Source organism: Xanthomonas sp. 1678 (assembly GCF_031455575.1).
In the GTDB taxonomy this organism is placed as follows: domain Bacteria; phylum Pseudomonadota; class Gammaproteobacteria; order Xanthomonadales; family Xanthomonadaceae; genus Xanthomonas_A.
This window is the reverse complement of sequence record NZ_JAVDSZ010000004.1, coordinates 111,713-227,055: the sequence shown is the minus strand read 5'-3', so window position 1 is coordinate 227,055 and position 115,343 is coordinate 111,713. Positions and strand designations below refer to the sequence as shown.

The following is a 115,343-nucleotide window of genomic DNA, read 5'->3' as shown; positions in this document are numbered from 1 at the left end:
TGGTGAGCAGGTTCTGCAGGCTGGCGTTGTCCGGGCTCTCCTGCAGTGCGCGCTGCGCTTCGCGAATGGCCTCCTGGTAGTCCTGCCGTCCGTAGGCAGCGTAGGCGCGTTGCGCGGCGCTGCCGCTGCCCTGCAGGTCGGCCGGGGTCAGTTCGCACTGGGTGCCGTAGGGCGTATCGCGGCATTGCTGGAATGGCGCCGGGTACGCCGCCAGGGTCAGCGTCGGAACCGCGCGCGCCTTGCGCAGCGCCTTCTCGCGCTGGGCGACGGCCTGGCCGATCTGCTGGCGCGCGGTGTCGTCCGCGTCGGCCAGCGGATCGGCCTGCAGCGGTTGCAGCAGGCGCGCGGCACGTTCGCGGTCGCCGGCGGCGATCGCCGCATCCACCGCCAGCAGGCGCACGTTGCGCTGCTGTTGCGCATCCAGCCAGTCCTGGCGCAGGGCGGCGTCGAAATCGGCGTTGGCCTCGGTGGTGCGCAACTGGCGCTGGCGCAGATACCCGCGCATGACCAGCGCCACGGTGTCTTCGCTGTCGTTGTCCAGGGCCTGGTCGGCGGTGTCCTCGGCGGCGGACAGTTGCCCGTCGAGCAGTTGCACGGTCATCAGCAGCAGGCGATGCGAGGCCACGTCCGGCGCGTACGCCACCGCTTGCCGGGCGAATCCGGCGGCCGCGGCGAAGTCCTGCGCGATCAACGCCTGGTAGCCCTCCTGCGCCGGCTTGACCGCGCGCTGGCGGCCCAGCGCCACGCGCTTGGCCTGCAGGTCGGCGACATTCGGCGCGCCCAGCTGCACCGCCGTGGCGGCAGCGGCTTCGGCCTGTTCGAATTTCTGTTGCGCCTCCAGCGCGGCCACCCACAGGATCGCCCAGGCACCCTGCTGCGGCTGCTGGCGGAAGGCCTGTTCGGCCTTGTCCGCGGCCTCGGCCATGTGGTCGTTGTTGTAGGCGTCGTAGGCCTGGGTGGCCAGCGCGAAGGCGCGCTGGTAGGCCTGTTCGGCCGCGCTGGGGCGCGCGGTGGCGCGTGGCGCGGGTGCGCCGCCGGCGCGCGCGGAGGCGGAGGCCGCTGCCGGCGCCGACGCCGACGCCAGTCCCGGCAGCGCCGGATCGCGCAGTCCGTCGGCCAGCGCGCGGCGGGCCTGCGCGCGCGCTTCGTCGGCGCGGCCCAGCTTCTGCAGCGCGTAGATCTGCAGCAGGCGCAGGCGCGCCACGTCCGGGCGCAAGCGCGCCGCTTCGGCGGCCTCGCGGCTGGCGCGCTGGTAATCGCCGCGTGCGTAGGACGCGTAGGCGTCTTCGGCAATGCGGTAGGCGGCACCGGCCAGCGGCGGTTGCTGCGCATAGGCGGGGACGCTGCCCAGGCCGAGCAGGCCCAGCGCGATCACGGCCGAAAGCAAGGTGATTCTCATGCCTGCAGTTCTCCGCCGGCGCTGTATCGGGGTAGGCCGGCGCGGCGATGCTGCTCGCGCACGGCGGTGGCGATCGCCGCCTGGGTGGCGACGCCCTGCTTGACCAGGTGGTCGCCGATGCGGCCGTCGCGTTGCGGCTTGTATTCGTCGAGCACGCGCTCGAACTGGTCGCGCGCGATCAGGCGCATCTCCACCAACAGATCGCCCAGCAGCGGCACCGCGTCGATGCGGTAGCTTTCGCCGCTGATCAGGCGCAGGCCGGCATTGATTTCGCTTTCGCGCGCGATCGACTGCCTGAGCACGCTGGCCTGCGCGTCCTGCAGCAGCCGTTCCTGCTCGGCCTCGGACAGCGCGTTGGCCACCGCGACCGCCAGTTCGTCGGGCGCGCCCGGTGGCAGCGGCAGCAGGCGCCACTGCACGCAGGCCTCGACCGACAGCGGGAACTGCCCGGCCTGCAGGTAGTCGACGTCGATCGCCGCACGCGGCAGGTCGCCCTGGAAGGCGATGGCTTCGGCCAGGGTTTCATCGTCCAGCCAGCCCTGCGCGACCAGGATCCGGCCCAGCGGCTGCTGGCGCCCGCCCTGCTGTTGCTGCAGCGCCTGCTGCAGGCGTTCGGGTTCGACCGCTTCCCAGGTGGCCAGCAATTCGCCCAGGCGCCGGCGCGTGTGCACCAGCTGCGCGGCGGAGGGGAAATCGTGCATGGTCTTGTCCCACACCATGCGCTTGCCGAACAGCAGGTACAGCAGGAACATGCGCCAGGCGCGCGCGGTGGCCATGAAGTTGATCATGTTGCCGACCACCATGCGCGGGATCGACATCAGCGCATGTTCCCACCCGTACAGGCGGTTGACGAAGTAGAAACGCTGCGCCACGCGCGTGACCAGCGCCGCGGTGGTTAGCAGCGCCACGTTCATCTGCCAGGTGCCGCTCTGGAAGATGGTCGGGAACTGGGTGCTCCACGCACCGGTCACCTTGAGCACCCAGAACAGCAGCAGTTGCAGGAAGATCAGGTAGGCGAAGACGCTGATGAACGAGGTGACGATGCCCTTGCGGTCGCGCGCCAGCAGGTACTTGGTCGCCAGCGAACCGCGCCAGCCCAGCGTCTCCCAGCTCTGCAGGCCGATGCCCAGCACCCAGCGCGCCTTCTGCCGGTACGAGGCGCGAAAGTTGTCGGGGAAGTATTCGCGCACGCACAGCGCCATGCGCAGGGTGCGCTCGCGCACCGGGCCCCAACCGAACCACGACGCGCGGCGTACGCGGAACTGCACCGGGAAGCGCGCGAAGATCGAGTGCATGCCCATCGCCGCCAAGCGCGCGCCGACGTCGTAGTCCTCGGTCAGGCTGTCGGTGTTGAACGGCTGGTTGCCGGTGGCCTCGCTCAGCGCCACCAGCGCCTTGCGCGAGAAACAGGTGCCCACGCCGGCCGAGGGCACCATGCCGGACACGCTTTCGCGCACCACCAGGTCCTTGGCGTGCCATTCGGCGAACTCGTCCATGTACACGCCGGCGACCAGTTCGTACCACTCGCGGTCCAGCGAGGTCACCGGCAGCTGGATCATGTCCTTGCGCGGCAGCAGGTAGTTGAAGAACCGCAGCTCCATCGGGTGCAGCACGTCTTCGCTGTCGTGCAGGACCACGCCGGCGAATTCGATGCCGTGGCGCTTCTCGTACTCGAAGATCGCCAGCACCAGCCAGTTCAGGCAGTCGGCCTTGCTGGTCGGGCCGTCGTGCGGCACCTCGATCCGGCGCATGCGCTTGTAGCGCCGGCACATGCGTTCCACTTCGGCGATGGTCTGCGGGTCGTTGGGATAGGTGCCGACGAAGATCACGTAGTCGTGGTAGTCGAGCACGTCGACCATGTTCTCGACCATCTGCCCGATCACGTCGTACTCGGCCCAGGCCGGCACCATGATCGCCAGCGTCTGTTCGGGCCGCTGCAGCAGGTCCTGCTGGGTCAGCGGCCGGTATTCGCTGCGCTGCTTGAGGATCAGGGTGCGCCAGATTTCGCGCACCCAGTACCAGGCATCGATGAACAGGTCATCGAGGCTGGAGATCAGGATCACCACCGCCACCACCACTGCCGCCGTCTCCAGGAAGGCGTAGTAGTTGGCGAGGTGGATGTTCCAGTACAGGCCGTCCACAGGCGGTCAGTGCCCGGACTGGACGGACTTGCGGCGGCGCCGGACCTGGGTCACGCGCGCGGCCAGCAGCATGAACACGATCACCCCGACCAGCACCAGCAGCCACACCATGTGCTGCTGCCACAGCGGCTGCGGGTCGGCCTGCTCGGCCAGCTGCGCGCCGGTCGGATCCTGGCCGTCGAAGTCCTGCACCAGACCGCGCGCATCCAGCAACGCGAGGTTGCCGCGGATCAGCCGGAACGGCGCGTCGATCTGCGGCCCCTGCGCGCCCAATTCGCGGTAGATCACCCCGGTGTTGGCGCCGCTGCCGACCACTTCCACCAGTGCCGCGCGGTCGAGCCCGGCCACGTCCAGCAGCACCTTGTCGCCCGGGCCGGACACCACCAGCTTGCCGTCGCGCAGCGCACCGCTCTGCGCCAGGCCCTGCGGGGCCAGCACGAAGCTGAGGTAGGCGCCGTTCGGCGCGATCGCCGTCTTCGCATCGCCGAGCTTGAGCGTGGCGGTCGTCGGCGAGGCGCCGGTCGCGCTGGCGAGGTGGATCACCTTGGCCAGCGTCGCCGGCGCATCCTGCAGCCAGTTCGTGGGCACGAACACGTCGTGCGGGCCGGCCAGCTGCGCGGCCGCGCCGACGAAATCGCCGCCGAGGCTGCGGTCGGCCAGGCGGATGTGGCTGCTGGGCAGCACCGACACCGGATAGCCGGTGGCCGGATCGTGGCAGTACGGGCGAGCCGGCTGGCGCAGGAAGCTGATCCGCACCTGGTTGCGCGCGGCCAGTGCGTAGCCCGGCACCTTGGCGACCAGGCGCTGCGGCTTGCCGTCGCTGTTGAGCACCTTGGCGCCCACCAGGTAGTCGTTGAAGAAGATCGAGGCGACCGCGCCCTGCCCGGCCGGATTCGGCGCGGCGGACACGTCGATCACCACCTCGCTGGGCAGGCGTCCATCGCTGGACAGCGCGCCCAGGTCGAAGCTGGCGGTGCGATCGCCGCGCGCGACGATGTCCAGGGTCCCGGACATGCTGCCGAGCCGGTTGAGCAGCACCACGCCCTTGTCGGCCGGCGGCTGCAGCGCCTCGCCGACCCGCAGCGAGCGGCCCAGCGCATAGGCGCGCCACTGCTCGGTCAGCAGGCCGGCGACCTTGGCGCCGGCACCGGTGGCGACCAGCAGGGTCGGCCGTCCGCCGACCAGGGCGACCTGCACCGAGGCCTTGTCGGCCGCCTGCTCGAACCCGGCCATGTCGGCCTTGCGCCATGCGGCGAACGCACCGGCCGCGTCCGGCGACGCCGCGCCGACCTCGCTGGCCAGCGCATCCAGCGCGACGCGCACGCCGGCGCGCAGCGGATCGCTCAGCACCGCCACGTCCACCGCCAGCGGACCGGCGTCGCCCAGCGACAGCAGCGCGCCAACTTCGGCCAGGCTGCCGATGCGGTGGGTGGCGCTGCCATCGGCCAGCGCCGCGTAGGCGGGAATGCCGGCCAGGCTGGCCGGGATCGCCAGCCCGCGCAGGTCCACGGTCGTGCCCACGGCCGGCAGCGCGACCACATCCACGCGCTTGCCGCCGTTCTCCAGCGCGGTGCCCACGCGCCACGCGGCGTCGTAGCTTTCCACGCTGGTGGCGCGGCCATCGACCAGCAACCGCACCTTGGCCGGCAGCGCGCCCCAGGCCTTGGCCACGGTGTCGATCGCGCGGCCGTCGAAGCGGTAGCTGAAGCGCGAATCCGGCGACAGCCGCAGCACGTTGGCCGGCGCGCTCTGGTCGGCGCACTCGTATTCGGAAACCACCGACCACCAGCCCACGCCGAAGCGCACGAAGCCGCTGGGGCGGGCGAACCCGTCGATGCCGATCAGCTGGCTGGCGTCGCCCTGCGCATCGGTGATCGACCGCGCCGACACCGGGTCGCCGTCGATCGACAGCAGGCTGGAGGTGCGTCCGGTATGCCCGCGCAGGTAGCGCGCATCGACCTGCAACTGCGCATCGCGGGTGGGCACGCCGGCCGGCACCGGCAGGTAGATCTCGCGCTGGCTTTCCTGGCCGCTGAGCACCAGCGGCTGGGCGAAGCCGAGCTCGCGCAGCGTCATCGAGCGCTGCACGGTGGTGTCGCCGGCCCACTCGCCGAACTGGCCGGCGACGGAGTCGGCGGCGGCAGCGGGGTTCAGCGGCGCCAGCAGGACCAAGGCCAGCGGCACTACCTTGGGAAAGCGTGCGGTACGACGTCGGGTCTGGGTCATGGCATCGATTCTGAAAGAGGGAAGTTGGAAACCGCCGCGGCACGGCCGGGGACGCATGGGTCGAACGGGTCGAACGGCAGGCCGCGCAATGCGGCCACGATCCGCGCCGATGCGCGGCCATCGCCATACGGGCTGGCGTCGGGGAGGAACTGCGCGGGCCGCACCGGCTGCTCGCAGGCGGCAGCGACCGCGGCCACGATCCGCGCCGGATCGGTGCCGACCAGGGTGACCACGCCGGCCTGGACCGCTTCCGGGCGCTCGGTGACATCGCGCATCACCAGCACCGGCCGGCCCAGCGCCGGCGCTTCTTCCTGCACCCCGCCGGAATCGGTCAGCACCACGTGCGCGCGCTGCATCAGGCGCACGAAGGCGAGGTAGTCCTGCGGCGCGATCAGGTGCACGTTGTCCAGGCCGCCCAGCTGCGCGTGGACCGGGCCCTGCACGTTCGGATTCAGGTGCACCGGGTAGACAATCTGCAGGTCGCGGCGCCGCGCCAGTTCCGCCAGCGCCTGGCAGATGTTGGCGAAGCCGTCGCCGAAGCTCTCGCGGCGGTGCCCGGTGACCAGCAGCAGCTTGCGCTCCGGCGCCAGGAACGGGAATTGCGCATCGACCGCACCGCGCAGCGCGGCATCCTGCTCGAGCCGGCCGACGGTCTGTTGCAGCGCATCGATCACGGTGTTGCCGGTGACGCTGATGCGGCCGGACAGGTTTTCCTGCTGCAGGTTGCCGCGCGCGCTGTCGGTGGGCGCGAACAGGTGGTCGGCGACCACGTCGATCACCCGCCGGTTCATCTCTTCCGGCCAGGGCTGCTGCAGATTGCCGGTGCGCAGGCCCGCTTCGACGTGGCCGACCGGGATGCGCCGGTGGAAGGCGGCCAGCGCCGCGGTCATGGCGGTACTGGTATCGCCGTGCACCAGCACGCGGTCCGGCTGCACCTGCGCGTACAGGGCGTCGAGCTTGTCGAACAGCCGCGAACACAAACCATTCAGGGTCTGGTTCGCTACCATGACGTCTAGATCGTGGTCCGGCCGGATCGCGAACAGCGACAGCACCTGGTCCAGCATCGCCCGATGCTGGCCGGTGATGCAGACCAGGGAGTCGATGCCCGGCGCGGCGTGCAGCGCACGGACCAGCGGCCCCATCTTGATGGCTTCAGGGCGCGTACCAAAAACGGAAAGAACCTTCACCAACCCGCTCCATGTGGTATCAATAGCGTGATGCTCGTCACACTATAGCCCGTCAGGCGGGGGCGCGCCACCGGTGCGGCCTCGCGCAGGTTCCATGGGCGTTCGCTGCAGGTGCTTCCCGGGGCCAATCTTTCGTGGTTTTTCGACGGTTTTCACGGGAGAAGCCGCCACTTGCTCATCCCGACCGGCTGGGATGACGCCGTCGTAGACAGATGCGTTAGCGGCCGGAGCGCATCCTGGCCGGGAGCGACGCCCGCCAAACGCGGCGGGGTTTTTCGAAGCGTCGGATGCGCGCCAAGCACCCCCTGCCTGGCTCCTTGCATCGTCTAAAGCCGCACTGCGCACGCCATCGCATGTGCGGCGGCCTGACCATAACCGATCGCCATGGCCAACTTTCGAAGTCCTTGCACCCACGCATACCGACGTGGCGGCACTTTCGAAGCGCCGGGCGCGCGAGCAATCCCGACCTGGCTGCTTGCATCGTCGAGAGCAGCACTGCGCGCGCCGTCGCAAGATCGGGCCGACCTTCCAAGTCCTTGCACCCGCATATGCCCAGGAGCACGTGGTCCGTGCTTATGCGCTGGACGGCAGGCGCATGCACCCTGTCCAGGTGAATCAGGCGAGCGGCGCTACAACTCGTAGGACAGCACGTCCTCGAAGCCGAACTTGCCGAAGTCGCGAATCCGCGACGGGTACAGCCGGCCGATCAGGTGATCGTGCTCGTGCTGCACCACCCGCGCATGGAAGCCCTCGGCCTCGCACACCACCGCGGCGCCGTCCGGGTCCATGCCGCGGTAGCGGATATGGCGATAGCGCGGGATCACCGCACGCAGCCCGGGGATGGACAGGCAGCCCTCCCAGCCATCCTCCAGTTCGTCGGACAGCGGCTCGATCTGCACGTTGGCCAGCGCAGTGCGCGGTACCGGCGGCGCGTCCGGATAGCGCGCATTGCTGTCGAAGCCGAACACCATCAGCTGCAGGTCCACCGCGATCTGCGGCGCGGCCAGGCCGACCCCGCGCGCGGCATCCATGGTCTCGAACATGTCGGCGACCAGCGCACGCAACTCCGCGCTGCCGAAAGTGTCGACCGGCTGCGCGATGCGCAGCAGGCGCGGGTCGCCCATACGGATGATGTCGCGGATCATGGCCTGCTCCTGTCGCCGATGCGGCCGATTATCCGCCGACCTGCGCCTCCCTGCAGCCTTGGCGGCGCGCGCGAACAACAGCGAGCGCTTCATTGCCGATGCAGTCGGGGCTGAAGCCCCTCCCACAGTGCACCCAGCCGGCCATCCGCAAAGCCCACTGTAGGAGCGACTTCAGCCGCGACGAACGAAGCAGTGGGCCTGACGGCGATGGATGGTGTCGGGGCTGAAGCCCCTCCTACAGTGCACCCAGCCAGCCATCCGCAAGCCCACTGTGGGAGCGACTTCAGTCGCGACGAACGAAGCCGACCACGCCGGCACAGCCTCGGTGCCGAAGCCGCTCCCTCAGCATCTCCCGACAACCGAACGCCGGCGCCTCGCCCTACTCCCCCGCATACGGCGAGGCCAGCACCTGCGGGCGGCGGCCGAGGCCGGCGCCGAGGCGGTCGAGCACGAAGCGTACGTAGATGTTGGTGCTGAACTGGTTGTAGTCGCGGGCGTTGTTGAAGATCAGCCGCCCGCCCAGGAACAGCTGCGGCGCCAATTGCCATTCGGCCGCGCCGGCGAGGTTGTAGGACACGCCGGTCTTGCTCTGCCCGGCGTAGACCGGCGCGGTGTAGGTGTCGACCAGGCCCAGCAGCGCGGCCAGCGAGGCGGCGTCGTAGGCGGCCTGCTGCATCTGCGCGCTGGTCGGGAAGTAGGCGCTGTCGTCGCTGCGGAAATGCTGCACGCCGACGCTGGCGTCCACGCTCCAGTTGACCTTGCGCCCGGACGAGCGCCCGCTCCAGTGCACCGGGAACCCGAGGTCGACGTAGTCCTGCGGGCTGAAGTAGCCGCCCTGGCCGTAGGTGTAGCCGCTCAGGTTCTTGTCGTACTGCATCGCGGTCAGGTTGAGGCCGGCGGTCAGCGACTGGTTCTCGGTCTCCAGCGCGTGCACGTATACGCCCAGGTCCACCTGGCGGTGGTCGTTGTCGGCGACGTTGTGGCCGACCAGGCGATCGGCGGTCAGGTTGGCGTAGCCGCCGAGCAGGCCGTTGTCGAGCGTGGCCGACAGGCGCACGCCGTTGCTGGTCACGCCGCCCCAGCTGAGCCCGGCGCGGCCGTCGTCGACGCCGGCGAAGGACAGCAGGCTGTCGCTGACCGCGCGCCGGAACACCTGGCCTGAGTAGGTCAGGTTCTCGCCGATCTGCCCGCGATAACCCGCGCCGCCGACGATGCGCTGCTCGGGGAAGCCGATCGGGGTGCTGCCGAGGTCGGCGGCGAAACCGCCGTGCTTGTACTTCACCGCCACGCCGACGCCGCTGGCGTCCTGGTCCAGCCGGCGCGCGCCGGCGCCGTTGGCGGCCATCGTGTACAGCGCCTGGCTGAAGCCGGCCGGGGTCAGGCTGGCCGCGGTGGTGTTGGCGGCCAGCGCCTGGAAGCGCGCCACGTCGGCCGCGCTCAGGTCGGCGCTGCGCGAGGCATCGCCGAGGATGGCGCTGGCCAGGGTGCTGATCGACACGTCCGCGGCGACGTTGCCGAGCAAGAATGCCGACAGCGGCTCGGCATACAGCGCCTGCAGCGCCGCGGCCTCGCGCTGCGCATTGGTCAAGGTGGCGTCGGTGTCGTTGTACAGCTCGTTGTACAGGCCGGTGTTCACCGCGTAGGTGCGCAGCGCGTTGCGGGTGGCGTTGCTGTCGCCTTCGGTGAGCAGCAGCTGGTACAGATCGCTTCCGATCAGCTCGTCGATCGGGGTGCGGTCGGCGGCCAGTGCATCGCCCATCGCCGCGGTGGGGCCGGCGCCGAAACGGCTGGCGGTGGAATAGGCGGTGTCGAGCGTGCCGGCATCGAGCAGGGTCGGGGTGACATCGACGCTGAGCTTGCCTTCGCCGACCGCGAACTCGCCGTGCAGCGGCACTTCCAGATCGTTCAACTTGCCCAGCCCGGCCTCGCCGTCGCGCGCCCGGTAGAGGGCGCCGGCAGCTAGGCTGTCGCTGTTCTCCGACTGCACTTCGCGCAGTTCGTCGAGCACGGTGCCGGTGCGCGCCGGGCTGGCCAGCGCCTGCGCCTGGCGCGCGCTGCCGGTGGTGGCGACGCGGTCGTCGGGATAGTAGGACGGTGCCACGCTGGCAGCCACAGGCGCGCGCTGGCCCGGCACCGGCAGCGCCGCCAGCTGCACGCCGACGGTGGCGCTGGCGCTGGCGCTGGCCGGCGGCGGCAGGTCGTCGCCGCCGCTGGCGTAAGTCGCGCCGGCCGCGGCCGGCAGCGCCGGGAGTGCGACCTGGCCGGCCGCGGCATAGGCCGGCGCCGGATAGCCGCCGCCGAGGCTGTCGGAAACCACCGCCGGGCTGCGCGGCATGCGCCCGCTCATGCCGGCGAACGGGTTCAGCGGGCGCCCGGCGCCGGCGAAGGAGGCCGGGCCGTTGGCGGCCGGCAGACCGTTGTCGTGCTGGCCGGCCTCGCGCGCCTGCGCCGCCAGCGCGGCGCGGAAATAGCTTTCGGCCTTGCGGCTCTTGCCGGCGCTGCGGTACACGCGGCCGGCCGCGCTCAGCACCGCCGGCGAATCCGGCGCCTGCGCCAGCGCGCGCTGCAGATAATCCTCGGCGCTGTCCAGGTCGCGCAGCGCGGCGGCGGTGTTGGCCGCGGCGATCAGCGTGTCCAGGTCGTTGGGCGATTGCTGCAACTGCTGCTGGTACAGCACCAGCGCCTGGCGCTGGTCGCCGGCGCCGGCGTACAGCCGCGCCAGCGCGGCCACCGCCTTCGGATCCTGGTTCTGCTGCGCCAGCAGCGGCGCCAGCGCGTCGTAGGCCGCTTCCAGGTTGCCCAGCTCGCGCAGGGCATCCACCTGGCGCAGCGTGTAGCCGCTGCGCAGGGACTGGTAGCGGCGCTGCTGCTCGGCGCTCATGTCGGTGTCGCGCAACTGGCGCAGCGTGGCCGCCAGCTCGGCGTCCTGCTGCGCGCGCAGCAGCACGCTGGCGTACTGCAGCCGCGCCTCGGTGTTCGGGTTCTGCGCGACCAGGCGTTGCGCCAGGGTCAGCGCGCGCTGGTTGCTGCCGATGTCGGCGTAGGCGCCGGCCATCGACGCCAGCAGCGCCGGCTGTTCCAGCGCGCCGCCGAGCGCGGCCTCGGTGCGCGCCAGCAGCAGCTGCGCCTCGCCGGCGCGGCCCTGCTGTTGCAGCAGCCGCGCCTGCGCGGCCTGCTGCTCGACCCAGGCGGTGTTGCGCAGCGCGCTCATTTCCGCGGTGCGCGCCGCTGTCGGAATGCGTTCCAGGCTGGCGTAGGCGCTGGCCCAGTCGCCGCGTTCCTGCGCCAGCAGCGCGTTGGCGTACAGCGCCTCGGGCATGTCGCCGTGCACCGCGAGCAGGCCGTCCATCACGCTGCGCGCCTGGTCCGGGCGCCCGGCCTGCTGGTACAGCCGCGCCAGGTCCAAGCGCACCCACGGATCGCCGGGGCGCTCGACCATCGCCGCTTCCAGTTCGCTCTGCGCGGTGACCGTGTCGCCGGCTTCCAGCGCCTGCTTGGCGCGCGCGCGCTGCACGTTGGAGCGCAGCGCGGCTTCGCCGCCGGCCTTTTCGCGCTGCGCCGGGCTGAGCCTGGCGAACAGCGCGCTGGCCTCGTCGGCGCGGCCCTGGCGGCTGTACAGGCCGATCAGGCCCTGCAGCGCGCCGGCATCGTCGGCGCTCAGCGCCAGCGCCTGACGGTAGCTGCGTTCGGCGGCGGCGGCATCGGTGGCTGCCTGCAGGTCGCCGAGCAGCACGTGGCCGGTGGCTTCGTTGGGCTGCAGCTTCAGCGCCTGCTGGGCCAGGCGCAGGGCCTCGTCGCTGTCGCCGCGGCCGCGTGCGGCCTGCGCCTGCTGCAACTGCAGCCAATAGCGCGCGCTGTCCAGCGCCGAACGCCATTTGCCGTTGCCGGCCGCGGCCGGACGCAGCAGTTCCTGCGCCTCGCCGAAGCGCTGCTGGCGCAGGCGGATCGAGCCCAGGCCGCCGAGCGCGTCGGCATCGCGCGGACGCGCGCGCAGCACCTGGGTGAAGCGTTGTTCGGCCACGCCGAGATTGCCGGCGTTGAGCGCCTTGAACGCTTCGCCGAGCTGTTCGCCGGCCGGGTCGGCGGCCTGCGCGGTGCGCTGCTGGCGCAGTTGCGCGGCCTTGTTGGCCACCTCGGCATCGTTCGGATTGGCCGCCAGGAACGCCTGATACAGCGGCGCGTCGGCGCTGCCGGCATTGAGCCACAGCAGCGCCTGGCGCCAGGCGGCACGCGCCGGGCCGCCGACGTCGGCACGCTTGCTCATCGTGCCGAGCTGGGCGATGCCTTCGCGCCGGGTCGGTTCGCGGTAGGTCAGCACCTGCGCCAGCGCCAGCGCCGCGGCGCCGCTGTTGGGCTGCGCGGCGGCCAGCCGGCGCAGGCCGTCGCGGGCGCCTTCCCAGCCCTGCGGGGTGCCGGCCAGGGCCTGGTAGTACTCCAGCGCCAGGTGCTCCGGCGGTGCCTTGCCGGCGAACAGCGCCTGGTACTCGCGCACCGCCTCCACGTAGCGTCCGGCCGCGGCGGCGCGGCGCGCGTTGCGCAGATTGGCGCTGTCGCCGGTGCCGCCGATCGCCTGGCTCAGGCGCTGCGTCTGCGGTGCCTGCGGGTGCGCCTTCTGCAACTGCTGCAGGCGCTTGCGCGCCTCGCCCTGGCGGCCTTGCGCCAGGTCGATCTGGGCCAGGCCGAGCAGCGCGTCGGGCTGGTTCGGGTCGACCCGCAGCAGCTTGCGCCAGGTGTCGGCGGCGAGGTCGTCGCGGCCCTGGTCGTGCCAGTAGTTGCCCTGGCTGACCAGTTGCTGGGTGGCGTTGCCGGTCTGCGCGTGCGCGCTGCCGGCGAGCAGGCACAGGTCGATCATGCCGGCCAGATACAGAGGCTTGAGGTTCATGCGGAACATTGGGTTCTCCAGGCGGGCTGCAGCAGGCCGTCTGCGGAAAAGCGATAGCGGTTGTCGAGCCAGCCGCGTCCGAACAGGACCAGCACCCGATCGTAATAGGGAAGCTTGGCCGCGGCGGCATCGCCGGGCGCGGGAATCTGTTGCGCCTGCGCCTTCAGCAGCGCCGGCTGGCGCAGCGCGCTCAGATACGGCAGCAGCGCGGCGGCGAAGCCGGCGGGCGCGGCGCCGCTGCCCACGCCCAGGCGGGTGTCGATCTTTTCGCTGAAGTGGCCCTGCGCCTGCAACTGCTGCAACGGACCGGACAGGTCCTCGAGCAGCGCCTTGCGCAACGGTTCGCCGGCATCGAGCATGCCGGCCCACAGGTACACGCGGATCGCGTCGTAGCTGCCCAGCGCGCCCTTGTCCGGATCGACCGCGAACGCGCGGCCGTCCCAGGCGATCCAGTCCGGGACGAAACCGACCGGCGCGCTGTCGCGCAGCAGGCGCGCGCTGCGCTGCGCCAGTCCGGCCCACGGCCCCTTCGGATCGGCGGCGGCGAAGCGGCGCAGCAGCTGGATCGGCAGGTAGCTGGGATTGAGCGTCCAGCGCTGCGGCTTGACGAAGCCCTGCACCGCCGGCAGCAACATGCCGCCGAAGCCGGGCAACTCGACCAGTTCGTGGCGCCGCACCAGCGCCAGCATCTGCATGCCGGCCTGGGTGTAGCCGGGGCGTTTCCACAGCCGACCCGCTTCCAGCAGCGCGTAGGCGATCCACAGGTCGGCATCGCTGGCGGTGTTGTCGTCGAGCACGCGCCAGCTGCCGTCGCCGGCGCGGCCCCACAGCCAGGCCGGCAACACCTGCTGCGGACGGCCGCCGCTGAGGTTGTGCCTGGTCCAGCCGAGCAGCCGGTCGAACAGCACCTGGTCGTTGGCCACCAGCGCGAAGAACAGCGCGTAGGACTGGCCTTCGGAGGTGCTGCGCTGGTCGGCATTGCTGAAATCGATCACCCGCCCGCCGTCGTCGATGTGCTTGGCGACGAAGCCGGTCCACTCGCGCCACGGCGTGCAGGCCGCCGCGGCCACGGCCGGCGCCGGCGGCAGCAGCGCGGCAGCGCCCGCGGCGAGCACGCCGCCAAGTAGATGGCGGCGCTGTCGCGCGTGCGGGGTCATTGCCCGTCCCGCAACCGTTGCGCCGAGTGCCGGCGCAGCACCACGCGCGCGGCCAGCGCCAGCAGCAGGCTCAGCACCACCACCGCCAGCCCGAGCAGCAGCGGATGCTGCGAGAAGTACCAGCGCGCCCAAGTCGGCGGCGGCAGGTGGCCGACGTAGTAGGCCTGGTTGCCGGCCAGGCTGCGGATCTTGCCCTGCTGCAACAGCACCACGCTGCCCTGGAAGTCCTTCAGCGTGGCCGGCTCGAACCAGGCCTCGAACAACTGGCCGACGCTGGCCGGATCCTCGGCCAGCAGCGCGACCACGCTGCGCCCGGGCTTGAGCGGCGATTCGAAGCCCATCAGCACCACGTCGCCCGGCGCCGGCTTCACCGCCACGTCGGCGGTGGTCGGCAGGTCGGTGCGGCGCGCGTCGAAGGACAGGAAGCCGGGCAGCTTGTCCATCACCCAGTCGCTCATCGAGAAGCGCCGGCCGTTGGCGCCGTCGCCGATCGGCAGGTGCGCGCTCCAGCGCTGGAACAGCGGCTGCGAGCGCGAGGAACCGAATACCAGCAGATCGCTGTCGGCGTGCTGGTCCACCTCGCCGGCATGGATCAGCGTGGCGCGCAGCGCCGGATAGCCAGTGGAGGCGCCGAGCTTGCCGAGCAGGGTCAGCAGGTTGGAGGCGTCCTGGTCGCTGGCCTCGTCCGGCACCACGATGGTGGATTCGGACAGGTCGGCCAGGCGCGTGAACGGATAGCCGGCATTGCCGAACGCAGCCAGGTTCGGCATCGCCATGTAGTGGTGGAACGAACTCAGGTCCACGCTCGAATCGGCGTCGATCGCGCCCGACACGTCGGGGAAGGTGTTCTTGCACGCCTCGGCCTGCGGCCTGTCGAAGAAGAAGTGGAAGCGCAGCTGGCTGTTGGCCGAGAACGGGCCGGTCGGCAGCAGCAGCTTCTGTTCCACCGGCATCGCGCCCTTGGCCTTGAGGTCGTGCCACCACTGCAGCGGCAGCGATTCGGCGTACGGGCGCCCGCTCAGCGGCAGCGTGGTGACGAAGGCGTCGTTGATGCTGACGTTGAGCGCGGACTTGTTCAGCGCATCCGGCACCGTGTAGCGGTAACGCAGCTTGACCGGAATGCCGTCGCGCTGCCACACGAACAGGTCCGGCGGCAGCTGCAGGCCGACCCGGATCAGGTCCGGGTGATAACCGGTGACGTTGAGCTGCGAGGTCTGCGCCACCAGGTCGGCGAAGCGCACCGGGCCGTCGCTGGAAATCCAGTTCGGCGCATCGTAGGGCTTGCGCGGCTGCGCCTGCTTGAGTTCGCCGATCCTGGCCACGGCGCCGTTGAACGGCGTGCCCAGGGCCAGCGCGGTGGCCGCCTGCTGCAGGTCGGCGTCGTTGCGGCCGAGCACCAGCAGCAGCTTGCCGGCCGCATCGCGCGGGTTGGTCACCACCGCCAGGGTCGGGCCGGCGATCTCGCCCAGGCCGTTCTCGGCGGTGGCCAGCTCCGCCGGCAACGTGTTCTGGGTGGCGAACAGCACCGCGTTGCCGCTGCTCGGCACGTCGCCGATGGAGACGTTGAACACCGCGCCGCGGTAGCCGGCCTGCGCGCCGAACCACGAGGACACGATGCCGGCGCTGCGCAGCGTGGCCAGGTCCGGGCGCTGCGGGAACACGAACGGCAATTCCAGGCGGCGCGTGTCGCGCTTGTCGTAGAACGGCACCGGCAGCAGCGCCAGGTCGTTGGCCAGCACCAGCGGCGTGGTGCTCAGCGACAGCCGCGTGGCCGGGTCGATGTTCGCCCACAGGCTGGTGTGGTCGGGGTCCTCGCATTCGCGCGTGTAGTGCCCGATCAGTTGCAGGTTGAGCTGGTTGTAGTCGCTGACCAGGCGCGGATCGATCGGCACGTCGGTCTGCTGCAGCTTGCCGGCGTTCTCGCGGGTCACCGGCAGGGTCGCCACGGTGACGCCGTTGACGGTGACCTTCAGGTGCGACAGCTCCGGCAGCAGCGCCGGCGAGTAGCTGTAGCTCAGGTGCAGCGTCGCCGCCTCGACCACCTCGTCGGTGCGCGTGCTGAACGCCACGCCGGCGCTGCCCTGGATGCCGCGCAGGGTGACCTCGTAGTCCATGCCGAGCTGTTTCAGCGTCGCCGAACGCTCCTGCACACCCAGCGCCGGCGTGGCCGGCACCGGCGCGGCGCCAGTATTGGGCGCTGCCGGCGCGGTGGCCGGAAGCGTCGGCTCCTGCGCCAGCGCCAGGCCGGACAGGATGGTGAGGCAGCACGCGGCCAGGGCAGGTAGACGCATCGAGGGCAACCGGAAGAAAGAGGAAGGAAACGACGGGCGGAGGCGACTCACGGCGCGGATTCCTCGCCGGCCGGACGCGCCGGGCGGAAGCCGCCGCGCACGCTCTCGCCGATGTGCTGGCCCAGGCGCTTGAAGCCGCGCATGCTCGCCGCGAACACCTGGCCCATCGACTTCCAGAAGTTGTCGCGGTCGTGGCGGCCCCACTGCGACACCCAGATGTCGGCACGGGCGAAGGTGCAGGCGACCAGCCAGCGCTCCTGCTCGATCGACATGCTGCGGAACTGCACGCTGATGTGCCCGTCGCGGTCGTGGCGCACGATCGCCGGCAGGCGCTTTTCGGTATTGCGGTGCGACAGGCCCACGTCGACCAGCGTGTCCGGTTCCACCGGCGCCGCCTCGGCCTGCTTCAGCGCCATGCCGCCGGTGGAGAAGTTGACGGTGCGGCAGGCCAGTTCCTGGCCGTCGGGCAGGTACAGCGTGGCCGGGATGTCCAGCGGCACGCGGTGCGAGCGGCGCACTTGGCGCATCTCGCTGGCGGTGGCGATGGTGGCGCCGAGCAGCAGCACGTTGTAGACGGTCCAGACCAGGTTGAACCAGATCGTCTGCGCTTCGCCGGTGGCATCGGTGTAGAACAGGCGCATCGCCCCGGCGGCCAGGCCGGCCAGGTTCAGCACCAGCAGGAACAGGTAGGGCTTGGCGATCTGTCGGTCGAAATAGCTGCGCGTGACCAGGCCGCCCTTGGGGGTGACGTTGAACTTGCCGAGCTTGGGATTGAACAGCGCCACCAGCGTCGGGCGCAGGATGTACCAGGCCAGCGTGGTCTCGTAGACCTCGTTCCACAGCAGGTGGCGGAACTTGCCCTGGGTGCGCAGGTTGGTCAGGTTGGCCTGCATGATGTGCGGCAGCGCGTAGGCCAGGATCATCAGCGCCGAGGCGTGGATCACGTGCGCGCCGAAGAACAGGAAGGCCAGCGGCGCGGTCAGGTAGATGATCCGCGGCAGCCCGTAGAAGAAATGCAGCATCGCGTTGGCGTAGCACAGCCGCTGCGACAGGCGCAGACCCTTGCCGAACAGCGGATTGTCCAGCCGCGCGATCTGCGCCATGCCGCGCGCCCAGCGGATGCGCTGGGCGACGTGGCCGGACAGGCTCTCCGTCGCCAGCCCCGCGGCCTGCGGCACGGTGATGTAGGCGCTGCGGTAGCCGCGCCGGTGCAGCTTCAGCGCGGTGTGCGCGTCCTCGGTCACCGTTTCCACCGCCACCCCGCCCACTTCCTCCAGCGGTTTGCGCTTGATCACCGCGCACGAGCCGCAGAAGAAGGTGGCGTCCCACTGGTCGTTGCCGTCCTGCAGCAGGCCGTAGAACAGCTCGCCCTCGTTGGGCACCTTGCCGTGGTTGCCGAGGTTGCGCTCGAACGGGTCGGCGGAGAAGAAGTAGTGCGGCATCTGCACCACCGCCAGCATGCGGTCGCGCAGGAACCAGCCCATCGCCACCTGCAGGAACGAGCGGGTCGGGATGTGGTCGCAGTCGAAGATCGCCACGTACTCGCCGCTGGACTTCTTCAGCGCGGCGTTGATGTTGCCGGCCTTGGCGTGGAAGTTGTTGGTGCGGGTGAGGTAGTGGATGCCGGCCTGTGCGCAGAACGCGCGGAACTCCTCGCGGCGGCCGTCGTCGAGCAGATAGATGTTGAGCTTGTCCGCCGGCCAGTCCATCACGCTGGCGGCCAGGATGGTGGAGCGCACCACCGACAGCGGCTCGTTGTAGGTGGGAATGAACAGGTCCACCGTCGGCCATTCGTTCTGGTCGGCGGGCAGCGGCACCGGGCGCCGGTTCAGCGGCCACAGCACCTGGAAATAGCCCAGCACCAGGATCGTGAACGCATACACCTCGGCCAGCAGCAGGCCCAGGCCGAGGCTGAGGTCGACCGCGCTGCTCACGCCCATGGTCTGGGTGATGCGCCACCAGATGTAGCGCGAGGACACCGCCAGCGACAGCGACATCATCACCAGCACCGCCAGCCGGCTGCCGCTGCGGCGCAACAGCATCGCCGCGATGAACACCACCAGCGAGAACAGCAGCTGTTGCGGCACGTCCATCGGAATGGCGACCACGAACACCAACAACAAGGCGCCCAGCGCCCACAGCGACCAGGTGGCCAGCGTGTGCATGGGTTGACCGGCACGCGATGCGGACGCAGCGCTCATCAGCGATTCCTAGCGAGGAGGGGCGAAGCGGCGCGCGTTCTCCCCTCCGCGCGACACATGACAACGATACGCGGCGCCAGCGGCGCGCGCACGCATGCGTCAGCGGATCTGGAACCGCTTGAGCGGGCTGTCGGGCGTCGGCACGCGATCGCGGCCGGTCTCCAGCAGGCGCTGGAACAGCTGCGCGAGCGGCGTGGCCGCAGCGACCGCAGCCGATGGCGCGGGTTCCGCCGCGGCGGGCTTTGCCACGGGCAGCGCCACGACCGGCCTGGACTCGACCGGCGCGCGCACCACCGACAGCGTCGGCACGGATACCGGCGCGATGGGCGGCAACGCTTCGGCGGGCGGCAGCGCTTCTGCGGCGGCCGGCTCCGGCGCGCTCAGCCGCGCCCCGGAAAAATCCTGGTACGCACTGGCGCCCTGGCTGCCGAGCTTGGCGAACAGGCTGGAAATGTCGTCGGCCGCATCGGCGCCGGCTTGGTCGGTCTTCTTGGACATCGATCACCCCCTAAGATGATTTGTGTGTCTGGTGGATCGAGTACCTGAGTCAGGCGACCCGGCACAACACGAAACGGCGGACATCCTCGTCGTCGACCGGCACCGCGCGGACCCCCAGGCCCGCCGACATGCCGGCCTGCTCGAACCAGGCGTGGTACACCCCTTCCAGGAACCCATCCGCCCCGGCCGTCTCCCCGGCCAGGGCGATCTGCAACGGCGAGCCCACGTGGTGCAGGTCGACCCGGTCGGCCTGCTCCTCGAAGCGCACATACCCCCACTCCACCCGCTCCCAGACCCGGTTGGCCGCGGCCTGGATCTCGTCCAGCGTCGCGCAGGCCCCGACCGGATGCTCGCCGGCGAAACGGCGACCGATCCGCGCCATCAGCAGCGCCATGTCTTCCACCCCCAGCTCCGCCGCGAACTCCTGGGCCAAGGCACGCAGGAAGCCGCGCCACTGCCGGGAACAGGCCTGGGTACGGAAATGCGCGTGTGCCTCGGAAGGACTCATCGGGTGCTGCCTGCGTTGGAAAAATGGCACGGCAGTGCCGGGCAAAGGGTACCGAGCAAGCTTGATGCCAAGATGGCCGATCCCGCCATCAACGGGATACAGTTCTCACTTTCCGGCCCATCATAGCCAAATGCTGCACCACAGCATAGCCTGCTCCGGCTTGGCGCCGCTCGCCTGTATTTTGGTCGCAACCGGCCCGGAAGTCGGCCGGCCACGTCTCACTCTGGACGATCGGCGGCCACGTCAAAGACTTGGCGCAGATAGGCCAGGTAGGCCGGGTCGTCGCACAGGGTCTTGCCCGGCGAGTCGCTGAGCTTGGCCACCGGCTGGCCGTTGCAGCGGACCATCTTGATCACGATCTGCAGCGGCTTGGGCCCCAGGTCGTTGGTCAGGTGCGTGCCGACGCCGAAGGCGAGCAGGCAGCGGTCGCGGAAATGCGCGTACAGCCGCATCACCTTGTCGATGTCCAGGCCGTCGCTGAACACCAGGATCTTGCTGCGCGGGTCCACCCGGTGCTGCTGCAGGTGCGCCAGCATGCGTTCGCCCCATTCGAACGGATCGCCGGAGTCGTGGCGCATGCCGTCGAACAGCTTGCAGAAGTACAGGTCGAAGTCGCGCAGGAACGCCTCCAGCCCGACCACGTCGGACAGGGCGATGCCGAGGTCGCCGCGGTACTCGCGCGCCCACGACTCCAGCGCGGCGGCCTGCGAATCGCGCAGCCGCGGGCCCAGCGCCTGGAACGCCTGCAGGTATTCGTGGGCCATCGTGCCCAGCGGGGTCAGCCCGTAGCGCCAGGCGAAGTACACGTTGCTGGTGCCGACGAACTGCGCGCCCAGGGTCTGCTGCAGCACCGGCAACAGCTCGCCGTGCCAGGCCCGCGAATAGCGGCGGCGGGTACCGTAGTCGGCGATCGCGCAACCGCCGTAGCCGCTGCTGTCGCGCAGCAGCGCGATCTTGGCCTGCAACCGGCGCAGGCCCTCGTCGTGGTCGTCGCCGCCGGTGTTGCGGAACCAGACCTCGTTGACGATCGCCAGCAGCGGCACCTCGAACAGGATGGTGTGCAGCCACGGCCCGCGGATGCGCAGTTCGATCTCGCCCGGCACCGTGGCCGAGGCGCGCAACTGCAGGTACTTGCGGTCCAGATGGAACAGCGCCAGGAAATCGGCGAAGTCCGGCTTGATGAAGCGCAGCCCGCGCAGGTAGTCCAGTTCCTCGGCGCGGAAGCGCAGCGCACACAGCGCGTCGATCTCGGCCGAGATCTGCTCCAGGAACTGCGCCAGGTCGATGCCCGGCGTGCGGCACTTGAAGCGGTATTCCACCTGCGCACCGGGATGCTGGTGCAGCACCGCCTGCATCATCGTGAATTTGTACAGGTCGGTGTCGAGCAGCGAATCGATGATCATCGCGGCATTATGCGCCAGCGTGTTACCGGCTCGCTCCGGCTCCTCTGTAGGAGCGGCTTCAGCCGCGACCGGCACTACCGGTAACGCCGGTCGCGGCTGAAGCCGCTCCTACAGGAACGCGAGGCGCCGAATGCGCCAGCGCGCCGCATCGCGCTCAGCCAGGCCGCCGCCAGCACAACCTGGCGAAGGTCACCCAGGCGTGCAGCCAGATCACCGCCCACACCGCCGCGCGTACCGGCGCGCTGCGCGTGGGCGCCTCGAACTTGCGGAAATAACGCCACAGCCCGCGGTGCTTGTGCCATTCCACGAACCACGGCCGCTTGCGGCTGGAGACGCCGCGCACGTGCACGACGCGCAGGCCATTGACCACCGCCACCGTGGCCCCGGCCTGGCGCGCGCGGCGGCACAGGTCCAGGTCCTCGGCATGCAGCCGGTAGCCGGCGTCCCAGCCGCCGATGCGGTCGAACAGCGCCCGCGGCAGCAGCATCAGCGCGCCGGAGATCGCGTCCACGCGCTGCAGCGGCTGTGCCGGATCGGCCGCCAGCGCCAGCCGCGAACCGGCCAGCGGATGCCGCAGCATCGCCGCGAAGTCCGGATCGCGGCGGCGCACCGCCGCGTCGGCGCGACCGTGCTCGTCGACCTGCTCCACGCCGAGCAGCGCGTCGCCGAGCGCGGCCACCTGCGCGCGCAACAGCGCCAGCGTATCGGTCTCCACCATCAGATCCGGATTGACGAACGCCAGCCACGGCGCATCGCTGGCCGCCGCGCCCTGGTTGCAGGCGGTGGCGAAGCCGGGGTTGTCGGGATTGGCGATGAAGCGCACGCGCCGGTCCTCCAGCGCGTGGCGCTGCACGATCGCCAGGGTGTCGTCGCGCGAGGCGTTGTCGACCACGCGGATCTGCGCGACCTGCGCCGCCGCGCGCAGCCGCTGCAGGCAGGCGTCGATGGTGCTGCCGCTCTCGTAGGTCACCACCACCACGGCCATCTGCTGTTCGCTCATCCGCCGATTATCCGGGGAAAGCACCGCGCGCAGAAGGCGCCGCGCCTGCGCGCGGCGACAAGCCTGCTGCAGGACCTCTACGTCACCGCCTGCCAGCGCCGCGCCGACGGCGCGGAAACGGTCGCCCGCTGCCCGACGGCTGGACCCGCATGGACGATGCCGCGGCACAGTGCGCCGGCATCGCCGCGCACCCGCGCGTCAATCGCACGCGCCGACGCGGTAGAATCGCCGGTCCCCCTGCTTTTCGCGGTGTAGATGACGGCTAGCGCCCTCTACGGCGCGCTGCCGCCAGGCTCGCTACGCATCGGCCGCCCCCTGTGGCGGTGGCCGTGCATGCCGACGGCCCGGCAGCGCCGCCGCCCTGCGACCGACCTTGCCGTCGGCCGCCGCCCCGGGGCTCCGCGTCATTGGTCTAGACCAACCTCCAAAAACTGCCGGACGACGCTGCGTTGCGCCGCGATCGGCTCGCACCTGCGCGCCGGGCAGGCAGCATGAGCGCGCACCAGATCCACGGCATGGGCCTGGCCCCGGCAGCGGCGGACTGGCCACCCTTGCGCAGCGATGAGGTGGACGCGCTGTTGCGGCGCATGGCCCTGCCCGACGCGGTCCGCGCCCTGCGCTGGCACAGCCCGCGCCCGTTCTCCGCCGCGGCCGAGGTCGACAGCGCGGTCGGCACCCTGTTCGTCAAGCGCCATCACCGCCGCCTGCGCGACGCGCAAACGCTGGGCGAGGAACACCGCTTCATCGAACACCTGCGCGCGCGCGACGTGCCGGTGCCGGTGCTGCTGCGCACGGCCGACGGCGCCAGCGCGGTGGAAATCGGCGACTGGACCTACGAGGTGCAGCGCGCCGCCGCAGGCGAGGACCTCTACCGCGACACCGCCTCGTGGCAGCCCTTCGCCGGCTCCGCGCATGCGCAGGCCGCCGGGCGCGCCCTCGCGCGCCTGCACCGCGCCGCCGCCGACTACGTCGCCGCGCCGCGCAGCACCGCGCTGCTGGTCGCCAACCTGCGCCTGTTCGGCAGCGCTGATCCGTTGCAGGCGCTGCAGCAGGACCTGCGCGGGCGGCCGGCATTGGCGGCTTGGCTGCAGCGACGCGACTGGCGCGGCGACCTGCGCCGGCACCTGCTGCCCTGGCACGCACAGGCCTGGCCGTCGCTGCGATCGCCGCCGCCGCTGTGGACGCACGGCGACTGGCACGCCTCCAACCTGCTGTGGCGCGACCAGGGCACGGCAAGCGAGGTCAGCGCGGTGTTCGATTTCGGCCTGGCCGACCGCAGCTTCGCGCTGTTCGACCTGGCCACCGCGATCGAGCGCAACCTGGTGCCGTGGCTGGAACTGGACGTTGGCGGCCGCGCCGCGGCCGACCTGGACCAACTCGACGCGCTGCTGCACGGCTACGCGCAGGTGTCGCCGCTGGACGCGGCGCAGCTGCGCCTGCTGGCCGCGCTGATGCCGATCGCGCACGCCGACTTCGCGCTCAGCGAGATCGACTATTTCGCCGGCATCACCGGCTCCGACGCGAACGCCGACATCGCTTACCGCCGCTACCTGCTCGGCCATGCCGACTGGTTCGGCGGCGAGGAAGGCCAGCGCATGCTGCAGCGATTGCAGCGGCACGCCGAGGCGGCGCGATGAGCGCCACGCGCGCGCGGCCGCGCACGCCGGCTTGCCCATGGCGCGTGCCTGCTGCGCAGCGCTGCCGGCGCGGCGTCGCACCCGATACCCGACGCCGCTGTCGCCTGCGCGCAGCGGCATCCGTTCTTTCCGTTCCGCTTTCCGCCTAGAGGCCCAGCATGTCCCACACCCTCCCCGCGCTCGCGCCGCTCGCCCTGGCCTTGGCGCTGGCCGCCACCGCCGCACCGGCACGCGCCACCGATGCGGACACGCGCACGCCGGTCGAACTGGACGCGGTCAACGTGCAGGCCGAGCAGCCGCGCAACCGCTCCGACCTGGCCGGCTACGGCGACGCCGCGCTGCTGGACACGCCCGCGTCGATCGGCGTGATCGACCGCGCGCAGCTGGACGACCGCCAGGTGCGCGTGCTCAGCGAGGTGCTGCGCGCCGATGCCTCGGTCGGCGACAGCTATGCGCCGATCGGCTACTACGAGAACTTCGTGGTGCGCGGCTATTCGCTCAACGCCGCCAACAGCTACCGCATCAACGGCCTGACCATCGCCGGCGAGCAGAACGTGGCGCTGGAGAACAAGCAGCAGGTGCAGGTGCTCAAGGGCCTGTCCGGGCTGCAGTCCGGCCTCACCGAACCGGCCGGCGTGATCGACTACACGACCAAGCGCCCGCAACAAGTGCGCACGCTGGTGCTGGGCACCGACGACGATGGCGGCCGCTACGCCGCGGCGGACCTGGGCGGCTGGTTCGGCCGCGACCGCCAGTTCGGGCTGCGGGTCAATGCCGCGCACGAGGACATCCGCAGCTACGTCGCGCATGCCGACGGCCACCGCAACTTCCTGTCGCTGGCCGCGGACTGGAACATCGACCCGCGATCGACGCTGCAGCTGGACGTGGAATACCAGGACCGGCAGCAGCGCTCGGTCCCCGGCTATCAGCTGCTCGGCGGCACGCGCGTGCCCAGCGACGTGTCGGTGCACCGGCTGCTGGCTTACCAGCCGTGGTCCAAGCCGGTCGGCATCGATGCGCTCAATGCCCAGTTGCGCTATCGCTACCGCTTCAACGACGCCTGGAGCGCGCAGCTGGCGGCTGCCCACAGCCGCGCGGTGATCGACGACTATTCCAGCTTCGCCTGGGGCTGCTACGGCGCGGCCAGCTGCGCCGCCGACGCGGTTCCCAACTATTTCAGCCGCGAAGGCGACTACGACGTCTACGACTACCGCAGCCCCGACGACACCCGCCGCAACGACCAGGTGCAGGCGACCGTGTCCGGCAGCTTCGCCACCGGCGCGCTGCAGCACCAGCTCAACGTCGGCGTGGACTACCTGCAGCGCAGCATCGACCGGCACGGCTCGATCAACGAGTGGATCGGCACCGGCAACATCGACGCCGATCCGCCGGTCTACGCCCAGGCCGATGCCGAATTGGATCCCAAGCGGCGGCGCCTGGACAGCACGCAGACCGCGCTGCTGGCCAGCGATCGCATCGGCATCGGCGAGGCGTGGCAATTGCTGCTGGGCGCGCGCCAGGTGCGCTACGACGAGCGTGCCTGGGACCGCGACGGCGCACTGACCCGGCACACCCGCCGCTCGGAACTGCTGCCGCAGGCGGCACTGCTGTTCAAGCCGCACGACACGCTGTCGTTGTATGCCAGCTTTGCCAAGGGCCTGTCGCCCGGCGGCACCGCCTCGTGGTTCGCCAGCAATGCCGACGCGATCCTCGCGCCGACCGCCGCCTACCAGAGCGAGGCCGGCCTGAAATACGAGCGCGACGGCCTGGCCTTGGGCGCCGCCGTGTTCGACATGCGCCAGGCCTACCAGTACGCGCAGCCGCAGGCCGACGGCAGCTTCCTGTACCTGCAGCAGGGCCGGCTGCACAACCGCGGCATCGAGTTGTCGGCCGACGGCGCGATCGGCGAACGGCTGCACCTGCAGGCCAGCGTCGCCGGCATCCGCGCGCGCGCCGAGGACACCGGCACGCCCGCCTACGAAGGCCACCAGGCCTTGAACGTGCCCAGGCTGCGCGCCAGCGCCCAGGCCAGTTGGGACGTGCCCGGTGTGGCCGGCCTGGCGCTGCTGGGCGGCGCGCAGTACAGCGGCGCCAAGTACGCCGACCGGATCGGCAATGCCGAGGTGGGCGGCTATACCGTGTACAACCTGGGCGCGCGCTACGCCACGCGGCTGGGCGCGGTGCCGACCACGCTGCGGCTGAGCGTGGACAACCTGGCCGACAAGCGCTACTGGCGCGACGTCGGCGAATACGCCGGCGACGACTATCTGTTCCTGGGCGCGCCGCGGACGGCGCGGTTGGCGGTGCAGGTCGATTTCTGAGCGGGACTCGGGACTCGGGACTCGGGACTCGGGACTCGGGACTCGGGACTCGGGACTCGGGACTCGGGACTCGGGACTCGGGACTCGGGACTCGGGACAGCAGGATGATGTCCCGGGGTAAATCGCTGTCAAGCGATTTGATGAAATAAGCGCCATTTTTTTGAAGAGAAAGCGGCTTTTTGAGGCGCCCTAGCCGAGCTGCTTTTCTGTGGGAGGGGCTTCAGCCACTCCCACAGAAAAGCGCAAAAGCATCGAACTTGCGAAAATCCCGATTCCCGAGTCCCGAGTCCCGCCCCCAAAACCGAGCCCCCACCCCATGTCCCCCCTCGAACTCCTCGCCGTGCTGGTCAATGTGCTCGGCGTGTGGCTGACCGCGCGGCGGGTGCGCTGGTGCTGGCCGGTCAACGTCGTCGCCGTGCTGCTCTATGCGTGGCTGTTCTACCAATGGAAGCTGTATTCGGACATGCTGCTGCAGGGCGTCTACGTGTTCCTGCAGGGCTACGGTTGGTGGCGCTGGAGCCAGGGTCGGCTGGACCATGGCAAGGTCCATGTCGGGCCGCTGCCGCGGCGCGAAGGCGTGCGGTCGTTGCTGGCCGGCGCCGCCGGCGCGGCGCTGCTGGGCTGGCTGATGCATCGCTACACCGACGCCGCGCTGCCGTGGCTGGATGCGGCGCTGTCCGCCTTCAGCCTGGTCGCCAGTTTCTGGGCGGCGCGCAAACGCATCGCCAACTGGGGCCTGTGGATCGTGCTCGACTGCGTCTACGTCGGCGTCTTCGTCTACAAGGGGCTGTATCCCACCGCGGCGCTGTATGCCGGCTTCGTGGTGCTGGCGGTGTACGGCCTGCGGCTGTGGCAGGCCGACCTGCAGCGCGCCGTCGCCGCGCAGCCGGCGCCATGAGCCGGCGCATCCGCATGCGCCGCAACCCATGCGGCACGCGCTAGCGAATGACGGCCCGGCGCGGCGGCGCCACGGATACCGGGACCGCTACGCTGGCGCATTCTCGCCCTGGCATTGCAGTAACCGGCGATGCGGGAGCGACTTTCAATTGCGACGGGCGTTACCAGCAAGGCCTGTCGCGACCGATGACCCGTGGCGACCCGGGAGCCGCTCGCACAAACGTGGCCGGTTGTCTGCAACCATGTAAGACACGCGCCATCGCGCGACGGAGAGCCCATGCCCACGCCATTGAATCCCGCCACCGGCTTCGGCCAGCGCATCGTCGATGCGCTGCTGGCGCGCATCGCTGGCGGCGAATGGGCCGCGGACCAGCGCCTGCCGGTGGAGCGCGAACTGGCCGCGCTGTTCGGCTGCACCCGCATCACCTTGCGCGAGGCGCTGCAGCAACTCGAATCGGAAGGACACATCTACCGCGAGAACCGCCGTGGCTGGTTCGTCAGCGCGCCGCGCGTGCGCCACGACCCCACCAGCATCGCCGGCTTCATGCAGTACGTGGCCGCGCAGGGCGGCATGCCGCATACCGAACTGCTTGGCGCGCGCCGCCAACCGGCCGGCGCCATGCTGGCGCGGCAGCTGGAACTGGACGATGCCGCTGAAGAGGTTTTCGTCCTGCAGCGCCGGCGCTGGATCGGCCGCCGCGCGGTGCTGCTGGAGACCAACGCGATCCTGGCCGCCTGGGCACCGACCTTGCTCGACTACGACCTGGCCGCTTCGCTCAGCGCCGTGCTCGCGCAGCGGCTGGGGTTGCGCCAGGCGCGCAGCCGGCTGTCGATGTATCCGACCACGCTGGATGCCGAGCAGGCCGCGCTGCTGCAGTCCACCGCCGGCACGCCGTGCTTCCGGCTGCAGCGGGTGAGCTACGCCGCCGACGGCCGCGCGGTGGAGTTCGACATCGAGTCCTGGCGCCACGACGTGCTGGAAGTGACGGTGGAGGTGCAGGCGCCGCCCGAGTAAGGCCGCACTGGCGACACTGGCGGCGCAATGCGACCCACCATGCGAGGCGCGAATGCGGGCAGCCGCCACAGCGCTCGCGCAGGTGCGAGGACACGTCGCAGCGACAGCGAGCGGACAGGCAATCTGCAGACCCGCGAGAAGAGCGATCTGCGCATGCCGCACGACATTTGGCACAAGGATGGGCTCAGATCAACGGGCTCACTCTGCCGAGAAAGCGACCCGGACGTCGCCTCGGCCCAGGGCCTGGGCCAGGCCGGCGGGATCGTCCACCCGCCCCAGGCTGGTGTAGGAATACGACGAATGGAAGCTTTCGTAGAAGACGACCACCGTGCGCGTTCCATAGAGCATCAGATCGCCTTTCTGGATCGTGCCCGGCCGGCTCGCGCGGGCGGGAAGCGCTTTCGCTAGGTCGGCATGTTTTTCGTTGCCGTTGAGTTCCGCCATGTCCAACGCCAGCGGGAGCTGGGCGGCGAACGCCCGGGCCGCAGAGGTATCGGCCAACGTGACGGCAAAGCGGCGTTCGCCGACGGTCATCCACACGTGCGTACCCTCCCATTTCGCGGACGCGCCACGCGCATCCTGAGCCATCGTCCCAAGCGCCTCGGACGGGTTCGCGGCGCACCCGGCAAGCGTCACCATGCCCAGCAACGCCACTGCCTCGCACAGGGGCCACCACCGTGCCAAGGCCCGCTGTTCGATGAGGGAGCGCAGTTTCAAGTGCACGGCATCGCTCCGGAGCGAACAGGTCGTCAAGCGGATGGCGCCACGGACGAACGCGACGCCATCAGGGACAGGAACGCGCCGAACAGCAGCAGCGCCGCACTCGCCACGAAGGTGCTTTCGTAGCCGCTGCGATCGAACAGCGCCCCGCCCACAGTCGAACCCAAGGCGATGGCGAGCTGGATCACTGCCACCATCAACCCACCACCCGCTTCGGCATCCGCCGGCATGGCGCGCGCGATCCAGCTCCACCAGCCCACGGGAGCCGCAGTCGCCAGCAACCCCCATAGCGCCAGCAGCGCGGCAACTGGCCATAGCCAGTGGGCCAAGGGGATGAGCGCCAGCGCGATCGTCGCCATGAGCACCGGGATGGCGGTCAGCGTGCGATACAGGCCGCGCCTGAGAACCGCCCCGATCACGACGGTACCCACCAAGCCCGCCACACCTATCCCCAGCAGGATGAGCGAGAGCGTGGCCACCTCGACCCGCGTCGCCGTTTCAAGGAATGGCCGCAGGTAGGTGAACAACGCGAACTGCCCCATGAAGAACGCAGCACAGGCCGCCATACCCAAAGCGATATGTCGGCTTCTAAGCAGGCGGAAGACATTGCCGGTGCCGGCCCTGCGTTCGGCGGCCATGGCCGGCAGACTTGCCCACTGCCACACAAAGGCGATGGCGGCCACCGGAATCAGGCAGAAGAAGGTACCGCGCCAGCCAACGACCGCGCCCAGGTAGCTGCCCAGCGGCGCGGCGATCACCGTGGCCAACGCGTTGCCGCCGTTGAAGATGGACAAGGCGCGCGGCACCTGCGCGAGCGGCACAAGGCGCATGGCGGTGGCCGCAGACATAGACCAGAAACCGCCGATGACCACGCCGATGAGCGCGCGGCCGAGCATGTAGATCGGATAGTTCGGCGCCATCGCGATGATCGCGCCGGACACAGCCATCGCGCCGGTCAGCGCAAGCAACAGCATCCTGCGGTCCATGCTGCCGGCCAGCGCAGGGATGGACAGGCTGGCGAGCACCGCGAATGCACCGGAGATGGCGATGCCATATCCCACCAGGCCTTCGCTGACGCCAAGGTCGGTCGCCATCGGCGTCAGCAGACTGACGGGCATGAATTCCGATGCGATCAGCGCGAACACGCACAGCGTCATGGCGAATACGCCGCTCCAGTTGGCCAACTGCGTTGTCGCGGCGCGTTCGATGCCGCCCACCGACGTGCTTGTTGGAGCGCCTGTCATGGCGTTGCGTCCTGCGGCTCGCCGGCCGGCCTGGGTGCTTCAAGGGAGAGGACAGCGCGCATGCCCATAGCGCGTATCCCGAGGATTGGGTGCCGCTTGGCGCACCGCGATTGCCAGGCAGCACATTCCCGCAGGAAGACAGCGCCACTGCGGTGGCCAGATGTGTTCATGCCGATGTTCCTCTGATTGCCAACGACAGCCGCTGCGCCAAAACCGCACGCCGTTATTGCAGATGCTGCTTGAAGAAAGCCGTCAGCTTGTCGAACGGAATGAGGTCGACCCGGTCATAGAGATCCACATGCCCGGCGCCCTTCACCCACACCAGCTCCTTGGGCTGGCCCGCCAGGCGATAGGCGTCCTCGCTGAATTCCTTCGAGTGCGCCCGGTCACCGGCGATGAACAGCATCGGGCGCGGCGAGATCGTCTCGATGTCATTGAACGGGTAGAAGTTCATGAACTTGACCAGGCTGCTGAGCATGGGCTTGGTCGTGTTCTCCGCCGACTGCCCTTTGGGCGTGTATTGGCCACGCGCAGTGCGATAGAAGTCGTAGAACTCGCGCTGGATGTCGGGTGTGTTTTCGTCCAGTTGGTTGACCGTTCCTGGGATGTATTTGATGTCGCCGCCGGTGAACTCGGCGAAGCGCTGATCGATGGCCGACCGGATGATCTCCTTGCGCTGCGCAACGGTGGTGGACTTGTTCAGGCCGTCGCGGACGGCGGCGCCCATGTCGTACATGCTCACGGTGGCGATGGCTTTCATCCGCGGATCGATCTTGGCTGCGCTGATGACGAAGCTGCCGCTGCCGCAGATGCCGAGGACGCCGATCCGGTCCGGATCCACGATGGCCTGGGTGCCGAGGAAGTCCACTGCCGCGCTGAAATCGTCGGCATAGATTTCCGGGGCCACCAGGTGGCCCGGTTCGCCCTCGCTCTCGCCCCAGAACGACAGATCGAGAGACAGCGTGACGAAGCCCTGCTCGGCCATCTTGGTGGCGTAGAGGTTGGCGCTCTGCTCCTTCACCGCTCCCATCGGATGGCCGACCACGATTGCCGCATGACGGACGCTGCGATCCAGATTCTTCGGCACGAACAAGTTGCCCGCCACCTGCATCCGGTACTGGTTCTTGAACGTGGCTTTCTGCACCGTCACCTGGTCGCTGGCGTAGAAGTTGTTGGCGCCATGGGACATGTCCGCTCCTGTTGCGGCAAGGGGGCTGATCAGAAGCGCAAGCAGCGCGATGATCTTGTTCATGGGGTTCTCCACGTTGAAAAGGAATGTTGCCGTTCCCGCGCCATCAGTCATGCGGCCAACGTGGCGTTGTCGATCACGAAGCGGTATTTGACGTCGCCCTCGAGCATTCGCGCATAGGCCTGCTCGATCTGATCGGCACGGATGAGTTCGATGTCGGCCACGATTCCGTGCTGGGCGCAGAAGTCGAGCATCTCCTGGGTTTCCGCAATGCCGCCGATCATCGAACCGGCCAACGTGCGGCGCTTGGTGATGAAGTTGAATACTCCCGGCGACGGGTGCGGGCTGGCAGGCGCACCGACCAGCACCATCGCGGCATCGCGCTTGAGCAGGACCAGGAAGGCGTCCAGATCGTGCGGCGCGGCAACCGTGTCGACGATCAGATCGAAGCTCTTGGCATGCACGGTCATGTCTTCGACGTCGCGGGACACCACCACCTCGTCGGCGCCCAACGCCAGCGCGGCTTCGCGCTTGGACTCGGAAGTGGTGAACGCCACCACGTGGGCGCCCATGGCATGGGCGAGCTTGATGCCCATGTGGCCCAGGCCGCCGATGCCCACGACGCCTACCTTCTTTCCCGGACCCGCATTCCAGTACCGCAGTGGCGAATAGGTGGTGATACCGGCGCACAGCAAAGGCGCCACCGCCGCCAGCTGTTCCTGCGGATGGCGCACGCGCAGCACATAGCGCTCGTGCACGACGATCTGCTGCGAGTATCCGCCCAGCGTCCAGCCAGGGGCGTCGGCCGTCGCGAAGTTGTAGGTGCCGACCATGCCATCGCAGTAGTTTTCGAGGCCGTCGGCGCAGTCCTCGCACTGTTTGCAGCTGTCCACGATGCAACCGATGCCGACCAGGTCGCCCGCTTGGAAGCCATCGACGTGCGCGCCGACCGTGCAGACCCGCCCGACGATCTCGTGGCCGGGCACGCAGGGAAATTGGGTGCCAGCCCATTCGGCACGGACTTGATGGAGATCGGAGTGACACACGCCGCAGAACGCGATGTCGATCTGCACGTCATGCGGGCCCGGGGCACGACGGGCGATGTCCATCGGCTCCAGGGGTTTGTCGCCGGCGTAGGCGCCGTAGGCTCGAACAGGCATGGGAAGGATCCAGCGGGAGAGTGCGGCCATTCTGCCGGCGCGGGATAAGCTTTATTAGATGATCAATGCTTGTATGAGCTATTAGTCTCTCTAATCAATAAGCCATGGCACCATGTGTTCCATGGCGCGACGCAACCTCAACGATCTGTTTGCTTTTGTCTCCGTGGCCCGCGAGGGAAGCTTCACCCGCGCCGCCGCGGTGCTCGGCGTGACCCAGTCGGCCTTGAGTCAGGCCATCAAGGCCTTGGAAGAGCGGTTGGAAATCCGCCTTCTGACCCGCACCACGCGCAGCGTGTCTCCCACACCTGCCGGCGCAAGGTTGCTCCAGGCCATCGGCAATCGTTTCGATGAGATCGAGTCCGAGCTGGACGCGCTGACGGCGATGCGGGACAAGCCTGCCGGTTCCGTGCGCATCACCAGTGGCGACCATATCCTGCGGACGCTGCTATTGCCCAAGTTGATGCCGGTGATGCATCACTACCCGGATATCAACATCGAGTTCGATGTCGCTTACGGATTTCGGGACATCGTGGCGGATCGCTTTGATGCCGGCGTGCGATTGGGCGAGAGCATCGACAAGGACATGATCGCGCTCCCCATCGGCCCGAAGCTCAGGATGGCGGCGGTCGCATCGCCGGCCTACTTTGAGACCCACCCTGTTCCGAAGTCCCCTGAAGACCTGACCAAGCACCGCTGCATCAATATCCGCTTCCCTACCCACGGCGGCCTGTATGTGTGGGAGTTCGAGCGTCGCGGGCGGCAGATGAACGTCAGGGTCGAGGGGCAGGCGACCTTCAACACCTCCCCGCATATGGTGATCGCCGCGCTCAATGGACTGGGCATCGCGTTCTTGCCGGAAGAAGAGTTCGCCCCGCACCTCGAAGAGGGACGCTTGGTGCGCGTGCTCGAAAATTGGTGCCCGCCCTTTCCGGGCTACCACCTTTACTACCCGAGCCGCCGGCAGCCCTCGCCCGCGTTCTCGATCGTTGTAGACGCGCTGCGGTTATAGCCAGGCAACGCGCCGCGGCTACTCGGCGTCGAACAACGCGCGCTGCGGGTCCGGCGGCGGCAGCTCGGCGTACAGGCGCTGCAGGTCCTCGCGGCGCGCGCGCAGCGGATCGTGCATCAGGAATCCGGCCAGGCGCGCGTGCCAGGCCGGCCAACGCGTGGCCAGCGCGTCCATGTCGCCGTCGGCGGCGCGGCCCTCGCCGCTGCGCGCGACGTAGGCGGTTTCGCACAGCACGTTGCGCCAGCCGAGTCCGGCCATGCGCAGCGACAGGTCGGTCAGCGCCGCGTACCAGGAGCCGTAGCTGCTCGCGTCCAGGCCGCCGGCGCGCTGCCGCGCCGCGCCGCGCAGGACCACCGCGTGGCACACCGCCGCCGGCAGCTCCGGATGCAGCGGTGGCAGCGCCGCACACGCGCGGGCCAGGCGTTCGCCATCTTCAGGCACGGGATTGATCTCGCCCAGCCGCGGCCAGGCGCAGGCTTCACCGGCGTTGCTCCACGGCGTGGCGCTGGCGATGGCGGCATCGCGCGCCAGGCATGCGCTCAGTTGCTGTAGCCAACCGGGCAGCGGCTGCGCGTCGGCGGCCAGCACCACCACGTCGGCACCGGCGCAGGCGCGCAGCATCTCGTCCAAATGCGCGACCTCGCCGAGCATGCGCGGGCGCCGGGTGTAGTCAGCCTGCAGCCGGGTGCGCGCCAACCAGGCCTCGATCACCCGGATGCCACGCGGCCCGGACTGCGCGTCGTCGGCCAGCCATACGCGAGTGCCAGCCGGGGTATGCGTTTCAAGTGCGCCCAGGCACGCGTCCAGCGCCGCGTCATCGACGCCGACTGGCAACAGCACGATGGGCAAGCTCACCGTTGCCTACTTCTTGCCCGAAGCCGGCAGCGGCTCCATCGCCTTGAACTTCTGTCCGTACTCGTCGGTGAGATTGCGTGCTTCCTGCGGGTTGCGCACGATCGTCGGGGTCAGCAGCACGATCACTTCATTGCGGGTCTTTTGCTGCGATTTCTGCCCAAACAGGGCCCCGACCACCGGCAGCTTGCTCAGCAGCGGTACGCCTGCGCTGCCGTCGGTGGTGCTGTCGTTGATCAGCCCCGCCAGCATGATGGTGTCTCCGCTCTGCACCGCGGCCTCGGTCTTGACCCGACGCGTGTTGATGTCCACGTTGCAGGCCGAACTGTTGACCACGCTGGATGTGCCGGCCGTGCATGCCGCCGGCCGCGCACCGGGCGTGCTGACTTCCTGCACGATGTCCAGGAACACCATGCCGTCCTTGGTCACGCGCGGGCGCACCTTCAGGATCACGCCGGTGTCGATGTACTGCACCGAGGAGTAGCTGGTATCGGTGCCGATGCCGGTGTTGATCGAGGTCGAGTTGATCGGAATGCGCGTGCCCACGTTGAGCGTGGCTTCGGCGTTGTTGCGCACGAACACCGACGGGGTCTGCAGCAGCTTGAGATTGGTGACCTTGTCCAGCGCGCTGATCACCGCCGCGGCGTTCTTGCCGAGGAAGGTCCAGCCCAGGCCGGTGCTGGTGACCTTGCCGGCGATATCGCCCCAGATGTTGCGGCCCGCCGCACTGGGCAGATTGGCGCCACCGCCGATGCCGATGTTGGTGGCATCGGCGGCGGCGCTCACCGCGTTCTCGAAGAACCAGTTCACGCCGTACTGCAGATCGCCGGTCAGGCTGACCTCGGCCACCTGCGCCTCGATGTGCACCTGCATCGGCATCACGTCGAGCTTCTCGACCACGTCGCGGATCGAGCGCCACGACTGCGGCGTGGCGCGCACCAGCAAGGTGTTGGTCTCCTCCACCGCCGACACGCCAACCTTGTCGCCCTGCACTTCCAGGGTCACGCTGCCGTTGCCGGGGGTGCGCTGCGACAGCTGCAGGCTGCCGTTGCCCAGTCCGCCGCTGCTGCCACTGCCGGACGAAGAGCTGCTGCCCGAGGAGAAGCTGTCGCTGCCGCTGCCGTTGAGGCTGCCGCTCCCGCCCAGGCCGCCGTCGCTGCTGCCGTTGAAGCCGCCGCTGCTCATCTGGCTCAACTGCGTGCCCGGCATCAGCGAGGCGCTGGAATCGCCGCGGTTGCCGCCGGCGCCGAACACCTCGGCCAGGCGGTCGGCCAGGTCCTTGGCCTTGATGTATTTCAGTTCGTAGGAGAACAGGCGGCTGCCGCCGCCGGCGCTGTCGATGCGGTCCAGCCATTCCTGGATCTGGTCCAGGTAGCGCGCCTGCGGAGTGATCACCAGCACCGCGTTGGCGTTCTCCAGCGGCATGAAACGGAACATGCCGGCGCTAGGCGTCTTGCTGTTCTCGCCGAACACCTTCTCCAGGTCGGCGGCGACCTGCTCGGCCTTGCCCGACTGGATCGGGAACACGCCCACCGACATGCCCGACAGCCAGTCCACGTCGAAGATCTGCACCGTGCGCAGGTAGTTTTCCAGCTCGGCGCGGGTGCCGCCGAGGGTGATGACGTTGCGCGAGCCGTCGATGCCGACGATCGCGTTGGGCCGCGCGTACGGCTCCAGCACCTTCTTCATCTCGCTGGCGGAAATGAACTTCAACGGCACCACCCGTACCTCGAAGCCGCGCGCGCTGGCCGGCGAGGCGGTGCTCGGCGCGACCGTGCCGGCCAGGGCCTGGTCGGCGGGCACGATGTTGTAGCGGCCGCCGCTGTAGACCATGCGCGCGTTGTTCCAGCCCAGCACCATCTCCAGCAGGTTCAGCGCCTGCGCCGGCGACACCGGCTTGGGCGTGGCCAGGGTCACCGTGCCCTGCACGCCCGGCGCGATCACGTAGTTCTGCCCGAGCATGTCGCCGAGGATCGCCTTGACCACCGCGTGCACCGACTCGCCTTCGAAGTTGAAGGTGGCGCTGCCGCTGCTGGCGTTGGCCAGCGACGGCGCCGGGGCGGCGGCCGCGCCGGAATTGATCATGGTGCCGCTGCCGCGGCGGATCACCGGGGCGACGCGCTCCGGCAGGTCGTTGGGATCGGCCGTGCCGGCCGGCCCGCCGGGCGTGCTGCTGGTGCTGCCGGCGGCGCCGACGGCGGGATTGATCGCGGCGCCGCGGCGGACGTCCGGCGAGGGCGTGGTGGCGCAGCCGGCCACCAGGCCGATCGCGAGGAACAGGGAAAACAAGCGCAGCGTCATGCGATCACTCTAAGGGTTCTGGCCGGGGGGAGTGCCGTTCTGGCGTTGTTGCTGCAACTGCCGGCGGCGGGCTTCGATACGTTCGCGGATGGCTTGCAACTGTTGCGACGACGGCGCCGGCGCGGCGGCCGGTTCGCTCGGCGGCGGCGCATTGCCCGCTGCGTTCGACGGCGGCGGCACGGCGGTATTGATCGCGGCATTGCTGACAGGCGCGTTGACGGCGGGCGCGGCCACCGGCAGCGGCGGCATGCCCGGCGGACGCGCGCCCTGGCCGAGCACGGTCGGCGGCTGCCCGCCCTTGCCGTCGAACACCTGCAGCTCCAGCGTCTGCGTGCCGCTGCCGCCGCTGACCACCGCGCGGCGCGGTTCCAGCGACAGCAACCGCCAGCCCTTCACCGGATCGCTGCCTTGCTGCAGGCGCAGCGATTCGCCCTGCTCGGTGGTCAGCGTGGCCATCTTGAAGGTGTCGGTGAGCAGCACGCCGGTCAGGCGCACGCTGGGCGCGGCAGCCTGGCCGTTGTCGGCGCTGAGGAAGAACGGATGCGGCCGGCGGTCTTCGGCGAACACCGGGCGCGCGGCGATCTCGGCGTAGCGCGAATACTCGCCCAGGCGCTCGCCGGCCGCCGCCGGCAAGGCCGGCAGGCGTTGGGTCATGGCCGGATCGTCGGGCAGCGGCTCGATCCGCTGGCCAAGGCCAGCCACGCCCAGCACCCACACCAGCAGGCCCCACAGCGCCAGCGTCGCCAGCCACACGCTGCGCAGGCCGATCGCTTCAATGCGCATGCGCGCCCCCCTCTTGCTGCGGCTGCGGCGACGCGGCGGCGTCCGGCATGGGCGACGGCGCTGCCGCAGGCGCCGGCTCGCTCGGCCCGGGGCCGGCAGGCGTGCCGGCATCCATCACCGGCGCGCCCGGCGGCGGCGCAGGACTGCCCGGCGATGGCGCCGCGGGCGACGGTGGCGTGCCCGCTGCCGCGGGCGGCGCCGGCATCGCGTTCGGGCGCAGATAGCCGGCCAGTTCGAAGGCCACGTCCAGGCCGTTGCCGCTCTCGCCCGGCGACAGCTGGTAGCGCTGCGCCATCACGTTGAGGTTGTCGACGAACAGCGCCGGGGTGCCGCTTTCCAGCGCATGCAGCACCGTCGCCAGTTCCGGCGTGCCGCAGCGCAGCCGCACCTGCACCGCGACGCGGGTGAAGCGGTCGCGGCGGTTGTCGGCGGCCAGCGGCGAGCGGTTGCTGATCGCGCAGCTGCGGTTGCCGGGGCTGGCGGTGGCCACCGCGCTTTCCAGGCGCTGCACCAGGCCGGCCGAGGCCAACTCGGCCGAGGGCTCGCGCAGGAAACCCGGGCGCTCGGCCAGCTCGCGTTGCGCCTGTTGCAGGCGCTGCGCCACCTGCGGCGCCTGCTGCAACTGCATGCGCACGCGCAGTTCGCGCTGGCGCAGTTCCTGGATCTGCGCCTCCACCTCGCGCATCGGCAGCGTCCACCACGGATGCACCAGCACCAGATAGCCCAGCCCCAGCACCGCCAGCAGCAGGCCCAGCGCCAGCCAGCGGTCGCGCTTATCGACCTGCACCGGCATCGGCGGCCTCCTTGCGCTTGGTCCCGGCCAGTTCGGCGGTCAGGGTGAAACGGTCGCGATGGCTGCCCGGATCGGCCTGCAGCACGCCGGTCAGCGACGGCGTGCGCCACAGCGGCGAGCCTTCCAGGCGCCCGACCAGCGAAGACGCTTCGCTGCTGAGTCCGATCAGCTGCAACTGATCGCCCTCCACCGAGAACTTCTCCAGGTAGGTGCCCTCGGGCAGGCGCTTGCTCAGTTCGTTCCAGATTTCCAGCGAGGTCGGGCGCTCGGCGCGCAGCTGGTCGAAGAACGCGGCGCCTTCGACCAGATCGACCAGTTGCTGGCGTTGCGCGGCCACGCCGCGCGCGCGCTGCGCGCCGTTGTCCACCTGCGCGCGCAGCTGCTCGAGCGCGTCGCGGCGGTTGTCGAGCAACTGCCAGCCGGCGGCGAACAGCGCCAGCAGCGCGGTCGCGGCGAGGATCGCGTTCCAGCGCCGCATCGGATCGGCGCGGCGATGGCGCTGCTCCGGCGGCAGCAGGTTCACGCCCAGCGGCGCGCCGTCGGCGCCGGCCACGTCGACCCCGGCCATGGTCGGACGCAGCGCACCGGCGCTGGCGTGCAGGTCCTCCAGCACGCGGCGCGGCGCCACCACCAGTTCGGCGTCGAGTTGCGCATCGTCGCGGCGCGCGCCAAGGCGCACGTCGTAGACCACCTGGTCGGCCTGGAACGGCGTCTGCCGGTCGATCTCGAACCTGACCACGTCGCGCAGGTGATCGGCGGCGGCGGCCGGCAGGCGCAGCGTGCGCTGCAGCGCCGAGTGCGCCGGCAGCAGCCAGGCCCGCGGCAACGCCGCCAGGCGCGGTCCGAGCACGGCATCCAGGTCCGCCGGCGACAGCGGCCACGGCAATGCCAGCGGCGCGCCCAGTTCGGCCCCGAGCTGGCGGGCGACCAGCAGCTGCTCGCCGTCGCGCCACAGCAGCAGCCGCGCCTGCGACCAGCCCAGCTGCAGCTGCCAGCGCGGCGGCAGCCACGCCATCAGCGACCGCTGCCACCAGGCCAGCAGGCCGCCGGCACCGGGCGTCATGCGCACGCCGAACGTCTCCATTGTGTCGCGCCACGCAGTCATCGAACGGTCGATCCTTCTTCCCATCGCAGCACAGTGTAGGCGGAGCCCGGTAGCGCCGACGAGCCTGGGCGCACCACTGCGCGCAGCACGGCCTCGCGTCCGGCCGCCAATCGCGCGCGGCTTTCGATGCTGTAGGTGCCGCCGCCCCCGCCGATCGGCGCGGGCTGCGCCGGGTCGTTGCGCTCGCGTTGCGCCAGCACCTGCTGCGCGTCCAGGCCGAGCGCGGTGAGCACCGGTGCCGGCGCGAAATCCGGCGCCGGGCGCGAGATGCCGCTGTACAGGGTCAGGTTCGGCAGCAGCTTGGCGTACAGGTCCGCGTCCATGCCCAGTACCAGCTGCAGTTCGGCCAGGCTCTCGAACGGCGCGTCCTTGGCCCCGTACGGACGGCCTTCGGCGGCGTAGTCCGGGTCCTCGGCGCCGCCGTTGGGCTGGCTGAGGTTGTCCGGATCGCGCCAGTCCACGATCGCCGCGGCGATGCGGTCGGCGCGCTGCGGATCGCCGCCGACCGCGCGCACCAGCGCCGCCAGCAGCGGCGCGTCGGCCAGGTTCAGGTCGACCTTGCCGCTCTCGTCGGTGATGCGCAGGTCGACCGTGGCGTCTTCGTACTGCCAGCGGTAGCGGCGCCCGTCCGCGCGCCAGCCCGGCTGCGTCGGCGTGCCGGCGAGCCGGGTCAGCGCGTATTCGAGTCCGGCGCGGGCGCGCTCCTGCGCCGCCGCGCCGTCGCCCAGCACCTTGCCCTGCAGGCCTTCGGTGCGCGCGGTCAGCGCGAACGCGCCGATCAGCGCGGTCAGCAGCGCGATCAGCCACAGCACCAGCACCAGCGCCGCGCCGCGCGCCTGGTTCGACGCCGCGCTCATTGCCGCGCCTCCGCGCTGCCGGCCTGGCGCAACGCCACCACCAGCGGCGGCCAGACCATGCCGTCGTCGCTGCTCAGCTCGATCGACACCAGCAGCGGCAACTGATCGGTCTTCTCCCAGCGCTCCTGCCAGGGGCCGATGCTGCCGCGCTCCGGGTCGATGCCGCGGTAGCGGAAGCGCACCTGGCGCAGGCCCTCGGCCAGCGGCTCGGGCGGGCGCGGCTTTTCTTCGGCGATCTGCTTGCCGGCCTGCACCTGCACCAGCGCGATCGCCAGGCGCTGCTGGCCGCCGTCGCCGCTGACGCTGAGGTCGTGCAGGTAGGGGCCGCCGCGGCCCAGGTAGTCGGGAAGATCGGCGACGAACTGCATGCGCTGCGGCTCGCCGACGAAGCGCACCGGCTGCAGGGTGCGGCTGTCGATGTCCAGCGCCATCGCCTGCGCGCCGCTCAGGCGCCGGCGCAGGAAGCCCTCGACCGCGCGCATGCGCTCGCTGCGCCCGGCGATGCTCTCGCCGCGGCCGCTGATCGCGGTGGCCGAGCGCAGCGTGGCGAATGCCAGGGTCAGCCCGCCGACCAGCAGCACCGTGGCCAGCAGCACTTCGATCAGGGTGAAGCCGCGCGCGGCGGCGCGGCCCGGTGCGCGGCTCATTGCGGCACCCCGTTGTTCTGCGCGCTGACCAGGCGCAGCGTCTTCCACTGCAACGCCTGCGCCGGCGCATCGCCCCAGCGCACCTGCAGGTTCAGTTGCAGCAGCGTCGGCGCGCCGGGCGTCATGGTCGTGTCCGGCGGCCGCCGCGCATCGACGTACGGCGCCACGTCCAGGGTCCAGCGATAGCGGCCCTGCTCGAAACTGCCCTGCTCGCGGCCCGGCTGCAGCGGCTGCTCCACGCCCTGCGCGGCCAACAGCGATTGCGCGTACAGCGTGGCGCGGCTGAGCTGCTCGGCGCGCTTGACCTGGCGCGCGGCGCCGGACAGCGAGCCGAGCAGCAGGGTCAGCGCCAGCGCCAGCAGCGCGAACGCCACGATCACCTCGATCAGCGTGTAGCCGCGCTGCGCCTTCATGGCATGCCCTGCTGCGGCGGACGCCCGACCCTGACCTCGCCGGTCAGCCAGGCCACGTCGATGCGCCAGCTGGCGCTACGCGCCTGCAGTTCGATGCGTCCGCCGGTGGCGGCGCCGTCCTCGAAGAACTGGATCGCGCCTTCGTCCTGCCGCCGCTGCGCCTCGCGCGCGCCGCTGAAGCGCACCGTCAGCGACGGCGGGATCTCGCCGTGGCGGCCGTTGGGCGCCTGCCAGCGATGCGCCTGCGGATCGATCAGGAAGCGCTGCGGCTGGCCGGTGGCGATCGCCTGCGCCCGCGTGTAGCGCAGTTGCGAGGCGATCTCCTTGGCCGACGAACGCAGGCGCATGCCGTCGATGCCGCCGGTCAGGACCGACGCGGCCAGCACCGCGGCGATCGCGATCAGTCCCACCACCAGCAGCATCTCCAGCAGCGACACGCCGCGCATGCGCGCACGCGCCGCGACGGCGCGCGCTGGCGCACCGCGGCGGTGAGCGCGGGCATGGGCCTGGATCACGGCGCCGGGGTCACTCGTACTTGATGTCGGCGTCGTAGCTGCTGCCGCCGGGCTGGCCGTCCTTGCCCAGGCTGATCAGGTCGAACGGCTTGCCGTCGCCGGGCGCCTTGTACTCGATCGGATGGCCCCACGGATCGTTCAGTTCGCTGGCCTTGGCGTACGGACCGAGCCAGCCGCTGACGCCGCCCGGCGCGGCGACCAGGTCGTCGAGCTTGGACGGCAGCTTGCCGGTGTCGAGTTGGTAGTTGTCGATCTTGCCGGCCATGGTCTGGATCTGCGACTTGGCCAGGTTGGCTTTGCCGCGATCGGCGCCGCCGAGCACGCGGCTGCCGACCAGGGTCAGCACCGCGCCGATCAGCACGATGACGATGATGATTTCCAGCAGGCTCATGCCCGACTGGCGTGCGGCGGAGGGGGAACGGGTCAGGGAGCGGATAGTTCGCATTGCATCGGATCCTTGCGGTGAAAAAGCTTATGTAGCCGAACGCGGCGACGCTGGCGGTCGTGGCATGCGGGTCGTGCAGCTGCGCTTCATGCGCGGAAATCTCGGCGTGACACGCGCCATGGTGCGCGGCGGCGATGCCACTGTCATGTCAGTGGCCTTGGCTGCGCAGCGGGGGCTGCGAACCGACGTGCTGCCGGGCCGGGCGTTCGGCGCCCCATGCGCCATGGCGCGGCGCGCGAATGCTGCAGGCATTGCCGCTGCCGTCCATGGCGCGACACCGCCGCACCCGGACAGTCCTGCCCGGCCATCCATGGCCGGGCGTTCGGCCATGCGCGAACCGGTGGTTCGCAAGTGCATGGCCTCCTTCGATTCGGTAACCCGCTGCGCCACAGTTTCACGCCGCCATCCATGGCGCAGCACCACGTGCGCCGGAACCGCCGGCCCGACCCTCCGTGGCCGGGCGTTCGGCGCCCCATGCGCCATGGCGCATAAGCGGGGCGCCTCACCCAATCGCATTGGTGAGGTCGTACAGGGGGACGAGGACGGAGATGATCACCAGCCCGACCACCGAGGCCAGGACCAGGGTGATCAGCGGCACCAGCGCGGCGAGCAGGCGGTCGATCGCCTGCGCGGTTTCCTGCTCGAAGGTGTCGGCGGTCTTCAGCAGCATCGTGTCCAGTGCGCCGGATTCCTCGCCGACCTGGATCATCTGCAGCGCCAGCCGCGGGAAGCGCTTGCCCTTGGACAGCGAGGCCGACAGGCCGTGGCCGTTCTTGACGTCGTCGGCGGCGGCGCCGACGTCGGCGGTCAGCGCCAGGTTCGACAGCACGTTGCGCGAGATGCCCAGCGCCGCCAGCAGCGGCACGCCGTTGCGCAGCAGCGTGCCCAGGGTGCGGGTCAGCCGCGCGGTTTCCAGCCGCGCGATCAGCACGCCGATGAAGCGCTGCTTGAGCAGCCAGGCGTCGAACCCGGCGCGGAACGCCGGGTCGCGGCGCTTGCGGTCCACCGCCAGCAGCGCCAGCCCGGGCACCACCAGCAACACGATCCACCAGTCGCGCACGAACAGGCCCACGCTCAGCACCGCCTGGGTGAACCACGGCAGCTGCACGTCCAGGCTCTCGTACATCTGCGCGAACTGCGGCACCACGTAGCCGAGCAGGAACAGCAACGCGCACCCGACCACGCTGACCAGGATCGCCGGATAGATCAACGCATTGATCACCCGGCCCTTCAGTTCGCGGCTGCGCTCCAGGTATTCGGCTAGGCGCTGCAGCGTGTCGTGCAGGCTGCCGCCGGCCTCGCCGGCGCGGACCATGTTGATGTACAGGCGCGAGAACAGGCCGTGCTGGCGCTCCAGCGCGACCGACAGCGGCGCGCCGCCGCGCACCGCGTCGCGGATGTCGCCGACGGTGCGTTTGGAGCGCTCGTCCTCGGGCAGTTCGAGCAGGATCGACAGCGCGCGGTCCAGGGGTTGGCCGGCGCCGAGCAGGGTCGCCAATTGCTGGGTGAACTGCACCAGCGCCGCGCCGTCGAACGGCTTGGGCCGGAACAGGCCGCGCAGCGAGGTGCCGCCGCCCTGCGCGGCGAGCTTTGCCTCCATCGGCATATGCCCCTGCTCCTGCAGGCGCAGCGCCACCTCGGCGTCGCTGGTGGCCTCCATCTGGCCTTCCAGGATCTCACCGTGCGGGTCGAGCGCTTTGTAGCGGTACAGGGGCATCAGGGGCGGGACTCGGGACTCGGGACTCGGGACTCGGAAAGCGCGGCGTGCCTGCTCCGCGCATGCCGGCGCGAGCGCGGCACGACTGTGCCGACGCGGCGTGCCGCGCGCATCAGGTTTCCTCCGTGACGCGCAGCACTTCCTCGATCGTGGTCTGGCCGCTGAGCGCCTTGCCGATGCCGTCCTCGTACATCGTGCGCATGCCGGCTTCGCGCGCCAGCTGCTCGATTTCGCCCATGCCGGCATGACGCATCACCGCGCGCCGCAGCGCGTCGTTCATCACCAGGAATTCCATGATCGTGGTGCGGCCCAGGTAGCCGGTCGGTGCGATCGCCGAAGGCCGCGGGCGGAACAGGAAAATCTCGCCCTCCGGCTGCAGCCGGCGCAGTTCAAACTTCTCGATCTCCTCTGGCGAGGCCGCATAGCGCTCGGCATGGGTCGGCTCCAGCCGCCGCACCAGGCGCTGCGCCAGGATGCCGTTGATGGTGGAGGTCAGCAGGTAGTCCTCCACGCCCATGTCGAGCAGGCGGGTGATGCCGCCGGCAGCGTTGTTGGTGTGCAGCGTGGACAGCACTAGGTGGCCGGTCAGCGCCGACTGGATCGCGATGCGCGCGGTTTCCAGGTCGCGCATTTCGCCGATCATGATGATGTCCGGATCCTGGCGCACGATGCTGCGCAGCGCATGCGCGAAATCCAGTCCGATCTGCGGCTTGGCCTGGATCTGGTTGATGCCTTCGATCTGGTATTCGACCGGGTCCTCGACGGTGATGATCTTGACGTCGGAGGTGTTGAGCTGGCTCAGCGCGGTGTACAGCGTGGTGGTCTTGCCCGAACCGGTGGGGCCGGTGACCAGCAGGATGCCGTGCGGCTGCTCCAGCACCTTGCGGAACTGCGGCAGGAACGCGTCGGTGAAGCCGAGCCGGTGGAAGTCGAACACCACTGTCTCGCGGTCGAGCAGGCGCATCACCACGCTCTCGCCGTGCGCGGTGGGCATGGTGCTCACGCGCAGATCCAGCTCCTTGCCCTGCACGCGCAGCATGATGCGCCCGTCCTGCGGCAGGCGGCGTTCGGCGATGTTGAGCTTGGCCATGATCTTGACCCGGCTGATCACCGCCGCGGTCAGGTTGGCCGGTGGGCTTTCGCCGTCGATCAGCACGCCGTCGACCCGGTAGCGCACCTTCAGCCGGTTCTCGAACGGTTCGATGTGGATGTCCGAGGCGCGCAGTTCCACCGCGCGCTGGATCACCAGGTTCACCAGCCGGATCACCGGCGCTTCGGAAGCCAGGTCGCGCAGGTGCTCGATGTCGTCGGTGGCGGTGCTGTCGCCGTCGGCGGTTTCCACGATCGCGCCCATCGCGCTGCGGCCCTGGCCGAACCAGCGCTCGATCAGGTCGTCGATCTCCGAGCGCAGGCCGACCCGCGGCAGCACCACGAACCCGGTGGCCAGGCGCACCGCGTCGGCGGCGTAGGTCTCGTGCGGATCGGACATCCACAGTTCCAGCGCGCCGTCGCGCTCGCCCAGCGGGCACACGTGGAACTGCTTGAGGAAGCGCACCGACAGCGGCTGCGCCTCGGGCAGATTCTCCGGCGCGGTGGCCGGCAATTGCTTGGCGTCGAGCAGCGGCAGGCCCAGCACTTCGGCGCTGACCTCGGCGTGGTCGCGTTCGGAGACCAGCCCCAGGCGCGCCAGCAGCGACAGCAGGCCGCCGCCGGATTCGCGCTGCAGCTGGCGCGCGCGCAGCAGGTCGCCTTCCTTGAGCCGGCCCTTGGCCAGCAACGCATCGACGATGCGCGCTTCGGGCGTATCGGCAGCGGCAACAGTGTCCTTGACGAGCGCGTTCACACAATCCCTCCAGAGCGTGCGGCGACTTTAGCAGTTCGGCGCGACCTGCCGCCCGCCCGCGCGGCGTCGGCCGGTGCGACTGTCTACGAGGCCGCAGCAGCGCCGCATGCGGTCATCGGCATGACATGGGCGACGCGCATCGTGGCCGGCTGCCGCGGTCGCGGCGGCGCCGGTCGTCGCCGCGGTGCGGGGTGGCAGGACGAGCACGCGGCGCCCGCGTTGCCGAAGCCGGATCACGCGTGCGTACGTGCACCGCCGCGCCGCGCCGGCCAGCCGCCAGCGACATCCGCCGCTTGACCACGCGTTTTCGCCGTCCTGACGCAGGAAACCCGGCCGAAGCCGGGTTTCCTGGTTCCTCCGGCGCCGTTTCCGGCGCCGTGCGTCGCACCCTTACTGGCGGGCGACCAGGCTGACGCCGCTGTAGCTCGACGTGCCGACCAGCTTGATGTAGTAGGTGCCGGCCTTCGGCGCAGTGAAGCGCACCGTCTCGTTGTTGCCGGGACGGGCCGACTTGGCGTCGTAGCTGCTGCTGGTGGGCTCCTTGTCGAAGCTCACGTACAGCGACACGTTGCCGCTGCCGCCGTAGGTGAGGAAGCTCAGCACCGCGCCGGCCTCGGCGTCGAAGCTGTACAGCACCTCGTTGCCCGCCGCGCCGGTCAAGCCGGACACCGCGACCTTGTTGGTCAACGCCGTCGCCGGCGGCGCGCATTCCTCGGTTTCCGGATCGCACGGCACTTCCAGCGCCTTGTCCAGCGCGGCCTTGGCGTCGACGATGCCGGTGCCGATCGGAGTGCTGGTCGGGATCGACACCGGGAACGGGCGCGCGGTCTGCTTCAGCAGGGTCTCCATCGCGGCCGGGGTCAGCGGCGCGTTGCCGGCGGCGATCACCGCGCTCTGCACCAGGGCCGCCACCGCCGCCACGTGCGGCGAGGCCATCGAGGTGCCACCCATGCCCATATAGGTGTAGGCGCCGGAGGTCGGCGTGGTCGCGCCGTTGTAGCCGTTCTGCCAGACGAAGCCGCCCGGGTTGCCGTCGACGCTGCCGCCGCCGCCCGGACCGGACAGATCCACCGCCGTGCCGTAGTTGGAGTAGTAGGCGATGCCGCCGGTGATGCGCGTGGCGCCGACCGCGATCACGTTGGCGCAGCTGGCCGGACGGAAGTTGGAGGCATTGCCGGCGCTGTTGCCGGCCGCCACCACCACCGTGGTGCCGCGCGCCACCGCGCCGTTGATCGCATCTTGGTACAGCGCGTCGCAGGTGCCGCTGCCGCCCAGGCTCATGTTGATGATCTCGGCCGGATTGGCGTTGGCCGGGATGCCGGTGACGGTGCCGCCGGACGCCCAGGTGATCGCGTCGGCGATGTCGGACAGATAGCCGCCGCACTTGCCGAGCACGCGCACCGGCAGCACCGTGGCTTCCGGCGCGACGCCGGCCATGCCGACGCCATTGTTGGTGGCCTCGGCGACCGTGCCGGCGACATGGCTGCCGTGCCAGGAGCTGTCCTCGGCCAGCGAACCGGCGTAGCACTCGTTGTCGTTCTCGACCCAGTCGCCGTAGTCCAGCGCGCCGGGCACGCGTGCGTCGGTCGGACGCCGCGAGGTCTCCGCATCGGAGATGAAGTCGTAGCCCTGCAGCAGGTTCACCGCCACGTCCGGATGGTTCGGCAGGATGCCGGTATCCAGCACCGCGACGACCACGCCGTCGCCCTTGGACACGTCCCACGCGGCCGGCGAATTGATGCCGCCGGTGGGATTGCTCAGGTGCCACTGGTACTGCGCGTAGAGCGGATCGTTGGGCACCAGCTGCGGCTGTTCCAGCTTCGCCCTGGGCAGTTCGACGGCCTGCTGCTTGACGTCTACTAGCGCGTACTTGACCGCCGGATCGGCGGCGATTTCCGCGACCACCTTGTCCACGTCGGCCTTGCTCAGCTTGCCCGACAGGCGGATCAGGTCGGCGCCCACGCCCAGGGTGCGCACGTATTCGGCGCGCACGCTGGCGGCCGCGGCGCGGGAGATGCCGTTGCCACCGCCGAGGCTGGCGCGGGTCACCGCCGATTGCACCGCCGACAGCTTGGCGCTGCGGTCGCTGGACGCGGCGCTGCCGGCGTTGTAGCGCACCACGATGCGGCTGGAAGTCTGCGCGTCGGCCGGAGCGGACTTGCTCGGCTCCTTGACCGGCAGCTGCGACGCGGCGCCAGCCGCGAACGCGCTGGAGGCCCCCATCGACATCATCAGCATGGCGGCGGCGATGGCATTGATACGAAGATTTTGCTTGTCGATCACGTTGACGTCCTCTTCAAAGTTTCATGGATCAGGCGACAGTTGCGGCCGTAAAAAACTCCTTTTTCCCGAATCCGTTGGCCGGCCCAGCCAAGGTCCTTTGGTCTGCCCCCTCAGGCCATGTCTTGGCGGACGGCGGCAGCTGCCGCCGTCCGCGATGGCTCACCAGCCGAAGCCGGCGCCGATGCCGACCGAGCTGTCGTCGCCGCTGAACGCGCCGCCGATGGTCACCGTGGCGCGATCGCTGAAGGCGCGCTGGTAGCCCACCGACAGCGCCGATTCGCCGTTCTGGAAACCGACGCCGGCGCCGACCCGGTTCTGGGTGCGGATGCCCGCGGCGCTGGTGGCCATGTTGAGCATCGCCGCGCTCATCGCGCCCTGCCGGTCGATGCGGCGATCCTGGTCGCGCAACCGCGCATCGACGTCGCCGCGCAGCACGTCGAAGCTGTCGGCCATCGTGTTGAAGCGTGTGTCGGTATACGACTTGGCGGTGGCCACACCGCTGTCCAGCTGGCTCTTGTTGACCGCATCGGTGGCCTGGGTGCCGGCGGCGACGTTGGCGACCTGGCGCTCGTTGCCGGCGCTGCCCACCGACACCGTGTTGGCGCGGTCGGCGACCGAGCCCTGGCCCAGCGCGACCGCCCCCTGCGCCGTGGCGCTGGCGCCCTGGCCCAGCGCGGTGCCCGAGGCCGCGGTGACGCTGGCGCCCTCGCCCATCGCCACGGCATTGGTCGCCACCGCGGCGATGTGGCTGTTGGCGCCCACCGCGGTGCTGCCGTCGGCGTTGACCTTGGCGTTGCTGCCGATCGCGGTGTCGTTGGGACCATGCGCATAGGCGCTGCCGCCGATCGCGGTGCCGGTGACGTCGTTGGCGCGCGCCGCCGTGCCGACCGCGGTGGCGCCGTTGCCGGCATCGGCCACGGTCGCTTCGCCGACCTGCGCGGTGGACGCGGCGCCGGATACCGCCGCCGGCTCGGACACCGACTGCGCGGTGGCCTGCGCCGACTCCGGTTCGGCGACCGCCGCCACGCTGGCGACCCGCGCATTGCGCGACACGCTGGCGGTGCCGGCGCCGCGCGCATCGAGCTCGCTGACCTTGCCGTCCAGCGCCGCCAGCGCGTCGCCGACGTTGCTGTAGCTGGCGCCCTGGATCACGTAGGTCGGCGCCACGAACAGGCCCTGCGCGCCGAGGCCGGCACCGCCGCCCAGGAACGTGGCCATGTTGCTCAGCGACTGGTACAGCTGGCTGCCGTTGATCGCCTCGGTGCTGCCCGCGGCCACGCTGCCCGCGGTCAGGTTGACGATGCGCCGGGTGGCCGGGCCGCCGCGGCCGTTGCCGCTGCCCAGCGACACCGTGTCGGCCTCGTAGACGCGCGAGCCGGCGCCAAGCGCGACTGCATTGTCGGCCGACACGCCGGCGTTGGCGCCGATCGCCACGCCGTTGCTGCCGCTGTTGCGCACGAAGCTGTTGTAGCCCAGGGCCACGCCGTTCTCGCCGATCGCATTGGTCTGCAGGCCGACCGCGGTGCTGCGCGCACCGCTCGCCGAACTGCCGGCACCCGCTGCGGTGGTACCGGCGCCGCTGGCGACGCTGCCCACGCCCAACGCACTGCTGCGCAGGCCGCTGGCGATGGCCCCGGCACCGGCTGCGGTGCTGTTCACGCCGCTGGCGCTGGCCACGCCGCTGCCCGAGCTCTGGAAGCTGGCGCTGGTCTCGCCGGCGGCCGCGGCCACCGCGTCGAGCTGGGTCTTGTTGACCGCATCGGTGGCGTTGATCGCCGCGCCGACGTTGGTGATGCGGCGCGTGGCCGGACCGCTGACGCCGTTGCCGCCGCCCACCGACACCACGTTGGCCTCGCTGGCGCGCGCACCGGCGCCCAGCGCGACGCTGTTGGCGCCGTTGGCCCAGGCGCTGGTGCCCAGCGCCGTGGCGTTGATGCCGCTGTAGGCGTAGGCGTCCTGGCCGATCGCAGTGCCGCCCTGCACAGTGGCCCAGGCGAACTGGCCCACCGCGGTGGTCTGCGCCGCCGTGGCCCAGGCCGAGGCGCCGAGCGCGGTGGCATCCTCGCCGGTGGCGCGCGCGCTGTGGCCCAGCGCCGAGGCGTAGGCACCGGACGCGGTGCTGCCCCAGCCCAGCGCCGAGGCGTTGCTGCCCGACGCTTCGGCGCCATAGCCGAACGCGCTGGTGCGGGTGCCGCTGGCGCTGCTGAACGCGCCGACCGCGGTGCTGTAGTCGGTCGCCGCCTCGCTCTTGTAGCCGGTGGCGGTGGACTGCAGGCCGGCGGCCGTGGCCCCGGCGCCGCTGGCGCTGCTGAACGCGGCGGTGGCCTGCGCGCCCGCGCCGAGCGCGGTGGCGCCGACTTCGCTGGCGGTGGTGGTGCCGTCGAGCAGCACGTTGCCGGCGTCGTCGGTGTAGTACAGCGAACCGCCGATGGCGGTGCTGGACTCGCCGGTGGCGGTGGCGTTGTAGCCGGAGGCGGTGGCGTACTGCGCACCGGCCAGCGCGCCGCTGCCGTACGCCGAGGCGCCGGTGCCGTAGGCGTTGGCCGCTTCGCCGGCGGCGGTGGCGTAGGTGCCCTCGACATAGCTGCCGACGTCGTCGGCCGGGTCGTCGCCGCCGCTGGCCTTGAACTGCTTGCCGGTCGCATCGGCGGACTGCTTGACCTCGTCCAGCTGCGCGACGTTGACCGCGTCGGTGTCCTCGGTGCCCGCGGCCACGTTGGTGATCTGCCGCTCGCTGCCGGCGCTGCCGACCGACACGGTGTTGTCGCGCTCGGCCTCGGACAGTGCGCCCAGGGCCACGCTGTTGCTGCCGGAGGCGTAGGCGCCGTAGCCGAAGGCGCTGGAATCCTCCGCGCTGGCGTAGCTCAGGCTGCCGATGGCGGTGCTGAAGTCGGCGGTGGCGCCGGCGCCGGCGCCGAACGCGGCGGAATTGGCGCCCGAGGCTTCGGCCGGAATCAGCCCGAAGAACGAGGTGCCGCCGACGGCGACGCTTTCCTCGCCGGAGGCCACACTGGACTCGCCCAGCGCCACGCTGCCGGTGCCCGAAGCGGCCGCGCCGACACCGACCGCGGTGCCGTAGTCGCCGCTGGCAAGCGCGCCGTAGCCCAGCGCCGAGGACAGGTAGCCGGTGGCCTCGCTGTAGCCGCCGAGCGCGGTGGCGCCGATGTTGGAAGCGCTGCTGCGGAAGCCGGTCGCGGTGGCTTGGTTGTCCGAGGCCACGGCTTCGCTGCCGCTGGCGGTGGAGTAGGTGCCGCTGGCCTGCGCACCGGCACCGCTCGCGGTGGCGCCGATCTCGCTGGCCAACGCGCCGTTGCCGATGGCGATGCTGTCCTGGCCCAACGCCTGGCTGTCGCTGCCGAGCGCGACCGCATCGCTGCCGCTGGACACCGCATTGAAGCCGATCGCGGTGGCACCGGCGGCCAGCGCATTGGCGCCGCCGCCCAAGGCAGTGCTGCCGTCGCCGATCGCATTGGCCGCCTCGCCGGCGGCCAGCGCGTTGTCGCCTTCCACCAGCGCACCGGCATCGCTGTCGTCGCTGCCGCTGGCCTGGAAGTACTTGCTGGTGGTTTCCGCCGCCTGCTTGACCGCGTCCAGCTGCGCGACGTTGACCGCATCGGTGGCCTCGGTGCCGGCGGCGACGTTGGTGAGCTGGCGCTCGTTGCCGGCGCTGCCCACCGACACGCTGTAGGCGCGATCGGCCACGGAGCCTGCGCCCAGCGCCACGGCGTTGGACGCGGTCGCCTCGCTGCCGGCGCCGATCGCCACCGCGCTTTCCGCATCGGCCAGGGTGTTGGTGCCCAGGGCGATCGTGTTGACCTGGTTGCCCAGCGCCTGGAAGCCCATCGCCACGCTGTAGTTGCCGTAGCCGAACGCGCCGCGACCCACCGCGGTGGCGCTGAGGCCCGGCGCCCAGCTGTTGAAGCCGATCGAGGTGGCGCCGTTGCCGCTGGCCCACGCGCCGGTGCCGAATGCCGAGGCATTGGTGCCGGTCGCCCAGGCCGAGGCGCCGAACGCCGAGGCGCCGTCCGCGGTGGCCCAGGCATAGGCGCCGCTGGCGGTGGCGTCGTCGCCGCTGGCCCAGGCGTTGTCGCCCTGCGCCAGGCTGTAGTCGCCGGTCGCGCGCGCCTTGAAACCGCCGGCGGTGCTGTGGTCGCCGGTGGCCTGCGCGCCGTAGCCGGTGGCGGTAGCCTGCGCGCCGGTGGCCTGCGCCCCGGCGCCGAGCGCGGTGGCGTTCTCGCCGGCGTTGGCGCCGATCATCTGCGCATTGCCGTCGGCATCGGTGATCGGCTGGTTGTACTGGTCGAACGCCTGGCCCTGGCCGCCGATGGCGGTGCTGCCGGCGCCGCCGGCGGCGCTGCCGTTGCCGAGCGCGAGCGCATCGTCGCCGATCGCCGCGGCGCCGCTGCCGTAGGCGGCCGCACCGCTGCCGTAGGCATTGGCCGCATCGCCCGCCGCGACCGCGCCCTCGCCGTCGGCATAGGCGCCGACCGTGCCGGTGCCGTCGGTGGTGAAGAACTTGGCGGTGGTCTCGGCGGTCGTGCGCACCGCATCCAGCTGCGCCACGTTGACCGCATCCGTGGCCTGGCTGCCGGCGGCGACGTTGACGATCTGCCGCTCGCTGCCGGCATCGCCGACCGAGACCGTGTTGGCGCGGCGCGCGACCGAGTTGGAACCCAGCGCCACGCTGTCGGCGGCGAGCGCGGTGCTGTAGTAGCCGAGCGCGGTGCTGTTGGCGCCGCTGGCCCAGGACTCGGCACCGAGCGCGCTGGCGAAGGCGCCCGGCGCATAGGCGAAGTAGCCCAGCGCCGTGCTTTCCAGGCCGGAGGCCTCGCTGAGGCTGCCGTTGGCGACGCTGAAGTCGCCCGAGGCGATCGCGCCGGCGCCGAACGCCGCCGCGCTCTGCCCGCTGGCCTGGGTCTGCACGAACAGGCCCAGGCCCGGGATCAGGTCGGCCGGGCCGCCCACGGCGACGCTGCTGGTGCCGGTCGCCGCGCTCTGCGTGCCGACCGCGGTGGCGTAGTCGCCGGTGGCATTGGCCACCGCGCCGAACGCCGACGCCTGCGCGCCGCCGGCATAGGCGCCCACGCCCACCGCCGAGGCGGCGAAGCCGCCGGCATCGGCGCTGGCACCCAGCGCGGTGCCGCCGACGCCGGCGCTGGTCGCGCCGGTGTCCACGGCCACGCCGCCGTTGGTGATCAGCGGATCGCCGTTCTCGTCCACCGCCACCCCGCCCACGGCCACGGCCGCCGGGCCGGTGGCCTGCGCATTGGTGCCGAACGCGGCGCTGTTCTGCCCTGCCGCCACGGCACCGCTGCCCACCGCGGTGGCGCCGCTGCTCACCGCAGCGGCACCGCCGCCGAGCGCGGTGCTGCCGTTGCCGATGGCATTGGCCGCCTCGCCCGCGGCCAGCGCATCGTCGCCTTCGACATAGGCGCCGGCGTCGCTGTTGCCGGCGCTGGCCTGCAGGTACTTGCCCGCCTCCTGCAGCTGCGCGACGTTGACCGCATCCGTGGCTTCCGTGCCGGCGGCGACGCTGGTGATCTGCCGGGTCAGGCCGTTGCCGACGTCGCCGACCGACACGCTGTTGTCGCGGTCCGCGTAGGAATACGCGCCGAGCGCGACCGCACTGGACGCGGAGCGGTTCTGCGCGTCTTCGAGCCAACTGCTGACCCGCGCGCCGTAGCCGATCGCGGTCGCGTCGGTGCCGTTGGCCGCGCTGTTGGCGCCGATCGCGGTGCTGCTGTCGTGGAACATCGAGGACACCGAGCCGGTGCCGAGGGCGACGCTGTTGGCGGTCCACGCGGTGGACTCGTGACCGATCGCCACCCCGCCCTCGCCCGCGGACAGCGCATAGCCGCCCAGCGAAACGGTGTGCGGCGCGAACGAACCGGCGCTGTGGCCGATCGCCACCGAGTCGACGGCATCATTATCCAGGCTCGGGAACACGTTGGCGTTGTAGCCCAGCGCGATGGCGTAGTTGCCCTGGCTCTGCGCGCCCGCGCCCAGGGCGACGCCGCCGACGCCGGTCGCGGCGGCGATGCCGACGCTGTTGCCGGCGCTTTCGGCGGCCGTGCTGACGCCGCCGATGGCGACGCTGTCGGTGCCGCTGGCCAGCGCATTCATGCCCATCGCCACGGTGCTGGTCGCGGTCGCGCGCGCGCCGATGCCGGTCGCGGTGGCGTAGTCGCCCGCGGCGCGCGAGCCGTAGCCCACCGCCGTGCCCAGCGCACCGGACACTTCGGACAGGCCGCCGACCGCGGTGGCGCCGTCCTGGAAGGTCTGCGCGTGGTAGCCCAGCGCGGTGCTCTGCACGCCGCTGGCGGAGCTGCCGGTGCCGACCGCGGTGCTCAGCGCGTCCAGCGCCTGCGCGCCGCCGCCGACCGCCGTGGCCGCGGTGCCCAGCGCCTGGGTGGTCTGCTCGCGGCTGCCGACGATGAAGCCGTCCTCGTCGTATTCGTAGACCGTGGCGACGCCGCCGATCGCGGTCGCCGACTCGCCGTCGGCGGTGGCGTTGGCGCCGAGCGCGCTGGCGTTCTGGCCGTTGGCCACCGCGCCGCTGCCGACCGCCGAGGCGGCGATGCCGCCGGCGAAACTGCTGGAACCGAGCGCGGTGGCGTAGTCGCCGTCGGCCGATGCGTTGGAACCGGAGGCGGTGGCCTCCTCGCCCTGCGCCAGCGCGCTGCCCTCGCCGTTGGCCGAGAACAGGCGCGCGGTGGTGTCGGCGACGTCGGCGACCGCAGCGAGCTGGTCCAGGTTCACCGCATCGGTGCCCTCGGTACCGGCGGCGACATTGGCGATCTGGCGTTCGTTGCCGGCACTGCCGACCGAGACCGTGTCGGCGCGATCGGCGGTGGAACCCTGGCCGAGCGCGACGCTGCCGGCGGCCCCTGCCTTGGCGCCGTAGCCCAGCGCGGTGGAGTCCTCGGCCTGCGCCCAGGAAGCGCCACCGAGCGCGGTGCTGGAGTCGCCATCGGCCGAGCTCAGCCAGCCGACCGAGGTGGAGAACGCGCCATTGGCCCAGGCGCCGGCGCCGAACGCCGAGCCGCCTTCGCCCTGCGCCTCGGTGGTGAAAAAGCCGAGCACGCTGCCGCCGACCGCGGTGCTGGATTCGCCGCTGGCCAGGCTCGATTCGCCGACCGCCACGGCGCTGCCGCCGCTGGCATTGGCGCCGTAGCCGAAGGCGGAGCCGAAATCGCCGCCGGCCTGGCTGAAGCCGCCAGTGGCGGTGGTGGCCAGGCCGCTGGCCTCGGCGGAGAAGCCGGTGGCCGTGCTCTGCACGCCGTCGGCGCGCGCGGCGGTGCCCAACGCGGTGGAGAACGCGCCATTGCCCTGTGCGCCGGCGCCGAACGCGCTGGCGCCCTGCGCGGTGGCGCTGGTGGTGCCTTCCAGCACCACCTCGCCGTCTTCGTCGACGATCGACAGCGCACCGCCGACCGCGGTCGCCGAAGCGCCCACGGCGGTGGCGTTGCTGCCGACCGCGGTGGCGTTGCCGCCCTGGGTGGTGGCGCCGCTGCCGAGCGCGCTGCTGCCGTTGCCGATCGCGTTGGCGCCTTCGCCGGCGGCCAGTGCGTTGTCGCCTTCGACATAGGCGCCGGCGTCGCTGTCGGCGCTGCCGCTGGACTGGAAATACTTGGCGGTGGTGTCGGCGGTCTGCTTGACCGCATCCAGCTGCGCCACGTTGACCGCATCGGTGGCGTCGGTGCCGGCGGCGACGTTGGTGATCTGGCGCTCGTTGCCGGCGCTGCCGACCGAGACGCTGTTGTCGCGATCGGCGAGCGCGTCGGCGCCCAGCGCCACGCTGTTCTCGCCCTGCGCCACGGCGGCGTTGCCCAGCGCGGTGCTGTTGCGGCCGGTCGCGGTGGCGAAACCGCCGATGGCGGTGGCGTAGTCGGCGTCGGCGCTGGCGGCCAGGCCGACCGCCGCGGTGGCGACGCCGTTGGCGATGCTCTCGGCGCCGAGCGCGGTCGCGCCGGTACCGCTGGCGGTGCTGTAGTAGCCGAGGGCGGTGGATTCCAGGCCGGTCGCTTCGCTGAGCGTGCCGCTGGCCACGCTGCCGTCGCCGCTGGCGTTGCTGGCCGCGCCGGTCGCGGTGCTCTGTTCGCCGCTGGCGTTGCTTTCGGCGCCGACCGCGGTGGCGTAGTCGCCGCTGGCGCTGGCGCCGTCGCCGATCTGCAGCGCCTGCGCTTGCGCGGCCGAGGGCAGGACCGCGGTGCCGGCGCCCAGCGCCATGGCGATCGCGGCCGACAGGGCCAGGCCCTGCGCGCGTCCTGCCCTGCCTTCGCGGACCAGCTGTCCGCGGGAATCGCCGCTGGCCAGTTCCGAGGCCACGGTCCACATCCCCAACGCCTTGTTCCAGACCTTGCGATAAATCCGATTCATCGACTGCTGCTCCTCAAATAGGCTGGTTTTTGGTCAAAAAGCCACCCTCGCCCGGCATTCCAGCCGGCCGACCCCCTGTCGGTATTTGGCGCCGCATGTCTCCCTGGTACCCCAGGGCGCGAAAGGCTTGCGCCTGTCGCAACTCGTTTTCGTTGATGAACTGAGATGAAATGCGGAACTGTCTGGAGTGTTAACCCCGTATCTTGAGTACGTCAAGTTTTTGACTTGAAACCACATAACACGGGATGGAAGTCCCACATTTGCGACTTAATTGTTAATTTTTAGATAAAATTCAATCAAAACAAGACATTCCGCCAAATTCTCGGCACAACACTTGCCGTCCGTTGACACGCAGCGGTCATGCGAGCCGCTGCTGCGCCAAGGGTTTGACGTGGATCGACGTGCCGGCGAGCCCGCGGCCAGACGAGGGTGCTGCCGATGCCGAAAGCCGCTTGCGTGCGGCCGTGCACAAGCGCAACTGCGCAGATCGCGGTCGTTGGACGGCGGCGGCGGGCGCTGGCGCCCCTCTCCCACCGGGAGAGGGGTTGGGGTGAGGGTCCGGCGCGAAGCGGCTCGCTGAGTTGGGTGCGCGAGGCTACGCCCGCACCCTCATCCGCCCCTGCGGGGCACCTTCTCCCGAGGGGAGAAGGGAACAGCCGCGCCTGCCTTTCCCGACGGAGAAGGGAACAGCCGTCAGCCCCTCTCCCACCGGGAGAGGGGTTGGGGTGAGGGTCTGGCGCGAAGCGGCTCGCTGAGTTGGGTGCGCGAGGCTTCGCCCGGACCCTCATCCGCCCCTGCGGGGCACCTTCTCCCGAGGGGAGAAGGGAACAGCCGCGCCTGCTTTCCCGATGGGAGAAGGGAGCAGCCGTCAGCCCCTCTCCCATCGGGAGAGGGTTGGGGTGAGGGTCCGGGCGCGAAGCGGCTCGCTGAGTTGGGTGCGCGAGGCTTCGCCCGTACCCTCATCCGCCCCTGCGGGGCACCTTCTCCCGAGGGGAGAAGGGAACAGCCGCGCCTGCCTTCCCGATGGGAGAAGGGAACAGCCGTTAGCCCCTCTCCCATCGGGAGAGGGGTTGGGGTGAGGGTACGGGCGCGAAGCGGCTCGTGGAGGTGAGTGCACCGACGCCGATGCCGCTACGTTTTCCGGGTCGGTTCGTCGCGACTGAAGTCGCTCCCACAAGGGAAAATCGCTCCCACAGGGCTGGAATCAGCCGCCGGCCGACACGGCGCAGCGCACGCGCCGCAACGGATCATGCGCCGGGGCGGCGCAAGGCGTGCCCGCTTGCAGCATGCCGCCGCGCCCGCCAACGGCGGACGCGGCAGGCGCGTGCTCAGCCCACCCACACCCGCGCGTTGCGGAACATGCGCAGCCACGGCGAGTCGTCGGGCCAGCCCTCGGGGTGCCAGCTGAGGTTGAGCGTGCGCTGGGTACGCTCCGGATGCGGCATCAGGATCGTCACCCGGCCGTCGTCGCTGGTCAGGCCGGTGATGCCGTCGGGCGAGCCGTTCGGGTTCAGCGGATAGCGCTGCGCGACCTCGCCGTTGCCATCGACGAAGCGCAAGGCCACGCGCGCAGCGGCCTGGTCGACGGCAGTGTCGAACTCGGCGCGGCCTTCGCCGTGCGCCACCGCCACCGGGAGCCGCGAGCCGGCCATGCCGCGCAGGAAGATCGACGGCGACTCCACCACCTCCAGCAGGCTGGTGCGCGCCTCGAACTGTTCGCTGCGGTTGCGCAGGAAGCGCGGCCAATGCTCGGCGCCGGGAATGATGTCCTTGAGCTGGCTCAGCATCTGGCAGCCGTTGCACACGCCCAGCGCGAAGGTGTCCGGGCGCGCGAAGAACGCCGCGAACGCATCGCGCAAGGCGGGCCGCTCCAGGATCGAGGTGGCCCAGCCGCGGCCGGCGCCGAGCACGTCGCCGTAGCTGAAGCCGCCGCAGGCGGCCAGGCCGACGAAATCGGCCAGGTCCACGCGGCCGGCGATCAGGTCGCTCATGTGCACGTCGAAGGCGCGGAAGCCGGCGCGTTCAAACGCGTTGGCCATCTCGATCTGGCCATTGACGCCCTGCTCGCGCAGGATCGCGACCTTCGGCCGCTGGCCGCTGGCGACGAACGGCGCGCCCACGTCCTCGGCCGGGTCGAACGCCAGCTTCGGCTTCAGCCCCGGCGCGGCGAAATCGCGCGCCACGGCGCGTTCCTCGTCGGCGCTGTCGGGGTTGTCGCGCAGCTTCTGCAGGGCATGGCTCACCGACCACCACGCATCGAACAGCTCCTCCCAGCGCCATTCGACCAGGGTCTTGCCGGCCAGCCCCACGCGCACCACCGCGGCGGTGCTGGGACGGGCGATGCGCTGCGCGCATTCGGTCAGCGCGTGGCGCTCGACCAGGTCGGCGAACGCGGCGCGGTCTTCCTTGGCGATCTGCACCACCGCGCCCAGTTCCTCGTTGAACAGGCTGCGGAACGGATCGTCGCCCCAGGCGTCGAGGTTGATCTCCAGGCCCTGGCGCGAGGCGAAGGCCATTTCGCACAAGGTGGCGAAGGCGCCGCCGTCGCTGCGGTCGTGGTACGCCAGCAGCAGCCCAGCCGTGCGCGCATCGCGGATCAGTTCGAAGAACGCGCGCAACCGCTGCGCATCGTCCAGGTCCGGCACCGGCCCGCCGAACGCCGGCAAGCCGCCTTCGGCATGCACCTGCGCCAGCACCGACCCGCCCAGGCGCTGCTTGCCGCCGCCCAGCCCGATCAGCCACAACTCGCTGTCGGCCTCGCGCGCCAGCAACGGCGTCAGCTGGGTACGCGCATCGGCCACCGGGGCGAACGCGGAGACGATGAGGGAGACGGGGGAAACGCTTTTGTGTGTGGTGGAGCCGGGACCGGGGACCGGGGACCAGGGACCCGGAACAGCGGCAGGATCGGCGACGGCGGGATCGCGGGCATCCTGCTCTTGCTCCTCCCCGGTCCCCGGTCCCCGGTCCCAGGTCCCGACCACTCGGTCGCGAGTCCCGGCCACATTCCACTGCGCCTGCATCGACAACGAATCCTTGCCGACCGGAATGCTCAGCTCCAGCTGCGGGCACAGTTCCATGCCCACGGCCTTGACCGCGGCGTACAGCCGCGCGTCCTCGCCGGCGTGATTGGCGGCGGCCATCCAGTTCGCCGACAGCTTGACCTGGGCCAGCGCCTCGACCGGCGCCGCGCACAGGTTGGTGATCGCTTCGCCGACCGCCATGCGCGCGGCGGCGGCGGCATCGAGCAGCGCCAGCGGGGTGCGCTCGCCGATCGCCATCGCTTCGCCGGCGTACGTATCGAACCCGGCCAGGGTGATCGCGCAATCGGCCAGCGGCAGCTGCCACGGACCGATCATCTGCTCGCGCGCGGTCAACCCGCCGACGCTGCGGTCGCCGATGGTGACCAGGAAGCTCTTGGCGGCCACCGCAGGATGCGCCAGCACGCGCAACCCGGCCTCGCGCAGGTCCAGCGTATCGGTGTCCAGCTCCGGCCAGCGCGGCGCCGGCGGCTGCCGCGCATCGCGGTGCATCTTCGGCGGCTTGCCGAACAGCACGTCCATGGGTAAATCGATGGGGTGCTGGCGGGACTCGGGACTCGGGACTCGGGACTCGGCAGAAGCGGGTTCAGCGGGAACTGCAAGATCGACAGTCGACGCATGCAGCGTGCTTGCCGCCTGCATTTGCTCCATCCGAGTCCCGAGTCCCGAGTCCCGAGTCCCGAGCACCCCATATCCCACCACCAGCCGTTCTTCGGCAGTGGCCACGCCGACCGCGGCGAACGGGCAGCGCTCGCGTTCGCAGATCGCGGCGAATTCGGCCAGGCGCGCCTGCGGCACGCCGAGCACGTAGCGTTCCTGCGATTCGTTGCACCACAGCTGCATCGGCGACAGCGACGGATCGTCGCTGGGCACGCGGTCCAGGTCGATGATGCCGCCCACGCCGGAGTCGTGCAGCAACTCGGGAATGGCATTGGACAGCCCGCCGGCGCCGACGTCGTGGAACCAGCGGATCGGGTTGTCGGTGCCCAGCGCCACGCAGCGGTCGATGACCTCCTGCACGCGCCGCTCCATCTCCGGGTTGTCGCGCTGCACGCTGGCGAAATCCAGGTCCTCGGCGCTGTCGCCGGAGGCCACCGAACTGGCCGCGCCGCCGCCCAGGCCGATCAGCATCGCCGGGCCGCCGAGCACGATCACCGCATCGCCCGGCTGCAGGCGGATCTTCTCGACCTGGATGCGGTCGATCGCGCCGAGGCCGCCGGCGAGCATGATCGGCTTGTCGTAGGCGCGGGTCAGATCCTGCGCCTCGGGCAGTTCGAAGCTGCGGAAATAGCCGAGCAGGTTGGGCCGGCCGAATTCGTTGTTGAACGCGGCGCCGCCGAGCGGGGCCTCGAGCATGATCTCCAGCGCCGGGGCCATGCGCGGGTTCAGCGGGCGCTCGCCTTCCCACGGCTGCGGCAGCGTGGGGATGCGCAGGTGCGAGACGCTGAAACCGGTCAGGCCGGCCTTGGGCTTGCCGCCGCGGCCGGTGGCACCCTCGTCGCGGATCTCGCCGCCGGCGCCGGTGGAGGCGCCCGGGAACGGCGCGATCGCGGTCGGGTGGTTGTGGGTCTCGACCTTGATGCAGAACGCCGACGGCGTCACCGGCTCGCTGCGGTATTCGCCGCTGGCCGGGTCCGGGCGGTAGCGCGCGGCCGGATGCCCTTCCACCACCGCCGCATTGTCGCTGTACGCGCTGAGCGTGTGCTGCGGGGTCTGCTGGTGGGTGTGCTTGATCATCCGGAACAGCGAGCGTTCCTGCTCCTTGCCGTCGATGCTCCAGCTGGCGTTGAAGATCTTGTGCCGGCAGTGCTCGGAATTGGCCTGCGCGAACATCATCAGCTCGACGTCGGCCGGATCGCGGCCGAGTTCGCCGAAGCGCTGGCGCAGGTAGTCGATCTCGTCCTGGGCCAGGGCCAGGCCCAGCCGCGCGTTGGCCGCTTCCAGCTGGTCCAGCACGATGCGCTCGACGTCGCCGCGCGCCGGCGCCTGGAACAGCGCCTGCGCCTGGGTCGCGCTGTCCAGCAGCGACTGGGTCATCGGGTCGTGCAGCAGCTTGGCCAGCGCCGCCTGCTGGATCGCGTCCTGCGGCCAGCCGGCCAGGTCCAGGCGGGTGCCGCGCTCCACGCGGCGGATCGCCAGGCCGGCGCCGCGTACCAGCTCGGTGGCCTTGCTCGACCACGGCGAGCGCGTGCCCAGCCGCGGCACCACGTAGCGCGAGCAGGTGCCGGCCTCGGCCGCGATCGGCGCGTCCTGCGCCTGCAGGATGCGCTGCGCGGTGGCGGTATCCACCGCGGCGTCGGCGTCGCTGTCGATGAAGTAGACGTGCCAGGCGCCGGCGATGCGCAGACCGGGGACGACGGATTGCAGGCGGGTTTCGAGCCGAGCGCGGCGGAACGGCGAAAGGGCGGAAGCGCCCTCGAGGACGATCATGTCCGGGGAACCGTGTGAGGAAACGGGCTGGCTATTGTAGCTGGACAGCCGGGATTGGGGATTCGGGATTGGGAGATTCGCGAAAGCCGGTGCCACGGCCGGGGATCCGCTGCCTCTCGCAGCGCTACCAGCGCAGCGATCTCAGGCGACTTGGCAGACCCGGACTACCGTTCCGCCGGAGCCTGGCTACCACCAGCGCCAACTGACGCGCGGACGAAGCCCTTCATTCCAGAAAGCCGGCCATGCTTCCCACCGACAGCACTGCCGCCCTGCGAATCTCCAATCCCACATCCCGAATCCCAGCCCCTCAGCGACTCCCGCCCGCCCGACCCGCCTCGGCCGCGCGCTTGTCCAACGCCTCGCGCAGCTGCGCCGGCGGCAGGTAGCCGCCGAGCTGGGTGCCGTCCGGGGCGAAGATCGCCGGGGTGCCGTTGACGCCCAGGCGCTGGCCCAGGTTGTACTGCATGGTCACCGGGTTCTTGCAGCTGGCCGCGCCGGGCACCTTGCCGCTGGCCTTGGCGTCGGTCAGCGCCTTCTTCTTGTCGGCCGCGCACCACACCGCGACCATGTCCTTGTAGTCCTGGCTGCCCAGGCCCATGCGCGGGAACGCCAGGTACTCCACCGCGATGCCCTGCTTGTTGAGCTCGGCGATCTCGCTGTGCAGCTTGCGGCAGTAGCCGCATTCGATGTCGGTGAACACGCTGATGGTGTACTTCGGGTTGGCCGGCGCGAACACGATGCGCTCGGTGCGCGGCGCCGATTCCAGCAGCTTGCGGCGGTAGCTCAGCAGGCCCTCGCTGGAGGCGAACTGCTTTTCCTGGATGTCGAACGGCTGCGCCTGGAACAGGTAGCGGCCGTCGTCGGACACGTACAGCACCTGCCCGCCGACCACCACCTCGCGGAAGCCGGGGAACGGCGCGGCGCCGATGAAGTCGGGCTTGAAGTTCGGGTCCAGCTGCAGCAGCGCCGCACGCACACGCTGTTCGCCCGGGGCGCCGGCGGGAGCGGTCGCGGCGGCAGGCTTGGCGGCCACGGCCGTGGCGCTCTTGGACGGCGGCGCGGCCGGCTGCGCGCAGGCGGAAAGGCTGGCGGCGCCCAACAGCGCGCTAAAGGCAATACGGAGCATTGGCTATCCATGGGAGCGACGAATCGGCCGGATTGTCGCATACCGCTCCGACCGCCTCGTGTAGACAGCCGCGCGCCGCTGGGCGCGCGCTCAGTCGGTGGAATGCTCCGGGTAGGCGCCGGCAGCGGCCGGATCGTGCAGCGCGGCCGGCAGCGCCCAGCGCAGCAGGCCGCGATCGGTCAAGGCCCACAGCGCCTGCCCGTCCCATGCGAACGCCAGCGCCGCCAGCCCGGCGCGCGCCGGCGCCGCCAGCGGCAGCGGGGAACGCATCGTAGCGAGCGGCCACACCGCCACCTGCAAGCCGCCGCCGGGCGCATCGCTGCCCAGCGCCAACAATCGGCCATGGGCCGAGCGCGCCGCGGCCTTCAGCGTCTCGGCCCGGCCGAGCAGCGCCGACAGCCGCACACTGCCGTCGCGCAGGTCGACCACGTGCATGCCGACGAAGCGCTCGCCGCCGCCCGCCGCCGGCACGAAGCGCGGCGGCGACGTGCCGTGCGGGTCCAGCAGCAGCACGAAGCCGGTGGCGATCCAGCCGCCCTGCAGCGAGCCCAGCGGCGTCGGCACCCACTGCGCCACGCCGCTGGCGTCGAACGGATCCGGCACGCCGAAGCGCTGCGGCAGCGCGAACGCACGCAATACGCGGCCGCTGCCCGGATCCAGTTCGGCCAGCCCCTCGGCATCCTCCACCCACAGCGCACGCGGATCGCGCAGCCGCACCGGCCACAGCTGTGCGTTGCCCTTGCTCGCGCCGTCCATCAGCGCCTGCCGCGGCGCGGCGAAGGCGCGCGCGAAGGTCCAGGGGCCATCGCTAGGTGGCGGCGTGGCCGGCGTACTCATCGTGAAGCGCCCGCTGCCGAACGCGCCGGCACCGGCGGCGTCGCTGTGGTGCGCGAAATAGGCCGGGCGCTGCGCCGCATCCAGCTCCCAGCGGGCGTAGCCGCGGTCGTCCGCCGCGTCGCCGGCAACGGCATGGCGGCGCAGCTGACGCGTGCCGACGTCGTAGACGTGCAGCACCTCGTCCTCGTCGCCAGCGGCCTTGGCCCGGAACCACACGCTGCCGCCCTGCGCGTCCGCCATCAGCCGGCGCGCGCCCTCCTCGCCCTGCCACACTAGCGCCGCCTGCCACTGCTCGCCGTCGCGGTGCAGCCGCCACAGCCCGGTGCCGCTGGCGGGGCCACCCAGGACCTGCATGCTGAGCAGCAGGTCGCCGTCGGGCAGCGCCAGCAGGTCCTGCGGGTAGCGCGCGCCGTTCGTCGCCGCGGCCATGCCGGCGAGCGCGTCCCACGGCAGCGCCTCGACGGGCACCGGCGCAACGCCGTTGCCGGCCGCCACGAAGGCGACCGGCGGCGCGGGCGGCAATGGCGCAGCCGGCAATGTCCACGCCAGCGGCGAGGCCGCGACATGCAGCGCCGCCTGTGGCGCGCTCGCCGCGATCGCCGCGCGCACGCCCTGGAACAACGCCGCCGGCACCACGCGCTGGCGCAACTGGCGCGGCGGCGGCGACGGACCGAACGGATCGATGTGGGAGAGCGTCTTGAGCACGCTGTGCTCGGGATTGGCGTAGGTGTCGGTACGCTCGATGCGCAGCGCGGTGGCCGCGGTGCCGAACGCGGCGGAGACGTCGAACACGCACAGCGTGGTCTCCAGGCCGCCACCACGGCCCTGGCGTTCGCTGCGCGTGGCGCAGTATTGCGGATAGTGCGCATCGCGGAACGCGGCCAGCGCATGCCGATCCTGCGGCGCCCACTGCGTGCGCCTGTGCGCCCGTTGCAGCCGCAGCTGCGCCTCGCCCGCGGTCAGCGCGCCCTGCGCGACCGCCGCCTCCAGCATCGGCGCGGTGACCTGCGCGACCAACAGCGCACGCAGGTCGGCGCGCCGCGACAGCAGGACCTCGTCCCAGTCGTCCGGCAGGTACGACAATTCGGACGCGGCGCTGCGTTCCTCGACCCCGTCCTGCGCCTGCAGCGTCGCCCGCACCGCCGCCTGCACCTGCGCGTACGGCGCTTCGACCAGCAGGTGCGCGACCGCGGCCGGTTCGCGCCGGCCATCGGCCAGCGACCAGAACAGCAGGTCCTCGCGGCGGCGCACCGCCGGCGCCTGCGCGTCGAGCGCGGAGGACGCCGCGGCCAGTTGCCAGGGGCTGTCGCCGGATGCGACCGGCGCGGCGACAGCGCTGCTCGCGATGAGCAGGAACAGGACGGGCCAGGCGCTGGAGCGGGCCTGCGACGCGATGGCAGCAAGGACGTTCAAGTCGATCCGATTCGGCAGGAGTGAGGTCATGGCCGCGGCGTGGCGGCGGCGCAACGCGCCACGCGGCTCAGCCGCGCGGATGGTGCTTGCTGTGCAGTTTCTGCAGGTGTTCGCGCGCGACCAGGGTGTAGATCTGGGTGGTCGACAGCGAACTGTGGCCGAGCAGCATCTGCAACGCACGCAGGTCGGCGCCGCGGTTGAGCAGGTGGGTGGCGAAGCTGTGGCGCAGGCCGTGCGGGCTGACCAGCACCGGATCGATGCCGGCCAGCGCCGCGTAGCGCTTGACCAGGCCCCAGAACTGCTGCCGGCTCAGCGGGCGCCGCGCCGCATCGATGAACATCGGCACGATGCCGTCGCTGGCCGGCACCGCCTGCCCCGCCGCCAGCGCCGGCCGCGCCGTGTCCAGATAGCGCTGCAGCCAGTGCTGCGACTCCTCGCCCAGCGGCACCAGGCGCTCCTTGCTGCCCTTGCCGGTGACGCGCAGCACGCCCTGGCGCAGGTTCACCGCATTCGCCGGCAGGTTGACCAGTTCGCTGACGCGCAGCCCGGCCGCGTACATCAGTTCGAGCATCGCGCGGTCGCGCAGCCCGGCCGGGTCGGCGTCGTCCGGCGTCGCCAGCAACGCCTCGATCTGGCTCTCGGCCAGCGCCTTGGGCAGCGAGCGCGGCAGCTTGGGCGGATCCAGCAGCGCGGTCGGATCGTCGCTGCGCTCGCCGCGGCGCAGGCGCAAGGCGAAGAACGCGCGCAGCGACGACAGCCAGCGCGCGTTGCTGCGCTGCGAGTAGCCCATCCGGGCGCGCCAGGCCAGGTAGTCGAACAAGGCCTGGCGATCGGCCCCCGGCAGTCCGCCGCCGGCCCCGTCGCGCCAGCGCGCGAAGCCCTCCAGGTCGCGCCGGTAGCTGTCCAGGCTCTGCCGCGCCAGGCCCTGCTCGGCCCAGGCCACGTCCAGGAACTGCTGGATCGCGACGGCATCGGCATCGCGCAGCGGGGCGAGCCGTTGTGCCTGTTGGCGGCGTTCGGCGGGGGTGTGGAGGTCGGGCATCGGGAGAGCTTACGGGACTCGGGACTCGGGACTCGGGACCGGGGACCGGGGACCGGGGACCGGGAACAGCCTAGCGCCGACTTCGTGCGGCGCAAGGCGGTGACTGCGCCGATCCCGGTACCAGCCGGTGACGCGCCGGTGGCGCTGCCGCTAAGCTGTGGCGATGACCGCCGCCGCCTCCACCGCCACCGCTTCCCGTCCCCGTGCGCTGCTGCCGTGGCGGCTGCTGGCGCTGTTCTACGATGCATGGCCGGTCGTGGCGCTGTGGTTCGTGATCTCGGCGCTGTTTACCCTGGGCTACACCCTCGAAGGGCATGCGCCGCGCGAGAACATCGCGCCGTTCAGCGCCCTGCAGTGGCTGCTGTGGCTGTGCTGCTGGCTGGTGGCCGGCTTGTACGCCACGCTGAGCTGGCGCCGCGGCGGCCAGACCCTGGGCATGCGCCCGTGGCGGCTGCGTCTGCACGGCGCCGATGGCGGCACGCCGTCCTGGGGCGCGTTGTGGCGGCGCTATCTGGTCGGCACGCTGTCGCTGCTGCTGGGCGGGCTGGGATTCTGGTGGGCGCTGGTGGATCGCGAGCGGTTGACGTGGCACGACCGCGCCAGCGACACACGGCTGACTCGACTTCAGAAGCAAAAAAAGCCCTGACCGCAACGCATGGGCGCGCGGCGGCGCGGCGAGCTACGTTGGTGAGCCATTGCTGCTGCGATGACGCCTAAGCCGGCTCGGCTGGCGCGCCGCAGCAGTTGGAACTTCCGGCGCTAAAGCCACTTCGTCAAAAGCACTGCCTGCTCCGCTGTGCGCTCCACCCCGCCGTAGCCCAATGCGGCGAACAAGGCCAGCGATGCCGCATTGCCGGCATCGATGTCGGCCTCCAGCCAGACCAAGCCAAGCCGCTCCTTCGCGAACGCCTGCACCGCGCCAACCGCTTCGCGCATGAACCCCTGCCGCCAGTGCGCCGCTGCCAGCAGGCAGCCCACTTCCGCCACGGTGTCGCGGAAGTTGTGCAGTCCCACGGTGCCGATCAACGCATTGTCGGAGCTGCGGGCGATGCCCCACTCGATCGCCTGGTCCGCGCCGAATCCCCGGGCCATGCCATCGATCGTCTGCACGTAGTGCGCGTCACGCGTGAACACGGGATCGGCGGCATGGCGCATCACCTGCGGATCGCCATAGATGGTGCGAAGGCTGTCCAGATCGGCGACGCGCACCTGCCGCAGCGACAGCCGGCCGGTCTGCAGCGAAGGAAACTCGACCGGCAGCCGACGCGACAGGCGTGAGCGCGGCTCGGGTTCGCAGGCGCCGCGACTCAATTGCTGCGTTTGCGGAACAGCAGCCACGACACGGTCAGCATCACCAGCGGCGGCAACGCGTAGGCGATACGGTAGTCGAACTTCAATGCGCCGGCCATGCGCCCGAAGAACAGCTGCAGCAGCCAGAACACCAGCGCGAACAGGATGCCCAGGAACAGGCGCTTGCCCATGCCGCCGCTGCGCAGGGCGCCGAACGCGAACGGAATGGCGGCGAAGCACAACGCCAGCACGTTGAGCGGATAGAACCAGCGGCTCCAGTACTGGTCCTCGTAGTCGCGCGCGTCCAGGCCGTTACGGCGCCGGTACTCGATGCTGGTGTGCAGCTCGTGCGCCGACAGGTTGCGCGGCTTGGCCAGGCCCGAGGCCAGCGCGGCGGCGTCCAGCTGCGACGCCCACGGCAGGCTGTCGAACGTCTCGCGCTGCACCGAACGCTCGGCGAAGGTGTCGCGGTAGACGCGCTTCAGGGTCCAGCCGCTGGGACGATGCTCGGCGGTGGCGGCGTGGGTCAGCGAGGCCAGGCGCCCGCTCTGGTCCAGCGTGTACAGGCGCACGTCGCGCAATTCCAGCCAGGTGCCGCTGGTGCCCTGCAGATGCTCTTCGCCGCTCTGCGCATTGAGGAAGGTGTCGCCCTCGCGCGCCCACAGCCCGGAGTAGCGGGCCATGCTCATGTTGCCGTTGTACTTGGCGTTGGCCTTGATCGCATCGGCCTGGTTCTGCGCCCACGGCGCCAGGGTCTCGCCGCTGAACACCATCGCCACGGTCAGCACCGCCATGGTCGCCGCGGCGGCCACGCTCAGCCGCCGCCGCGACAGGCCCAACGCGCGCAGCGCGGTCAGTTCGGAGGTCGCCGCCAACTGCCCCAGGCCCATCAGCACGCCGATCACCGCACCGGTCGGGAACAGGGTGTAGGCGCGCCGCGGCACGGTGTAGGCGACATAGGCCACGGCGTGGCCGAGGCTGTAGCTGCCCTTGCCGATGTCCTTGAATTCGTTGGACAAGGCCATGATCACGTCGAGGCCGAGCAGCACCGCCCAGGTCAGCAGGACAGTGCCGAGCACGGCGCGGCCGACGTAGAGGTCGTGCAGGTGCGGGCGCAGCTTCATGCGGCCTGCCTCCGCGGCCGCGACAGGCGGCCGTCGCGCAGGTAGGTCCACACCGCCAGCGCCAGCAGCGGCAGGGTCAGCCACCACAGGCCCAGCGCGCGCGGCAGCTTGTCGGTGTTCAGCCACTGGGTGCCGATGAACATCAGGTTGGTGCCGACCAGGTAGGCCAGGAACGCCAGCATGATCCGGCCGTAGCGCTGCTGCCGCGGCGAGCTGCGCGACAGCGGCAGGGTCAGCAGCGCGAACGCCAGCGCCAGCAGCGGCGGGGCGATGCGCGCGTGCAGCTGCGCGTTGGCCTGCGGCCGCGGGTCGCCGATCAGCTGCGCGGTGGTCAGCAGTTCCGGATCGTCGTCCTTGCGCGCTTCGTCGCGGTCCGGCAGGGCCACGTCGTTGCTGGCGTAGCGCATCAGCCGGTAGTCCATGTCGTCGCCGGCCAGCGGGCCCTCGATGCGGTAGCCGTCCTCCAGGCGCAGGTAGCGGTCGGCCCTGCCTTCGAAGAACATCGCGCCGCGCTGCGCGGTGACCACGTCCAGGCGGCCGTCCTTCTGCCGCTGCATGAACACCTTGCCCAGTTTGGTGCCGTCGCCGGACAGGGTGCTGATGTAGACGATGCCGCCGTCGGACAGCGTGGTGAAGCGGCCGGCCTCCAGCCCCGCCATCAGCAGGCTGCGGTTGGCCTCGTCGATCAGCCGGTCGGAGGTGCGGTCGGCCCAGGGGCCCAGCCACAGCGAGCACAGCCCGACCAGGGTCACCACCGGCACCACCAGCATCAGGATCGGCCGCAGCAGGCGCCGCGGGCCGACGCCGATGGCGGTGATCACCGCCATCTCCGAGTCGCGGTACAGCCGCGCCAGCGCCAGCAGCAGGCCCAGCATCAGCGCCAGCGGCAGGATCAGCGGCAGGTACACCACGAACTGCAGGCCGAGCTGGGAGAACAGCAGCTTGGCCGGGATGCGGCCGTCGGCGATGTTGCCCAGGACGTCGACCAGCACGCCGCCGACGCTGACCACCAGCAACACGATGAGGGTCGCCAAGAAGCTCTGGATGAAATCGCGCAGCAGGTATCGATCGAGCTTCGGCATGGGGGTGGGTTGATTTAAACTCTCGGATTCGTTCGCGGCGGATCCAGCCTAACCCGGCTGGACGTAAACAGCCCGCGATTGTACGGATTTGCCAACGGAATCTGATCAATGGCCCTGGAATTCACCCTGAACCACGACGCCCCGGCTACCGCGGCGTTCGATTGCATCGTCGTCGGCGTGTTCGCCGACAAGCGCCTGTCGCCTGCCGCCCAGGCCCTGGATGCGGCCAGCGGCGGACGCCTGACGGCCCTGGCCGGCCGCGGCGACGTCAGCGGCAAGACCGGCGCCACCGCGCTGCTGCACGACCTGCCGGGGGTGAGCGCGCCGCGCGTGCTGGTGGTCGGCCTGGGCGAGGCCGCCAAGTTCGGCGTGCCGCAGTACCTGAAGGCGGTCGGCGACGCGGCGCGCGCGCTGAAGAGCGGGCCGGCGGCCAAGGCGCTGTTCACCCTGTCCGAGCTGGAGGTCAAGGGCCGCGACCAGGCCTGGGCGATCCGCCAGGCGGTGATCGCCAGCGACCACGCCTGCTACCGCTATACCGCCACGCTGGGCAAGAAGAAGCCCGACGACAGCGGCCTGGCCAGCCTCGCCGTGCTCGGCGAGGACGCCACCGCGCTGGCCCAGGGCCAGGCCATCGCCGCCGGCGTGAAATTCGCCCGCGAGCTCGGCAACCTGCCGCCGAACCTGTGCACCCCGGCCTACCTGGCCGAGACCGCCGCGGCCTTCGCCCACGGCATCGACGGCGCCGAGGCCGAGATCCTGGACGAAACGCAGATGCAGGAACTGGGCATGGGCTCGCTGCTGGCGGTGGCGCGCGGCTCGGCCAACCGCCCGCGGCTGCTGGTGCTGAAGTGGAACGGCGGCGGCGACGCCAAGCCCTACGTGCTGGTTGGCAAGGGCATCACCTTCGATACCGGCGGCGTCAACCTGAAGACCCAGGGCGGTATCGAAGAGATGAAGTACGACATGTGCGGCGGCGCCAACGTCATCGGCACCTTCGTCGCCGCGGCAACCGCGCGCCTGCCGCTGAACCTGGTGGTGGTGGTGCCGGCGGTGGAGAACGCGATCGACGGCGACGCCTACCGCCCGTCCGACGTGATCACCAGCATGTCCGGCAAGACCATCGAGGTCGGCAACACCGACGCCGAAGGCCGCCTGATCCTGTGCGACGCGCTGACCTACGCCGAACGCTTCAACCCCGAGGCGCTGATCGACGTGGCGACCCTGACCGGCGCCTGCATGGTCGCCCTCGGCCACCAGACCGCCGGCCTGATGAGCAAGCACGACGACCTGGCCGAGGAACTACTGGCCGCCGGCGAGCACGTGTTCGACCGCGCCTGGCGCCTGCCGCTGTGGGACGAATACCAGGGCCTGCTCGATTCCAGCTTCGCCGACGTCTACAACATCGGCGGCCGCTGGGCCGGCGCGATCACCGCCGGCTGCTTCCTGTCGCGCTTCACCGAAGGCCAGCGCTGGGCGCACCTGGACATCGCCGGCGTCGCCAGCGACGAAGGCAAGCGCGGCATGGCCACGGGCCGGCCGGTGGGGTTGTTGAGTCAGTGGTTGCTGGATCGGGCCAGTGTCGGGACCGGGGACCAGGGACCGGGGACCAGGTAAGACGCCGGCATGTCCATGCACCCAGCCCACATGCTCGCCTTAGCCCGCTGCCCGTGCATCGGCCGCGCCCGTAGGCGCCCCGGTTCCCGGCCGCTTTTCCCGGGTCCCCGGTCCCCGGTCCCCGGTCCCCACACCTGATGCGCGCCGACTTCTACCTGATCGCCAAGCCGCGGTTCCTCACCGAGCCGCTGCGGCTGGTCTGCGAGCTGGCGCGCAAGGCCAACGACGCCAATCTGTGGACGCTGGTGCTGGCGCGCGACCAGGCGCAGGCCGAGGAACTGGACGAGCTGTTGTGGGCGTTCGACCCCGATGCCTATATCCCGCACCAGATCGCCGGCGACGATGTCGACGAGGAAGAGGCGCAGGTGCTGATCGCCCCGCCCGGGGTGGAGGCGCCCTCGCGCCCGCTGGTGATCAACCTGCGCGACGACGCCTACCTCGGCGCCTGCGAGCGCGTGCTGGAAGTGGTGCCGGCCGACCCGGCCGCGCGCGAGCCGCTGCGCGAGCGCTGGAAACAGTACAAGGCGCTGGGCTTCGAGGTCAGCAAGTACGACATGTGATGGAGCCGGGAGTGGGGATTGAGGATTCGGGATGGATTCCCACTCTTCCTCCACCGGCACCATCCCCGCGCCCCATCCCCAATCCCGAATAACGAATCCCGGCTTCCCATGACCACCCTCGCCTCCAGCTACGACCCCAAATCCTTCGAAGCGCGCCTGTATGCGGCGTGGGAGCAGGCCGGTTACTTCAAACCGTCCGGCCAGGGCGAGCCGTACACGGTGCTGCTGCCGCCGCCGAACGTGACCGGCACGCTGCACATGGGCCACGCCTTCCAGCAGACGCTGATGGACGCGCTGGTGCGCTACCACCGCATGCGCGGCTTCGACACGCTGTGGCAGGTCGGCAGCGACCACGCCGGCATCGCCACCGAGATGGTGGTGTCGCGCAACCTGGCGCTGGAAGGCAAGGGCGAGACCCGCGATTCGCTGGGGCGCGAGGGCTTCATCGCCAAGGTGTGGGAGTGGAAGGCGCAGTCGGGCGACACCATCGAGCGGCAGATGCGCCGCCTGGGCACCTCCAGCGACTGGTCGCGCAGCACCTTCACCATGGATCCGCAGCCGTCGGCGGCGGTGGTCGAAGCGTTCGTGCGCTGGCACGAGCAGGGCCTGATCTACCGCGGCCAGCGCCTGGTCAACTGGGACCCGGTGCTGAAGACCGCGATCTCCGACCTGGAAGTGGAGAACGTCGAGGAAGACGGCTTCCTGTGGTCGATCGCCTACGCGCTCGAGGACGGCGCCAGCTACGAACACGTCGAGCACGACGCCGATGGCAACGAAACCTTGCGCGAGACCCGCGACTATCTGGTCGTGGCCACCACGCGCCCGGAAACCATGCTCGGCGACACCGCGGTGATGGTGCATCCGGACGATGCGCGCTACGCGCACCTTATCGGCAAGACGGTGACGCTGCCGCTGACCGGGCGCCGGATCCCGGTGATCGGCGACGACTACGTGGACCGCGCGTTCGGCACCGGCGTGGTCAAGGTCACCCCGGCGCACGATTTCAACGATTACCAGGTCGGCGTGCGCCACGGCCTGCCGATGATCAACCTGTTCACCCCGACCGCGGCGGTCAACGACAACGCGCCGGAGAAGTACCGCGGCCTGGACCGCTACGACGCGCGCAAGGCGGTGCTGGAAGAACTCGAGGACCTCGGCATCCTGGTCGAGACCAAGCCGCACAAGCTGCAGGTGCCGCGCGGCGACCGCACCGGCCAGGTGATCGAGCCCTACCTCACCGACCAGTGGTTCGTGAAGATGGACGCGCTGGCCAAGCGCGGCCTGGAGCTGGTCGAATCGGGCCAGGTGAAGTTCGTGCCGCCGAACTGGATCAACACCTATCGCCACTGGATGGAGAACATCCAGGATTGGTGCATCAGCCGCCAGCTGTGGTGGGGCCACCGCATTCCGGCGTGGTTCGACGACGCCGGCACCTGCTACGTCGGCCGCGACGAGGCCGAGGCGCGCGCGAAGAATGGCCTCGGCGCCGATGTCGCCCTGCACCAGGACAGCGACGTGCTGGAGACCTGGTTCTCCGCGCAGCTGTGGCCATTCTCGACGATGGGTTGGCCCGATCCGCAGGCGATGGCCGAGCGCGGCTTCGATCGCTACCTGCCGTCGAGCGTGTTGGTCACCGGCTTCGACATCATCTTCTTCTGGGTGGCGCGGATGATCATGGCCACCGACAGCTTCGTCGGCCAGGTGCCGTTCCGCGACGTGTACATCACCGGCCTGATCCGCGACAAGGACGGGCAGAAGATGTCCAAGTCCAAGGGCAACGTGCTCGACCCGCTGGACATCATCGACGGCATCAGCATCGAGGACCTGGTCGCCAAGCGCACCACCGGGCTGATGCAGCCGCGCATGGCCGAGAAGATCGAGAAGGCCACGCGCAAGGAATTCCCCGAGGGCATCATCGCCCACGGCGCAGACGCGCTGCGCTTCACCATCGCCGCGCTGGCCAGCCACGGCCGCGACATCAAGTTCGACCTGGGCCGCGCCGAGGGCTACAAGAACTTCTGCAACAAGCTGTGGAATGCCAGCCGGTTCGTGCTGATGAACACGCAAGCGCGGGACTCGGGACTCGGGACTCGGGACTCGGCACGGCTCGTGCCGGCAACCGATGCGGAGAAGTGGATCCTGGTGCGGCTGGACAAGGTCGCTGCCGAGGCGCAGGCGCACTTCGCCGCCTACCGTTTCGACCTGCTCGCGCAGTCGCTGTACGAGTTCGCCTGGAACGAGTTCTGCGACTGGTTCCTGGAGCTGACCAAGCCGGCCTTGAACGGCGACGACGCCGTCGCCGCCGACAGCACCCGCCATACCCTGCTGCAGGTGCTGGAGACGCTGCTGCGCCTGCTGCATCCGCTGACCCCGTTCGTCACCGAGGAACTGTGGCAGCAGGTGGCGCCGCGCCTGGGCATCGCCGCGCCGACCATCTCGCTGCAGCCGTATCCGCGCGCCGGCGACCTGGACGTATCGGCCTACGCCGGCGCCGAGGCCGACATCGAATGGCTCAAGGCCATGGTCTCGGCGCTGCGCCGGGTGCGCAGCGAACTCAACGTGCCGCCATCCAAGCTGGTGCCGCTGCTGCTGCAGGGCGGCCTGGCCGACGACCGCGCGCGCGTCGCGCGTTTCGCCTCGCAGCTGTCGTTCCTGCTGCGGCTGGAGTCGATCCAGTGGCTGGAACCGGCGCAGGACACGCCGCCGGCGGCCGCGGCGATCGTCGGCGAGCTGCGGCTGCTGGTGCCGCTGCAGGGGCTGGTCGACCTGGATGCCGAGCGCACGCGCCTGGACAAGGAGATCGCGCGGGTCGGCGCCGAGCAGGACAAGAGCGCGGCCAAGCTGGAGAAGTTCACCGACAAGGTGCCGGCGGCGGTGGTCGAGCAGGAGCGGCAGCGCCTGGCCGACTGGACGGCGCAGCTCACCGGCCTGCGCGAGCAGCGCGCCAAGCTGTAGGTGTGCGGCTGTCGCTGCCGGCGAGCGCGCCGGCAGCGCGACATGCGGTGACCCGCGCGTGCTTCCCAGCAACCCGCTTGCACCCTGTAGGAGCGGCTTCAGCCGCGACAGGCATTACCGGGAAAGCCCAGGTCGCGGCTGAAGCCGCTCCTACAGTGGCAATGACTGTCTGCAATCGAAGCCGCACGCGCACCGCTGCCCGGCATGCCGGACAGCGGCGTCGCCTCCCTCAGAGCTTGCCGGCGCCGGCCTTGGCCTTGACGTCGTTCGCCACCTGGTTCGCCGGCAGCAGCGAATAGGTGTACGGCGGCGTCCAGCCGATGCTGTTATTCCACGAGCAGGTCAGCGCCTGGCCGTTGAGCAGCGAGCCGAAATCGCGGTACACGCTGCCGCCATAGTTGGCGGCGATCTTGTCGCAGCCGCTGACGCCGGCGATGTCGAAGGCGTTGTTCTCGGAGAAGATCTTCGACTCCTTGCCCACGCCGTGCGCGTGCGAGAACTTGTACACCGGATGGCTGGTGCTGCCCACGTGGTAGTTGTTGTACAGGTGCACCTGGCCGAAGCGCACCCGCGGCGCGCGCGCGGAGATGTTCTCGAACAGGGTGTTGTGGATGGTCACCTTCAGCTTGCCGCTGTCGGTGCTGGAGGCGCTGTCGCTGGAGCCGATCAGGTTGTTCTTCTCGTGCGACTTGAACGCCGAATACGAGATGGTCACGTAGTTGGCGCCCTTCTTCACGTCCAGCGCGCCGTCGTGGTGCTGCTTGGGGCGGCCGTTGGCGGTGCCGTTCTGGTCGTCGGTGCGGCGCCCGTCGGTGAAGGTGACGTGGTCCACCCACACGTTGCTGGCGCCCTCGATGGTCAGGCCGTCGTATTCGGCATTCCAGTTGCCGGCGCTGCCGTCGTCCGGGTCCCACACCGGCTGCGGATCCCACGGGTTCTCGATGGTGAGGTTGCGGATGATCACGTCGTTGGCCTTGACGTACAGATAGCCCTCGCGGATCTGCGCATTGCTGCCGACGCCGATCAGCGTGGTCTTGGTGGGCACGTCCAGGCGCGCGCGGCTCTTCATGTCCGCGGTGGTGGCGTACGGCGTGCCTTCGCTGATGTCGATGATGCCGCTGATCTTGATGATGCGGCCGTTGCTGCCGACGCTGGCCTTCAGCGCGGCCTTCAATTGCGCGGCGGTGCTGACGCTGTAGACGTTGGCCGCCGCGGCCTTGGAGCCGCCCTTGGTGCCGCCGTTCTGCGTCGCCCAGCCGGTACTGGCGACTTCCAGGCTGGCATCGGCATAGGCGCTGCCGGTCGCGCCCGCCAGACAGACGGCGAGCGCGAGCGCCTGGGTGAGCGTGCGCGGAGACGCTGCGTTGAGAGACTGTGTCTTCATCCTGGGACCTCATAAGCATGGGTGGAGTCGGCGCAGGCGCGGCGCGTTCCGCAGCGCGGAAAACGCAAACAACGCGTGCGCATTCGCTGTCCCTTCGGACAACTGCGCCTCATGCCATCGAACCAGGCAGCGCCGAAGAGGCGCGCACTGTAGGGAGGGCATTCGGCTTGGGAAGAGACAAATGCGGTACGCGCAGATCCAGCGCTGCGATATGGGGATGGCATCTAACAAAACGCGCTCGCGAAGCGGTGCGTCTGCCCGCTACCGCTGCGGGACAACAACGCTGTCCCGACGACAAGTCGCGACATTGCGCAGACGCGCAGCGCGGCCAGGAAAACCCCTGGAAAAAAGCGGTGCCCGCGCCACCGGCGGTGCGCCGGCATGCAACGTCTGCGTCGCGAGACGGCGGCGACGGGATGCCCGAGCACCCCTGCCCGCCAGCGCGTGCGCAGCGCGCGGCGGGCGCACGCACGCTGCACCCTGCAAACATTTCATCGAGTAGGGAAAACAACGCGCCGCGGAACCGCGGTGCAAAAGCAGCATGCCGGCGCGGTGCCGGGAACGCCGTCGCGCGCTACGACATGCCTTCGAAGAACAGCTCGATCGCCATCACCAGCGCGTCCTCGCGGCCGTTGGCCGCCGGGTAGTAGCGCGGGCGGCGGCCGATCTCGTTGAAGCCTTCGCTGTGGTACAGCGCGATCGCGCTGGGATTGGATGGGCGCACTTCCAGGAACACGCGGCGCGCGCCCAGGTCGGCACCATACTTGATCAGCGCGCGCAGCAGCAGGCGGCCGTAGCCGCGCGACTGCCGTTCCGGCGCGACGCAGACGTTGAGGATGTGCGCCTCGTCGGCGGCGACGCTGATCACGCCGTAGCCGACGATCTGGCCCTGCTCCAGCAGCACCCAGCCCGGGTAGCCGGCCTGCAGGCAGTCGCGGAAGATGCCGCGCGTCCACGGGAACGGATAGGCGCGGCGCTCGATCTCCATCACCGTGTCGAGGTCGGTCTCGCGCAGGCTGCGCAGCGTCGCCGCCGCCGGCGAGGAGGCGGACGAGCCCAACGCACTCATCGCGGCGCCTGCTTGCGCAGTGCGCGCAGCTGCGGCCACAGCGCGCGCTTGGCGGCGGCGTTGCCGCGCAGTTCGGCCAGCGGCCAGGTCGCCATCAGGGTCTGCGTGGCCGGATCGTTCGGATTGCGCCCGGAGGCACGCAACAAGGCGATCTGCAGCCGATCGGGCAAGCGCAGGCCGGCGCGGCGCGCAACCGGTGCGGGCGCCGCGCGTTGCGGCTCGGGATAGGCCGCCGGTGCGACCGGCGCCCGCGCGCGCGGCGACGGCTCCACGGACGTGGGCGCCGCGGCGCGCGCCACATACGCCGGCGCTGCATGCTCGGGCAGCGGCGCGGGCGCGGGCGCGGGCGCATCGGCGGCAGGCGCATCGTGCACCTGCGCCTGCGCTGGCTGCGCGACCACGGCGCCGATATCGGCGTCGGCACCGACATACAGCGTATGCCCCAGCGCCTGCAGCCAGCCATGCTGCTCGGCCGACCACAGCGGCGCGTCGTGGGCGGCCGGGCTGGCCATCGCCTCGCTCACGTCGCGTCCGGCAGCTTGCGCCAGCGCCGCCACAGCCAATGGCAGGGGCCGGACAGGGCGTACAGCACGCCGATCGCCAGCAGCGCGCGTGACAGGTCGATGACCAGCACCGCGATCACCACCGACGCCAGCACCAGCATCAGGAACGGCACGCGGTCGGCGCGCGGGCCTTTCTCGCCGCCGCCCTTGAAGCTCCAGAAGCGGATGCGGCTGACCATCAACAGCGCCGCGACCACGGTCAGGCCCAGCGCCACGTAGCGCAACTGTTCGCCGTCCCAGCCGAGGTTGCCGTCGGCGAACGCCCATACGAAGGCCATCATCAGCCCCGCCGCGGCCGGGCTGGCCAGGCCCACGAACCAGCGCTTGTCGACGGTGCCGACCTGGGTGTTGAAGCGCGCCAGGCGCAGCGCGGCGCAGGCCGCGTAGAGGAACGCCACCGACCAGCCGACCCGGCCCATCACGCTGCCGTCGAACTTCAGCGCCGACAGCGACCAGTGGTACATCACCAGCGCCGGGGCCATGCCGAAGCTGACCAGGTCGGCCAGCGAGTCGTACTGCACGCCGAATTCGCTGCTGGTGCCGGTCAGCCGCGCCACCCGCCCGTCCAGCCCGTCCATCACCGCGGCGACGAATACCGCCACGCTGGCGTGCACGAACTGGCCGTTGGCGGCGGCGATGATGGCGTAGAAACCGGAGAACAGGCCGGCGGTGGTGAACAGGTTCGGCAGCAGATAGATGGTGCGCGAACGGGGTGGCGGTCGGGATGGGTCCATCCCGGCAGTTTAATCGACTTGCCAGGCCCGTCGGCGGGTGCTGCAATCGGCGCTGGCCCCGCCCTGGAGAACGTGATGCGCGCCCTGACCCGGCTTTGCTGCCTGTCCCTGCTCGCCGCCGCCAGCGGCGTGGCCGGCGCCGCCACCCTGTACCAATGGAAGGACGCGCAGGGCGTCACCCACTATTCGGAAAGCCCGCCGCCGGGCGGCAAGTACCAGGCGCGGCGGGTCGACGGCCACGGCGGCGCCCCGGCCGAGGCCACCGAGGCCGCCGCCCCGGCCGAGAACGCCAACTGCCTGAGCGCGCGCAAGAACCTGGACATCCTCGGCAAACCGGGCAAGGTGATGACCGATCGCGACGGCGACGGCAAGCCCGACGCGGAGTTGGACGAGGCGCAGCGCGAGGCGCAGAAGGGCCTGGCCGAGGCCGCGATCAAGGCCTATTGCGCGCCGCCGCCCGCCGCGGAATGAGCGCGCGCGGCCGGCGCGGACCCGGCGCGGGCCGCCGCGCATCCCCGCAGCGCCGGCAATGACTGGCAAAATAGGCGCCCGCCGTCAACGAAGCCCCTCGATGCGCCTTTCCCAGTTCCACCTGCACACCACCAAGGAAACCCCGGCCGACGCCGAACTGGTCAGCCACCGGCTGATGCTGCGCGCCGGCATGATCCGCAAGCTCGCCTCCGGCCTGTACACCTGGTCGCCGCTGGGCCTGCGCGTGCTGCGCAAGGTGGAAGCGGTGGTGCGCGAGGAAATGAACCGCGCCGGCGCCGTGGAAGTGCTGTTCCCGACCATCCAGCCGCGCGAGCTGTGGGAAGCCACCGGGCGCTGGAAGAAGTTCGGCGGGCTGATGCTGCGGATGAAGGACCGCAAGGACCAGGAATACTGCTACAGCCCCACCGCCGAGGAGGCCGCCGCCGATTTCGCGCGCCAGGAGCTGAGCAGCTACAAGCAGCTGCCGGTCAATTTCTACCAGATCCAGACCAAGTTCCGCGACGAGATCCGCCCGCGCTTCGGGGTGATGCGCGCGCGCGAGTTCCTGATGAAGGACGCCTATTCGTTCCACGTCAGCGACGAGGACCTGGCCCGCGAATACGAAAACATGAAGGCCGCCTACAGCCGGATCTTCACCCGCCTGGGCCTGCAGTTCCGCGCGGTGCAGGCCGATTCCGGCGACATCGGCGGCGACGCCTCGCAGGAATTCCACGTGCTGGCCGAGTCCGGCGAGGATTCGCTGGCCTTCTCCACCGGCTCGGACTACGCGGCCAACGTCGAGACCGCGGTCGCCGCCGACCCGGCGCCGCGCGCGGCGGCGCAGGAGGAGCTGCGCAAGGTCGCCACGCCCACCCAGAAGACCTGCGAAGCGGTGGCCGACCTGCTCGGCATCGCGCTGCAGCGCACGGTCAAGTCGGTCGCGGTGATGGCCGGCGACGCCTTCGTGCTGGCGCTGGTGCGCGGCGACCACGCGGTCAACGAGATCAAGCTGGGCAAGGTCGCCGGCCTGGCCGGCTACCGCATGGCCAACGAGGCCGAGATCCGCGCCCACCTCGGCAGCGAGCCGGGCTTCCTCGGCCCGCTCGCTCCGCGCCAGCCGATCCGCGTGGTCGCCGACCGCGACGTGGCGGCGATGGCCGATTTCGTGGTCGGCGCCAACGAGGCCGGCTTCCATCTGGCCGGGGTGAACTGGGGCCGCGACCTGCCCGAGCCGGACGCCGTCGCCGACCTACGCAACGTGGTCGAGGGCGAGCGCGCCCACGACGGCGGCGAGATCCGCCTGGCGCGCGGCATCGAGGTCGGCCACGTGTTCCAGCTCGGGCGCCAGTACGCGCAGGCGCTGGACGCCACCGTGCTGGACGAGAACGGCAAGACCGTGGCGATGGCGATGGGCTGCTACGGCATCGGCATTTCGCGCATCGTCGCCGCGGCGATCGAACAGAACCACGACGAGGCCGGCATCCGCTGGCCGCAGCCGATGGCGCCGTGGTCGGTGGCGGTATGCGTGATCAACCCCAAGCGCGACCCGGCGATCGACGCGGCCGGCGAGGCGTTGCTGGCTGAGCTGCAGCAGGCCGGCCTGGACGCGGCGCTCGACGACCGCGGCCTGCGCGCCGGCGCGATGTTCGCCGATATCGAACTGATCGGCATTCCGCACCGCGTGGTGGTCTCCGAGCGCGGGCTGGCCGCCGGCACCTTCGAATACCGCGCGCGCAGCGGCGGCGAAGCCGAAAACCTGGACCGCGCCGCATTGCTGGCGCGCCTGCAGGGTTAATCGGAAGGGCCGGGAATATATCCCGGCCTTTTTTTGTCCCACTGCCGCTACGACACGGCTTGCACATTTGCTGCGGCAATATGCCCTGCCCGATCGCGGCGGCATGCCGGCTTATTTGACAAGCCGAATCCGGCGCGTATAAGTGTCCCCGCACGCCGGATCCAGCGACGGCCGCGCATATCGAATAAGCGGAATATTTGTCAATCCGATAAAGCGATATTATGATTCCGCTCGAGCCAGGGAATGGCTGTATGCCCTCATCCATTTTCCGGAGTACAGATGACCATCGATCTCAGCGGCCTGTCGGCCAAGCAGTTGGGCGCTCTTATCAAGACTGCCAAGAAACAACAGACCATCGTCGCCAAGCGCACGCCCATCGCAAAGGTCCGCACCCAGCTGGCACGCCTGGCCAAGACCCACGGCTACAGCCTCGACGAGGTCCTCGGTGGCACCGCTCCGGCCAAGCGCGGTCGCAAGGCCGCCGGCAAGCCGGGCCCGAAGCCGGGCCGCAAGCTGGGCAAGGTGCCGCCGAAATACCGTAATCCGGCCAATACCGCGGAAACCTGGACCGGCCGCGGCAAGCAGCCGCGCTGGCTGGCCGAGCAGGTGGGCAAGGGCAAGAAGGTCGAAGATTTCCTGATCGCGGCGCCGGCCAAGTCCGCCGCACCGGCCAAGAAGACCGCCAAGAAGGCGGTCAAGAAAGTCGCCAAGAAAGCCAGCAAGTCCGCCGCATCGAAAAACTGATCCGCAGATTGGCGGATATTCGGAAAACGCCGGCGCGAGCCGGCGTTTTTTATGCGCGCCGCGCAGACCGCGACTATAGATTCTTGCGCGCCGGCACCAGCAGATTGCCGAACAGCAGGCCGGCGACCAGCGCCATCACGATATTGGTCACCGCCAGCAACGCCGACTGCCCGCCGGGCACGTCGTGCTGCTGCACCAGCGTCAGCAACCCGCGCAGGCTGGCGCTGCCCGGCACCAGCATGATGATGCCGGGCAGCCGGATCAGCGCGCCCGGGCGCTGCACCAGCCGGCCGAACAGGTTGCCGGCCGCGGTCAGCGACATCGCCGACAGGAAGATCCCGACCGGGCTGCCCCAGGCCTCGCCGGCGACCCGCGCGATCACGTAGCCGGCCACCGAGGCCGCCATCACCCACGGGTAATCGCGGCCGCTGGCCTTGAACAGCAGCGCGAACGCGTACGCGGCGATCGGCAGCGAGGCCCATTCCACCCACCCCGCCTGCGGCCGCGACGCGTGCACCATCGGCTCCAGGCCCAGCAACTGCGCCAGGGTCACCGCGATCACCGCGCCCACGGTCAGCTTGAGGATGGTGGTCACCGCGCCGGCGAAGCGTGCCGTGCCGGACACCCAGTGCTGGCTGGTGAGCTCGTTGACCGCGTTGGTCAGCGCCATACCCGGCAGCAGCACCACCAGCGAGGCGATGATCACCGAATTGAGGTTCAGCGGCGCCACGCTGGTCGCCACCAGCGCGGCGACCACGCCGGCCAGCAGCGCCGCCAGCGCCTCGTTGGCCTCCTTGGCGGCCGGGCGCTTGTCGGTGAACTGGGTCAGCGCGCCGATCAGCAGGCCGATCGCGGTGGCGGTGGCGATGTCCAGCCACGGCAACCGCCACAGCCCGGCCACGCCGGTCGCGGCCAGGCCGAAGCCGAGGATCTGCATCGCCTTCCAGCGCCGCCCGGGCGGGCGGTCCAGCTGGCGCAGCGCGGTATGCCCCTGGGCCACGCTCATGCGCCCGCTGGCGACGTCGTCGGCGATGCGGTCGGCGACGCTGAGCTTGTGCAGGTCGTTGTCGCCCGGCGCCAGCCGCACCACGCGGGTGATGTCGCTGGAGCCGATCGCCTTGGTCGGGTCGCTGAAGCTGAGGATCAGCCCGGTCGGGTTGGACCAGGGCTCGCAGTCCAAGTCCAGCTGCTGCGACAGCGCCACCACCGCCGCCTCCAGGCGCTGCGCGGTGGTGCCGTAGGTGTGCAGGCGGCCGGCGATCTCGGAGACGAACGCGATCCGTTGCGCATAGGTGGCGGCGGTGGACGGGCTGGCGGTGGGCGCGGCGGGCATGTCGGCTAGTATGGCGCGAACGCCGCGCGCAGCCACCCTGTGCAACATGCCGACGTTGCGGGGCAGGCGAAACAGGTATGCTCGCGCCCGCACGCCCCGGACGCCTCATGATCGAACCGCAACCGCCCACCCTCAGCCAGGACGACCGAGACCCTTCGCGGGTGCGGCTGTCCGGCAGTTGGACGCTGGCCACGGCGCTGGCGTCGTCGGACGTGCTGCGCACGATGCCCTCGGGCACCACCGGCATCGACGCCAGCGGCATCGGCCAGCTGGATTCGGCCGGCGTGCTGCAGCTGATGCGCTACGCCACCCGCAACGGCATCGCCCACGAGGCGCTGACCTTCCGCCACGACCACCAGGCGCTGGTCTGCACCATCGAGGACGTCGCCGACGACCGGCCCAAGCGCAAGCGCGACTACGGCTTCGCCGCGGCGCTGGAACGCCTGGGCTACGCGGTGCACCGCAACGGCAAGGAAATCGTCGCGCTGGTCGGTTTCCTCGGCGAGACCCTGGTCAAGGTGCTGCGCCTGGTGCACGAGCCGCGGCGCTTCCGCCTGACCTCCACCGTGCACCACATGGAACAGGTCGGGCTGGACGCGGTGCCGCTGGTGGCGCTGCTGTCCTACCTGGTCGGCGCGGTGATCGCGTTCCTGGGCTCGACCATCCTGCGCGACTTCGGCGCCGAGATCTACGTGGTGGAGCTGGTCAGCATCGCCTTCCTGCGCGAGTTCGCGGTGCTGCTGACCGCCATCGTGCTGGCCGGGCGCACCGCCAGCGCCTTCACCGCGCAAATCGGCGCGATGAAGGCGCGCGAGGAGGTCGACGCGATCCAGACCCTGGGTTTGGACCCGATGGACCTGCTGGTGATCCCGCGGCTGGTGGCGCTGCTGGTGATGCTGCCGCTGCTGACCTTCGTGGCGATGATCGCCGGCCTGGCCGGCGGCGTCACCGTCGGCGCCTTCGACCTGGGCATCCCGCCGCAGATGTACCTGGCGCGCATGCACGACACCATCCAGCTGCGGCACATGCTGGTGGGGCTGTCGAAGGCGCCGATCTTCGCGATCGTGATCGGCCTGATCGGCTGCCTGGAAGGCCTGCGCGTGGAGGGCACCGCGCAATCGGTCGGCGAGCGCACCACCTCCAGCGTGGTGCAGACGATCTCGCTGGTGATCATCATCGACGCGATCGCTGCGCTGTGGTTCATGAACGTGGGGTGGTGATGGAGCCGGGATTGGAGATTGGGGATTGGGGATTCGTCGAAGCCGGACGCCGCGCGCTGCCTGGCCGGGAGCCATTGCCGTGACCAATCCCCAATCCCCAATCCCCAATCCCGATCCCGAACTGGCGATCTCGGTTCGCGGCCTGCTCAACCGGTTCGGCAGCCAGACCGTGCACGAGGACCTGGACCTGGACGTGCGCCGCGGCGAGATCCTCGGCGTGGTCGGCGGCTCGGGGACCGGCAAGTCGGTACTGATGCGCAGCATCCTCGGCCTGCGCGACCCCGACGCGGGCCACATCCGCGTGCTCGGCGTGGACACCGATTCCAAGCGCCGCGAAGACCGCCTGCACGTGGAGCGCAATACCGGCGTGCTGTTCCAGGACGGCGCGCTGTTCTCCTCGCTGAGCGTGGGCGAGAACGTGCAGGTGCCGCTGAAGGAACACTTCGGCGAGCTGCCCGACAGCTGGCACTACGAACTGGCGCTGCTGAAGGTGAAGCTGGCCGGGTTGCCGGCCGACGCGATCAACAAGCTGCCCTCGCAGCTGTCCGGCGGCATGCGCAAGCGCGCCGGGCTGGCGCGCGCGCTGGCGCTGGATCCGCCGCTGCTGTTCCTGGACGAACCCACCGCCGGGCTGGACCCGATCGGCGCGGCCGCCTTCGACCGCCTGATCCGCACCCTGCAGGAAGCGCTGGGGCTGACCGTGTTCCTCATCACCCACGACCTGGACACCTTGTACGCTATCTGCGACCGCGTGGCGGTGCTGGCCGACCGCAAGGTCATCGCCACCGCGCCGCTGGCCGAGATCGAGCAGGTCGACCACCCCTGGATCCAGGACTATTTCCACGGCCCGCGCGCGCGCGCGGCCCGCGACGCCAAAACCGCCTGGACCGAGAACGCCTGAGCCATGGAAACCAAAGCCAACTACGTCCTGATCGGCGCCTTCACCATCGTGGCCGGGCTCGCCTTGCTGCTGTTCGGGCTGTGGGCCGCCAAGTATTCGTCCGACCGCACCTGGCAGGAGTACCGGGTGGTGTTCCGCGAGGCGGTCACCGGCCTGTCGGTGGGCAGCCCGGTGCAGTACAACGGCATCGCGGTCGGCTCGATCACCGAACTGACCCTGGCGCCGAACGATCCGCGCCAGGTGGTGGCGCGGGTGCGGCTGAACTCGACCACGCCGATCAAGAGCGACACCCGCGCCAAGCTGGGCATCACCAGCCTGACCGGGCCGTCGATCATCCAGCTCTCCGGCGGCACCCCGGAAGCGCCATCGCTGACCTCCATCGACACCAGCGACGCGCCGATCATCCAGACCACGCCGTCGGCGCTGCAGAACATCACCGACACCGCCAACCGCATCGTCGAGCGCCTGGACGAGGTGCTCAGCGACCGCAACGTGGCCAGCATCACCGCCACCCTGCACAACCTGGAAACGATCAGCGGCTCGCTGGCCGACCGCGACGAAGGCATGCAGTCGCTGATCCTCAGCGCGCGCGACGCCGCGCGCAATCTCGACGTGACCCTGAAGACCACCAACGGCACCATCCAGCGCCTGGACCAGAACCTGGTGCAGCAGCTGCCGCCGATCCTGGACAAGCTGGAGAGCACGCTGAGCAAGCTGGATTCGGCCAGCGGCAACGCCGACAAGATCCTTGGCGAGAACCGCTCGGCGATCAACAGCTTCGCCAACGACGGCCTGGGCCAGCTCGGCCCGACCCTGACCGAACTGCGCGGGCTGATCCGCGACCTGCGCCGGGTCAGCGACCGCCTGGACAACAACCCCGCGCGCTACCTGCTCGGCCGCGACGCCCCGAAGGAGTTCGAACCCAAATGAAGCCGACGCGCGCCCTCCTGCTGCTCGCCATCCCGGCCCTGCTGCTGCTCGCCGGTTGCTCCGCGCTGACCGGCGGCAGCAAGGAGCCGGTCACGATCTACGCGCCCGACGTGCGCGTGACCCCGGACCCGTCCTGGCCGCAGGTGACCTGGCAGCTGGCGATCGCCAAGCCCAGCGCCGCGCGCGTGGTCGACAGTTCGCGCATCGCGGTGCGTCCCACCCCGGGCGAACTGCAGGTCTACAGCGGCGTGGGCTGGGCGCAGCCGGCCACCGACATGCTCGAGGACACGCTGGTGCGCGCGTTCGAGGATTCCGGGCGCATCCCCGGCGTGGCCCGGCTCGGCACCGGCATCCGCGCCGACTACAAGTTGCTGCTGGACCTGCGCCGCTTCGAATCCGACTACGCCGGCCGCGACCTGCCCTCGGCCACGATCGAACTCAACGCCAAGCTGCTGTACACCCCCGACCAGCGCGTGGTCGCCTCGCGCACCTTCCTCGCCGCGCAGCCGGCCGCCAGCACCGACAAGGCGCAGGTCGCCGACGCGTTCGGCCAGGCACTGTCGCAGCTGAGCGGCGAAGTGGTCGGCTGGACCCTGCAGCAGGGCCAGGCCGACGCAGCGACCGCCCTGGCGCCGCCGGTCGCGCCAACCCCACGCCGCTGAGCTTGAGCCCCTCTCCCACCGGGAGAGGGGTTGGGGTGAGGGTACGGCGCGAAGCGTCTCGCAGATTGGGGGCACAAGGCTGCGCCGGACCTTCATCCGTCCCTTCGGGGCACCTTCCCCCGAAAAGGGGCCATGGCCCCGACCGGAGAAGGAACAGCCGCGGCGCGCTTAGCCCCTCTCCCCTCGGGAGAGGGGTTGGGGTGAGGGTCGGGCGCGAAGCGTCTCGCGGAGTTTGGGTGCACGAGGCTGCGTCCGTACCCTCATCCGCCCCTGCGGGGCACCTTCTCCCGCAGGGAGAAGGAAACTCAACCTGCGCGGGCTGAGGCGCTGGCTTAAGCCCCTCTCCCACCGGGAGAGGGGTTGGGGTGAGGGTCGGCGCGAAGCGATTCGCGGAGTTTGGGTGCACGAGGCTGCGTCCGTACCCTCCTCCGCCCCTTCGGGGCACCTTCCCCCTAAAAGGGGGCCATGGTCCCGATGGGAGAAGGGGATGCGCCGCTTACGCTGCGGCGATCCTGCGAAACGTCAGATTGATCCGCTCGCCCACCGGCTTTGCAGTCCGCGGCAGCGCGTGCCGATAGAGCCGCTGGGTCTCCCCGCCCATCAACAACAACCCGCCGGCGCTCAGTTCCAGCGCCTGGCGCAGCGTCGGCTGCTGGCGATGGCGCAGCACGAAGCGGCGCGTGGCGCCCAGGCTCAACGAGGCGATCAGTGGGTGCGGGCCGAGTTCCTTCTCGTCGTCGCTGTGCCAGCCCATCGCGTCGCGGCCGTCGCGGTAGCGATTGGCGAGCACGCTGTTGAACGGCACGCCGGTTTCCGCGGCCAGCCGTTCGCGTAACGACCGTAACGCCGGCGGCCACGGATGCGGCGCGAAGCGGGTGCCGGAGTAGCGGTAGCTCGCCTCCTGGTCGCCGATCCAGCAACTCAGCCGCGGCGAATCCACCAGCCGCCCGAACAGGCGGATGCGATGAACCTCCCACTCCACCTCGGCCAGCAACTGCGCGAACAGCGCCGCGGCTTCGGCCGGCGCCAGCCAGCCAGGCAGCCAGCGGACGTCGGCGCCGGGCAGGTCCAGTTGCATCGCGCCACGCTAGCATGCCCTGGCCCACCATACGCCAGCGTCCGGAATTTGCCCCGCCACGCACAAAGCCTGAAAATGCAGACAGCCAGATCGAGCCAACGGGAGCGGACCAGATGACGGAATTGGAGGGCGGCGCCAGCGCGCCGGAGCCAGTGGAACGCGACGTCATGGAATACGACGTGGTCACCGTCGGCGCGGGCCCGGCCGGGCTGGCGTTCGCGATCCGGCTCAAGCAACTCAACCCGGACATTTCGGTCTGCGTGATCGAGAAGGCCAGCGCGGTCGGCGCGCAGATCCTGTCCGGCGCGGTGATCGAACCGGCTCCGCTGGACGCACTGCTGCCCGGCTGGCGCGACAACCCGCCGCCGATCTGCGTGCCGGCCGGCGAGGACGAATTCTGGCACCTGAGCAAGAACGGCGGACGCAAGTTCCCGATCGTGCCGCCGGGCATGCGCAACCACGGCAACTTCATCGTCAGCCTCGGCGCGCTGTGCGCGTGGCTGGCGCCGCAGGCCGAGGCGCTGGGCGTGGAGATCTACCCCGGCTTCGCCGCGGCCGAGACCCTGCATGCCGACGACGGCACCGTGCTCGGCGTGCGCATCGGCGACATGGGCGTGGCCAAGGACGGCGCGCACAAGCCCGGCTACACCCCCGGCATCGACATCCGCGCCAAGGTCACGGTGCTGGCCGAGGGCGCGCGTGGCCACCTGACCAAGCGCCTGATCAAGCGTTTCGCGCTCGACGCCGGGCACGATCCGCAGGCCTTCTCGATCGGCATCAAGGAACTGTGGCAGCTGCCGGAAGGCCGCGTGGTGCCCGGCAAGATCGTGCACACCCTGGGCTGGCCGGCCGACAACGCCACCTATGCCGGCAGTTTCCTGTACCACCTGGACAACAACCAGGTGGCGCTGGGCTACGTCAGCGGCCTGGATTACCACGACCCCGAGTACCGGCCGTGGGAAGCGTTCCAGCAATGGAAGAACCACCCGCTGATGAAGCCGCTGCTGGAAGGCGGCACCATCCTGTCGGCCGGCGCCCGCGCCATCGCCAGCGGCGGCTGGCAGTCGCTGCCGAAGGTGGAGATGCCCGGCGCGCTGCTGATCGGCGACACCGCCGGCCTGCTCAACGTACCCAAGATCAAGGGCACCCACCAGGCGATCCGCAGCGGCATGCTCGCCGCCGAACACCTGGCCGCCGCCGCCGCACTGGATCCGGCGGGTTTCGACGCCAAGCTGCGCGGCTCGGAGGTGATGGCCGAACTGCGCCAGGTGCGCAACATCAAGCCCGGGTTCAAGAAGGGCATGTGGTTCGGCCTGCTCAACGGCGCCTGGGAGACCCTGGTCAAGGGCGCTTCGCCGTGGACGCTGAAGGTGACGGCGGACTGGTCGTCGCTGGACCGGCTCGGCGAGCACGAACAGCCCAAGCGCGGCTACGTGCAGCGCGAACTGGCGCCGCGCGACCGCCTGCAGGGCGTGTACTTCGCCGCCACCGAACACGACGAGGACCAGCCCGTGCACCTGCACGTACTGGACCCGCAGATCTGCGTGACCCGCTGCACCGAGGAATACGGCAACCCCTGCACCCGCTTCTGCCCCGCCGCGGTCTACGAGATCGTCGACGACGCGGCCGGCAAACGCCTGCAGATCAACGCCGCCAACTGCGTGCACTGCAAGACCTGTGACATCAAGGATCCCTACGAGATCATCAACTGGGTCACGCCGGAAGGCGGCTCCGGCCCGAACTACCAGAACCTGTGATTTGCATCTGATGAGCTCTTCCCTTCCCGCACGCTTCCGCTCTGCCGTCTATCGACTATTACGGGCAGGCTTTCGTGCCGCTCCGATTTCCGAAGGTACGCGAGACAGATGGCGGGGCTGGTTCCTGGACAACTATGCAGCATGGACACCGACGCCGCCCAAGGGCCATTTTATCGAAGCAGGCAACATCACCCTACGCCCCCTCTTTCGCAGCGACGAAGCCGCGATTGGGCATGTTTCCCATAGCCTCGGCAACATGCCATCGCCGTTACCTGCCACCTTGATTGCGTTTTATCTTCCGCAATTCCACGCCATTCCGGAAAACGATGCATGGTGGGGCAAAGGATTCACCGAATGGCGAAACGTGAGCCGCGCACTGCCGCAGTTTTATGGCCATATGCAGCCTCGGATTCCAGCGGACTTGGGGTTTTACAACCTTCGCGACGGGGAGGTGATGCGCCAGCAAGCGAAGCTGGCCTCCGAATATGGAATCGGCGCCTTCTGTTTCTACTTCTACTGGTTTGCCGGCAAAACGCTGCTGGAAGAACCTGTGCGCAAATGGCGGGAAGACGCCACAATCAACCTGCCTTACTGCCTATGCTGGGCAAACGAGAATTGGGCTCGCCGATGGGATGGCCGCAACACCGATGTCTTGATCAGCCAGCAACATAGTCCCGAAGACGACCTTGAATTCATCGCGCATATCGGAAGCTATCTGCGCGACACGCGCTATCTGCGCGTGGAAGGAAAGCCCGTCATTTTGGTCTATCGCCCCGCTCTGATGCCGAACCCGAAGGCGACGGCACAGCGATGGCGCGAATGGTGTCTTGCAAACGGCATCGGTGAAATCCACTTGGCGTATGTGCAAGGATTCGAGCGCCCAGACCCACGCGACATCGGTTTCGATGCTGCGGTGGAGTTCCCTCCGAACATGAGCAATCCGCCGTCGATAGCCGCATCGCAGCGGCTCATCAATCCCGATTTTTCCGGGGATGTGCTGGACTGGCGTGAAATGGCCGCCGATCTAGCCACCAGGCCTTTGCCAGACTACACGCTGTATCCCGGTGTCAATCCAGGTTGGGACAACGAACCCCGCCGATCCGGCAAGGGCCGCATCTATCAACACGCTTCGCCAAGAGGGTACGAAGACTGGCTCCATCGAACCATCCACACCAGGCTTGCAACCGCGGCTGACGCGCACCGCTTGGTCTTTATCAACGCGTGGAACGAATGGGCAGAGGGAGCCGTTCTGGAACCAGATGCACGGCTGGGCCATGCATGGCTGGAAGCGACCCGCCGCGCGCTTGGACGAAATCGAACTGCCGACCCCATCCCCTATGTCGTCATTCATGCGTGGTATGTCGATGTTCTGGACGAACTGCTGGCCCAACTGCGTGATGCCGCCTTCGATCACCACCTCATCGTAACCACTCCTCAAAACAACCTCGACGCTGTAAACCGAACTCTCGCGCTCCGCGCGATGACGGCCGAAGTCGTCGTCCACGACAATCATGGTCGCGACATCCTGCCGTTTCTCCGCATTGCGGATCGACTGATCAATGCAGGCGCGTCTTTGGTGCTGAAGCTGCATACCAAACGCTCCACTCACCGTCATGACGGCGATCGCTGGCGGAGAGAGATGGTGAACAGCTTGCTCACGCGCCAGCGCGCCAAAGCGATCATTGAGGCCTTCAACGAACGACCTGAGCTCGGACTGGTAGCCCCGGAAGGTCATATCCAGCCGCTGGCCTACTATTGGGGAGCCAATGAGCAGCTCGTGCGCTCGCTTACGACACGCATGGGACTCGCGCAACCGGACGTAGAGGACACCGTATTCGCTTGCGGCAGCATGTTCTGGATCCGCCTGGACGCGATGCGTCCCCTACTGGATTGCCATCTTCGACCAAGCGAATTCGAAGAGGAGGCCGGGCAAGTGGACGGCACTTTGGCTCACGCTATCGAACGCTTGTTCAGCCTGTCTGTACTCCACCAAGGCTACGCGCTATGCAGCGCAGCATCCGTCGCCGGAGAGCCGGAAACCGCTTCCGGCGACTACAGATACGCGCGCAAAAGTCGATTGTGACGCCTGGACGCATACCGCCTTAGGCTCGGAATGACACGCCGGTCTTGGCCTGCAATTCGGCCTCGTCCACGCCATCGGCCGCCTCCACCAGCACCAGTCCCTCCGCGGTCACGTCGAACACCGCCAGGTCGGTGATGATGCGGTCGACCACCGCCACGCCGGTCAGCGGCAGGTCGCAGTCGGGCAGGATCTTGTGGCTGCCGTCCTTGGCCACGTGCTCCATCAGCACCACCACGCGCTTGACCCCGGCGACCAGGTCCATCGCCCCGCCCATGCCCTTGACCATCTTGCCCGGCACCATCCAGTTGGCCAGGTCGCCGCGCGCGCTGACCTGCATCGCGCCCAGGATCGCCAGGTCGATGTGGCCGCCGCGGATCATCGCGAAGGAATCGTGGCTGCCGAAATAGCTGGCGCCGGCGCGGGCGGTGACGGTCTGCTTGCCGGCGTTGATCAGGTCGGCGTCGACCTCGTCCTCGCTCGGGAACGGGCCGATGCCGAGCAGGCCGTTCTCCGACTGCAGCCACACGTCCACGCCCTCGGGGATGTGGTTGGCGACCAGGGTCGGCAGGCCGATGCCCAGGTTCACGTAGGCGCCGTCGGTGAGTTCGCGGGCGGCGCGCTGCGCCATTTCGTCGCGGGTCCAGGCCATGTCAGGCGTCCTTCTGGCGCAGGGTGCGCTGTTCGATGCGTTTTTCCGGATGCGGATTGTGCACGATGCGGTCGACGTAGATGCCGGGCAGGTGCACCTGGTCCGGATCGATGCTGCCGGTGTCGACGAGCTGCTCGACCTCGGCGATGCAGACCTTGCCGGCCATCGCGCAGGCCGGGTTGAAGTTGCGCGCGGTCTTGCGGAACACCAGGTTGCCGGCGGCGTCGGCCTTCCACGCCTTGATCAGGGCCACGTCGGCGTGCAGCGCGGTCTCCAGCACGTAGTGCTTGCCGTCGAACTCGCGCGTCTCCTTGCCCTCGGCGACGACGGTGCCGTAGCCGGTAGCGGTGAAGAACGCGGGGATACCGGCGCCGCCGGCGCGCAGCCGTTCGGCCAGGGTGCCCTGCGGATTGAACTCCAGCTCCAGCTCGCCGGCCAGGTACTGGCGCTCGAATTCCTTGTTCTCGCCGACATAGGACGAGATCATCTTGCGGATCTGCCGGGTCGCCAGCAGTTGGCCGAGGCCGAAGCCGTCGACGCCGGCATTGTTGGAGATGACCGTGAGCCCGGTCACGGCGCTGTCGCGCAATGCCGCGATCAGCGCCTCGGGGATGCCGCACAGGCCGAAACCGCCGACCGCCAGGGTCTGGCCGTTCGCCACCACGTCGGCCAGCGCCGTGGCCGCATCGGGGAAAAGCTTGCCGCGTCGCCCGGTCGCCCGGGGGGAGGTGTCGCCCATTGGCCCGCATCCGCATTGGAGTAGACAGCTAGTTTAGCCGCTCGCCGACCGTGGCCTACGTCGCACTGCCGCAACGACCGATTAAGGGCTGGAACGTTACACTCCGGTTTCCCCCAAGCCAGGACCCTTCACCTATGCCGCTTCCCGCATTCAAGGCCTACGACATCCGCGGCCGCGTTCCCGACGAACTGAACGAGGACCTGGCCCGCCGTATCGGCGTGGCGCTGGCGGGGCAATTGGAGAGCGGGCCGGTAGTGGTCGGCCACGACGTGCGCCTGGCCAGCCAAGGGCTGCAGGACGCGCTGTCCGCCGGCCTGCGCGCCAGCGGCCGCGAGGTCATCGACATCGGCCTGTGCGGTACCGAGGAAGTGTATTTCCAGACCGATCACCTGAAGGCCGCCGGCGGAGTGATGGTCACCGCCAGCCACAACCCGATGGACTACAACGGCATGAAGCTGGTGCGCGAGAACGCGCGCCCGATCAGCTCCGATACCGGCCTGTTCGCGATCCGCGACACCGTGGCCGCCGACACCGCGCCCGCCGGCGCCCCGACCGCGGCCGAGCACAGCCGTCCGGACAAGAGCGCCTACATCGAGCACCTGCTGAGCTACGTGGACGTGTCCACGCTCAAGCCGCTGAAGCTGGCGGTCAACGCCGGCAACGGCGGCGCCGGCGCCATCGTCGACCTGCTGGCGCCGCACCTGCCGTTCGAGTTCGTGCGCGTGTTCCACGAACCGGACGGCCACTTCCCCAATGGCATCCCGAACCCGCTGCTGCCGGAGAATCGCGAGGCCACGGCCACGGCGGTCAAGCAACACGGCGCCGACTTCGGCATCGCCTGGGACGGCGATTTCGACCGTTGCTTCTTCTTCGACGAGAACGGCCGCTTCATCGAAGGCTATTACCTGGTCGGCCTGCTGGCGCAGGCGATCCTGGCCAAGCAGCCGGGCGGGAAGGTGGTGCACGACCCGCGCCTGACCTGGAACACGATCGAGATGGTGGAGGATTCCGGCGGCGTGCCGGTGCTGTGCAAGAGCGGCCATGCCTTCATCAAGGAGAAGATGCGCAGCGAAAACGCCGTGTACGGCGGCGAGATGAGCGCGCACCACTATTTCCGCGAGTTCGCCTACGCCGACTCGGGCATGATCCCATGGCTGCTGATCGCCGAACTGGTGTCGCAGTCGGGCCGCTCGCTGGCCGACCTGGTCGAGGCGCGCATGCAGAAATTCCCGTGCAGCGGCGAGATCAACTTCAAGGTCGCTGATGCCAAGGCCGCGGTGGCCCGCGTGATGGAGCACTACGCCGCGCAGTCGCCGACGCTGGACTACACCGACGGCGTCAGCGCCGAATTCGCGCAGTGGCGCTTCAACCTGCGCAGTTCCAATACCGAACCGCTGCTGCGCCTGAACGTGGAAACGCGTGGTGATGCGGCGCTGCTGGAACAGCGCACCATTGAAATCTCCAACCTGCTGAAAGCATGATCGGCTTCATGTCTTCCACCATTTCCTTCAACGCATCTATGGAGTTCCCCCGCCCATGAGCGACGTCCTGCCCATCATCCTGTCCGGCGGTTCCGGCACGCGGTTGTGGCCGCTATCCCGCGAGTCCTATCCGAAGCAGTTCCTGCCGCTGGTCGGCGAACACAGCATGCTGCAGGCCACCTGGCTGCGTGCAGCACCGGTCGCCGGGCACGCGCCGATCGTGGTCGCCAACGAAGAGCACCGCTTCGTCGCCGCCGAACAACTGCAGCAGATCGGCGTGCAGCCGCAGTCGATCCTGCTCGAGCCCAAGGGTCGCAATACCGCGCCAGCCATCGCCGTGGCGGCGCTGGAGGCGACCCGCGACGGCGCCGATCCGCTGCTGCTTGTCCTTCCCTCCGACCACGTGATCCGCGACGAAGCGGCCTTCCATGCCGCGGTACGCATCGCCGCGACGGCCGCCGAGCAAGGCAAGCTGGTCACCTTCGGGATCAAGCCGACCGCGCCGGAAACCGGCTACGGCTACATCAAGGCCGGCGCCGGCAACGGGGTCAGCGCGGTCGAGCGCTTCGTCGAGAAACCCGACCTGGCGACCGCGCAGGGCTACCTGGCCTCGGGCGAGTACTACTGGAACAGCGGCATGTTCCTGTTCCGCGCCTCGCGTTACCTGGAGGAACTGCGCCGCTTCCAGCCGGCGATCGCTGATGCCTGCACCAAGGCCTGGAACGCGGCCACGCGCGATGCCGATTTCACCCGTCTGGACAAGGACGCCTTTGCCGCCAGCCCATCCGACTCGATCGACTATGCCGTGATGGAAAAGACCGCCGATGCGGTCGTGGTGCCGCTGGACGCCAACTGGAACGATGTGGGCTCTTGGTCGGCGTTGCTGGACGTGTCGCCGCAGGACGCGCAGGGCAATGCGCACCACGGCGACGTGATCGAGATCGATTGCCGCAACACCTATGCCTACGGGTCGCGGCTGATCGCGATGGTCGGGCTGCAGGACGTGGTGGTGGTCGAGACCGACGACGCAGTCCTGGTCGGCCATCGCGAACGCATCCAGGAGGTCAAGGAGATCGTGGCCAGGATCAAGGCCAGTGGCCGCTCCGAGGCCACCTGGCACCGCAAGGTGTACCGCCCGTGGGGTGCCTACGATTCGATCGACAACGGCCAGCGCTTCCAGGTCAAGCGGATCACGGTCAAGCCCGGCGCCACGCTGAGCCTGCAGATGCACCACCACCGCGCCGAGCACTGGATCGTGGTCAGCGGCACCGCCGAGGTCACCCGCGGCGAGGACGTACTGCTGCTCACCGAGAACCAGAGCACCTACATCCCGCTGGGCGTGACCCACCGCCTGAAGAACCCAGGCAAGCTGCCGCTGGAACTGATCGAAGTACAGTCCGGCAGCTATCTGGGCGAGGACGACATCGTGCGCTTCGAGGACACCTACGGGCGCACCTGAGTCCAGCCGCAACAGCAAAAAAAAGAGCCGGGCGATCCCCGGCTCTTTTTTATCCGCTTCAAGCGCGCGCGGCGCCTTATGCGGGCTTCGGCTGTGCGGCCAGTTCGCCGATCACCCGGCGCAGGCCATCGCGCCATTGCGGCAGCACCAGCGAAAAATCGCGCTGCAGCCTGGACACATCCAGCCGCGAATACGCCGGGCGCTTGGCCGGGGTCGGATACTCGGCCGTGGCGATCGGCAGCACGCGCGGCGCACGCGTCAGCAAGCCCGCCGCGAGCGCGTCCTCGAAGATCGCTTCGGCGAAACCGTGCCAGGTGGTCTCGCCGGCGGCGGTCAGGTGCCAGGTGCCCGATTGCGCGGCATCGCGCTGCCCGAGCACCTGCGCGGTGACGTCGGCGATCAGCGCCGCCGGCGTCGGCGTACCGACCTGGTCGGCGACCACGCGCAGCTCGTCGCGCTCGGCGCCGACCCGCAGCATGGTGCGCAGGAAATTGTTTCCATGCGCGGCGTACACCCAGGCGGTGCGGAAGATCAGGTGCTGCGCACCCGAGGCGCGAATCGCCTCTTCGCCGGCGAGCTTGGTGGCGCCATACACGCCCAGCGGCGCGGTCGGCGCGTCCTCGGGATACGGATGGGTGCCCTGGCCATCGAAGACGTAGTCGGTGGAGTAATGCACCAGCGGCACGCCGTGCGCGGCGCACCAGCCGGCGATCGCCGCGGGCGCCTCGGCGTTGGCGCGCAGGGCCGCGTCGCGGTCCTGCTCGGCACGATCCACCGCGGTGTAGGCGGCCGCGTTGACGACGGCCGTGGGCTGCACCCGATCCAGCAAGGCGCTCAGCGTCTTCGGCTGGTCGAAGTCGGCGGTTTCGCAGGCGCCGCCGTCGGGCAGGCGGCCGCTGCGCGTGGTCGCCAGCAGCGGCCCGCTCGCGGCCAACGCGCGCAACAGCTCCTGGCCGACCTGGCCGTTCGCACCGAACACCAGCGTGGTCACGGCGCGTACACCGGCAAGCGCTCGGCCGCGATATCGGCCAGGAACGGCGCCACGGCATCCTTGGCCGACAGCACCGGCTGGCTGATCGGCCAATCCACGCCGATCGCCGCGTCGTCCCAGCGCATCCCGGCATCGGCTTCCTTCACGTACACGTCGGTACACAGATAGCTGAACACCGCGCGCTCGGACAGCACCGCGAACCCGTGGGCGAAGCCTTCTGGTATCCAGAACTGTTTCTTGTTCTCCGCGCTCAACAAGGCCGCTACCCAGCGGCCAAAATGGGGCGAACCGCGGCGGATATCCACAGCCACGTCGTAGACCTCGCCCTCCAGCACGCTGACCAGCTTGCCCTGCGGGCGCGGCCACTGGTAATGCAGCCCGCGCAGCACGCCCTTGGCGGACGTGGAGACGTTGCTCTGCACGAAGCTCGTCGGCAGTCCATGCTGACCGAAACGCTCGGCATTCCAGGTCTCGAAGAAGTAGCCGCGTTCGTCGCCGAACACCGCCGGTTCAATCACTACACAGCCCGGTAGCGCAGTCTCTATCACTTTCACGGAACGGCCCCACGTTGTGCCAACGCATGAAGATATTTGCCATAGTCGTTCTTCAGCAGCGGCGCGGCCAGTTTCTCCAGCTGCGCGGCGTCGATCCAGCCCTGCCCGAACGCGATTTCCTCGGGGCAGCAGACTTGCAATCCTTGCCGCGCCTGAATGGTCTCGATGAAGTTGGAGGCCTCGTGCAGCGACTGGTGGGTGCCGGTATCGAGCCAGGCATAGCCGCGGCCCAACGGCTCCAGGTGCAATGCGCCCGCGTCCAGGTAGCGGCGGTTGAGATCGGTGATCTCCAGCTCTCCGCGCGGCGACGGCTTCAATGCGGCCGCGTGCTCGCTGGCCTGGCCGTCGTAGAAGTACAGGCCGGTGACCGCATAGTTGGAGCGCGGCTGCGCCGGCTTTTCGACGATGTCGATGACCTTGCCGACCTGGTCGAACTCGGCCACGCCATAGCGCTCGGGATCGTTGACCCAATAGCCGAACACGGTGGCGCCCTGCTGCCGCGCGTCGGCACGGCGCAAGGTCTCGGTCAGGCCGTGGCCGTGGAAGATGTTGTCGCCCAAGACCAGGCAGCTCGGCTTGCCGTCGACGAAGTCGCGACCGATCAGATACGCCTGCGCCAGCCCGTCCGGGCTCGGCTGCACCGCGTACTCCAGGTGCATGCCCCACTGCGAGCCGTCGCCCAGCAGCGCGCGGAACAGCGCCTGCTCGTGCGGCGTGTTGATGATCAGCACCTCGCGGATGCCGGCCAGCATCAGCACGCTGAGCGGGTAGTAGATCATCGGCTTGTCGTACACCGGCAACAGCTGCTTGCTGACGCCCTTGGTGATCGGATACAGCCGGGTGCCGGAGCCGCCGGCCAGGATGATGCCTTTGCGTTGGGTCATGAGGTGCTTCCTAGATGAAGTCCGCGCATGGATGTGCGGGCACTTGCGAGGGACTCGCGTTATGCCGCCGTGCCGATGCGTTCCAGCCGATAGCTGCCGTCGAGCACGCCCTGTACCCAGGCCTGGTTGGCCAGGTACCAATCCACCGTGATGGCGATGCCCTGCTCGAAGCTGTATTTCGGCTCCCAACCCAGTTCGTCCTTCAGCTTGGACGCATCGATGGCGTAACGGCGATCGTGGCCGGGCCGGTCGGCGACATGGGTGATCTGGCTGACGCGGGGCTTGCCGTCGGCGCGCGGGCGGCGCGCATCGAGCAGCGCACAGATCGCCTGCACCACTTCGATGTTCTGCTTTTCCGAATTGCCGCCGACGTTGTAGGTCTCGCCGACCCGGCCCTTGGCCAGCACCGTGCGGATCGCCTCGCAATGGTCGCCGACGAACAGCCAGTCGCGCACCTGCTTGCCGTCGCCGTACACCGGCAGCGGCTCCCCGGCCAGCGCCTTGGCGATCACCAGTGGGATGAGCTTCTCGGGGAAGTGGTAGGGGCCGTAGTTGTTCGAGCAGTTGGTGGTCAGCACCGGCAGCCCGTAGGTGTGGTGGAACGCGCGCACCAGGTGATCGGAGGCGGCCTTGGAGGCCGAGTATGGCGAATTGGGCGCGTACGGCGTGGTCTCGCTGAACTTGCCGGTCTCGCCGAGCGTGCCGTAGACCTCGTCGGTGGACACGTGCAGGAAGCGGAACGCGGCGCGGCGCGCCTCGGGCAACGCCTTCCAGTGGTCGCGTACCGCTTCCAGCAAGCCCAGCGTCCCCACCACGTTGGTCTGGATGAAGGCGCCGGGGCCGTCGATGGAGCGGTCGACATGGCTTTCCGCGGCGAAGTTCAGCACCGCATCGGGCTGATGCGCATCGAGCAAGCGCGCGACCAGTTCGCGGTCGCCGATATCACCCTGCACGAAGACGTGGTCGGGGTTGCCCTCCAGCGACGCCAATGTGTTCAGATTGCCGGCATAGGTCAACGCGTCCAGGTTGATCACGTGGACGCCGCGCGACACCGCCTCCAGCACGAAGTTGCCGCCGATGAACCCGGCGCCGCCGGTTACGAGCCATGTTGCCAATGCCTGTCTCCTGGAGTCTTGGTCGGCTTGACCGAAGCGATGGCCGATAGAGGGCCGCAAAGCATAACGCCGGCAGGCGAAGGTGGAACTTGCCGCTGGATCACGTTCAGCACGATCCCTACCCGCATTCACCATACGCCCTCGCATGGTCCATCGCCGGCGGTTAGAATCCACCGACTGCCCCGTGCCAGCCGCCGCGGCCGGGCCTTCCCGCACTGCTGAAGGATCTCGTACAAGATGAAAATCCTCGTCGCCTACAAGCGCGTGGTGGACTACAACGTCCGCATCCAGGTCAAGCCGGACGGCTCCGGCGTCGTGACCGAGGGCGTCAAGCTTTCCCCCAACCCGTTCGACGAAATCGCCCTGGAAGAAGCGCTGCGCCTGCGCGACGCCGGCGTCGCCACCGAGGTCGTGGTCGTCACCCTGGCCCCGGCCGATGCCGCCGCGCACCTGCGCAATGGCCTGGCGATGGGCGCCAACCGCGCCATCCACGTCGTCACCGATACGGCGATCCAACCGCTGACCGCCGCCCGCACGCTGCTCAAGCTGGTCGAGCAGGAACAGCCGGACCTGGTCATCCTCGGCAAGCAGGCGATCGACGACGACGCCAACCAGACCGGACAGATGCTGGCCACGCTGTGGGGCCGCCCGCAGGCGACCTTCGCCGGCAAGCTGGTCGTCGCCGATGGCAAGGCCACGGTGACCCGCGAAGTCGACGCCGGCCTGGAAACGCTGGAAGTGGACCTGCCAGCGGTGGTGACCACCGACCTGCGCCTGAACGAGCCGCGCTTCATCAAGCTGCCGGACATCATGAAGGCCAAGAGCAAGCCGCTGCAGACCCTGGCCTTCGCCGACCTGGGCGTGGAATCCAACGACAGCCTCGCCACCACCCACTACGCCCCGCCGCCCAAGCGCAGCCGCGGCGTGATGGTTAAGGACGCCGCCGAACTGGTGGCCGCACTCAAGCAGAAGGGGCTTTTGTGATCATCCCTGATCAAGAGCCCGGCCATCCATGGCCGGACTTCTCAATGCCGAAGCCTGCATCCCCCAAGCGCCCCATGTTTGAAAGGACACTCTGATGTCTAACATCCTCGTCGTCGCCGAACACCTGAACGGCCAGCTCAACGCGGCCACCGCCAAGACCGTCAGCGCCGCGCTGGCGCTGTCGCCGGAGTCCATCGACATCGTGGTGCTGGCCGCCGACCCGGCCACCGTCGCCGCCCAAGCCGCGCAGATCGCCGGCGTCGGCCGCGTGCTTACCGTCGCCGACCCGGCCAACGAACACGCCATCGCGCAGGTGCTGGGGCCACAGATCGCGCAGCTGGCGCAGGGCTACAGCCACGTGTTCGGCCCCTCCACCACCTTCGGCAAGGACCTGATGCCGGTGGTCGCCGCACTGCTCGGCGTCAACCAGATCTCCGACCTGATGGCGGTCGATGGCGACTACGCCTTCAAGCGCCCGATCTACGCCGGCAACGCGATCATCAGCGTGCAGGCGCCGGCCGACCAGACCGTGGTCGCCACCGTGCGCAGCGCCTCCTGGCCGGAAGCGGCCCAGGGTGGCAGCGCGGCGATCGAAGCGGCCAACGTCAGCGCCACGCTGCCCATCCACACCCGCTTCGTCGGCCTGGCCGCGGGCACGTCCGACCGCCCCGACCTGCAGAGCGCCAAGCGCGTGGTCTCCGGCGGCCGCGGCGTGGGTTCGGCGGACAACTTCAAGCACATCTACAGCCTTGCCGACAAGCTCGGCGCCGCGGTGGGCGCCTCGCGCGCGGCGGTGGATGCCGGTTACGTGCCCAACGAACTGCAGGTCGGCCAGACCGGCAAGATCATCGCCCCGGACCTGTATGTGGCCATCGGCATCTCCGGCGCGATCCAGCACCTGACCGGGATCAAGGACGCCGGCACGATCGTGGCGATCAACAAGGATGCGGAATCGCCGATCTTCGAGATCGCGGATATCGGCTTGGTGGGTGACTTGTTCACGCTGTTGCCGGAGCTGGAAGCCGCTCTGTAGAGGTCTACTGCCTTGGCGCCCGATACAGTGGGCACCTCGCGGCCCTATATGCGCGTCACCCTTGGTGACGCCCTGTCACATGCGCACCTATACTAGCCGCGATGAACAGAGAGCCATCGGCAGTGGACAGCCTCGATACGCTAATCGCCGATGCCCGCGCGCGCCTGTTGCGCATGCACTTCGAAACACGATCCGGCCATGTTGGGGGAAACCTTTCTTGCCTGGATGCGCTTCTGGTGCTGCATCACTGTGTCTTGCGAGCGCAAGACCGTTTCATCCTTTCGAAAGGGCATGCTGCCGGAGCGCTTTATGTCACCCTCTGGAGCCTCGGCCTGCTGACTGACGACGACCTTCTGACCTTTGGTCAGGATGCCAGTCGTCTGCCCGGCCACCCCAGCGGCACCGGCATTCCCGGGCTGTTGTTTTCCACCGGATCGCTGGGCCATGGACCATCGTTGGCCGCTGGCCTGGCGCTGGCGGCGCGCATGCAGGATTCGCAAAGAAGGGTGTACTGCCTGTGCTCGGATGGCGAATGGCAGGAAGGAAGCTGCTGGGAGGCGCTGACCTTTGCGGTACATCAGCGCCTGGATAACCTGACGATCATGGTGGACCAGAATGGCCTCCAGGGATTCGGTACCACCCAGGAAGTGATTTCCTGCTCCGATCTGAGTCCTCGCCTCCTTGCCTTCGGGGCCCATGTGGTGCGCGTCGACGGACACGACACGCAAGCGCTGCAGAGCGCATTGATGACACGCCTGAGCGGCGCCCCGACCGTGCTGGTGATGGATACCGTCAAGGGGCGAGGTGCGCATTATGCCGGCCTGCTTGAATCGCACTATTTGCCCTTGACCCAGAACCAGTACGATCAGGCCACGGCTCAACTGGCCAACGAGACTCCATGAGAAAGGCGTTTGCCGCTGCCGTCGTCGCCGGATGCAATACACAACGGCATTTCTTTCTGACAGGAGATCTGGGCTTCATGGCCTTGGAAGAGGTGCGAGACGCTTTCGGTCAGCGCTTCATCAATGCCGGTGTGGCGGAGCAGAACATGATCGGCGTTGCCGCGGGGTTGGCGCGCGAGGGAAATATCGTGTTTGCCTACAGCATTGCGCCGTTTTGCTATGCGCGGCCCTTCGAACAAGTTCGCAACGATGTGTGTCTGCCCGGACTACCGGTCTGCCTGGTTGGGAACGGCGGTGGCTTCGCGTATGGACACATGGGCCCAACCCACCATGCCTTGGAAGATTGCGCTGCGATGAACGCACTGGGCATGCGCGTCAAGGTCCCCGCATTCGACGATGACCTACCGTATCTCTTGGCTGATCTGAATGGCCCCACCTATCTTCGCCTGGGCTACGACATGCGTCCACAAGGCGCCCAGGTGCCAGCCTATGCACCCTGGCGACAACTGCTAAGCGGCAAACTCGGCGCGCTACTTGCGCTGGGGCCCTTGGCCGGCGTCGCGTGGTCGGCGCTGATCGATGTTCCTGCCGAGAGTCGCCCGGCGGTATGGGCAGTAACCGAGTTCGATTTCGGATGCATCCCTGAAGCTCTGTGGCAGCAGCTGTCGGAAGGCCCGCTGTTCGTGGTGGAAGAACATGTCAGAGAAGGAGGACTCGGCATGCATGCCGCTATGGCCGCCCTGCAACAGGGCCGTGCGGTGCGGCACTTTGTCCACCGCCCAGCGCTACGTTATCCCTCCGGCCTGTTCGGCTCACAAGATTTCCACCGTCGCGAAAGCGGCATTGATGCTCACGGCATTCGCGCCATGATCCTGGCGTTTCAGGCATGAACATGGAGCACATGATCAAGGCTCTGGAAGGACCGATCTTGGTAATCGGTGCCAGCGGCTTTATCGGCGCGAATCTGCTTCGTGCCTGTCTGGCACAGCGTAGCGACGTCATAGGTACCACATTCTCCGGCGACTCCTGGCGCCTGCATGGCATTGCCGCTGCCAATTTGGCGTTTCTCAATCTTACCGACGCGATTTCGGTCAAGACGCTGCTCCACCGTACTGCCCCACGGACAGTGTTCGACTGCTCCTCCTTCGGAGCGTATTCCTTCGAAGACGACTTCCAACGCATCCATGCAACGAACTACCTCAGCTTCATCGGAATACTAGAGCAGCTGAAGGAATCACGACTGGTCGCCTACGTGCGCGCGGGCTCCTCATCCGAATACGGGATCAATGCCTCGGGACCGGATGAAGATGCTCCGCTGATGCCTAACAGCCATTACGCCGTGAGCAAAGCCGCAGCGAGTCAGGCGATCGCGTATTACGGCAAGATCAGGCAGTTCCCGATCGTGAACCTGCGACTGTATTCTGTTTATGGCCCCTATGAGGACAGCTCGCGCCTGATCCCGGCACTGTGCGAGCGTGGACTGCGCGGACATTTGCCGATGTTTGCACATGCGGATGTCTCTCGCGATTTCGTGTACATAGACGACGTCGTATTGGCGTTCGTCTCTGCTGCCGCGCGAATGAGGCCGCAGATTGCCGGCGAATCGTTCAATATCGGCTCAGGCGTTCCCACACGCCTGGATGCCCTTGCAGAGATGGCACGATCGTTGTTCGGGATCGATGAAACGCCGCAGTTCAGCGCTTCCGCAGGGCGCGCGTGGGACGTGAGCGACTGGTTCGCCAATCCCGACAAGGCGGCGCGGCTGCTCGGATGGAAAGCCACGACCGACCTAACCGACGGCCTTCGCCTCACCTCAGAATGGTGGAAATCGCAACTGACGCTTGCAAACTTCAGCGACCTGACCAAGAAATCTCCCGAACAAGCGAAACGCAACTCTGTATCAGCCATCATCGCCTGCTATAAGGATGAGCAAGCGATTCCGGTAATGCACCAACGATTGACCGCGGTGTTTCAACAGCTTGGCATCGACTACGAAATCATCTTCGTCAACGACTGTTCGCCGGACGATTCTGCCGAAACAATCCGCGCACTCAGCGCGTCGGACCCGCACGTGATCGGCATCACCCACTCGCGCAATTTCGGTTCGCAGGCCGCCTTCCGTAGCGGCATGGAATACGCCAGCAAAGAGGCCTGCGTCCTGTTGGACGGCGACCTCCAGGACCCGCCGGAGTTGATCGCCGATTTCGTTCGCGAATGGCGAAATGGCGCCGAGGTTGTCTACGGCCGCCGCGTGAAACGGGAGATGCCCTTCCTGCTCGAAACCTGCTATCGCGCCTTCTACCGATTGTTCTCTGCCATGAGCGAAGTCCCAGTGCCCAAGGATGCCGGCGATTTTTCGCTATTGGATCGCACAGTTGTTTACTGGATGCTTCAATGCACTGAGCGCGACGCCTTCCTGCGCGGGCTCCGTGCGTTTGTCGGCTTTCGCCAGGTTGGCGTCGACTACTTGCGTCCGGAACGCATGTTTGGCACGAGCACCAACAACTGGGTACGCAACATCGGCTGGGCGAAAAAGGGCATCTTTTCTTTCTCCCGCATGCCCCTGCATCTGCTTACCGCCCTTGGCGGCGGTGCATGCTTACTGACCATACTGTTGGCGACGCTCAGTATTGCATTGAGACTTCTCCATCCCGAATCCGTACCGAAAGGGATCACCTTCATTTCATTGCTGGTGATGTTTTTCGGATCGATGACTATTTTCGGGATCGGGCTTCTAGGCGAATACATCGGCAAGATTTTTGAGGAAGCGAAGGCACGCCCTGCCTTCATCCGCCGCAACTTGATCATCCATGGCGAGGTTCGACTACCACCCACGGGAACCGCGCCATGAAGCGGCAGGCACGACTGCACCCCGCCTCCGACCGCGCGTGTCCCGGCTGCGCTGGTCGCGAGGTCGAACATTTCGCGGACGAGCGTATCGATCCAAATAAGGTCAGCGACTTCACCTATGCCTCGCGCAAGACGCCGGAGTTCATGTGCCTGCGACTGGTGCGCTGCGCTGCTTGCGATCTGGTGTTCGCGCCGCGCCCACCTGAAGATATCTTTCTGTCGCAGGCTTACTCGGAGGCGGCTTACGATTCCACGCCGGAAGCCGCTGCTGCGGCAGCTAGCTACGCGCAAGCATTGGCCCCACATATCAAGCAACTTTCGGATCTATCGGGAGCCGTGGACGTTGGCGCAGGAAGTGGTCCATTGCTGCCATATCTGCAACGTTTCGGCTTCAAATCCGTCGTCGGGGTAGAACCCTCGCGTGCGGCGATCAACGCCGCACCCGAAGCGGTAAAGGCGCTACTGATCGAAGGCATGTTCGATCCGAAAATGCTGAAGGGGCAGCGCGTGTCGCTGATTTGTTCATTCATGACGCTCGAACACGTAGCCAATCCGGGCGAGTTGGTCCGTTCCGCATACACGCTTCTGGAACCCGGCGGCATGCTCGCCGTGGTGGTGCACAACTGGCGCGCGCCATTGAATCGAGCGCTTGGACTGCGTTCCCCCATCATCGACGTGGAACACCTGCAGCTTTTTAGCCATCGCGCGGCCCGCGCCTTACTGTCGTCCAACGGCTTTCAAGACGTGACGGTCAAAGCGATACGCAATGCCTACCCATTGCGGTACTGGTTGCGCCTGACCCCCTTGCCTGCCGGCGTCAAGGCGGCGTTGTTGCGGGTGCTCGATCTGATCGGAATATCCGGCTCATTGCTGCCCTTGCGGGTAGGCAACATCATGGCCATTGGCGTTAAGCCAGCGAGAGATCCCCAATGAAGCAAAGCAACTCAAACCAGATCAAGAAAAACGTAGCACAGTTCGACGAAGACGTTCGTACCACAGGATCCTACCGCTACACCACGGATCGCTTGTCGGCCAATTTGGCAAACGCGCGTATCAGCCGGGCGGTCGCCACTGCATTTCACTTTTCCGGCAAGCGCGTTCTCGACCTTGGCTGTGGCGATGGCTCCTACACCCTTGAGTTCCCTTCATTGGGCGCATCACACGTACTGGGCGTAGATCCTGCCAGCGCAGCTATCGATGCCGCACGTGCCAAGGCTTCGGCATACGCACTGGAATCGGCAGTGCAGTTCGAGGTCGGCAATATCTATGAGATGTCGCCCTATCTTAGAGAGGATCGATTCGACTGCATCGTGTTGCGAGGCGTGCTTCACCATCTGCCGGACCCCGCCCGCGCCATTGCCGGCATGGCAGGATTCAAGGGCTCGATTCTGATCGTGGAACCGAATGGTCTCAACCCCGTGCTGAAGCTGCTGGAGCGCTATTCCACCTATCATGTCGAACACGAGGAGCGCTCCTTCGCACCTTCACTGATCCGCCGCTGGCTGCAATCGGCAGGCTTTCGCATCTCGTCTTCCTCTCTCATCAACCTGGTGCCATTCTTTTGTCCCGATGCTGCCGCACGCGCGCTTCGACTAGTCGAGCCATTGGTGGAACATACGCCGTTGATGCGCGACATCGCATGCGGACAGAGCGTCATCGTCGCTAGACCATGACGACGTCCCGCCCCTGGCCTTATCTGGCATTGATGATCGGCTGCATGGCGGCCTCTCAGATCATGCTTAAACAGGCCGGCCTTTATGCGGCGGCTCACTTGGGATGGATCCACACCATAGCTTTCAATCCATGGCTTTGGCTGGGACTTGTCGCGTCTACTGCCGGCTTTGCGGCTTGGTTCCTGACGCTACGACGTATGCCGCTGGCCAGTGCATACCCCTGGACCGCTTTGATTTATCTACTGACTCCATTGGCAGGAATCGTACTGTTCCATGAAACGCTGAGTCTTGGATTCTGGCTGGGCATAGCGCTGATCGTCGTCGGTCTATTCATTACCAACGGAAGCGCGAGAGCCGATGAATGCCTATGAGACGGCGCTCTGCGTGGCGTCGGTTGGCTGCAGCGTGAGCTCACAGCTGTCAATCAAAGCCGCAACCCTGTCCGCCCCCAGACCACGCCAGGCCGTCCTCCTTCTATCCGCCGTCGCGTTGCAGCTTGCTTCTGTATTGCTGGTTGTACAGGCGCTACAGACACTTCCGCTATCACTGCTTGTGCCTTTTGCCGCACTTGCCTACCTAGCGGTGCCCTTGCTGGCAACAATATTGTTCAAGGAACGACTGCTACCCCGCTTTTGGGTCGGCGCCGCCATGGTATTCGCAGGGGTGGCATGCATGGGGCTGTACAGATGAGAGCGGACGTGCGCAGCGTGCTATGGATCAGGTTTGTCACCATGCTGCTCGTTGTGTTAGCGACAACCGTGCTGCCACGTGTCGCGAACATATCCGCACCCCCTTCCACCGATGAAGGCTACATGGCCTATTTCGCGATGAAGATCGCGGCATCGGTGTCCAGTCATGGGCGACTGCCAGATGACGGCCCGCTGATGCTGTACCCCATGCTGCTATCTTGGATATTCGAACTTCCTGGCAATCACAGCGTTCTGCTGCGCATCGCGGATCTCGTCGTGGCATCCGTGGCGGGTGGACTTTTATTTTTCGTGTTGCTCAAGGAATCACGCAGCGTCTTGGCCGCTGCAGCTATCTCGTCGCTCTTCCTTCTGACGATGAATGCCGCCGTGTTCGTACAATACGGCTTCAAGAACAGTTTTTTTGCTGCGTATGTTCCACTACTCGCGGCACTATTGCTGTCGGGGAAAGACGGGCCGCTTTCGGCGCGACGCTACGCAAGCATCGGCGCACTAGTCGCACTCGGCGTTTTGCTCAGAGAGACACTGGCTCCATTCGTTGTTTTTGCCGTCGCCGCCATCTGGATCAGCCGCGGCTTCAGGAGCACATTGCATTTCTGTGCCGGTGGCGCAGCCGCGGGACTCTCGTTGCTTGCACTTATCGCACTTTGGCGGGGCGATTTCGAAGGGCTGGTAGCCGGCTATAAAAGCGCTGGACTTTTATATCGCGCACTTGAGAACCAGCGTCAAAAGTACTTCAACAACGCCCTGAGCGGCTTCTTTGCCACTGCGCGGCTGCCATTGATTCTTGCAACGGCTAGCCTTCTGGTAATAGTGTTGCGCCAATGGATGCGACGCAATGCATGCGAACTCCCTAAGGCCACGTTGTGGCTAGGCATTACGCTTACTGCGTTGATAGAACCTGCGACGAAAATCGGCTTTCCTTACCACTTTGCCGTCTGCCTCCTTGGCTTGGCGGGATTGTGCGCCCAGGGATGGCGCGTGTTGATCCAAGGCCGGCCACCTCGCCAAGCACACGCCGCAGCATCTCTCTTCGCCGCTGCGACGGCCTTGATGATTGCCCCACAGATCAAAGACGCCTTGAAGACGCTGCCCTATGCCACCAGGGAAGCATACCGCGTAGCGCGCAGCGGATGGCCAGCCGAGATCGTTAACCAATCGAACTACCTGATGGCTGCACGCCTGATCCAGGCCACCACCCCGCCCGCGGGCACCGTGAGTGTCAGCGGCTTCATGTTTTCGCTATATCCGCTTTCAGGCGCACTTCCTCCATCCAGCGAATTGAGCAACCTCAGTGGTGAACTCATTCAACTGGGACTGGATGGAGAACGCCTTAAAGCCGAGTTGATTCGCTGCTCTCCCGACGTAGTCATGACTACTACACGTATCGACTGGCCGGACCCGCGAATACTCACCGCCGCAGTCGAAGCGACAGGCCTCTACGAAGTCGCTGGCACCATCCCGGTGGATACCAGCAAGTCGTACGGCACGTTTGGCGGCACGGTCTATCGCAAGACCAAGCCAGGCGGACACGCCTGTCGTGACTGAGGCAATGCGAACTGGGCGCAGTAGTCCAGCGGCAGCGCGACCGACTCGCCGACTAGCGAGAGGAACGCAAAATGCAACACGGCCAAATGCAACACGGCGCCGATCTGGTGCGTCGCGATAGTGCGGGCAAGCGTCTCGCCGTCGCACAGGATCGCCTGCGACCAGCGCTACGTCGGGCAAGGCTTCTCAGTGGCCTGTGGACAGGTTTTCATACACGACCACTTCCCTGCCGCTGGTGAGCAGCGACGCACCATATGCGACCCGATGTAAACGGGCACCGCGGCAAACCAGAATCTTCATACGCCCCCTGTCTCTACCAAATGGAAAGGGCCCGCTTGACGGGCCCCTTCCTTACTACCTTGCGACTTGTTCGATCGATTACTCGTGGAAGTCGAAGGCGCTATAGCCGTGACGCTTCACCAACTCGTCGCGTTCGGCAGACTTGAGGTCCTCGCGCACCATCTCGGCCACGAGTTCCTTGAACGTGATCTTGGGCTCCCAGCCCAGCTTCTGCTTGGCCTTGCTCGCGTCGCCCAAGAGTGTCTCCACTTCGGCGGGACGGAAATACAATGGGTCGACCGCAACCACGCAATTGCCCTTGTCGTCGTAGCCCTTCTCGTCAACCCCGTTGCCTTCCCAGCGGATGTTCATGCCGAGTTCGGCGGCAGCGGCATTCACGAAATCGCGTACGCTGAACTGCACGCCGGTGGCGATCACGAAGTCTTCCGGCTGCTCCTGCTGCAGCATCAGCCACTGCATCTCGACATAGTCCTTGGCATGGCCCCAGTCACGCAGCGCATCCATGTTGCCCAAATACAGGCAGCTCTGCAGGCCCAGCTTGATGCGAGCCAGCGCACGGGTGATCTTGCGGGTCACGAAAGTCTCGCCGCGCACCGGCGACTCGTGGTTGAACAGGATGCCATTGCAGGCATACATGCCGTAGGACTCGCGATAGTTCACGGTGATCCAGTAGGCATACAGCTTGGCAACCGCATAAGGTGAACGCGGGTAGAAGGGCGTAGTCTCCTTCTGCGGGATTTCCTGCACCAAGCCGTACAGTTCCGACGTCGAAGCCTGATAAAAGCGCGTCTTCTTTTCCAGGCCAAGGATGCGGATCGCTTCAAGCACGCGCAACGGACCGAGGGCGTCGGAGTTGGCAGTGTATTCAGGCTCCTGAAACGACACGGCCACATGGCTCTGCGCGGCTAGATTGTAGATTTCGTCCGGCTGCGTCTGCTGAATGATGCGGATCATGCTGCTCGAATCAGTCATGTCGCCATGGTGCAGGATGAAGCGACGATCCCTGACGTGGGGATCCTGGTAAAGGTGATCGATGCGATCAGTATTGAACAGCGAACTGCGCCGCTTGATACCGTGAACGATATAGCCCTTACCCAACAGGAACTCGGCCAGATACGAACCATCCTGGCCCGTCACACCCGTAATCAAAGCAACCTTACTCATTACTTCCTAAACCTTAGTCGATGGATTGTCAAAGTCACAGAGAAAAGATCCTCCTCAAGGCAGGCAGCCGGCTATCCCAGGAATACTCCTTGAGACAGACCTGCCGTGCCAACCGCCCCATTTCCCGATTGCGCTCGGGATCTGCAAGAAGTTCGATGCAGGCACGGGCAAACTGGGCCGCGTTGTCAGCAAGGCGGATGCTGCGCTCGGGTTCATACGCAAACCCCGCCCCGGCAAGCGTAGATGCGACGCAGGGTACGCCTGCGATTGCGTACTGGTTGATCTTACCACGCAATCCTGCCCCACCCAGCGCCGGCGCGATGCCGACCCATGCGTGGGACAACTCGGCCTCCAGCGAGCCAACCTCGCCCACTAGGTCAACGGCTTCATCAGCATGCGCCGGCAGTTGGGCCAGCCCGCGCCCGGCCACACGCAGTCGGTAGCTGGGGTGCCTGGCCTTCACATGCGGATGAACGTCACGCAGGTACCAGTCAAGCGCGTCCAGGTTGGTCTGCGAACCGAAATAGGCCAGGAACACCACGGTCGGCACGCCCTTCAGTGCACGTTCCGGCAACGCGCGGAGGGACTCGGCAAACTCTGCGACAGAGATCCCGGTTTCCACCGCTTGCACGCCGCCCCAGAACCTGAACATGCGCAGGACCCGCGCATCCGCTTCGGACACGCACATCACTCGGTCGGCTCGCCAGACGCCAAGCAGTTCACGCAGTGCGAACCGCAGTTCCCACAACAACCAGTGCTTGCTCGGCACGAACGGCACGCCCTGATGGCGCAGCGCAAGGGCCGCTGCGCGGACATGGGACTCTATCGGGGACACGACAACCCGTGGTACTCCACTTCTGCGGAAGAAGGCCACCAGGTCGCCCGCCTGCAAGAACTGCAGATCGACCGCATCAAAGCCTCCCTCCAGCACGCCGCTGGCCACGATTCCGGCTTCGTTGAACATCTCGACCGGCAGCTGGATGACACGTTCGAAAATCGAAGCCAGCTCAGGCTCAAGCGCCTCGCCATGGCTGCAGGTGACCAGCGTGAGCGAAAGCCCCTCGACCTGCTCGGAGAGCAGGCGGTACATGTCAAGCAGGCGCAGTCCCCCACCCGTACCATGCTCGGGTGGATAGAAAGACACAAGCAACAGCCGCTTTGTCTTTTGCGATTGGCCCCGATCGACATTACTCACAGCGTCACACCTCCCCGGCAGACACGAAGAAAGCCGAAGCGACGCCATATCGCTCGCTGACCACTCCACTCAGGGAACTGATTTCCCTTCCAGTTCGGAATGACGTTCGCACTTCCTAACGCGACAGCCACCAGGGCACACCCAGCCACCAGACCTGCCCTCACGACTGACCGAGCGATTTCCGCCGCTCCGAAGTTCCACAGGATTGGAACTCGTAAGGCAACGCGATCGGCCGCCTCTTGGATTCGATATGCACCTGTCCAAGATATTCGCCAATGACCGCGAGCACGAAGAACAACAGCGCAAACTGCAGCGACAACACGGCACACACCACGAGGGGCGCGATCCAGGCCGGCGGCGCGACAAAGATCGCGCCAATCGAAGCCACGACACATAGCGCCGAAACAACGCCTGCCAGCCCGATCTTCCGCAACGGCTCGATCGAAATCCCCGTCAGGCTGTCGAGCGCGTAGCGGATCATCGACATCAACTTGTATTTCGTTTCCCCGGCAAACCGCTTGTCCCGCTCATAAGCGACCACACTGGTGTTCATCCCCAGGTAGGGAACCAACACCCGGAAAACGCCATTTACCTCGGGCAGCTCCAACAATCTCGTCACGGCCTTGCGGTCCAGCAGGCGGAAATTCGCGGCACTCTCCTCCAGCTTGAGCTTTCCGGAAAGCGCATCCATTACCGTGTAGAAGATGTGCGCGGTCGAGCGCTTGAAGAAGCTGTCACTCGGGCGACCGGAGCGGGAACCCACGACGATGTCAGCCCCCTGCTCCCAGGCCTTGATCATCTCCAGAATGACCGCAGGCGGGTCCTGCAGATCGGCATCCATTACCACGACTGCATCCCCGGACGCGGCGCGCAGACCCTCCTGGATCGCCGCTTCCAGTCCAAAGTTCCGCGTCAATCGCAGCACACTGATCGTGTCCGGGAACCGGGCACGAACCGCCTTCATCTGCTCGTACGTGCCGTCCCGGGACCCGTCTTCCACCAGTAGCAGCTCGAAATCATAGCGGTCCGCTATCGGCTCCAGGGCCCGCAACGTCTCCTCGCAGAACGTAGAAACAAGCGCCTCTTCGTTGTACATCGGGCCAATGATCGAAATCAACTTCTTCATCTAATAATTCCCGTCCAGTCATTGTCATCCGCGCGCGCGGAAACTCACAGCACGTTGACCCGATCCTGATCGACCATGACCACACTGTTCTTCTCGAATGCAATGGAGTAATCACCCCGCTCCCTGCGGTCGTCGAGCAGCCTGCCCAGATACTCCCCGAAGAACGCCATCATGATGAACTGGAACATGAATAGCATGGACATCGAAAGCACGACCGTGGTCCATCCTGGAACGATGTTGTTGCTGACCAGATGGATCAGCACGCTATAGGTGGCCAACACAAAGGCAGCAAGAGCACCCAGGAAGCCCAGCACGGACATCCAGCGCAGCGGACGCAGCGAATTGAATACCATCAGTTGAACCAGACGGTAAACCCCCTGCACCAGGGACTTCTCTCCTGACAGCGGGGACCTGCTCTGGTAGTTGTAGGCCACCGAGGGGTAGCCGGTCTTCTGGATGCGCAGATAGAACTGGTGGTGAAAACGCCCGGTACTCGTCACGGCATTCACCGCACGCCGACTCAGGCATCTAAGGCTGGTCGCATTCTTCGGCAATTGGTAATCGATGGCGCGCAGGAGGCGATCCGCGAAATACCTGAAAACCGTATAGGCGAGGGTTTTACGCCGCTTCGCCGTGCCAATGACCACGTCATAGCCGGACCTGCAGAGGTCCACGACATCCGGAACCACCAAGATGGGATCCATCTCATGGTTGAAAAGCACGACGAAGTCGCCGATGGCATTCTCCAGCCCTGCCGCCCAGGCGACATCCAGGCTAACCGTCCCCACCAGCTGGATATAGCGGACGCTGGGCAGGTGCGTGAGCATCTCCACAATGTCCCTGCTGGCGCTCGAATCCATGATCGCGCCCTGCCCGACCACAACTATCTCGTAATCCGAGTACCGGACATTCAGCTCGCGCTGCATGGCGGAGATCTCTTCGTAGCGCAATGGCGCGGCCGTCTCCACGACGTACACCACCGAAACAAAAGAATCGCTTTTCACTCAGCCCCTCCCCCCGAACTCCGCCAGACCTCTCGCCTCAATCGCGTCAATCGCGTCAATCGCGTCGTAGACATTATCAATCTTCCCCCCCATGACGCAGTGAAATCCTTCCAGTGAATGGTTGGCCTTCAACAGGATCGGCCTGGAGTCATCCGACTCGCTGCGTGGCAGGACGGTCTTGGTCTCCCATAGGGAGCGCTTGTAGACGCACTCATCCAGCAATGGGATGTATCTGGCGGCATCCTTCTGCATATGGCGCCAAGCCGACGCGCGGCCATGATCGTCGAGAATGCGCTGACTGTCGGCGTACTGACCTCCCTGTTCATCAGACCACTCGAAGCGAGGCGTGTAGCGGACATGACTGAATGAGTGCAACCCGGCCGACGGGAAGGGCATGACCGAGAAGAACGGGCCACACATCACGGTGATCCCGACATCCCGGAGCTCGGGCGGAACCTCGACAAGACACATCTCGGTCACCTCATGCTTCAGCGGTATCAGCTCCAAACCGGAATTGGCGTTGAGGTAGTTGATCCGGGAGTACGAGCAATTGAAAACATGGCTGGCATGCAGCTCAGTCCATTCATCGCCTCCCTCCTTGCCAACCTCCACGACCAGACCAGGCCCCTCCCGCCGAATACGCTGCGCGGAAGTACCGAAATGCACCTGCACACCTGCATCCGCCAACCTACCCATCATTCTGTCCCGCAATGCGACCGCGTCGAACGCGTACTCAGTGACGGAAAAGCAGGCCTCGATCAGACTCGGGTTGACAAGCTTCTGCATGGCATGCGACGCAGGAACACAGCGCGCGCCGATACGATCACAGAACTTCTGGAACTGACGGCCAGTGACCTTCCCCAAGGGCTTTCCGATCAGATACTGCATCTCGAAAGAAGAATAGACGCAATCCCTGAACTCACCTACGAACCGGGGAAACGACAGGCGCGAACGCAGTGCGGTCAACACACTGCGCGGATAGTGGTATCCGTTATGGACGCGCGCCTGGTTGTTGAACGAGGCCCGGGTCATCAGGGCATCTTCCTTCTCGAATAGGTGCACCTTGGCACCCTTCCGCGCCAGGTGCTCGGCGATGCACGCGCCGAAGAAGCCGCCGCCAATGACGATAGCCCTGTTCATCTTATTCCCGGAAGGTCCAGAACTTATGGCAGAGGAAATTGAACACCCCGACCAGGACGACATTGACCACCCCGACCATGACCGCATCCACGCCCATCGGGGACAGCACCTCGGAGACCAGCACATTCATGCCAAACGACAGCCCGACCACGATCAGGAATTTCACCAGGCTTGCGCCACTCATTTTCCTGCGGAACGCAAAGACCCCTGAGCCGACGTAGGAAACGATGGTCCCAACCGCATAGCCCACGATCACCGAAGGGGTATTGCGCCAGCCAAGCCAGGAAGCACACAGGGCGATCACCAGCAGATAGGTAATGCTGGAGACGACGCCGACCAATCCAAAGGTCAACACCTGCCGGTATCGCTGTACGGTCCTGTTCAACATGGAGTAATTCAATTTCTATCGACCCTTCGCAGCGACCTGACGGCAGGGACCAGCCACGC

87 protein-coding genes (2 of these 87 running past the window's edge) are annotated in these 115,343 nt (G+C 68.6%); 30 read left to right on the top strand and 57 right to left on the bottom strand.

Translation table 11 applies throughout. From position 1 onward, the window contains the following. The 13 genes from J2Y70_RS10150 to J2Y70_RS10090 form a co-directional block, all read right to left on the bottom strand. Positions 1-1,399: the start of a hypothetical protein gene (locus tag J2Y70_RS10150; RefSeq protein WP_309916780.1), read on the bottom strand. It extends 1,433 nt beyond the left edge of the window; only the first 1,399 of its 2,832 coding nucleotides appear in the window; the start codon lies at positions 1,397-1,399; its stop codon lies off the left edge, out of view. Further along, positions 1,396-3,540 (bottom strand): glycosyl transferase family protein, encoded by a 2,145-nt coding sequence (locus tag J2Y70_RS10145; protein ID WP_309916777.1) that lies wholly within the window; start codon positions 3,538-3,540, stop codon positions 1,396-1,398. The genes J2Y70_RS10150 and J2Y70_RS10145 overlap by 4 nt, the downstream gene beginning before the upstream one ends. A 6-nt stretch (positions 3,541-3,546) precedes the next feature. Then, positions 3,547-5,766, bottom strand: a complete 2,220-nt coding sequence (locus J2Y70_RS10140; protein WP_309916772.1) for a hypothetical protein — start codon at positions 5,764-5,766, stop codon at positions 3,547-3,549. Continuing rightward, the gene (wecB, locus tag J2Y70_RS10135; RefSeq protein WP_309916769.1) at positions 5,763-6,953 is read right to left on the bottom strand and encodes a non-hydrolyzing UDP-N-acetylglucosamine 2-epimerase; all 1,191 of its coding nucleotides are present in this window, start codon (positions 6,951-6,953) and stop codon (positions 5,763-5,765) included. The genes J2Y70_RS10140 and wecB overlap by 4 nt, the downstream gene beginning before the upstream one ends. Before the next feature lie 629 nt (positions 6,954-7,582). Next, entirely contained in the window at positions 7,583-8,098 is a 516-nt protein-coding gene (def, locus tag J2Y70_RS10130; RefSeq protein ID WP_309916766.1) for a peptide deformylase, read from the bottom strand. Between the two features lie 379 nt (positions 8,099-8,477). Next, positions 8,478-12,989, bottom strand: a complete 4,512-nt coding sequence (locus tag J2Y70_RS10125) for a cellulose synthase subunit BcsC-related outer membrane protein (protein ID WP_309916763.1) — start codon at positions 12,987-12,989, stop codon at positions 8,478-8,480. Then, positions 12,977-14,137, bottom strand: a complete 1,161-nt coding sequence (gene bcsZ, locus J2Y70_RS10120) for a cellulose synthase complex periplasmic endoglucanase BcsZ (protein WP_309916761.1) — start codon at positions 14,135-14,137, stop codon at positions 12,977-12,979. Before bcsZ ends, J2Y70_RS10125 begins: the two co-directional genes overlap by 13 nt. After that, entirely contained in the window at positions 14,134-16,428 is a 2,295-nt protein-coding gene (gene bcsB / locus J2Y70_RS10115) for a cellulose biosynthesis cyclic di-GMP-binding regulatory protein BcsB (protein WP_309916758.1), read from the bottom strand. The genes bcsZ and bcsB overlap by 4 nt, the downstream gene beginning before the upstream one ends. A gap of 47 nt (positions 16,429-16,475) precedes the next feature. Next, positions 16,476-18,629 (bottom strand): UDP-forming cellulose synthase catalytic subunit, encoded by a 2,154-nt coding sequence (gene bcsA, locus J2Y70_RS10110; protein WP_309916755.1) that lies wholly within the window; start codon positions 18,627-18,629, stop codon positions 16,476-16,478. A 99-nt stretch (positions 18,630-18,728) separates the two neighbouring features. Beyond that, complete coding sequence (locus J2Y70_RS10105) at positions 18,729-19,127, bottom strand: hypothetical protein (RefSeq protein WP_309916752.1); 399 nt, start codon at positions 19,125-19,127, stop codon at positions 18,729-18,731. A gap of 49 nt (positions 19,128-19,176) precedes the next feature. After that, positions 19,177-19,635 (bottom strand): cellulose biosynthesis protein BcsD, encoded by a 459-nt coding sequence (gene bcsD / locus J2Y70_RS10100; RefSeq protein ID WP_309916749.1) that lies wholly within the window; start codon positions 19,633-19,635, stop codon positions 19,177-19,179. Positions 19,636-19,853: 218 nt separating this feature from the next. Continuing rightward, complete coding sequence (pncB, locus tag J2Y70_RS10095) at positions 19,854-21,038, bottom strand: nicotinate phosphoribosyltransferase (RefSeq protein ID WP_263397224.1); 1,185 nt, start codon at positions 21,036-21,038, stop codon at positions 19,854-19,856. 154 nt (positions 21,039-21,192) lie between these two features. After that, on the bottom strand, positions 21,193-22,038 hold the full coding sequence (locus tag J2Y70_RS10090; protein WP_309916744.1) for a glycosyltransferase family 2 protein: 846 nt from the start codon (positions 22,036-22,038) through the stop codon (positions 21,193-21,195). A 491-nt stretch (positions 22,039-22,529) separates the two neighbouring features. Here J2Y70_RS10090 and J2Y70_RS10085 point away from each other — a divergent pair, with 491 nt between their 5' ends. The 4 genes from J2Y70_RS10085 (at position 22,530) to J2Y70_RS10070 (ending at position 27,908) form a co-directional block, all read left to right on the top strand. Beyond that, positions 22,530-23,675: a phosphotransferase gene (locus J2Y70_RS10085; protein ID WP_309916741.1), complete on the top strand. Its 1,146-nt coding sequence runs from the start codon at positions 22,530-22,532 to the stop codon at positions 23,673-23,675. Positions 23,676-23,833: 158 nt separating this feature from the next. Continuing rightward, positions 23,834-25,996 carry a TonB-dependent receptor gene (locus tag J2Y70_RS10080; RefSeq protein ID WP_309916738.1) on the top strand — a complete coding sequence of 721 codons (2,163 nt, stop codon included), beginning with the start codon at positions 23,834-23,836 and terminating at the stop codon, positions 25,994-25,996. 316 nt (positions 25,997-26,312) lie between these two features. Beyond that, the gene (pnuC, locus tag J2Y70_RS10075) at positions 26,313-26,894 is read left to right on the top strand and encodes a nicotinamide riboside transporter PnuC (RefSeq protein ID WP_309916735.1); all 582 of its coding nucleotides are present in this window, start codon (positions 26,313-26,315) and stop codon (positions 26,892-26,894) included. Between the two features lie 276 nt (positions 26,895-27,170). Then, a complete protein-coding gene (locus J2Y70_RS10070; RefSeq protein WP_309916732.1) occupies positions 27,171-27,908 on the top strand; it encodes a UTRA domain-containing protein in 738 nt (245 codons plus the stop codon). Positions 27,909-28,106: 198 nt separating this feature from the next. Here the strand turns inward: J2Y70_RS10070 and J2Y70_RS10065 are convergent, their stop codons facing one another. The 4 genes from J2Y70_RS10065 to J2Y70_RS10050 all read right to left on the bottom strand — a co-directional run bounded on the left by J2Y70_RS10065 (position 28,107) and on the right by J2Y70_RS10050 (position 32,221). After that, positions 28,107-28,631, bottom strand: a complete 525-nt coding sequence (locus J2Y70_RS10065; protein WP_309916728.1) for a cyclophilin-like fold protein — start codon at positions 28,629-28,631, stop codon at positions 28,107-28,109. Between the two features lie 26 nt (positions 28,632-28,657). After that, entirely contained in the window at positions 28,658-29,872 is a 1,215-nt protein-coding gene (locus J2Y70_RS10060; RefSeq protein ID WP_309916725.1) for an MFS transporter, read from the bottom strand. A 223-nt stretch (positions 29,873-30,095) separates the two neighbouring features. After that, entirely contained in the window at positions 30,096-31,124 is a 1,029-nt protein-coding gene (locus tag J2Y70_RS10055; protein ID WP_309916722.1) for an alpha/beta hydrolase, read from the bottom strand. A 47-nt stretch (positions 31,125-31,171) separates the two neighbouring features. Then, the gene (locus tag J2Y70_RS10050) at positions 31,172-32,221 is read right to left on the bottom strand and encodes an NAD(P)-dependent alcohol dehydrogenase (protein ID WP_309916719.1); all 1,050 of its coding nucleotides are present in this window, start codon (positions 32,219-32,221) and stop codon (positions 31,172-31,174) included. 121 nt (positions 32,222-32,342) lie between these two features. Between J2Y70_RS10050 and J2Y70_RS10045 the strand changes: the two genes are divergently transcribed. Next, positions 32,343-33,230 carry a LysR family transcriptional regulator gene (locus J2Y70_RS10045; protein ID WP_309916717.1) on the top strand — a complete coding sequence of 296 codons (888 nt, stop codon included), beginning with the start codon at positions 32,343-32,345 and terminating at the stop codon, positions 33,228-33,230. An 18-nt stretch (positions 33,231-33,248) separates the two neighbouring features. Here J2Y70_RS10045 and J2Y70_RS10040 read toward each other — a convergent pair whose 3' ends face one another. The 18 genes from J2Y70_RS10040 to xerD form a co-directional block, all read right to left on the bottom strand. Continuing rightward, a complete protein-coding gene (locus tag J2Y70_RS10040) occupies positions 33,249-34,085 on the bottom strand; it encodes a glycosyltransferase (protein WP_309916714.1) in 837 nt (278 codons plus the stop codon). A 6-nt stretch (positions 34,086-34,091) separates the two neighbouring features. Beyond that, a complete protein-coding gene (gene gspD / locus J2Y70_RS10035) occupies positions 34,092-36,383 on the bottom strand; it encodes a type II secretion system secretin GspD (RefSeq protein ID WP_309916711.1) in 2,292 nt (763 codons plus the stop codon). Between the two features lie 9 nt (positions 36,384-36,392). Continuing rightward, complete coding sequence (gene xpsN / locus J2Y70_RS10030; RefSeq protein ID WP_309916709.1) at positions 36,393-37,166, bottom strand: type II secretion system protein XpsN; 774 nt, start codon at positions 37,164-37,166, stop codon at positions 36,393-36,395. Beyond that, positions 37,156-37,959, bottom strand: a complete 804-nt coding sequence (gene gspM, locus J2Y70_RS10025; RefSeq protein ID WP_309916706.1) for a type II secretion system protein GspM — start codon at positions 37,957-37,959, stop codon at positions 37,156-37,158. Before gspM ends, xpsN begins: the two co-directional genes overlap by 11 nt. After that, the gene (locus tag J2Y70_RS10020) at positions 37,940-39,064 is read right to left on the bottom strand and encodes a PilN domain-containing protein (RefSeq protein WP_309916704.1); all 1,125 of its coding nucleotides are present in this window, start codon (positions 39,062-39,064) and stop codon (positions 37,940-37,942) included. Before J2Y70_RS10020 ends, gspM begins: the two co-directional genes overlap by 20 nt. Further along, positions 39,061-39,921, bottom strand: coding sequence for a type II secretion system protein GspK (locus J2Y70_RS10015; protein WP_309916700.1), 861 nt, complete (start codon positions 39,919-39,921; stop codon positions 39,061-39,063). Before J2Y70_RS10015 ends, J2Y70_RS10020 begins: the two co-directional genes overlap by 4 nt. Then, the gene (locus J2Y70_RS10010; protein ID WP_309916697.1) at positions 39,918-40,568 is read right to left on the bottom strand and encodes a type II secretion system protein J; all 651 of its coding nucleotides are present in this window, start codon (positions 40,566-40,568) and stop codon (positions 39,918-39,920) included. The genes J2Y70_RS10015 and J2Y70_RS10010 overlap by 4 nt, the downstream gene beginning before the upstream one ends. After that, complete coding sequence (locus tag J2Y70_RS10005; RefSeq protein WP_309916695.1) at positions 40,565-40,981, bottom strand: prepilin-type N-terminal cleavage/methylation domain-containing protein; 417 nt, start codon at positions 40,979-40,981, stop codon at positions 40,565-40,567. The genes J2Y70_RS10010 and J2Y70_RS10005 overlap by 4 nt, the downstream gene beginning before the upstream one ends. After that, positions 40,978-41,427 carry a GspH/FimT family pseudopilin gene (locus J2Y70_RS10000; RefSeq protein ID WP_263397205.1) on the bottom strand — a complete coding sequence of 150 codons (450 nt, stop codon included), beginning with the start codon at positions 41,425-41,427 and terminating at the stop codon, positions 40,978-40,980. The genes J2Y70_RS10005 and J2Y70_RS10000 overlap by 4 nt, the downstream gene beginning before the upstream one ends. A gap of 79 nt (positions 41,428-41,506) precedes the next feature. After that, on the bottom strand, positions 41,507-41,941 hold the full coding sequence (gene gspG / locus J2Y70_RS09995; RefSeq protein WP_263397204.1) for a type II secretion system major pseudopilin GspG: 435 nt from the start codon (positions 41,939-41,941) through the stop codon (positions 41,507-41,509). 502 nt (positions 41,942-42,443) lie between these two features. Beyond that, the gene (locus tag J2Y70_RS09990; protein ID WP_309916688.1) at positions 42,444-43,658 is read right to left on the bottom strand and encodes a type II secretion system F family protein; all 1,215 of its coding nucleotides are present in this window, start codon (positions 43,656-43,658) and stop codon (positions 42,444-42,446) included. A 112-nt stretch (positions 43,659-43,770) separates the two neighbouring features. Next, positions 43,771-45,501 (bottom strand): type II secretion system ATPase GspE, encoded by a 1,731-nt coding sequence (gene gspE / locus J2Y70_RS09985; RefSeq protein WP_309916685.1) that lies wholly within the window; start codon positions 45,499-45,501, stop codon positions 43,771-43,773. A 390-nt stretch (positions 45,502-45,891) separates the two neighbouring features. After that, positions 45,892-47,784, bottom strand: a complete 1,893-nt coding sequence (locus J2Y70_RS09980) for a S8 family peptidase (protein WP_309916682.1) — start codon at positions 47,782-47,784, stop codon at positions 45,892-45,894. A gap of 159 nt (positions 47,785-47,943) precedes the next feature. Next, on the bottom strand, positions 47,944-56,163 hold the full coding sequence (locus J2Y70_RS09975) for an ESPR-type extended signal peptide-containing protein (protein WP_309916679.1): 8,220 nt from the start codon (positions 56,161-56,163) through the stop codon (positions 47,944-47,946). Between the two features lie 1,328 nt (positions 56,164-57,491). Then, positions 57,492-61,631 (bottom strand): phosphoribosylformylglycinamidine synthase, encoded by a 4,140-nt coding sequence (gene purL / locus J2Y70_RS09970; RefSeq protein ID WP_309916676.1) that lies wholly within the window; start codon positions 61,629-61,631, stop codon positions 57,492-57,494. 307 nt (positions 61,632-61,938) lie between these two features. Next, entirely contained in the window at positions 61,939-62,757 is an 819-nt protein-coding gene (locus J2Y70_RS09965) for a DsbC family protein (RefSeq protein WP_309916673.1), read from the bottom strand. Positions 62,758-62,847: 90 nt separating this feature from the next. Then, on the bottom strand, positions 62,848-65,007 hold the full coding sequence (locus J2Y70_RS09960) for a hypothetical protein (RefSeq protein ID WP_309916670.1): 2,160 nt from the start codon (positions 65,005-65,007) through the stop codon (positions 62,848-62,850). A 67-nt stretch (positions 65,008-65,074) separates the two neighbouring features. After that, entirely contained in the window at positions 65,075-66,049 is a 975-nt protein-coding gene (gene xerD / locus J2Y70_RS09955; protein WP_263397196.1) for a site-specific tyrosine recombinase XerD, read from the bottom strand. 163 nt (positions 66,050-66,212) lie between these two features. Here xerD and J2Y70_RS09950 point away from each other — a divergent pair, with 163 nt between their 5' ends. Then, on the top strand, positions 66,213-66,695 hold the full coding sequence (locus J2Y70_RS09950) for an RDD family protein (RefSeq protein WP_309916664.1): 483 nt from the start codon (positions 66,213-66,215) through the stop codon (positions 66,693-66,695). A 113-nt stretch (positions 66,696-66,808) separates the two neighbouring features. Here the strand turns inward: J2Y70_RS09950 and J2Y70_RS09945 are convergent, their stop codons facing one another. The 3 genes from J2Y70_RS09945 to lptF are packed head-to-tail and all read right to left on the bottom strand — an operon-like array spanning position 66,809 to position 69,545. Continuing rightward, a complete protein-coding gene (locus J2Y70_RS09945) occupies positions 66,809-67,387 on the bottom strand; it encodes a GNAT family N-acetyltransferase (RefSeq protein WP_309916661.1) in 579 nt (192 codons plus the stop codon). Further along, positions 67,357-68,463, bottom strand: coding sequence for an LPS export ABC transporter permease LptG (gene lptG / locus J2Y70_RS09940; protein WP_309916656.1), 1,107 nt, complete (start codon positions 68,461-68,463; stop codon positions 67,357-67,359). Before lptG ends, J2Y70_RS09945 begins: the two co-directional genes overlap by 31 nt. Beyond that, a complete protein-coding gene (gene lptF / locus J2Y70_RS09935; protein WP_309916653.1) occupies positions 68,460-69,545 on the bottom strand; it encodes an LPS export ABC transporter permease LptF in 1,086 nt (361 codons plus the stop codon). The genes lptG and lptF overlap by 4 nt, the downstream gene beginning before the upstream one ends. Before the next feature lie 108 nt (positions 69,546-69,653). Here lptF and J2Y70_RS09930 point away from each other — a divergent pair, with 108 nt between their 5' ends. The 3 genes from J2Y70_RS09930 (at position 69,654) to J2Y70_RS09920 (ending at position 74,674) form a co-directional block, all read left to right on the top strand. Further along, a complete protein-coding gene (locus J2Y70_RS09930; protein ID WP_309916650.1) occupies positions 69,654-71,159 on the top strand; it encodes a leucyl aminopeptidase in 1,506 nt (501 codons plus the stop codon). 134 nt (positions 71,160-71,293) lie between these two features. Continuing rightward, on the top strand, positions 71,294-71,719 hold the full coding sequence (locus J2Y70_RS09925; protein ID WP_309917059.1) for a DNA polymerase III subunit chi: 426 nt from the start codon (positions 71,294-71,296) through the stop codon (positions 71,717-71,719). Positions 71,720-71,827: 108 nt separating this feature from the next. Further along, positions 71,828-74,674, top strand: a complete 2,847-nt coding sequence (locus J2Y70_RS09920; protein WP_309916647.1) for a valine--tRNA ligase — start codon at positions 71,828-71,830, stop codon at positions 74,672-74,674. Positions 74,675-74,903: 229 nt separating this feature from the next. Here the strand turns inward: J2Y70_RS09920 and J2Y70_RS09915 are convergent, their stop codons facing one another. The 4 genes from J2Y70_RS09915 to pssA all read right to left on the bottom strand — a co-directional run bounded on the left by J2Y70_RS09915 (position 74,904) and on the right by pssA (position 78,424). Next, positions 74,904-76,058: a pectate lyase gene (locus J2Y70_RS09915; RefSeq protein WP_309916644.1), complete on the bottom strand. Its 1,155-nt coding sequence runs from the start codon at positions 76,056-76,058 to the stop codon at positions 74,904-74,906. A gap of 574 nt (positions 76,059-76,632) precedes the next feature. Continuing rightward, positions 76,633-77,127: a ribosomal protein S18-alanine N-acetyltransferase gene (rimI, locus tag J2Y70_RS09910; protein ID WP_263397187.1), complete on the bottom strand. Its 495-nt coding sequence runs from the start codon at positions 77,125-77,127 to the stop codon at positions 76,633-76,635. Continuing rightward, entirely contained in the window at positions 77,124-77,639 is a 516-nt protein-coding gene (locus J2Y70_RS09905) for a hypothetical protein (RefSeq protein ID WP_309917056.1), read from the bottom strand. Before J2Y70_RS09905 ends, rimI begins: the two co-directional genes overlap by 4 nt. Positions 77,640-77,647: 8 nt before the next feature. Further along, a complete protein-coding gene (pssA, locus tag J2Y70_RS09900) occupies positions 77,648-78,424 on the bottom strand; it encodes a CDP-diacylglycerol--serine O-phosphatidyltransferase (protein WP_263397186.1) in 777 nt (258 codons plus the stop codon). 75 nt (positions 78,425-78,499) lie between these two features. On the opposite strand from pssA, the gene J2Y70_RS09895 reads away from it, so the two are divergent. The 3 genes from J2Y70_RS09895 to J2Y70_RS09885 all read left to right on the top strand — a co-directional run bounded on the left by J2Y70_RS09895 (position 78,500) and on the right by J2Y70_RS09885 (position 81,434). Further along, positions 78,500-78,895, top strand: a complete 396-nt coding sequence (locus J2Y70_RS09895; protein WP_263397185.1) for a DUF4124 domain-containing protein — start codon at positions 78,500-78,502, stop codon at positions 78,893-78,895. A gap of 100 nt (positions 78,896-78,995) precedes the next feature. Beyond that, entirely contained in the window at positions 78,996-80,690 is a 1,695-nt protein-coding gene (locus tag J2Y70_RS09890) for a proline--tRNA ligase (RefSeq protein ID WP_309916639.1), read from the top strand. A 279-nt stretch (positions 80,691-80,969) separates the two neighbouring features. Beyond that, positions 80,970-81,434, top strand: coding sequence for an H-NS histone family protein (locus J2Y70_RS09885; RefSeq protein ID WP_309916636.1), 465 nt, complete (start codon positions 80,970-80,972; stop codon positions 81,432-81,434). Between the two features lie 73 nt (positions 81,435-81,507). On the opposite strand, the gene J2Y70_RS09880 is transcribed toward J2Y70_RS09885, so the two are convergent. Next, positions 81,508-82,767: a threonine/serine exporter ThrE family protein gene (locus J2Y70_RS09880; protein WP_263397182.1), complete on the bottom strand. Its 1,260-nt coding sequence runs from the start codon at positions 82,765-82,767 to the stop codon at positions 81,508-81,510. Between the two features lie 107 nt (positions 82,768-82,874). On the opposite strand from J2Y70_RS09880, the gene J2Y70_RS09875 reads away from it, so the two are divergent. From J2Y70_RS09875 to J2Y70_RS09860, 4 genes are all read left to right on the top strand, one after another. After that, complete coding sequence (locus tag J2Y70_RS09875) at positions 82,875-83,987, top strand: ABC transporter permease (RefSeq protein WP_263397181.1); 1,113 nt, start codon at positions 82,875-82,877, stop codon at positions 83,985-83,987. Positions 83,988-84,066: 79 nt separating this feature from the next. Continuing rightward, positions 84,067-84,888 carry an ABC transporter ATP-binding protein gene (locus J2Y70_RS09870; protein WP_309916630.1) on the top strand — a complete coding sequence of 274 codons (822 nt, stop codon included), beginning with the start codon at positions 84,067-84,069 and terminating at the stop codon, positions 84,886-84,888. 3 nt (positions 84,889-84,891) lie between these two features. After that, positions 84,892-85,818 carry an MlaD family protein gene (locus J2Y70_RS09865; RefSeq protein WP_263397179.1) on the top strand — a complete coding sequence of 309 codons (927 nt, stop codon included), beginning with the start codon at positions 84,892-84,894 and terminating at the stop codon, positions 85,816-85,818. Beyond that, the gene (locus J2Y70_RS09860; protein WP_309916622.1) at positions 85,815-86,480 is read left to right on the top strand and encodes an ABC-type transport auxiliary lipoprotein family protein; all 666 of its coding nucleotides are present in this window, start codon (positions 85,815-85,817) and stop codon (positions 86,478-86,480) included. Before J2Y70_RS09865 ends, J2Y70_RS09860 begins: the two co-directional genes overlap by 4 nt. Before the next feature lie 496 nt (positions 86,481-86,976). On the opposite strand, the gene J2Y70_RS09855 is transcribed toward J2Y70_RS09860, so the two are convergent. Beyond that, positions 86,977-87,558: an alpha-ketoglutarate-dependent dioxygenase AlkB gene (locus J2Y70_RS09855; protein WP_309916619.1), complete on the bottom strand. Its 582-nt coding sequence runs from the start codon at positions 87,556-87,558 to the stop codon at positions 86,977-86,979. 113 nt (positions 87,559-87,671) lie between these two features. Between J2Y70_RS09855 and J2Y70_RS09850 the strand changes: the two genes are divergently transcribed. Then, positions 87,672-89,315, top strand: coding sequence for an electron transfer flavoprotein-ubiquinone oxidoreductase (locus J2Y70_RS09850; RefSeq protein ID WP_309916616.1), 1,644 nt, complete (start codon positions 87,672-87,674; stop codon positions 89,313-89,315). A gap of 7 nt (positions 89,316-89,322) precedes the next feature. Then, positions 89,323-91,398: a glycoside hydrolase family 99-like domain-containing protein gene (locus tag J2Y70_RS09845; protein WP_309917053.1), complete on the top strand. Its 2,076-nt coding sequence runs from the start codon at positions 89,323-89,325 to the stop codon at positions 91,396-91,398. A gap of 19 nt (positions 91,399-91,417) precedes the next feature. Here the strand turns inward: J2Y70_RS09845 and J2Y70_RS09840 are convergent, their stop codons facing one another. Both J2Y70_RS09840 and J2Y70_RS09835 read right to left on the bottom strand, forming a co-directional pair. Beyond that, positions 91,418-92,047 (bottom strand): CoA transferase subunit B, encoded by a 630-nt coding sequence (locus tag J2Y70_RS09840; RefSeq protein WP_309916613.1) that lies wholly within the window; start codon positions 92,045-92,047, stop codon positions 91,418-91,420. A 1-nt stretch (position 92,048) separates the two neighbouring features. After that, positions 92,049-92,786 carry a CoA transferase subunit A gene (locus J2Y70_RS09835; RefSeq protein ID WP_263397172.1) on the bottom strand — a complete coding sequence of 246 codons (738 nt, stop codon included), beginning with the start codon at positions 92,784-92,786 and terminating at the stop codon, positions 92,049-92,051. Between the two features lie 134 nt (positions 92,787-92,920). Between J2Y70_RS09835 and J2Y70_RS09830 the strand changes: the two genes are divergently transcribed. Both J2Y70_RS09830 and J2Y70_RS09825 read left to right on the top strand, forming a co-directional pair. After that, entirely contained in the window at positions 92,921-94,267 is a 1,347-nt protein-coding gene (locus J2Y70_RS09830; protein ID WP_309916610.1) for a phosphomannomutase, read from the top strand. 55 nt (positions 94,268-94,322) lie between these two features. Continuing rightward, the gene (locus tag J2Y70_RS09825) at positions 94,323-95,726 is read left to right on the top strand and encodes a mannose-1-phosphate guanylyltransferase/mannose-6-phosphate isomerase (RefSeq protein ID WP_263397170.1); all 1,404 of its coding nucleotides are present in this window, start codon (positions 94,323-94,325) and stop codon (positions 95,724-95,726) included. Between the two features lie 76 nt (positions 95,727-95,802). On the opposite strand, the gene rfbD is transcribed toward J2Y70_RS09825, so the two are convergent. From rfbD to rfbB, 4 genes are read right to left on the bottom strand one after another with little or no spacing between them, the layout of a single operon-like run. Continuing rightward, complete coding sequence (gene rfbD / locus J2Y70_RS09820) at positions 95,803-96,717, bottom strand: dTDP-4-dehydrorhamnose reductase (protein WP_309916607.1); 915 nt, start codon at positions 96,715-96,717, stop codon at positions 95,803-95,805. After that, positions 96,714-97,271 carry a dTDP-4-dehydrorhamnose 3,5-epimerase gene (gene rfbC / locus J2Y70_RS09815; RefSeq protein WP_309916604.1) on the bottom strand — a complete coding sequence of 186 codons (558 nt, stop codon included), beginning with the start codon at positions 97,269-97,271 and terminating at the stop codon, positions 96,714-96,716. Before rfbC ends, rfbD begins: the two co-directional genes overlap by 4 nt. Further along, on the bottom strand, positions 97,268-98,155 hold the full coding sequence (gene rfbA / locus J2Y70_RS09810; RefSeq protein WP_309916601.1) for a glucose-1-phosphate thymidylyltransferase RfbA: 888 nt from the start codon (positions 98,153-98,155) through the stop codon (positions 97,268-97,270). Before rfbA ends, rfbC begins: the two co-directional genes overlap by 4 nt. A 59-nt stretch (positions 98,156-98,214) precedes the next feature. Beyond that, the gene (gene rfbB, locus J2Y70_RS09805; RefSeq protein WP_309916598.1) at positions 98,215-99,270 is read right to left on the bottom strand and encodes a dTDP-glucose 4,6-dehydratase; all 1,056 of its coding nucleotides are present in this window, start codon (positions 99,268-99,270) and stop codon (positions 98,215-98,217) included. Between the two features lie 237 nt (positions 99,271-99,507). On the opposite strand from rfbB, the gene J2Y70_RS09800 reads away from it, so the two are divergent. The 10 genes from J2Y70_RS09800 (at position 99,508) to J2Y70_RS09760 (ending at position 108,967) form a co-directional block, all read left to right on the top strand. After that, positions 99,508-100,254, top strand: coding sequence for an electron transfer flavoprotein subunit beta/FixA family protein (locus J2Y70_RS09800; RefSeq protein ID WP_309916595.1), 747 nt, complete (start codon positions 99,508-99,510; stop codon positions 100,252-100,254). A 94-nt stretch (positions 100,255-100,348) separates the two neighbouring features. Further along, positions 100,349-101,287 carry an electron transfer flavoprotein subunit alpha/FixB family protein gene (locus tag J2Y70_RS09795; protein WP_309916593.1) on the top strand — a complete coding sequence of 313 codons (939 nt, stop codon included), beginning with the start codon at positions 100,349-100,351 and terminating at the stop codon, positions 101,285-101,287. Between the two features lie 122 nt (positions 101,288-101,409). Further along, entirely contained in the window at positions 101,410-102,189 is a 780-nt protein-coding gene (locus tag J2Y70_RS09790) for a 1-deoxy-D-xylulose-5-phosphate synthase N-terminal domain-containing protein (RefSeq protein ID WP_309916590.1), read from the top strand. Then, positions 102,186-103,079 carry a hypothetical protein gene (locus J2Y70_RS09785; protein ID WP_309916587.1) on the top strand — a complete coding sequence of 298 codons (894 nt, stop codon included), beginning with the start codon at positions 102,186-102,188 and terminating at the stop codon, positions 103,077-103,079. The genes J2Y70_RS09790 and J2Y70_RS09785 overlap by 4 nt, the downstream gene beginning before the upstream one ends. Positions 103,080-103,090: 11 nt before the next feature. Then, the gene (locus tag J2Y70_RS09780; protein WP_309916584.1) at positions 103,091-105,040 is read left to right on the top strand and encodes an NAD-dependent epimerase/dehydratase family protein; all 1,950 of its coding nucleotides are present in this window, start codon (positions 103,091-103,093) and stop codon (positions 105,038-105,040) included. Beyond that, the gene (locus J2Y70_RS09775; protein ID WP_206233606.1) at positions 105,037-105,972 is read left to right on the top strand and encodes a class I SAM-dependent methyltransferase; all 936 of its coding nucleotides are present in this window, start codon (positions 105,037-105,039) and stop codon (positions 105,970-105,972) included. Before J2Y70_RS09780 ends, J2Y70_RS09775 begins: the two co-directional genes overlap by 4 nt. Then, positions 105,969-106,712: a bifunctional 2-polyprenyl-6-hydroxyphenol methylase/3-demethylubiquinol 3-O-methyltransferase UbiG gene (locus tag J2Y70_RS09770; RefSeq protein ID WP_206233608.1), complete on the top strand. Its 744-nt coding sequence runs from the start codon at positions 105,969-105,971 to the stop codon at positions 106,710-106,712. The genes J2Y70_RS09775 and J2Y70_RS09770 overlap by 4 nt, the downstream gene beginning before the upstream one ends. Further along, positions 106,709-107,083, top strand: a complete 375-nt coding sequence (locus tag J2Y70_RS09765; RefSeq protein WP_309916579.1) for an SMR family transporter — start codon at positions 106,709-106,711, stop codon at positions 107,081-107,083. The genes J2Y70_RS09770 and J2Y70_RS09765 overlap by 4 nt, the downstream gene beginning before the upstream one ends. Continuing rightward, positions 107,070-107,402, top strand: coding sequence for an EamA family transporter (locus J2Y70_RS22255; protein ID WP_369011087.1), 333 nt, complete (start codon positions 107,070-107,072; stop codon positions 107,400-107,402). Before J2Y70_RS09765 ends, J2Y70_RS22255 begins: the two co-directional genes overlap by 14 nt. 41 nt (positions 107,403-107,443) lie before the next feature. Beyond that, positions 107,444-108,967, top strand: a complete 1,524-nt coding sequence (locus tag J2Y70_RS09760; RefSeq protein WP_309916576.1) for a hypothetical protein — start codon at positions 107,444-107,446, stop codon at positions 108,965-108,967. Between the two features lie 378 nt (positions 108,968-109,345). Here the strand turns inward: J2Y70_RS09760 and gmd are convergent, their stop codons facing one another. The 7 genes from gmd to J2Y70_RS09725 form a co-directional block, all read right to left on the bottom strand. Beyond that, positions 109,346-110,431 carry a GDP-mannose 4,6-dehydratase gene (gene gmd / locus J2Y70_RS09755; protein ID WP_309916573.1) on the bottom strand — a complete coding sequence of 362 codons (1,086 nt, stop codon included), beginning with the start codon at positions 110,429-110,431 and terminating at the stop codon, positions 109,346-109,348. Between the two features lie 34 nt (positions 110,432-110,465). Continuing rightward, positions 110,466-111,521 carry a glycosyltransferase family 4 protein gene (locus J2Y70_RS09750; RefSeq protein WP_309916569.1) on the bottom strand — a complete coding sequence of 352 codons (1,056 nt, stop codon included), beginning with the start codon at positions 111,519-111,521 and terminating at the stop codon, positions 110,466-110,468. A gap of 265 nt (positions 111,522-111,786) precedes the next feature. After that, on the bottom strand, positions 111,787-112,752 hold the full coding sequence (locus J2Y70_RS09745) for a glycosyltransferase family 2 protein (RefSeq protein WP_309916566.1): 966 nt from the start codon (positions 112,750-112,752) through the stop codon (positions 111,787-111,789). A 44-nt stretch (positions 112,753-112,796) separates the two neighbouring features. Next, positions 112,797-113,756 carry a hypothetical protein gene (locus J2Y70_RS09740; protein WP_309916562.1) on the bottom strand — a complete coding sequence of 320 codons (960 nt, stop codon included), beginning with the start codon at positions 113,754-113,756 and terminating at the stop codon, positions 112,797-112,799. Beyond that, positions 113,757-114,896 carry an FAD-dependent oxidoreductase gene (locus J2Y70_RS09735; RefSeq protein ID WP_309916559.1) on the bottom strand — a complete coding sequence of 380 codons (1,140 nt, stop codon included), beginning with the start codon at positions 114,894-114,896 and terminating at the stop codon, positions 113,757-113,759. Position 114,897: 1 nt separating this feature from the next. Further along, positions 114,898-115,284 carry a GtrA family protein gene (locus J2Y70_RS09730; protein WP_309916556.1) on the bottom strand — a complete coding sequence of 129 codons (387 nt, stop codon included), beginning with the start codon at positions 115,282-115,284 and terminating at the stop codon, positions 114,898-114,900. Between the two features lie 8 nt (positions 115,285-115,292). Then, a protein-coding gene (locus J2Y70_RS09725; RefSeq protein ID WP_309916554.1) for a discoidin domain-containing protein crosses the window boundary here: on the bottom strand, positions 115,293-115,343 show its final stretch. It continues 2,796 nt past the right edge of the window; only the last 51 of its 2,847 coding nucleotides appear in the window; its start codon lies beyond the right edge, outside the window; its stop codon occupies positions 115,293-115,295.

Excerpts from the sequence above, each read along its gene's own strand:
- J2Y70_RS10140 (WP_309916772.1), bottom strand. The coding sequence starts at position 5,766 with ATGACCCAGACCCGACGTCGTACCGCACGCTTTCCCAAGGTAGTGCCG.
- def (WP_309916766.1), bottom strand. The coding sequence starts at position 8,098 with ATGATCCGCGACATCATCCGTATGGGCGACCCGCGCCTGCTGCGCATC.
- J2Y70_RS10125 (WP_309916763.1), bottom strand. The coding sequence starts at position 12,989 with ATGTTCCGCATGAACCTCAAGCCTCTGTATCTGGCCGGCATGATCGAC.
- bcsZ (WP_309916761.1), bottom strand. The coding sequence starts at position 14,137 with ATGACCCCGCACGCGCGACAGCGCCGCCATCTACTTGGCGGCGTGCTC.
- bcsB (WP_309916758.1), bottom strand. The coding sequence starts at position 16,428 with ATGCGTCTACCTGCCCTGGCCGCGTGCTGCCTCACCATCCTGTCCGGC.
- bcsA (WP_309916755.1), bottom strand. The coding sequence starts at position 18,629 with ATGAGCGCTGCGTCCGCATCGCGTGCCGGTCAACCCATGCACACGCTG.
- J2Y70_RS10105 (WP_309916752.1), bottom strand. The coding sequence starts at position 19,127 with ATGTCCAAGAAGACCGACCAAGCCGGCGCCGATGCGGCCGACGACATT.
- bcsD (WP_309916749.1), bottom strand. The coding sequence starts at position 19,635 with ATGAGTCCTTCCGAGGCACACGCGCATTTCCGTACCCAGGCCTGTTCC.
- pncB (WP_263397224.1), bottom strand. The coding sequence starts at position 21,038 with ATGATCATCGATTCGCTGCTCGACACCGACCTGTACAAATTCACGATG.
- J2Y70_RS10090 (WP_309916744.1), bottom strand. The coding sequence starts at position 22,038 with ATGAGCGAACAGCAGATGGCCGTGGTGGTGGTGACCTACGAGAGCGGC.
- J2Y70_RS10085 (WP_309916741.1), top strand. The coding sequence starts at position 22,530 with ATGAGCGCGCACCAGATCCACGGCATGGGCCTGGCCCCGGCAGCGGCG.
- J2Y70_RS10080 (WP_309916738.1), top strand. The coding sequence starts at position 23,834 with ATGTCCCACACCCTCCCCGCGCTCGCGCCGCTCGCCCTGGCCTTGGCG.
- pnuC (WP_309916735.1), top strand. The coding sequence starts at position 26,313 with ATGTCCCCCCTCGAACTCCTCGCCGTGCTGGTCAATGTGCTCGGCGTG.
- J2Y70_RS10070 (WP_309916732.1), top strand. The coding sequence starts at position 27,171 with ATGCCCACGCCATTGAATCCCGCCACCGGCTTCGGCCAGCGCATCGTC.
- J2Y70_RS10060 (WP_309916725.1), bottom strand. The coding sequence starts at position 29,872 with ATGACAGGCGCTCCAACAAGCACGTCGGTGGGCGGCATCGAACGCGCC.
- J2Y70_RS10055 (WP_309916722.1), bottom strand. The coding sequence starts at position 31,124 with ATGAACAAGATCATCGCGCTGCTTGCGCTTCTGATCAGCCCCCTTGCC.
- J2Y70_RS10050 (WP_309916719.1), bottom strand. The coding sequence starts at position 32,221 with ATGCCTGTTCGAGCCTACGGCGCCTACGCCGGCGACAAACCCCTGGAG.
- J2Y70_RS10045 (WP_309916717.1), top strand. The coding sequence starts at position 32,343 with ATGGCGCGACGCAACCTCAACGATCTGTTTGCTTTTGTCTCCGTGGCC.
- gspD (WP_309916711.1), bottom strand. The coding sequence starts at position 36,383 with ATGACGCTGCGCTTGTTTTCCCTGTTCCTCGCGATCGGCCTGGTGGCC.
- xpsN (WP_309916709.1), bottom strand. The coding sequence starts at position 37,166 with ATGCGCATTGAAGCGATCGGCCTGCGCAGCGTGTGGCTGGCGACGCTG.
- gspM (WP_309916706.1), bottom strand. The coding sequence starts at position 37,959 with ATGCCGGTGCAGGTCGATAAGCGCGACCGCTGGCTGGCGCTGGGCCTG.
- J2Y70_RS10020 (WP_309916704.1), bottom strand. The coding sequence starts at position 39,064 with ATGACTGCGTGGCGCGACACAATGGAGACGTTCGGCGTGCGCATGACG.
- J2Y70_RS10015 (WP_309916700.1), bottom strand. The coding sequence starts at position 39,921 with ATGAGCGCGGCGTCGAACCAGGCGCGCGGCGCGGCGCTGGTGCTGGTG.
- J2Y70_RS10010 (WP_309916697.1), bottom strand. The coding sequence starts at position 40,568 with ATGAGCCGCGCACCGGGCCGCGCCGCCGCGCGCGGCTTCACCCTGATC.
- J2Y70_RS10005 (WP_309916695.1), bottom strand. The coding sequence starts at position 40,981 with ATGAAGGCGCAGCGCGGCTACACGCTGATCGAGGTGATCGTGGCGTTC.
- J2Y70_RS10000 (WP_263397205.1), bottom strand. The coding sequence starts at position 41,427 with ATGCGCGGCGTGTCGCTGCTGGAGATGCTGCTGGTGGTGGGACTGATC.
- gspG (WP_263397204.1), bottom strand. The coding sequence starts at position 41,941 with ATGCGAACTATCCGCTCCCTGACCCGTTCCCCCTCCGCCGCACGCCAG.
- J2Y70_RS09990 (WP_309916688.1), bottom strand. The coding sequence starts at position 43,658 with ATGCCCCTGTACCGCTACAAAGCGCTCGACCCGCACGGTGAGATCCTG.
- J2Y70_RS09975 (WP_309916679.1), bottom strand. The coding sequence starts at position 56,163 with ATGAATCGGATTTATCGCAAGGTCTGGAACAAGGCGTTGGGGATGTGG.
- purL (WP_309916676.1), bottom strand. The coding sequence starts at position 61,631 with ATGATCGTCCTCGAGGGCGCTTCCGCCCTTTCGCCGTTCCGCCGCGCT.
- J2Y70_RS09965 (WP_309916673.1), bottom strand. The coding sequence starts at position 62,757 with ATGCTCCGTATTGCCTTTAGCGCGCTGTTGGGCGCCGCCAGCCTTTCC.
- xerD (WP_263397196.1), bottom strand. The coding sequence starts at position 66,049 with ATGCCCGACCTCCACACCCCCGCCGAACGCCGCCAACAGGCACAACGG.
- J2Y70_RS09950 (WP_309916664.1), top strand. The coding sequence starts at position 66,213 with ATGACCGCCGCCGCCTCCACCGCCACCGCTTCCCGTCCCCGTGCGCTG.
- lptG (WP_309916656.1), bottom strand. The coding sequence starts at position 68,463 with ATGAAGCTGCGCCCGCACCTGCACGACCTCTACGTCGGCCGCGCCGTG.
- lptF (WP_309916653.1), bottom strand. The coding sequence starts at position 69,545 with ATGCCGAAGCTCGATCGATACCTGCTGCGCGATTTCATCCAGAGCTTC.
- J2Y70_RS09930 (WP_309916650.1), top strand. The coding sequence starts at position 69,654 with ATGGCCCTGGAATTCACCCTGAACCACGACGCCCCGGCTACCGCGGCG.
- J2Y70_RS09920 (WP_309916647.1), top strand. The coding sequence starts at position 71,828 with ATGACCACCCTCGCCTCCAGCTACGACCCCAAATCCTTCGAAGCGCGC.
- J2Y70_RS09915 (WP_309916644.1), bottom strand. The coding sequence starts at position 76,058 with ATGAAGACACAGTCTCTCAACGCAGCGTCTCCGCGCACGCTCACCCAG.
- rimI (WP_263397187.1), bottom strand. The coding sequence starts at position 77,127 with ATGAGTGCGTTGGGCTCGTCCGCCTCCTCGCCGGCGGCGGCGACGCTG.
- J2Y70_RS09905 (WP_309917056.1), bottom strand. The coding sequence starts at position 77,639 with ATGGCCAGCCCGGCCGCCCACGACGCGCCGCTGTGGTCGGCCGAGCAG.
- pssA (WP_263397186.1), bottom strand. The coding sequence starts at position 78,424 with ATGGACCCATCCCGACCGCCACCCCGTTCGCGCACCATCTATCTGCTG.
- J2Y70_RS09895 (WP_263397185.1), top strand. The coding sequence starts at position 78,500 with ATGCGCGCCCTGACCCGGCTTTGCTGCCTGTCCCTGCTCGCCGCCGCC.
- J2Y70_RS09890 (WP_309916639.1), top strand. The coding sequence starts at position 78,996 with ATGCGCCTTTCCCAGTTCCACCTGCACACCACCAAGGAAACCCCGGCC.
- J2Y70_RS09885 (WP_309916636.1), top strand. The coding sequence starts at position 80,970 with ATGACCATCGATCTCAGCGGCCTGTCGGCCAAGCAGTTGGGCGCTCTT.
- J2Y70_RS09880 (WP_263397182.1), bottom strand. The coding sequence starts at position 82,767 with ATGCCCGCCGCGCCCACCGCCAGCCCGTCCACCGCCGCCACCTATGCG.
- J2Y70_RS09875 (WP_263397181.1), top strand. The coding sequence starts at position 82,875 with ATGATCGAACCGCAACCGCCCACCCTCAGCCAGGACGACCGAGACCCT.
- J2Y70_RS09865 (WP_263397179.1), top strand. The coding sequence starts at position 84,892 with ATGGAAACCAAAGCCAACTACGTCCTGATCGGCGCCTTCACCATCGTG.
- J2Y70_RS09860 (WP_309916622.1), top strand. The coding sequence starts at position 85,815 with ATGAAGCCGACGCGCGCCCTCCTGCTGCTCGCCATCCCGGCCCTGCTG.
- J2Y70_RS09855 (WP_309916619.1), bottom strand. The coding sequence starts at position 87,558 with ATGCAACTGGACCTGCCCGGCGCCGACGTCCGCTGGCTGCCTGGCTGG.
- J2Y70_RS09850 (WP_309916616.1), top strand. The coding sequence starts at position 87,672 with ATGACGGAATTGGAGGGCGGCGCCAGCGCGCCGGAGCCAGTGGAACGC.
- J2Y70_RS09840 (WP_309916613.1), bottom strand. The coding sequence starts at position 92,047 with ATGGCCTGGACCCGCGACGAAATGGCGCAGCGCGCCGCCCGCGAACTC.
- J2Y70_RS09835 (WP_263397172.1), bottom strand. The coding sequence starts at position 92,786 with ATGGGCGACACCTCCCCCCGGGCGACCGGGCGACGCGGCAAGCTTTTC.
- J2Y70_RS09830 (WP_309916610.1), top strand. The coding sequence starts at position 92,921 with ATGCCGCTTCCCGCATTCAAGGCCTACGACATCCGCGGCCGCGTTCCC.
- J2Y70_RS09825 (WP_263397170.1), top strand. The coding sequence starts at position 94,323 with ATGAGCGACGTCCTGCCCATCATCCTGTCCGGCGGTTCCGGCACGCGG.
- rfbA (WP_309916601.1), bottom strand. The coding sequence starts at position 98,155 with ATGACCCAACGCAAAGGCATCATCCTGGCCGGCGGCTCCGGCACCCGG.
- J2Y70_RS09800 (WP_309916595.1), top strand. The coding sequence starts at position 99,508 with ATGAAAATCCTCGTCGCCTACAAGCGCGTGGTGGACTACAACGTCCGC.
- J2Y70_RS09795 (WP_309916593.1), top strand. The coding sequence starts at position 100,349 with ATGTCTAACATCCTCGTCGTCGCCGAACACCTGAACGGCCAGCTCAAC.
- J2Y70_RS09785 (WP_309916587.1), top strand. The coding sequence starts at position 102,186 with ATGAGAAAGGCGTTTGCCGCTGCCGTCGTCGCCGGATGCAATACACAA.
- J2Y70_RS09780 (WP_309916584.1), top strand. The coding sequence starts at position 103,091 with ATGATCAAGGCTCTGGAAGGACCGATCTTGGTAATCGGTGCCAGCGGC.
- J2Y70_RS09775 (WP_206233606.1), top strand. The coding sequence starts at position 105,037 with ATGAAGCGGCAGGCACGACTGCACCCCGCCTCCGACCGCGCGTGTCCC.
- J2Y70_RS09770 (WP_206233608.1), top strand. The coding sequence starts at position 105,969 with ATGAAGCAAAGCAACTCAAACCAGATCAAGAAAAACGTAGCACAGTTC.
- J2Y70_RS09765 (WP_309916579.1), top strand. The coding sequence starts at position 106,709 with ATGACGACGTCCCGCCCCTGGCCTTATCTGGCATTGATGATCGGCTGC.
- J2Y70_RS22255 (WP_369011087.1), top strand. The coding sequence starts at position 107,070 with ATGAATGCCTATGAGACGGCGCTCTGCGTGGCGTCGGTTGGCTGCAGC.
- J2Y70_RS09760 (WP_309916576.1), top strand. The coding sequence starts at position 107,444 with ATGCTGCTCGTTGTGTTAGCGACAACCGTGCTGCCACGTGTCGCGAAC.
- gmd (WP_309916573.1), bottom strand. The coding sequence starts at position 110,431 with ATGAGTAAGGTTGCTTTGATTACGGGTGTGACGGGCCAGGATGGTTCG.
- J2Y70_RS09750 (WP_309916569.1), bottom strand. The coding sequence starts at position 111,521 with ATGTACCGCCTGCTCTCCGAGCAGGTCGAGGGGCTTTCGCTCACGCTG.
- J2Y70_RS09745 (WP_309916566.1), bottom strand. The coding sequence starts at position 112,752 with ATGAAGAAGTTGATTTCGATCATTGGCCCGATGTACAACGAAGAGGCG.
- J2Y70_RS09735 (WP_309916559.1), bottom strand. The coding sequence starts at position 114,896 with ATGAACAGGGCTATCGTCATTGGCGGCGGCTTCTTCGGCGCGTGCATC.
- J2Y70_RS09730 (WP_309916556.1), bottom strand. The coding sequence starts at position 115,284 with ATGTTGAACAGGACCGTACAGCGATACCGGCAGGTGTTGACCTTTGGA.